This window comes from Bradyrhizobium sp. WBAH42 (genome assembly GCF_024585265.1).
GTDB lineage: Bacteria > Pseudomonadota > Alphaproteobacteria > Rhizobiales > Xanthobacteraceae > Bradyrhizobium.
The window spans coordinates 1,295,470-1,410,812 of record NZ_CP036533.1 but is presented as its reverse complement, the minus strand read 5'-3'; the positions used below and the strand labels follow the sequence as shown (position 1 = coordinate 1,410,812).

General features: G+C 64.7%; 93 protein-coding genes and 2 pseudogenes (1 of these 95 running past the window's edge). 43 read left to right on the top strand and 52 right to left on the bottom strand.

The window, feature by feature from the left end; all coding sequences use genetic code 11:
- Together DCG74_RS06560 and DCG74_RS06555 are read left to right on the top strand one after the other, a co-directional pair.
- Positions 1 to 1,301: the 3' portion of an ATP-binding protein gene (locus tag DCG74_RS06560; RefSeq protein ID WP_172786201.1), read on the top strand. It extends 103 nt beyond the left edge of the window; 1,301 of the gene's 1,404 nt are visible here — the last part of the coding sequence; its start codon lies beyond the left edge, outside the window; it ends in the stop codon at positions 1,299 to 1,301.
- Positions 1,291 to 1,824, top strand: a complete 534-nt coding sequence (locus DCG74_RS06555; RefSeq protein WP_025033366.1) for a response regulator transcription factor — start codon at positions 1,291 to 1,293, stop codon at positions 1,822 to 1,824. The genes DCG74_RS06560 and DCG74_RS06555 overlap by 11 nt, the downstream gene beginning before the upstream one ends.
- A gap of 181 nt (positions 1,825 to 2,005) precedes the next feature.
- Here DCG74_RS06555 and DCG74_RS06550 read toward each other — a convergent pair whose 3' ends face one another.
- Positions 2,006 to 2,710: a glutathione S-transferase family protein gene (locus DCG74_RS06550; protein WP_172786202.1), complete on the bottom strand. Its 705-nt coding sequence runs from the start codon at positions 2,708 to 2,710 to the stop codon at positions 2,006 to 2,008.
- A gap of 108 nt (positions 2,711 to 2,818) precedes the next feature.
- On the opposite strand from DCG74_RS06550, the gene DCG74_RS06545 reads away from it, so the two are divergent.
- The 3 genes from DCG74_RS06545 to DCG74_RS06535 are packed head-to-tail and all read left to right on the top strand — an operon-like array spanning position 2,819 to position 4,599.
- The gene (locus tag DCG74_RS06545; protein ID WP_172786203.1) at positions 2,819 to 3,190 is read left to right on the top strand and encodes a helix-turn-helix domain-containing protein; all 372 of its coding nucleotides are present in this window, start codon (positions 2,819 to 2,821) and stop codon (positions 3,188 to 3,190) included.
- A 24-nt stretch (positions 3,191 to 3,214) separates the two neighbouring features.
- Complete coding sequence (locus DCG74_RS06540; protein WP_257187552.1) at positions 3,215 to 3,529, top strand: hypothetical protein; 315 nt, start codon at positions 3,215 to 3,217, stop codon at positions 3,527 to 3,529.
- On the top strand, positions 3,517 to 4,599 hold the full coding sequence (locus tag DCG74_RS06535) for an adenylate/guanylate cyclase domain-containing protein (RefSeq protein WP_175422594.1): 1,083 nt from the start codon (positions 3,517 to 3,519) through the stop codon (positions 4,597 to 4,599). The genes DCG74_RS06540 and DCG74_RS06535 overlap by 13 nt, the downstream gene beginning before the upstream one ends.
- 86 nt (positions 4,600 to 4,685) lie before the next feature.
- Here the strand turns inward: DCG74_RS06535 and DCG74_RS06530 are convergent, their stop codons facing one another.
- The 5 genes from DCG74_RS06530 to DCG74_RS06510 form a co-directional block, all read right to left on the bottom strand.
- The gene (locus DCG74_RS06530; RefSeq protein ID WP_172786205.1) at positions 4,686 to 5,498 is read right to left on the bottom strand and encodes a CarD family transcriptional regulator; all 813 of its coding nucleotides are present in this window, start codon (positions 5,496 to 5,498) and stop codon (positions 4,686 to 4,688) included.
- Positions 5,499 to 5,842: 344 nt separating this feature from the next.
- On the bottom strand, positions 5,843 to 6,181 hold the full coding sequence (gene fdxA / locus DCG74_RS06525) for a ferredoxin FdxA (RefSeq protein ID WP_018643465.1): 339 nt from the start codon (positions 6,179 to 6,181) through the stop codon (positions 5,843 to 5,845).
- 132 nt (positions 6,182 to 6,313) lie between these two features.
- Entirely contained in the window at positions 6,314 to 6,565 is a 252-nt protein-coding gene (locus tag DCG74_RS06520) for an RNA-binding S4 domain-containing protein (RefSeq protein WP_172786236.1), read from the bottom strand.
- A gap of 22 nt (positions 6,566 to 6,587) precedes the next feature.
- Entirely contained in the window at positions 6,588 to 10,001 is a 3,414-nt protein-coding gene (locus tag DCG74_RS06515; RefSeq protein ID WP_172786206.1) for a helicase-related protein, read from the bottom strand.
- Positions 10,002 to 10,724: 723 nt separating this feature from the next.
- The gene (locus tag DCG74_RS06510) at positions 10,725 to 11,537 is read right to left on the bottom strand and encodes a DUF3108 domain-containing protein (RefSeq protein WP_172786237.1); all 813 of its coding nucleotides are present in this window, start codon (positions 11,535 to 11,537) and stop codon (positions 10,725 to 10,727) included.
- Positions 11,538 to 12,043: 506 nt separating this feature from the next.
- Here DCG74_RS06510 and rpmB point away from each other — a divergent pair.
- The gene (gene rpmB, locus DCG74_RS06505) at positions 12,044 to 12,352 is read left to right on the top strand and encodes a 50S ribosomal protein L28 (RefSeq protein WP_172786207.1); all 309 of its coding nucleotides are present in this window, start codon (positions 12,044 to 12,046) and stop codon (positions 12,350 to 12,352) included.
- A 360-nt stretch (positions 12,353 to 12,712) separates the two neighbouring features.
- Here the strand turns inward: rpmB and DCG74_RS38975 are convergent, their stop codons facing one another.
- The 4 genes from DCG74_RS38975 to DCG74_RS06490 all read right to left on the bottom strand — a co-directional run bounded on the left by DCG74_RS38975 (position 12,713) and on the right by DCG74_RS06490 (position 17,107).
- A complete protein-coding gene (locus DCG74_RS38975; protein WP_172786208.1) occupies positions 12,713 to 14,308 on the bottom strand; it encodes a DUF2235 domain-containing protein in 1,596 nt (531 codons plus the stop codon).
- 1,123 nt (positions 14,309 to 15,431) lie between these two features.
- Positions 15,432 to 15,689, bottom strand: a complete 258-nt coding sequence (locus tag DCG74_RS06500) for a hypothetical protein (protein WP_172786209.1) — start codon at positions 15,687 to 15,689, stop codon at positions 15,432 to 15,434.
- Between the two features lie 73 nt (positions 15,690 to 15,762).
- A complete protein-coding gene (locus DCG74_RS06495) occupies positions 15,763 to 16,314 on the bottom strand; it encodes a PIN domain-containing protein (RefSeq protein WP_172786210.1) in 552 nt (183 codons plus the stop codon).
- Entirely contained in the window at positions 16,301 to 17,107 is an 807-nt protein-coding gene (locus DCG74_RS06490; RefSeq protein WP_172786211.1) for a hypothetical protein, read from the bottom strand. The genes DCG74_RS06495 and DCG74_RS06490 overlap by 14 nt, the downstream gene beginning before the upstream one ends.
- A gap of 252 nt (positions 17,108 to 17,359) precedes the next feature.
- Between DCG74_RS06490 and DCG74_RS06485 the strand changes: the two genes are divergently transcribed.
- On the top strand, positions 17,360 to 17,872 hold the full coding sequence (locus DCG74_RS06485; RefSeq protein ID WP_172786212.1) for a hypothetical protein: 513 nt from the start codon (positions 17,360 to 17,362) through the stop codon (positions 17,870 to 17,872).
- 52 nt (positions 17,873 to 17,924) lie between these two features.
- Complete coding sequence (gene ftsZ / locus DCG74_RS06480; protein WP_172786213.1) at positions 17,925 to 19,181, top strand: cell division protein FtsZ; 1,257 nt, start codon at positions 17,925 to 17,927, stop codon at positions 19,179 to 19,181.
- 202 nt (positions 19,182 to 19,383) lie between these two features.
- On the opposite strand, the gene DCG74_RS06475 is transcribed toward ftsZ, so the two are convergent.
- Entirely contained in the window at positions 19,384 to 20,064 is a 681-nt protein-coding gene (locus DCG74_RS06475) for a hypothetical protein (RefSeq protein WP_172786214.1), read from the bottom strand.
- A 227-nt stretch (positions 20,065 to 20,291) separates the two neighbouring features.
- On the opposite strand from DCG74_RS06475, the gene DCG74_RS06470 reads away from it, so the two are divergent.
- From DCG74_RS06470 to DCG74_RS06425, 10 genes are all read left to right on the top strand, one after another.
- On the top strand, positions 20,292 to 21,695 hold the full coding sequence (locus DCG74_RS06470) for a DUF2235 domain-containing protein (protein ID WP_257187551.1): 1,404 nt from the start codon (positions 20,292 to 20,294) through the stop codon (positions 21,693 to 21,695).
- A gap of 237 nt (positions 21,696 to 21,932) precedes the next feature.
- Entirely contained in the window at positions 21,933 to 22,178 is a 246-nt protein-coding gene (locus tag DCG74_RS06465) for a PilZ domain-containing protein (RefSeq protein ID WP_172789685.1), read from the top strand.
- Positions 22,179 to 22,508: 330 nt separating this feature from the next.
- Positions 22,509 to 23,663: an iron-containing alcohol dehydrogenase gene (locus tag DCG74_RS06460; protein WP_172789684.1), complete on the top strand. Its 1,155-nt coding sequence runs from the start codon at positions 22,509 to 22,511 to the stop codon at positions 23,661 to 23,663.
- A gap of 18 nt (positions 23,664 to 23,681) precedes the next feature.
- A complete protein-coding gene (locus DCG74_RS06455) occupies positions 23,682 to 25,232 on the top strand; it encodes an AMP-binding protein (protein ID WP_172789683.1) in 1,551 nt (516 codons plus the stop codon).
- Between the two features lie 180 nt (positions 25,233 to 25,412).
- A complete protein-coding gene (locus tag DCG74_RS06450; RefSeq protein WP_172789682.1) occupies positions 25,413 to 27,011 on the top strand; it encodes an ABC transporter substrate-binding protein in 1,599 nt (532 codons plus the stop codon).
- A 33-nt stretch (positions 27,012 to 27,044) separates the two neighbouring features.
- Positions 27,045 to 27,992: an ABC transporter permease gene (locus DCG74_RS06445; protein ID WP_172789681.1), complete on the top strand. Its 948-nt coding sequence runs from the start codon at positions 27,045 to 27,047 to the stop codon at positions 27,990 to 27,992.
- A 191-nt stretch (positions 27,993 to 28,183) separates the two neighbouring features.
- Positions 28,184 to 29,077: an ABC transporter permease gene (locus DCG74_RS06440; protein WP_172789680.1), complete on the top strand. Its 894-nt coding sequence runs from the start codon at positions 28,184 to 28,186 to the stop codon at positions 29,075 to 29,077.
- A complete protein-coding gene (locus DCG74_RS06435) occupies positions 29,077 to 30,084 on the top strand; it encodes an ABC transporter ATP-binding protein (protein WP_172789679.1) in 1,008 nt (335 codons plus the stop codon). Before DCG74_RS06440 ends, DCG74_RS06435 begins: the two co-directional genes overlap by 1 nt.
- The gene (locus tag DCG74_RS06430) at positions 30,081 to 31,082 is read left to right on the top strand and encodes an ABC transporter ATP-binding protein (protein WP_172789678.1); all 1,002 of its coding nucleotides are present in this window, start codon (positions 30,081 to 30,083) and stop codon (positions 31,080 to 31,082) included. The genes DCG74_RS06435 and DCG74_RS06430 overlap by 4 nt, the downstream gene beginning before the upstream one ends.
- 186 nt (positions 31,083 to 31,268) lie before the next feature.
- The gene (locus DCG74_RS06425; RefSeq protein WP_172789677.1) at positions 31,269 to 32,246 is read left to right on the top strand and encodes an ABC transporter substrate-binding protein; all 978 of its coding nucleotides are present in this window, start codon (positions 31,269 to 31,271) and stop codon (positions 32,244 to 32,246) included.
- Positions 32,247 to 32,335: 89 nt separating this feature from the next.
- Here the strand turns inward: DCG74_RS06425 and DCG74_RS06420 are convergent, their stop codons facing one another.
- From DCG74_RS06420 to DCG74_RS06385, 8 genes are all read right to left on the bottom strand, one after another.
- Entirely contained in the window at positions 32,336 to 33,139 is an 804-nt protein-coding gene (locus DCG74_RS06420) for a hypothetical protein (RefSeq protein ID WP_172789676.1), read from the bottom strand.
- A 505-nt stretch (positions 33,140 to 33,644) separates the two neighbouring features.
- Positions 33,645 to 35,618: an acetyl-CoA carboxylase biotin carboxylase subunit gene (locus DCG74_RS06415; protein WP_172788856.1), complete on the bottom strand. Its 1,974-nt coding sequence runs from the start codon at positions 35,616 to 35,618 to the stop codon at positions 33,645 to 33,647.
- The gene (locus DCG74_RS06410; RefSeq protein WP_172788857.1) at positions 35,615 to 37,231 is read right to left on the bottom strand and encodes an acyl-CoA carboxylase subunit beta; all 1,617 of its coding nucleotides are present in this window, start codon (positions 37,229 to 37,231) and stop codon (positions 35,615 to 35,617) included. Before DCG74_RS06410 ends, DCG74_RS06415 begins: the two co-directional genes overlap by 4 nt.
- Before the next feature lie 113 nt (positions 37,232 to 37,344).
- Complete coding sequence (locus DCG74_RS06405) at positions 37,345 to 38,211, bottom strand: 3-keto-5-aminohexanoate cleavage protein (RefSeq protein WP_172788858.1); 867 nt, start codon at positions 38,209 to 38,211, stop codon at positions 37,345 to 37,347.
- Between the two features lie 189 nt (positions 38,212 to 38,400).
- Positions 38,401 to 39,201 (bottom strand): helix-turn-helix domain-containing protein, encoded by an 801-nt coding sequence (locus tag DCG74_RS06400; RefSeq protein WP_172788859.1) that lies wholly within the window; start codon positions 39,199 to 39,201, stop codon positions 38,401 to 38,403.
- Between the two features lie 199 nt (positions 39,202 to 39,400).
- The gene (locus tag DCG74_RS06395; RefSeq protein ID WP_172788860.1) at positions 39,401 to 40,057 is read right to left on the bottom strand and encodes a glutathione S-transferase family protein; all 657 of its coding nucleotides are present in this window, start codon (positions 40,055 to 40,057) and stop codon (positions 39,401 to 39,403) included.
- Complete coding sequence (locus DCG74_RS06390) at positions 40,057 to 41,220, bottom strand: acyl-CoA dehydrogenase family protein (protein WP_172788861.1); 1,164 nt, start codon at positions 41,218 to 41,220, stop codon at positions 40,057 to 40,059. The genes DCG74_RS06395 and DCG74_RS06390 overlap by 1 nt, the downstream gene beginning before the upstream one ends.
- A gap of 121 nt (positions 41,221 to 41,341) precedes the next feature.
- Positions 41,342 to 42,478: an acyl-CoA dehydrogenase family protein gene (locus tag DCG74_RS06385; protein ID WP_172788913.1), complete on the bottom strand. Its 1,137-nt coding sequence runs from the start codon at positions 42,476 to 42,478 to the stop codon at positions 41,342 to 41,344.
- Positions 42,479 to 42,744: 266 nt separating this feature from the next.
- Here DCG74_RS06385 and DCG74_RS06380 point away from each other — a divergent pair, with 266 nt between their 5' ends.
- Positions 42,745 to 44,295, top strand: a complete 1,551-nt coding sequence (locus DCG74_RS06380) for a long-chain fatty acid--CoA ligase (protein WP_172788862.1) — start codon at positions 42,745 to 42,747, stop codon at positions 44,293 to 44,295.
- A 120-nt stretch (positions 44,296 to 44,415) separates the two neighbouring features.
- Here the strand turns inward: DCG74_RS06380 and DCG74_RS06375 are convergent, their stop codons facing one another.
- The gene (locus DCG74_RS06375) at positions 44,416 to 45,186 is read right to left on the bottom strand and encodes a helix-turn-helix transcriptional regulator (protein WP_172788914.1); all 771 of its coding nucleotides are present in this window, start codon (positions 45,184 to 45,186) and stop codon (positions 44,416 to 44,418) included.
- A 184-nt stretch (positions 45,187 to 45,370) separates the two neighbouring features.
- Here DCG74_RS06375 and DCG74_RS06370 point away from each other — a divergent pair, with 184 nt between their 5' ends.
- From DCG74_RS06370 to DCG74_RS06355, 4 genes are all read left to right on the top strand, one after another.
- Positions 45,371 to 47,635, top strand: a complete 2,265-nt coding sequence (locus DCG74_RS06370) for a marine proteobacterial sortase target protein (protein ID WP_172788863.1) — start codon at positions 45,371 to 45,373, stop codon at positions 47,633 to 47,635.
- A 208-nt stretch (positions 47,636 to 47,843) separates the two neighbouring features.
- The gene (locus DCG74_RS06365; RefSeq protein ID WP_172788915.1) at positions 47,844 to 48,413 is read left to right on the top strand and encodes a class GN sortase; all 570 of its coding nucleotides are present in this window, start codon (positions 47,844 to 47,846) and stop codon (positions 48,411 to 48,413) included.
- 129 nt (positions 48,414 to 48,542) lie between these two features.
- The gene (locus tag DCG74_RS06360; protein ID WP_172788864.1) at positions 48,543 to 50,759 is read left to right on the top strand and encodes an acetate--CoA ligase family protein; all 2,217 of its coding nucleotides are present in this window, start codon (positions 48,543 to 48,545) and stop codon (positions 50,757 to 50,759) included.
- 146 nt (positions 50,760 to 50,905) lie between these two features.
- A complete protein-coding gene (locus DCG74_RS06355; protein WP_172788865.1) occupies positions 50,906 to 51,733 on the top strand; it encodes an MlaD family protein in 828 nt (275 codons plus the stop codon).
- Position 51,734: 1 nt separating this feature from the next.
- On the opposite strand, the gene DCG74_RS06350 is transcribed toward DCG74_RS06355, so the two are convergent.
- The 9 genes from DCG74_RS06350 to urtA all read right to left on the bottom strand — a co-directional run bounded on the left by DCG74_RS06350 (position 51,735) and on the right by urtA (position 63,017).
- On the bottom strand, positions 51,735 to 54,731 hold the full coding sequence (locus DCG74_RS06350; protein ID WP_257187550.1) for an autotransporter domain-containing protein: 2,997 nt from the start codon (positions 54,729 to 54,731) through the stop codon (positions 51,735 to 51,737).
- 320 nt (positions 54,732 to 55,051) lie between these two features.
- Positions 55,052 to 56,092 carry an aliphatic amidase gene (locus tag DCG74_RS06345; RefSeq protein WP_172788866.1) on the bottom strand — a complete coding sequence of 347 codons (1,041 nt, stop codon included), beginning with the start codon at positions 56,090 to 56,092 and terminating at the stop codon, positions 55,052 to 55,054.
- Positions 56,093 to 56,130: 38 nt separating this feature from the next.
- Entirely contained in the window at positions 56,131 to 56,508 is a 378-nt protein-coding gene (locus tag DCG74_RS06340; protein WP_172788867.1) for a zinc ribbon domain-containing protein, read from the bottom strand.
- Between the two features lie 110 nt (positions 56,509 to 56,618).
- Positions 56,619 to 57,848: a formamidase gene (fmdA, locus tag DCG74_RS06335; protein WP_172788868.1), complete on the bottom strand. Its 1,230-nt coding sequence runs from the start codon at positions 57,846 to 57,848 to the stop codon at positions 56,619 to 56,621.
- A gap of 27 nt (positions 57,849 to 57,875) precedes the next feature.
- Entirely contained in the window at positions 57,876 to 58,565 is a 690-nt protein-coding gene (gene urtE, locus DCG74_RS06330; RefSeq protein WP_172788869.1) for an urea ABC transporter ATP-binding subunit UrtE, read from the bottom strand.
- A 193-nt stretch (positions 58,566 to 58,758) separates the two neighbouring features.
- Entirely contained in the window at positions 58,759 to 59,514 is a 756-nt protein-coding gene (gene urtD, locus DCG74_RS06325) for an urea ABC transporter ATP-binding protein UrtD (protein ID WP_172788870.1), read from the bottom strand.
- An 11-nt stretch (positions 59,515 to 59,525) separates the two neighbouring features.
- The gene (gene urtC, locus DCG74_RS06320; protein WP_172788871.1) at positions 59,526 to 60,668 is read right to left on the bottom strand and encodes an urea ABC transporter permease subunit UrtC; all 1,143 of its coding nucleotides are present in this window, start codon (positions 60,666 to 60,668) and stop codon (positions 59,526 to 59,528) included.
- A 17-nt stretch (positions 60,669 to 60,685) separates the two neighbouring features.
- Positions 60,686 to 61,612: an urea ABC transporter permease subunit UrtB gene (gene urtB, locus DCG74_RS06315; protein WP_172788872.1), complete on the bottom strand. Its 927-nt coding sequence runs from the start codon at positions 61,610 to 61,612 to the stop codon at positions 60,686 to 60,688.
- 145 nt (positions 61,613 to 61,757) lie between these two features.
- Complete coding sequence (urtA, locus tag DCG74_RS06310; protein WP_172788873.1) at positions 61,758 to 63,017, bottom strand: urea ABC transporter substrate-binding protein; 1,260 nt, start codon at positions 63,015 to 63,017, stop codon at positions 61,758 to 61,760.
- A gap of 168 nt (positions 63,018 to 63,185) precedes the next feature.
- On the opposite strand from urtA, the gene DCG74_RS06305 reads away from it, so the two are divergent.
- On the top strand, positions 63,186 to 66,557 hold the full coding sequence (locus tag DCG74_RS06305; protein WP_172788874.1) for an ATP-binding protein: 3,372 nt from the start codon (positions 63,186 to 63,188) through the stop codon (positions 66,555 to 66,557).
- Positions 66,541 to 67,467, top strand: a complete 927-nt coding sequence (locus DCG74_RS06300; RefSeq protein WP_172788875.1) for a response regulator — start codon at positions 66,541 to 66,543, stop codon at positions 67,465 to 67,467. The genes DCG74_RS06305 and DCG74_RS06300 overlap by 17 nt, the downstream gene beginning before the upstream one ends.
- A gap of 240 nt (positions 67,468 to 67,707) precedes the next feature.
- On the opposite strand, the gene DCG74_RS06295 is transcribed toward DCG74_RS06300, so the two are convergent.
- Together DCG74_RS06295 and DCG74_RS06290 are read right to left on the bottom strand one after the other, a co-directional pair.
- Entirely contained in the window at positions 67,708 to 69,210 is a 1,503-nt protein-coding gene (locus tag DCG74_RS06295) for an NAD(P)/FAD-dependent oxidoreductase (RefSeq protein ID WP_172788876.1), read from the bottom strand.
- Between the two features lie 125 nt (positions 69,211 to 69,335).
- Positions 69,336 to 70,106 carry a trypsin-like serine protease gene (locus tag DCG74_RS06290; RefSeq protein WP_172788877.1) on the bottom strand — a complete coding sequence of 257 codons (771 nt, stop codon included), beginning with the start codon at positions 70,104 to 70,106 and terminating at the stop codon, positions 69,336 to 69,338.
- Between the two features lie 91 nt (positions 70,107 to 70,197).
- Here DCG74_RS06290 and DCG74_RS06285 point away from each other — a divergent pair, with 91 nt between their 5' ends.
- On the top strand, positions 70,198 to 70,833 hold the full coding sequence (locus tag DCG74_RS06285) for an HAD-IA family hydrolase (protein WP_172788878.1): 636 nt from the start codon (positions 70,198 to 70,200) through the stop codon (positions 70,831 to 70,833).
- A gap of 121 nt (positions 70,834 to 70,954) precedes the next feature.
- Here DCG74_RS06285 and mtnA read toward each other — a convergent pair whose 3' ends face one another.
- The 3 genes from mtnA to DCG74_RS06270 all read right to left on the bottom strand — a co-directional run bounded on the left by mtnA (position 70,955) and on the right by DCG74_RS06270 (position 73,432).
- Positions 70,955 to 72,061 carry an S-methyl-5-thioribose-1-phosphate isomerase gene (gene mtnA / locus DCG74_RS06280; RefSeq protein ID WP_172788879.1) on the bottom strand — a complete coding sequence of 369 codons (1,107 nt, stop codon included), beginning with the start codon at positions 72,059 to 72,061 and terminating at the stop codon, positions 70,955 to 70,957.
- Between the two features lie 30 nt (positions 72,062 to 72,091).
- Positions 72,092 to 72,967 carry an S-methyl-5'-thioadenosine phosphorylase gene (locus DCG74_RS06275; RefSeq protein ID WP_172788880.1) on the bottom strand — a complete coding sequence of 292 codons (876 nt, stop codon included), beginning with the start codon at positions 72,965 to 72,967 and terminating at the stop codon, positions 72,092 to 72,094.
- A 192-nt stretch (positions 72,968 to 73,159) separates the two neighbouring features.
- Positions 73,160 to 73,432, bottom strand: a complete 273-nt coding sequence (locus DCG74_RS06270) for a phosphopantetheine-binding protein (RefSeq protein ID WP_172788881.1) — start codon at positions 73,430 to 73,432, stop codon at positions 73,160 to 73,162.
- Positions 73,433 to 73,792: 360 nt separating this feature from the next.
- Between DCG74_RS06270 and DCG74_RS06265 the strand changes: the two genes are divergently transcribed.
- The 7 genes from DCG74_RS06265 to DCG74_RS06235 all read left to right on the top strand — a co-directional run bounded on the left by DCG74_RS06265 (position 73,793) and on the right by DCG74_RS06235 (position 83,388).
- Positions 73,793 to 75,004, top strand: a complete 1,212-nt coding sequence (locus DCG74_RS06265; RefSeq protein ID WP_172788882.1) for an acyl-CoA dehydrogenase family protein — start codon at positions 73,793 to 73,795, stop codon at positions 75,002 to 75,004.
- Positions 75,005 to 75,060: 56 nt separating this feature from the next.
- Complete coding sequence (locus tag DCG74_RS06260) at positions 75,061 to 76,041, top strand: amino acid--[acyl-carrier-protein] ligase (RefSeq protein WP_172788883.1); 981 nt, start codon at positions 75,061 to 75,063, stop codon at positions 76,039 to 76,041.
- A 41-nt stretch (positions 76,042 to 76,082) separates the two neighbouring features.
- Positions 76,083 to 76,958, top strand: coding sequence for an acyl-CoA acyltransferase (locus DCG74_RS06255; RefSeq protein ID WP_172788884.1), 876 nt, complete (start codon positions 76,083 to 76,085; stop codon positions 76,956 to 76,958).
- A 228-nt stretch (positions 76,959 to 77,186) separates the two neighbouring features.
- Complete coding sequence (locus DCG74_RS06250) at positions 77,187 to 80,054, top strand: PAS-domain containing protein (protein ID WP_172788885.1); 2,868 nt, start codon at positions 77,187 to 77,189, stop codon at positions 80,052 to 80,054.
- A 205-nt stretch (positions 80,055 to 80,259) separates the two neighbouring features.
- Entirely contained in the window at positions 80,260 to 81,237 is a 978-nt protein-coding gene (locus DCG74_RS06245) for a tripartite tricarboxylate transporter substrate binding protein (protein WP_172788886.1), read from the top strand.
- Between the two features lie 152 nt (positions 81,238 to 81,389).
- Positions 81,390 to 81,875: a tripartite tricarboxylate transporter TctB family protein gene (locus tag DCG74_RS06240; RefSeq protein WP_172788887.1), complete on the top strand. Its 486-nt coding sequence runs from the start codon at positions 81,390 to 81,392 to the stop codon at positions 81,873 to 81,875.
- A gap of 4 nt (positions 81,876 to 81,879) precedes the next feature.
- On the top strand, positions 81,880 to 83,388 hold the full coding sequence (locus DCG74_RS06235) for a tripartite tricarboxylate transporter permease (RefSeq protein WP_172788888.1): 1,509 nt from the start codon (positions 81,880 to 81,882) through the stop codon (positions 83,386 to 83,388).
- A 105-nt stretch (positions 83,389 to 83,493) separates the two neighbouring features.
- Here DCG74_RS06235 and DCG74_RS06230 read toward each other — a convergent pair whose 3' ends face one another.
- Entirely contained in the window at positions 83,494 to 85,188 is a 1,695-nt protein-coding gene (locus DCG74_RS06230) for a bifunctional diguanylate cyclase/phosphodiesterase (RefSeq protein ID WP_172788889.1), read from the bottom strand.
- A gap of 221 nt (positions 85,189 to 85,409) precedes the next feature.
- Between DCG74_RS06230 and DCG74_RS06225 the strand changes: the two genes are divergently transcribed.
- Positions 85,410 to 85,670: a hypothetical protein gene (locus DCG74_RS06225; RefSeq protein ID WP_172788890.1), complete on the top strand. Its 261-nt coding sequence runs from the start codon at positions 85,410 to 85,412 to the stop codon at positions 85,668 to 85,670.
- A gap of 6 nt (positions 85,671 to 85,676) precedes the next feature.
- Here the strand turns inward: DCG74_RS06225 and DCG74_RS06220 are convergent, their stop codons facing one another.
- From DCG74_RS06220 to mtgA, 3 genes are all read right to left on the bottom strand, one after another.
- Positions 85,677 to 86,327, bottom strand: coding sequence for a hypothetical protein (locus DCG74_RS06220; protein ID WP_172788891.1), 651 nt, complete (start codon positions 86,325 to 86,327; stop codon positions 85,677 to 85,679).
- Between the two features lie 140 nt (positions 86,328 to 86,467).
- Positions 86,468 to 86,650 carry a 50S ribosomal protein L32 gene (gene rpmF / locus DCG74_RS06215; protein WP_007598106.1) on the bottom strand — a complete coding sequence of 61 codons (183 nt, stop codon included), beginning with the start codon at positions 86,648 to 86,650 and terminating at the stop codon, positions 86,468 to 86,470.
- Between the two features lie 169 nt (positions 86,651 to 86,819).
- Positions 86,820 to 87,494: a monofunctional biosynthetic peptidoglycan transglycosylase gene (gene mtgA / locus DCG74_RS06210; protein WP_172788892.1), complete on the bottom strand. Its 675-nt coding sequence runs from the start codon at positions 87,492 to 87,494 to the stop codon at positions 86,820 to 86,822.
- Between the two features lie 161 nt (positions 87,495 to 87,655).
- Here mtgA and DCG74_RS06205 point away from each other — a divergent pair, with 161 nt between their 5' ends.
- Positions 87,656 to 88,579 carry a polyprenyl synthetase family protein gene (locus DCG74_RS06205; RefSeq protein ID WP_172788893.1) on the top strand — a complete coding sequence of 308 codons (924 nt, stop codon included), beginning with the start codon at positions 87,656 to 87,658 and terminating at the stop codon, positions 88,577 to 88,579.
- Between the two features lie 9 nt (positions 88,580 to 88,588).
- Complete coding sequence (locus DCG74_RS06200) at positions 88,589 to 89,281, top strand: DUF1345 domain-containing protein (RefSeq protein ID WP_172788894.1); 693 nt, start codon at positions 88,589 to 88,591, stop codon at positions 89,279 to 89,281.
- Between the two features lie 39 nt (positions 89,282 to 89,320).
- Here the strand turns inward: DCG74_RS06200 and DCG74_RS06195 are convergent, their stop codons facing one another.
- On the bottom strand, positions 89,321 to 91,114 hold the full coding sequence (locus DCG74_RS06195; RefSeq protein WP_172788895.1) for a caspase family protein: 1,794 nt from the start codon (positions 91,112 to 91,114) through the stop codon (positions 89,321 to 89,323).
- Between the two features lie 182 nt (positions 91,115 to 91,296).
- Positions 91,297 to 91,725, bottom strand: coding sequence for a GFA family protein (locus tag DCG74_RS06190; protein ID WP_172788917.1), 429 nt, complete (start codon positions 91,723 to 91,725; stop codon positions 91,297 to 91,299).
- A 94-nt stretch (positions 91,726 to 91,819) separates the two neighbouring features.
- Between DCG74_RS06190 and DCG74_RS06185 the strand changes: the two are divergent.
- The 3 genes and pseudogenes from DCG74_RS06185 to DCG74_RS06175 all read left to right on the top strand — a co-directional run bounded on the left by DCG74_RS06185 (position 91,820) and on the right by DCG74_RS06175 (position 94,890).
- Positions 91,820 to 92,192, top strand: a pseudogene (locus DCG74_RS06185) (nuclear transport factor 2 family protein).
- 185 nt (positions 92,193 to 92,377) lie between these two features.
- On the top strand, positions 92,378 to 93,235 hold the full coding sequence (bla, locus tag DCG74_RS06180) for a class A beta-lactamase (protein ID WP_172788896.1): 858 nt from the start codon (positions 92,378 to 92,380) through the stop codon (positions 93,233 to 93,235).
- A gap of 47 nt (positions 93,236 to 93,282) precedes the next feature.
- Positions 93,283 to 94,890, top strand: a complete 1,608-nt coding sequence (locus DCG74_RS06175; RefSeq protein ID WP_172788897.1) for a Na+/H+ antiporter — start codon at positions 93,283 to 93,285, stop codon at positions 94,888 to 94,890.
- Positions 94,891 to 94,999: 109 nt separating this feature from the next.
- On the opposite strand, the gene DCG74_RS06170 is transcribed toward DCG74_RS06175, so the two are convergent.
- From DCG74_RS06170 to DCG74_RS06150, 5 genes are all read right to left on the bottom strand, one after another.
- Positions 95,000 to 95,812 (bottom strand): N-acetylmuramoyl-L-alanine amidase, encoded by an 813-nt coding sequence (locus DCG74_RS06170; protein ID WP_172788898.1) that lies wholly within the window; start codon positions 95,810 to 95,812, stop codon positions 95,000 to 95,002.
- Between the two features lie 208 nt (positions 95,813 to 96,020).
- Entirely contained in the window at positions 96,021 to 96,917 is an 897-nt protein-coding gene (locus tag DCG74_RS06165; RefSeq protein ID WP_172788899.1) for a TauD/TfdA family dioxygenase, read from the bottom strand.
- Positions 96,918 to 97,177: 260 nt separating this feature from the next.
- Complete coding sequence (gene ispG, locus DCG74_RS06160; RefSeq protein WP_172788900.1) at positions 97,178 to 98,461, bottom strand: flavodoxin-dependent (E)-4-hydroxy-3-methylbut-2-enyl-diphosphate synthase; 1,284 nt, start codon at positions 98,459 to 98,461, stop codon at positions 97,178 to 97,180.
- Positions 98,462 to 98,474: 13 nt separating this feature from the next.
- Positions 98,475 to 99,428, bottom strand: a complete 954-nt coding sequence (locus DCG74_RS06155) for a DMT family transporter (RefSeq protein WP_172788901.1) — start codon at positions 99,426 to 99,428, stop codon at positions 98,475 to 98,477.
- 36 nt (positions 99,429 to 99,464) lie between these two features.
- Positions 99,465 to 99,959 carry a Fur family transcriptional regulator gene (locus tag DCG74_RS06150; RefSeq protein ID WP_172788902.1) on the bottom strand — a complete coding sequence of 165 codons (495 nt, stop codon included), beginning with the start codon at positions 99,957 to 99,959 and terminating at the stop codon, positions 99,465 to 99,467.
- Between the two features lie 155 nt (positions 99,960 to 100,114).
- Between DCG74_RS06150 and DCG74_RS06145 the strand changes: the two genes are divergently transcribed.
- The 3 genes from DCG74_RS06145 to DCG74_RS06135 are packed head-to-tail and all read left to right on the top strand — an operon-like array spanning position 100,115 to position 103,338.
- Positions 100,115 to 100,597: a MarR family winged helix-turn-helix transcriptional regulator gene (locus DCG74_RS06145; RefSeq protein ID WP_172788903.1), complete on the top strand. Its 483-nt coding sequence runs from the start codon at positions 100,115 to 100,117 to the stop codon at positions 100,595 to 100,597.
- Entirely contained in the window at positions 100,590 to 101,765 is a 1,176-nt protein-coding gene (locus DCG74_RS06140; protein WP_172788904.1) for an HlyD family secretion protein, read from the top strand. The genes DCG74_RS06145 and DCG74_RS06140 overlap by 8 nt, the downstream gene beginning before the upstream one ends.
- A 16-nt stretch (positions 101,766 to 101,781) precedes the next feature.
- Positions 101,782 to 103,338, top strand: a complete 1,557-nt coding sequence (locus DCG74_RS06135) for an MDR family MFS transporter (RefSeq protein WP_172788905.1) — start codon at positions 101,782 to 101,784, stop codon at positions 103,336 to 103,338.
- Positions 103,339 to 103,472: 134 nt separating this feature from the next.
- Here DCG74_RS06135 and DCG74_RS06130 read toward each other — a convergent pair whose 3' ends face one another.
- The 6 genes from DCG74_RS06130 to pcaF all read right to left on the bottom strand — a co-directional run bounded on the left by DCG74_RS06130 (position 103,473) and on the right by pcaF (position 110,271).
- On the bottom strand, positions 103,473 to 104,534 hold the full coding sequence (locus tag DCG74_RS06130) for a phosphotransferase (RefSeq protein ID WP_172788906.1): 1,062 nt from the start codon (positions 104,532 to 104,534) through the stop codon (positions 103,473 to 103,475).
- A 67-nt stretch (positions 104,535 to 104,601) separates the two neighbouring features.
- Positions 104,602 to 106,290, bottom strand: a complete 1,689-nt coding sequence (locus tag DCG74_RS06125; RefSeq protein WP_172788907.1) for a methyl-accepting chemotaxis protein — start codon at positions 106,288 to 106,290, stop codon at positions 104,602 to 104,604.
- A 241-nt stretch (positions 106,291 to 106,531) separates the two neighbouring features.
- Positions 106,532 to 107,134 carry a protocatechuate 3,4-dioxygenase subunit alpha gene (pcaG, locus tag DCG74_RS06120; protein WP_172788908.1) on the bottom strand — a complete coding sequence of 201 codons (603 nt, stop codon included), beginning with the start codon at positions 107,132 to 107,134 and terminating at the stop codon, positions 106,532 to 106,534.
- Between the two features lies 1 nt (position 107,135).
- Entirely contained in the window at positions 107,136 to 107,837 is a 702-nt protein-coding gene (gene pcaH, locus DCG74_RS06115; protein ID WP_172788909.1) for a protocatechuate 3,4-dioxygenase subunit beta, read from the bottom strand.
- A 123-nt stretch (positions 107,838 to 107,960) separates the two neighbouring features.
- Positions 107,961 to 108,854, bottom strand: a complete 894-nt coding sequence (locus tag DCG74_RS06110; RefSeq protein ID WP_172788910.1) for a dioxygenase — start codon at positions 108,852 to 108,854, stop codon at positions 107,961 to 107,963.
- Positions 108,855 to 109,062: 208 nt separating this feature from the next.
- A complete protein-coding gene (gene pcaF, locus DCG74_RS06105) occupies positions 109,063 to 110,271 on the bottom strand; it encodes a 3-oxoadipyl-CoA thiolase (protein WP_172788911.1) in 1,209 nt (402 codons plus the stop codon).
- 339 nt (positions 110,272 to 110,610) lie between these two features.
- Between pcaF and mutS the strand changes: the two are divergent.
- Positions 110,611 to 113,365, top strand: a pseudogene (gene mutS, locus DCG74_RS06100) (DNA mismatch repair protein MutS).
- Between the two features lie 103 nt (positions 113,366 to 113,468).
- Here mutS and DCG74_RS06095 read toward each other — a convergent pair.
- A complete protein-coding gene (locus tag DCG74_RS06095) occupies positions 113,469 to 115,145 on the bottom strand; it encodes a PAS domain-containing methyl-accepting chemotaxis protein (RefSeq protein ID WP_172787903.1) in 1,677 nt (558 codons plus the stop codon).
- Between the last annotated feature and the right edge of the window lie 198 nt (positions 115,146 to 115,343).

Below are 115,343 nucleotides of genomic sequence, written 5' to 3'. Positions count from 1 at the left end.
GCAGCGAACTGATCGGCACCACGCCGACCGACGACGAGACCAACCGCAAGAACATGGCGCTGCTGATCCAGCTGCGCTGGACCGCGGTGGTCGGCCAGATCGTGACCATCGGTGCCGTGCATTTCGGCTTGGGCATCCCCCTGCCGCTGGAGCGGATGGGCGCGGTGATCGGCGCGCTGGTGCTACTCAACGTCTCCAGCCTGGTCTGGGTGCGCCATCGCGCCGCGATCACCAACAACGAGCTGTTGGTCGCCCTGATGCTGGACGTCGCCGCGCTGACCGCGCAGCTTTATCTCTCCGGCGGCGCCACCAATCCCTTCACCTCGCTGTTCCTGCTCCAGGTGACACTCGGCGCGGTGCTGCTCGATGCCCGCTCGACCTGGTCGCTGGTGGCCCTGACCTGCGCGAGCTTCGTCTGGCTGACCCTGGCCTACCGGCCGCTCGATCTGCCACCCAATCCGTTGAGCGAGACTTATACGCTCACGGTGCTCGGCATGCTCCTGGGCTTCGTGCTCAACGCCGTCCTGCTCGTCGTGTTCGTCACCCGCATCAACCGAAATTTGCGCGAGCGCGACGCCCATCTGGCGGCGCTGCGCCAGCGTGCCGCCGAGCAGGACCATATCGTGCGCATGGGCCTGCTCGCCTCCGGCGCGGCCCATGAGCTCGGCACGCCGCTCGCCTCGCTCTCGGTGATCCTCAGCGATTGGCGCCGCATGCCGGATCTTGCCGCCGATCAGGAGCTTGCCGAGGACCTCGCCGAAATGGAGACGTCGCTGCAGCGCTGCAAGTCGATCGTGACGGGCATCCTGGTGTCGGCGGGTGAGGCGCGCGGTGAGGGCTCCTCGCCGACGACGGTGACGGCCTTCGTCACCGCGCTGGTCGACGAATGGCGCAATGCGCGCTCCGCCCGCACGCTCTACTTCGTCAACACCTTCGGCGAGGACGTCGCGATCGTCTCCGACGTCGCACTGAAGCAGGTGATCTTCAACGTGCTCGACAACGCCTATGAGGTCTCGCGCGAGTGGGTCGAGCTCGTCGCCGAGCGCGAGGGCGACAATCTCGTGCTGTCGATCTCCGACCGCGGCCCGGGCTTTGCGCCGGAGATGCTGGCGCAGCTGGGCAAGCCCTACCAGTCGAGCAAGGGCCGCGCCGGCGGCGGGCTCGGCCTGTTCCTGGTGGTGAACGTCGTGCGCAAATTGGGGGGCACCGTGACCGCCGAGAACCACAGGAAGCGCGGCGCCACCGTGCGCCTGACGCTGCCGCTTGCAACATTGGCGATCGGAGGGAATTTTGACGCCTGACCGTTCGCTCATCGTCGTCGAGGACGATGCGGGCTTTGCGCGCACGCTGAAGCGCTCGTTCGAGCGCCGCGGCTACGAGGTCGTGCTCGCCGCCTCGATCGAGGAGGTGCGCCAGGTGCTGGAGGAACGCTCCTTCGGTCATGCCGTCGTCGACCTCAAGCTCGGCGGCGCCTCGGGACTTGCCTGCGTTGAGCTGTTGCACACGCACGATCCCGACATGCTGATCGTGGTGCTGACCGGCTTTGCCAGCATCTCCACCGCCGTCGAGGCGATCAAGCTGGGGGCCTGCCACTATCTGGCAAAGCCGTCGAACACCGACGACATCGAGGCCGCCTTCCACAAGGCCGAAGGCAACGCCGAGGTCGCGCTCGATACGCGGCCGACCTCGATCAAGACGCTGGAATGGGAACGCATCCACCAGACCTTGATCGAGACCGAGTTCAACATCTCGGAGGCGGCCCGCCGGCTGGGCATGCACCGGCGGACGCTGGCGAGGAAGCTCGAGAAGCGGCCGGTGAAGTAGGCGGGCTATCGGATTTGAGAGCATTCCCTGCGGCCATCCTTCGAGACGCCCGCTTTAGGCGGCTCCTCAGGATGAGGACGGAGTGCGTGGCTGCAGTTTCAACGAGCACTGAAACTGATTAGCCCCATCCTGAGGCGGCGCGTCAGTGGCGTCACGAAGGACGAGGCGTGCGCTCCGGCCCTTATTTGCCGAACCGCGCGATCAATTCGTCAAGCGCGACGTGGCCTTTGCACGATCCCGTTCCCGGATCAGAGCCGCCGTCCTCCAGAGCGGTGGCGTAGAGGACCGCGGGATCGGCTTCGAGGCGAGCCCGCAGTGCCGCCAGCTTCGGCCAGCGGCTCCTCTCCGCAACCGCGTGGAAGTCGAGCCAGCGCGCGACGCCGACAAGCACGGCGTCGGCCAGCGTCGGCCGCTCCCCGATCAGAAATTGCCGCGATTCGATCATCGCTTCGAGTTTGTCATGGCGCTCGATGACCCTTGCTGTGCCAAAGGCGCGCAGGGCGGACTTCGTCGCGGGCTGCATGGCTTCGGCTTCCAATGCGGCCCACAGCGGCGCGAAGGCGGCGGTGAAACCGGTATTCACGAACGCCATGAGCTGATGCATGCGATCGGCTTGCCGCGACGAGGGATCGAAGCTGATGCGCCGTTCGACATCCCTGGCCTCTAACCAGGCCGCGATCGCCATCGTTTCCGTCAGCACCTCGCCCTGCTCGGTGACGAACACCGGCGTCTCATGTCGCGGATTGATGCGGGCGTATGACGGGCTTCGCATCTCGCCCATCATGTCGACCCGGCACATCCGATATGGCTTGCCCAGCCATTCGAGCGCCGCGACGAGCCCCATGGAGCTTCCCTTCGGGAAGCCGTAGAGTAGAATTGGGTCCATGATCCATTCTCCGTGATTTCTGATGATCACGCTGCGCAGCGGTGATGCGACCCTAGTCGCTCGCCGCGTCGAGTAAATTACGAACTTTTTTGTAACCTGGAGGCGCCGATGAAGGATCTCGTGTCGAGATGCCCCATCGAGGAAGTGATGCAGGTCCTGAGCGGTCGCTGGCCGACGCTGCTCATCTATTATTTGAAGCAGGGCACCAAGCGCTTCAGCGACTTGCGCCGCGACAATCCGACCATTTCACACCGAATGCTCGCACTCGAGCTCCGCAAGCTGGAGGACGCCGGCATCGTAAGCCGCACTGAATTCGGCGGATATCCGCTGCGCGTCGAGTACGATCTGACGTCCGCCGGTCATGCGCTCGTGCCATTGATCGATGCCTTGGGCAACTGGTGGACGTCGGTTGCGGCCGCGGCTGACGGAGAAGGCCGTCCCGGCGAGATCGGCGTCTCGGCAAGGACGCAGCGGACTTGAAAAGACCCAAGTGAGGAGACTGCCGTGACAATGCTCGTCGAGCGATTCAACCTGCCGGCTGCGCTTTCGTCGGCGCCGAGCAAGCGCGACGCCGAAACAGTTCAGTTCGCGCAGGCCGCGCTGACGTCCGCCAAGCGGGAAGGCCTGCAACTCGCGGTACGGGCGCGCTATGTCGCCCTCGTCGTCATTGCCTGCCTGCTGCTGATGATCAACCCGGCCTGGGAGCAGCTCTATTACGTGGCGCTGCTCGGCTTGTTCGCGCTGATCGGCTGGGCCCAGGTCAGGGTGGCGTGTCACGGCCGGAATTGGCACTCCTGTTTTGCGACTTGGCGCTGCTGACGTGCGTCATCGTGATTCCCAATCCGTTCGGAGCTCCGCATTGGCCGGTCGCGATGCAGTACCATTTCGGCAACTTCATCTATTTCTTCGTGCTGCTCGCAGGCGCCACGCTGGCCTATACCTGGCGGACCGTCATTGCGGTCGGCGGCTGGACGGCTACGCTCTGGATCATCGGCATGGCCTGGGTGTGGTGGCAACCCGATCGCGATCCTGCGCTGACGGCCCGCATCGCCGCCGCGGCAGGCAGCGATCAGCGCTTGTTGGCGATGATCTCGCCCAGCGAGATCGGATTCCACATTCGCATCCAGGAGATCGTCGTATTCATGATCGTGGCCATGACGTTGGCGCTCGCGGTCCGCCGCAGCAACGACCTCTTGATCCGCCATGCCGCGGTGGAGCGCGAGCGCGGCAACCTCGCACGCTACTTCTCGCCCAATGTCGTGGCGGAATTGTCGCAGCAGGACGAGCCGCTGAAGCAGGTGCGCACGCAACACGTCGCGGTGCTGTTCGTCGACATCGTCGGCTTCACCGCCTTTGCCGACGCGCGCTCGCCGCAGGAGGTGGTGCGAACGTTGCGCGAATTCCACGGATTGATGGAGCAGGAGGTTTTCCGCCACAGCGGCACGCTCGACAAATATCTCGGGGACGGATTGATGGCGACGTTCGGCACGCCCTTCGCGGGCGAGCGCGACGCCAGCAACGCGCTGCGATGTGCCCAGGCGATGATCGCCGCGGCGGACCGATGGAACGATCGGCGCGCAGCGTCAGGCGAGCCAAAGCTGCGCGTGAGCTTCGGCTTGCATTATGGGCCGGTGGTGCTCGGCGACCTCGGGCAGACCTGTCTGGAATTCGCCGTGATCGGCGCGACCGTCAACGTGGCCAGCCGTCTCGAAGCCCTGACCCGCACCCTCGATTGCGCGCTGGTGGCAAGCGACGATCTCGTCAGCCAGGCGAAGGCCGAGCTTGGCGGCGCGGCCGCAACGTTTCAGTCATTGGAGGCGCGAGAGCCGCAGGCGGTGCGCGGTATTCAGCAGCCGATCTCGATCTGGACCCAGCCGCGCGGCGCGTAGAGCGAACTCCCCGCTGCGGCAGGAAGCCAAACAAAAAGCCCGGCCATTCGGCCGGGCTTTTGATGGCTTGCGCAAAACGAAGCTGCTTACGCGGCCTCGTCGGCGACGGTGCTGTCGTCGCCATCGGTATCGTCGGTATCGCCCTCGGCATCCGTGTCGGCTTCGCCGTCGGCGGCTTCCGCCTTGGCGTTGGTGCGCCGCGGGCTCTTGGCGAGCTGGGCCTCGATCTCCTTGACCGCTTCGGTCTCGGTCGAGTGCTGCACCACCGCGATCTCGCGGGAGAGGCGGTCGAGCGCCGCTTCATAGAGCTGGCGTTCCGAGTAGGACTGCTCGGGCTGCGATTCCGAGCGATAGAGGTCGCGCACGACTTCCGCGATCGCGACGATGTCGCCCGAGTTGATCTTCGCTTCGTATTCCTGGGCGCGGCGCGACCACATGGTGCGCTTGACGCGGGCACGGCCCTTGAGCGTCTCCAGCGCCTTCTTGACCAGCGCCGGATCGGACAGCTTGCGCATGCCGACATTGGCGACCTTGGCGGTCGGCACGCGCAGCGTCATCTTGTCCTTGATGAAGTTGATGACGAACAGCTCGAGCTTCGCACCGGCGATCTCCTGCTCCTCGATGGCCAGGATCTGGCCGACGCCGTGAGCGGGATAGACCACGAATTCATTGGCCTTGAAGCCCTGACGCTGGGTCACGACCTTCTTTTCCTCGACCTTCGGCGCAGCCGCGGGCTTGGCGGCCGGCTTGGCGGCGACGGGAGCCTTGGCGGGCGCAGCAGCAACGGGAGCCTTCGGCGCGGCGGGCTTGGCAGCGGGGGCCTTGGCAGTCACAGGCTTGGCGGCAGCAGGCTTGGCAGCGGTCGCTTTCGCGGCCGGTTTGGCAGTCTTGTTAGGCATTGCGCTTCTTTTGTTCTTCGAGGACTTTGCAGCCGGCGCCTTCGTCGCGGTCCGACCCTTGGATGCGCTACGGCTGGCCGCGGCGACTTTTTTGGCCTCCTTATGGGAAGCCCTCGCTGAAGTACTCTTTTTACGCGTTTTCTGTGACACAGCCTGCGCGCGGAAACTGCCACGCCCCTGTTCGACATTTGGTTTCACGGGAACCCAGAGGGGCCAACGGGGCTGACGGGGTTCGGCTTAATGTGCCCAATATAGCACATTTCCCGCAAAAATCAATGATTTAGGGGTCTTGAGGGCTGGTTTTCGGCGGCAGCGCCGCTATTAGGGTTAAGTTTGGGCGCGAATTAGTCGCCGGAGCCCGGGTTCGGAGAAAAATATTTCTCGAACTTGCCCTCCATGCCGTCGAATTCCTTGGCGTCGGCGGGTGATTCTTTCTTCTGGGTGATGTTCGGCCAGCTCTTGGCGTAATCGGCGTTGACCTGGAGCCACTTTTCCAGCCCCGGTTCCGTGTCCGGCTTGATCGCGTCGGCGGGGCATTCCGGCTCGCACACGCCGCAATCGATGCACTCGTCGGGATGGATGACGAGCATGTTGTCGCCTTCGTAGAAGCAGTCGACCGGGCAGACCTCGACGCAGTCGGTGTACTTGCACTTGATGCAGTTTTCAGTGACGACGTAAGTCATCCAACGCTCCGAAAAGCTCTTTTAAAAGTCGCGGCTTGCCTAGCGCGGATGGCCCGGCGCCGCAAGGTCGGGAAGGCCCGATCATGACGGCTTTGTGTGTTTGACCGATCAAGAAATGAATACCAGGCGCAATTAATTGCGCGTCCCGAGCTCCTCGTAGAGCACGCGAGCCGAGGCGGCATCGCCACGGCGCTCGTTGAAGGCGGTGACCTTCAGCACGCGCACGCTGCGATCGAGCGCGATGGTGAGGACATCACCGGCCTTGATCGCGTGGCCCGGCGACGTCTCGCGCACGCCGTTGACGCGGACATGGCCGGTGACGACGAGCTCGGCCGCGGAGGTGCGCGCCTTCACCACCCGCGCGTGCCACAGCCATTTGTCGATGCGCTGCCGCTCTGTCGTGGGGTTACTCCTTGCGCCCCAGCTGCTCTTTCAGCGCGGCGAGCTTGGCGAAGGGCGAGTTCGGATCGATCGGACGATCGCGCTCGCGCGGGTTCGCGCTCGAGGCGTAGGGACGCAGCGACGGACCGGACTCGCGATCTCGGCGGTCACGGCCCTTGTCGCGGTCGCGGCCACGATTGTCGCGGCCCTTGTCCCGATCTCCGCCGAACTTCTTGTTGTCGCGGTTGCGATCGCGATCCTTGTCGCGGTCTCCCTTGCCCTGGAAGCTGCGATTGCGGTCGTCGCGGCGCTCACCGCCCTCGCCGCCTTCACGTGGCTTGCGGAAATCGCGGCGATGGCCGCCATGACGCTGGCGTTCGCCGCGCTTCTCGCCGTCGGCCGACTGCGCAGCCTCGCCTTCAGCAGGCGCACCGGCGGCCTCAGCGCCGGCCTGCGGACGCTGGTTGTGGTGGCGCTGGTGGCGATGGCGCTCGTGGCGCGGCTTGCGATCCTCGTGACGGCCGCCGGGACGCCAGACCTCGACGAGCTCGGGCTCGGCGGGTGTCGCCGCGGCTTCGACCGGCGCGGCAGCATCGGGCGAAGCGGCAGCTTCGGTGGCGGCGGTCTCGGCGGCAGCGGCTTCGAGCCCGGCAGCCTCGGTGGACGTCGCAGCCTCTTCTGCAGGCGGCGCGATGCCGGGAGCGTCTTCGGGCGTGACGGGCGCTTCTGAAGCTTCCAGCGCCGGCTCCTCTTGGGCCTCCTCAGGGGCGGGCTCGTCGTGCGGCTCCATGCCGGGCGCGTCTTCGACCGTGACGGCTTCGGCGGCGGCCTCAGCGGCCGGCGCTTCAATCGGCAGGCCGGCAACGGCTTCAGCCGCAGTCTCGGTCGAGGTCTCAGCACTGCCTTCAACGGGCGGCGTCTCGGCCGCGACGGTCTCGGTGACGACCTGCTCGGTCACGACAGGCTTCACCGGCAGCGGCGGGCGCTTCTCCATGCGATAGCCGAGCGCGCGCAGCACGGAGGCGAAATCCTCGCCGGCAGATCCCGTGAGCGAGGTCATCGCCTGCGTCACCACGAAGCTGCGGCCGTCGAACGCGCCGGCGGGCTTTTCGCCCGGCGAATTCTCGCGCCAGGCCAGCGCCGGGCGGATCAGGTCGGCGAGGCGCTCCAGGATGTCGACGCGCACGGCGCGCTCGCCGGCCTGCTTGTAGCCGAGCACGCGATAGGCATCGCGCGGCAGCGCCTTGTCGACCGGGAACGAGGTGCGCCCCGAGGAGGCCAGATGCTGCGCGCCCGAGAGCGCGGACAGATCGACATTGTCCTGCTTCAGCGCCCAGAGCAGCGCGGCGAGCGCACGCGCGGCGGGCTTGAGCAGGCCGGGGAAATAGAGGTGATAGGCGCCGAAGCGGACGCCGTATTTGCGCAAGGTCGCGCGCGAGGGCTGGTCGAGATCCTTCAGCTCGCTGGCAATCTTCGGCCGCTCGAGCACGCCGAGCGCCTCGACCAGCTGATAGGCGATGCCGCGGGCAATGCCGGTAACGTCCTCGGCCTTCGACAGCTCGAACATCGGCCCGAGCAGCTTTTCGATGTGGGTCTTGAGCCAGAGCTCGAGCCGCGCCTGCACCTTGTCGCGGGGGGCGCCGGTCAGGCGCTCGTCGGAGATGATGCGGATGCGCGGATGCAGCGCGTCGTCCGCGGCGGCGAGCCGCGCCACGGCATCGCCGGTCCAGCGGATGATGCCTTCGGACGTCAGCACGAACTGCTCGTCCGGCGCATTGCCCAGCTTTTCGGCGCGCGCGTTGATCTCGCCGGCGAGCACCGCTTGCGCTGCAGCCTGCAAGGCTTTCGCATCGGAGCCGGCTTCCGCCGCATCCGGTGCAAAGGTGAAGCCATCGAGACGGCCGATGACATGGCCTTCGACGATGACTTCGCCGGTCTTGCCGATTTCAGTATTCAAGCTCGTGTTCTCCCGCAGGCGGCGCATCAATACACTGGTCCGGCGATCAACGAAACGCTCAGTCAAGCGTTCATGGAGCGCATCCGATAATTTATTTTCGACCTCCCGCGTGATCCCCTGCCAGCGTTCGGGGTCTTTCAGCCAGTCCGGGCGGTTGGCGACGAAGGTCCAGGTGCGGATCTGGGCGATTCGGGCCGACAGCGTGTCGATATCGCCGTCGATGCGATCGGCCTGGGTGACCTGGGACTCGAACCAGGCATCGGGAATACAGCCCTTGCGCATCAGGAAGCCGTACAGCGTCGTCACCAGCTCGGCATGGGCGGCCGGCGACAGCTTTCTGTAGTCCGGGACCTGGCAGGCTTCCCAGAGACGCTCCACGGCGGCCTTGCCATGCGCGATATCGCGCACCTCGCCGTCGCGGGCGGCGTGATCGAGCACGCGCATGTCCTCGGCGATCGGCGCGCGCGTCAGCGTCTCGTGGCCGGGGGCGAGGTTCAGCGAGACCTGCAGTGCGCCGAGCGAGGAGAAATCCAGCTTCGAATTGCGCCATTGCAGCACCTTCACGGCATCGAAGGTGTGGTTCTGCAGCGCATTGACGAGCTCGGGCTCGAACGGCGCACAGCGGCCCGTGGTGCCGAAGGTGCCGTTGCGGGTGGCGCGGCCGGCGCGGCCCGCGATCTGCGCGAACTCGGACGGCGTCAGGCGGCGGAACTGGTAGCCGTCGAACTTGCGGTCGGAGGCAAAGGCGACGTGGTCGACGTCGAGATTGAGGCCCATGCCGACGGCGTCGGTGGCGACGAGATAATCGACGTCGCCGTTCTGGAACATCGCGACTTGCGCGTTTCGCGTGCGTGGCGACAGCGAGCCCAGCACCACCGCGGCGCCGCCGTGCTGGCGGCGGATCAGCTCGGCAATCGCATAGACTTCATCCGCCGAGAACGCGACGATGGCGGTGCGGCGCGGCTGGCGCGTGATCTTGCGGTCGCCGGCGAACTCGAGCTGCGACAATCTGGGCCGCGTAATCATGGAGACACCCGGCAACAGGCGCTCGATGATCGGGCGCATGGTGGCGGCGCCCAAGAGCAGCGTCTCGTCGCGGCCGCGGCGGTTGAGGATGCGATCGGTGAAGACGTGGCCGCGTTCGAGATCGGCGGCGATCTGGACCTCGTCGACGGCGAGGAAGGAGACGTCGAGATCCCGCGGCATCGCCTCCACGGTCGAGACCCAATAACGCGGGTTCTTCGGCTTGATCTTCTCCTCGCCGGTGACGAGCGCGACGCTGGCCTCGCCGGCGCGATCGGCGATCTTGTTGTAGACCTCGCGCGCGAGCAGGCGCAGCGGCAGGCCGATCAGCCCCGAGGGATGCGCCAGCATCCGCTCGATGGCGAGATGGGTCTTGCCGGTGTTGGTCGGCCCGAGCACCGCAGTGACGCCAGCACCGGGTGCGCGCTCGGAGGCGAAGGGGGAGGAGGAAAAAGCCATGTCTGGGGGATTAGGTAATGGCGATTTGGGCGAATGTCAGTGCGGTATGGGGCGGGGAGGGGGCTTGCTCTTCGTTCCTCATCCTGAGGAGCGCGTCAGCGCGTCTCGAAGGATGAAGGCCCGGCTGGTGCTGCTGGGCAAGCCAAGCCCCTCGCCCTTCGAGACGGCCGCTTGCGCGGCCTCCTCAGGGTGAGGGGCACACCGAGGGTGTGGGAGCGCCCTCCCCAAATCCCGTGCAACTGTTTCACTTTGCGACGCTTTTCCCGTTCGCTTTAAGCTTCGGAACGACTCTAGAACGAATCGCGGCCGAATCGCTGACTCCCTATTGAGTCCCGTTCCGTTCACGCAACATGTCGCGGGACTCGTCTTGGTTGCGCACTAGATGGAGTTTTGCGGAGGCGCACAAGCGAGCGGGGTGGTTAAAGCTGGGGATGAGGCTGAGTCGAATCAGAATCGGGGAGGAGTCAAATGGATTCCCCGATTAGGGCCATCAAAACACAAAGTGCGAAAACAACCCCATGCACAGTAGGTAAGTGATTGATATTGCTAGGGCACTCTTAACCCTCCCCTGGAGGGGGAGGGTCGGCTCACATGGAGCGCAGCGGAATGTGAGACGGGGTGGGGTGATCTCTCCACTCGGGCAGTCCCCGTGTTGAGAGATCACCCCACCCCGCTCGCGCTTACGCGCGATCGACCCTCCCCCTCCAGGGGAGGGTTAAGAGCCTACTGCGTCTTCGCCACCCTTGGCGGCTGCGGGGCGGTGATGAAGCTCGTTGCTTCCAGCATGGCCGGTCCCAGGGGCGTCGGCACTTTCAGCCAGAACGGGACCAGGATACGCGTGCCGGCGATCGGGGCGAACGCGATCTCCATGTTGCGCTGGGCGGCGAGGTATTTGATCACGGGGCGGTCGGGGATGTAGCCGGCGATGGGCACGAAATAGATCGCGCAGACCACGACCGGGCCACGATAGCCCTTCTCCGCCTTCACGGTCTCCATGCGCTTGAAATCGAGCTTGAGCTCGTAGCGCATGCGGCCGTCGAACACGGGCGCGGCGTTGTGGCAGGCCTCGGGCGCAACGGGATCGCCGGTGCCGGGCACGCGCAGCAGCGAAGCGGTCATCGGGTCCCACACGCCGCGGCGATGCGCCTCGGTGACGACGATACGATCAGGATCGACCGGCGGCTCCGGCAAAATGGCAAAATCCTTCACATTGCCCTTGTCGAGCGTGATGCGGATCTCTTCGGTCTTCTTCTGGGTGGTGGTGGAGGCCTGGTAGCCGGTCGCAACCAGCGCGCCACCCACGACGCGCCCCTGGCTGGCGCCGGTGCCGGACCCGCCCGTGAACGACTTCAAGAGCCCCGAGGTGCCGCCGGCGGCCGCCGCCGAAAACACGTCGTCCTGGATATCGATGTTCCAGGCGCCCTTGCCGACGGGAATGCCCGCCAGCGTCGCCTCATATTGCGCCTCGAGCTTGCCCTGCGCCGCCGCCGGCGCCGCGCCCGCCGCCACGACCAGCACCAGGCCGCAAAGCGCCATCAGCCGGCCGGCCAGACGCGATCGGGCTGAGCGCAGATTCTGCGCAAAATGAAGCGTTATCGGCACGAAACAATCCAATCGGGGCGCGATGCGCTGTTACTTAAGCCAAAAACGGCGGCAAACAATGTGTCGGGGCATGCAGCCCCGGGAACTCCACCGGACTCTTCGACGGCGAATACGCCCTTTATGTGATGGTAAGGCGCGACAATCATTGCCGTTTTGGTGATCGGGCGGTAACGGGGGCCGCTGTCATGCCCCGCGAAGGCGGGGCATCCAGTACGCCGCAGCGCCTCTGGTCAGCCGCGCCGCCGCGGGGTACTGGATCGCCCGGTCAAGCCGGGCGATGACACCTGTTGTGGGGCACGAGATCGCCACCCAAAACCTTGACGCAGGGCCCCTTCCCCCCTATACGTCCGCCCGCTCCCTGCAAGGACGAAAGAATTTGCCCCCGTGGCGCCTGAATGGCGGCCGCACTCGTTGGGGGTTCGAACTAAAGGATTTATGCCATGTCTCGCCGCTGCGAACTGACGGCCAAGGGCCCCCTCGTCGGCCACAAGGTCAGCCACTCCAACATCAAGACCAAGCGCCGCTTCCTGCCGAACCTCGTCAACGTGACGTTCATCTCGGAAGCCCTGGGCCGCAACGTGCGCCTGCGCGTCTCCACCAACGCGATCAAGAGCGTCGACCACAATGGCGGCCTCGATGCCTACCTGCTCAAGGCCAACGCCGATGCGCTCTCCCCGCGCGCCGTCGAGCTGAAGCGCGCCATCCAGAAGAAGGTCGGCGACGCAGCGCCGGCGAAGCAGGCGAGCTGAGAATTTTGGAATCGGGCGGGGGCTAGGTTGCGTCGTGTGGCGTACGCTTAGCCGAGTAAGAGTTCGAGTAGCGGCCGGATCGGAAAGATCCGGCCGTTTTTGTTTTTGGCGGCGCATGCGACCAGAGACGGATTTAGAGAATCTTGGCGCTCGTCCATGAAGAGTTATTTCAGAAGCGAAGCGCCTAAACGCAACTTGAAAACGAATTCTGCTGCGCAAGCTCCCGCCCAACGTAGGCATCGTTGGTGAGGTTTGCCCTGCGGCTTCGATGGCTCGGGCAAAAGTTGACAGATCATATATTCAAGCAGGATCGCCCAATATTACGATTCTGGTCGTTCTCTGCGGTGAATGTGCAAAGGTTCATTTTGAGCGCCGATACCTCAACGCGAGAAAGTTTCGGACGGACCGGGGCAGGTTTTTGATAGCTTTCATGAGCGGCGTTCGCGGCTCGATCCTTTGGCAGAGAACCGTGCTCAAGCACCTGCCCAAGAATGATTTGGGCGCCTTTTTTCCGGATGCTAACGTCAAGACTACGGCCGCAGGATTCCACTTTTCATTCTCAGAAAGAACGTCGTAACCTAATTCCTTCAAGCGGGAGATGGCATCTACGAGAGCCTTCTGCACCTGGTTTAGGGCCGCCGCATCCTTGCTATTCTCCTTGCCAATTCCAGGGAGGACCGGATGCCCGTCCCAGATCGTAATACTAACCGCATCCGAGTCCCAAGCGCGCCCAGGTGCAATACAATACCTCTGCCACAGATTAGGAAGATGTACGATCAAGTTTCTCGGAAGATACATTTTACTTTCGCAAGCGGGCCTTGTCGCGAGCCGCTCTAAAGCGGAAATGTGAATAGATTCGCCGACTACTGCTTCATCACGCTCGTAGCTGACGGGTCGCTCGCGAACAAGCAAGGGCGGCCGTCGATTCCCTATCGTACGGATAACTGGCGGGAAAACTCTGTAATGTCCCGTTCGCGAGTTATGCAGAATACTTGGCTCTACAGCCGCGCCCGGCAGTGGCACAAATCCGGGTTCGCGAATGGGGAAGTCCGGGTAGTGATAGAGAATGCGCTTCAGCATCCAATCCAGTGGCACATCATCTAAGCGTCGTGGCCCACTGTCACGTTCTTGATCGCTAAAATAACCGCCGCCAATATCAGAGTGCGTCCCCGGAAACCAAGTTTGCTCGGTTACTGAGTTGCTTACCCTAAACTTGCTCTGCCTCCAGACACTCGCTCGAAATTGGACACGGGTTTCATCAATCGCCAGTGCGTGCAAATTCAATTTCACAAGGGGGGACAGAAGAACGTCATGAAATTCATGTCGCTGTCGATTTAAACGCCAGAACGAATTTATCGGAACGCCTAAGGTGGCGACTGAATCAAAAACCCCTAGGCATGCGACACGCAGTGCTGGGTATACATACCTCCCTAACTCCGTCCTTATTCCTGGCATTCGATCATTTGGTGAAGTGCGGTAGTAGTCCCACGCCTGCTTCTCCAATTCGATAGTGCAGTTCTCCGCCCGCAGAAGCCCCGCGGAGCCTAGAAATCCAACGAGTGAGCGGGCAGCATGGGCCCCTCTCGAAAAGCCGAAAATAAAAATCTCGCTACCGGGGATGTAATGCCGACTGAGAAATCTGTAAGCTCGGCGTACGTTTCGTTCTACGCCCCATCCCAGAGCGCCGCCTGAAAGGCGGTCCAAGCCAGGGCCCGTGCCGACACCTCTTTCATAGAATGTAAAGTAAATGCACCCACGGTAAGGGCATGCGCCAAATTCGACGGCCTCCCTATCCCATTTGTCAAATTCGTCAATGGAACGCGGGACGCGGAAGCCAGACGTAACTCCGTTTGAGATTGTATCTCGCAATCTAACAACGTTCGTGTCCCGGTCGTGAGCGGCATCTTCATTCCAAGTGCCGTCTAAGAATAACAGAAGTCTTCGCCCGGCCGTCATTTGACAACCATCCGATGGTTGCCACGAGAATCCGAAAAAATGGTAATTCGAGTATTTGCGCATAGATCGCTGACGTCCAGAATCACCTCCTGACTCACACTGAGAACCGCACGGAATCGATATGGTCCCAGACCGGTCAGTGTAATCGCCCGCGGGGCACTGCTTGACACCGGTGGATGGCCCGCGAGAAGGTCGGCGCTGATCCATGAATCCCGGGAATAGTAAAATGACTGTATTGCGTCGCCGTTAGTTCGAAGGACATACGACTGGTCGCACGCCTTCGTCCTGCAGACTGTACCAACGAGAAGCACAGTCACGAGTGCCCCAATCCAGAGCGATTGCTCGGAAGTTCTTACTGTTTGCCGATGGAAGAGAGTGGCACTCACAATTCCCTCCATGAGAGAAAAAGTGCGAAGCTTCAGTCCAATCCGCCGCAACTAGGAGTGACTATTTTGCCTTGGGCTTCTTGGACGGTGGCTGCTCGTTTCTGGCCTGTGCTTCATCCTGACGTCCTCGACGATAGCCCCGCTTGAATGCCTCGCGCAGGTTGTCATCTAATATCTGGTCACGATCATGAGAGAACAGTCCACTTAGAGCTTGCTCAATCTGTTTTGAGTCAGGCTCGGCGCGAGCTAGCTGGAAGGGAAGTTGCGTTGCGAGTAGACTCACAAGAAATGGGAGTGCCGGCCCTCTCATTATCGCCCTCCATTTTTGATTTTCTGTCTGAAGAGGGTAGGCTCGACACTGAAATTAGTCGAGCACAACGTCACGTTGACGTCGTTGAATCGGGAAATGTATGGTCAAGTAGCCTGACCCGTTCTTCGTGGTCCGCACTGCCCTTGACGAGACACGGAATTCTGACGATAGCGGAAGTCGTCCGAGCGAGACTTTGCCTCACGAAACGTTCTCGCTCTTTCACTAGTGCTGCTCGACAATTCCGAAAAGCAACATCGCTGTGCGGCTAAAAGCACCTACCCTACTTGACTCTATGAACTTACGAAGCCCCCTATGGCTCGAGCTCAAGGGAAATCCCCAAGGCTTCTCTGTCGAACGTTACGGAATATCAATGGCGATGTTTCACTTGACGTGCCTAGCAGCGAATTCAACTACATGCCTCGCCAAGTTAAGGTTTCAGGCCACGGCTGATCCGTAATTCGCGTTCGCACTTTGCTACTGCAGCCTCGATGGCGTAGTCAGGCGCGTAGCCCGGCGTATAGCCTCGCAACTCCCGCCTATGGCACTCATCCCGGAAGGCTTTGACCTCCGGATTGCCGCCTGTAGCAAACCAATAAATCATATAGCCAACCGCGAAGACGCCCCACGCCATCATGAGCAGCCCGCAGCCGCCCTGTTTCTGGAGTTCTTCCTTCCAACCGCTCACTTGGGCTTACGTGGCTTAATGGCGCGCTCCACGCCCTTGGCACCCCCATCCGCCCCAGCCTCTTTGGCGGCCCCTAGGAACCGCTTGGATTGCTCTGGGTCGTCCTGTCGGGCTTCGGTTTTCGCAGGTCTAGCTGCGGGCTTCTTGCGTGTGGTTTGCATACTGTGAGCCTGTGGCCGCCAACATTGCCAGATAGCGGCAGCAACCCAAGCGATTTGCCCGTGCCACCGCCATCGAAAGTATGAAACTCAGTCACCCGGTTGAGTATCCCTGTGGCTAAGTGGATGGCATCAGGAACCCCAAGCGTCTTGCCTCCAGCCTCTGTCGAGCGTTGCATGTAGTAATCGCGCAGATCGTGCGCCATTTTCGCAATTTTAATGTCCATGCCAACACGAATAACACGCTTCATAAGTCCATCTATAAGGCTCTTCATGCCAGCCGGGAGCCGACTCTCAAGCACTTCGGTAGTCGTGAGAACCGACGTGATAATCTTTGCCTCGCGGCGTTTGACGCGTTCGATGACTTCGCGAACGCCGTCCATTTCGCCAATCGAACGCTCTTCGTCCTTTATCCAAGCCAGAAAAAGGCACGAATCCCAGTAGTAGACCGGCTCAGTACCAGCCATCGCGAAGCTCCCGAATGAAGGCTTCGCTGCTCAACTCACCGGTAGCATCTGGCGCCATACCGCGAACGTCATCCCAGTCAGGCAATTCGGAATCTGGCGGGAACGCCTCAATCTGCGTTACCTGCACCTGGTGCGGGAACGTCGCGCCACTCCGGTAGCGCAGCGTGCCATACACCTCAACCTTTCGCCCCACCGCAGAGACAGCGTCGTCGTACAGAGCGGGCGCGAAATGGCAGGTGACCTTGCGTGGTCCGATTTCAGGATAAACGTAGAAGACGTTCGCGCCATCGTGCAGATTTATCTGCTCCAACATCCCTTCGATCGTACCAATGCATTCCTCATCAACAGCCAGCGCGGTATCGACTTTGGAAGCAATCTTTGGCGTCAAATCAAATCGATGAGCGTTGAAAAGCAGCGTGACATTGGCCACCGTCTTTCCTACGGGTTTGGCAAGGCCGCGAATATCCTCAAGCAAATCCGCGTCCAGCCCAGAAAGATCATCACCAATTTCTAGCGCATGCGTCACGCGACCCAAGCTCTCAATGATAGCGTGACCAACATATGGTAGTTTAGGAAGCGCCTGAGGCTCCAGAACAACTCGCACAGGGCTTTGGTAGGAAAGCTCAGCGATCTTATAGACGGTAGCTTGCCTTCCTTCGTTGGCTTCACGATCCAGCTTCGTGATAGTGGCATTCAGCTTTTGAAGCTGATTCATGAACGCGCCAAGGCGAACCTGCCCGTTATCCTCGGGCAAGCCCTCGATGATTAAGGTGATCCGGTCGTCTTCAGCCATAAACCGCACCACAATGCGCAAGGGTTCTAGGGAGACTAACCGACGAATGAGTCCAGGTACATAAGCCTTTTGCCGGCCATGCCCCGGCGCTGCCCACAACAGCCGGACTGCAGCGGAAAAACGCGAATGAGCCAAAGCGTTAACACCGCACGCCCGTTAACCGTCCATTAACCAACGCATCCTAGCCTGCTGCAATCGTCCAGCCATCATTAGCCCGAAATGCCTTCCCGGTTCGCTCCAGGAGAAGCGCCGATGTGCGTTGAGTTGTTGACGTATGCCGATCTCGGTGCCCGCCTCAATGTCTCGCGCGAGGCCGCGCGGGCACTGGCGCGGCGTCGCCGGTTGCCGCGCTCGCGGTCGGACGACGGCAAGGCGGTGGTGAGCGTCGATCTCGCCGAGCTCCGCTACACGCCCCGCCCGCGACGCGCCCGACGGGCAGATCCCATCGGGGCCTCCCTGGCCAGGATCGAGGCGGTCAAGACCGAAGTCTTCAAGGCGGAGATCGCGCGGCTCGAATCGGTCGCAACCGCCTACAGGGCCGTGTTCGAGCGCGAGCGCGAGCGTGCCGATCGCCTCGCCGTCGAGCTGACGCAGGCGGCCGCCGAAACGACGGCCGCCAATGCATGGGCGGCACGACTGGAAGACGAAGTGGCGGCGCTGCGGAGCGATCGCCGCCCTGGCGGCTCGATCGCGGGACACGCGGCGCGTCGATTGGGACATCTGGCCGCCTTCATCGTGCAAGCAGACCGCGCGGCCCGCAGCTAGCACGCGAGACTTTCTTTAACCCCCGGCTTGCCGGAGCAATCGCGAGGGAAGAATGACTGGCAACACCGATATCCATGAAATGAAGGCCCGCATCGTCGTGTTCGGCGTCGGCGGCGCCGGCGGCAATGCCGTCAACAACATGATCACGGCCGGGCTGCAAGGCGTCGAGTTCGTGGTCGCCAACACCGACGCGCAGGCGCTGGCGATGTCAAAGGCGACGCGCCTCATCCAGCTCGGCACAAGGGTGACCGCAGGTCTCGGCGCCGGCTCGCAGCCGGAACTGGGACGCGCCGCAGCCGAAGAGGCGATCGACACGATCCGCGAGCAATTGACCGGCGCGCACATGGTGTTCGTTACGGCCGGCATGGGCGGCGGCACCGGCACCGGGGCTGCACCCGTCGTCGCCAGGATCGCGCGCGAGCTCGGCATTCTCACCATCGGCGTGGTCACGAAGCCGTTCTACTTCGAGGGCCAGCGCCGCATGCGCTTTGCCGAAGCCGGCATCGAGGAGCTGCTGAAGACGGTCGACACCCTCCTGATCATCCCGAACCAGAACCTGTTCCGGGTGGCCAGCGAGAAGACCACGTTCGCCGATGCCTTCGCGCTCGCCGACCAGGTGCTGTATTCGGGCGTGGCCTGCATCAGCGACCTCATCGTCAAGGAAGGCCTGATCAATCTCGATTTTGCCGACGTGCTCTCCGTCATGAAGGAGAAGGGCAAGGCCATGATGGGACGCGGCGAGGCCTCCGGCGAGAAGCGCGTGCTTGCCGCCGCCGTCGCCGCGATCTCCAATCCGCTGATCGAGAACCCCTCGATCAAGCGCGCCAGCGGCCTCATCATCTCCATCACCGGCGGCAAGGATCTGATGCTGTACGAGGTCGACGAAGCGGCGACCCGGATTCGCGACGAGGCCGACCCGGACGCCAACATCATCGTCGGTGCGTCCTTCGACGAGAGCTTAGAGGGCATCGTCCGCGTCTCGGTGGTGGCGACCGGTATAGATAATCTCGATCCCGCGCAGGCGCAGCCGGTGGAAACCGCCCTCACCCAACTCGCCGGCAGGCTGCGCAGCGACGGCCGCCGCATCGCCGATCGCATCGAGCGCAGCGCCCCCCTTCCGCAAGCGGGAAGCCCGCCACTGCGCCCGCAGCCACACCACCCGGTGGGACCGCCGGCACGGCCGGGTCTGGACCATGCGCCGCACGCGGCGCTTCAGCCGCTTGATCCTTACGGCCGCGCCCCTGCGCGCAATCTGCCCGACGAGGCCGCTCTCGATATTCCGGCTTTCCTGCGCCGCGCGGCGAACTGAGCGGGGGGGAGCCAGGCCGCGTGTCGGGCGACCAGCGAGCCAAATAACAGGTCGTCATCCCGGGGCTCGCGAAGCGAGAGCCCGGGATCCATTTAGCCGCGGTGACCGTTGAGCAATGGATTCCGGGTTCGCGCCAAGGGGCGCGCCCCGGAATGACGGAGCAAAACAACAACGCTCCAAAGGCGCACAGCGCGCCGAGGCTTCACGCTGCCGTGCTGTGCGGCTTCTCCGCTGTTTCCTTCTTGTCCGTTTCCTTGTCGCGAGACAGCCAGGCCGGAAAGCGAAGCAGGCGTTCGTTGGTGTCCTTCGGCAGTTCGACGGGCGGCGCTTCAACGGCCGAACTCGGCAAGTCCAGCGCTGCGTGGCCGGATCGCACCGCATCCGCGCGCTGATCCAGTTCACGCAACAGGGGATCGAGCACGCTGTCGATCTCGGTCGCCACCGACACCAGGAAACTATTGAGCTCGCGCGCCTCGGGCACAACTGCCGCAGCCTGCTCGACCGCCCTGGAGAGACCGTCGACGACAGGTGCAAACGCGCCGGCCGCTTGCTTGATTCGCGTCTTGATCAGTTCGATCTCGCTCAGGACGCGCTCACGCTCCCGCCTTTTCTTCTCCTCCGAAAGGCGGGTTTCGATTTCGGCGATCTGGGCCGTCAGGGCCGTGGCTTCGGATGCGAGCGCATCGCGTCTGCCGCGCGCGCGATCGAGATCGCGGCTGAGATTGTCCACTAAGTCGTCCCTTGCGAACATGGCTTTGCTCCATAGGACAGGCGTTCTGCCCTGTAGGACGGCCTTGGCGCGAACCGCCAGCCTCGCCGCCGACCGGATGGCCGGATCGGCCGAAACAGGCATCAATTTCCGTCGCGTCACATGGGCCGACATGGTGATCCCCCATCGTCAGCATTAGGCGACCGCATGGTTAACAACAGGTTAATGTCAACAGGCGATGCGGCCATGGGGCTGCATGCCGGCGGCGTCGCCCGGCGGTCGGCTGATCGATGCCAAAGCCTTGCTGTCCGCGACATATTTCCCGGACAGCCCTTCCTCTCCTCGCTGCCGCTCATTTTCCGCTATACTCGCCCCGGTAGCATTCCCCGGAGGCGCATCCCATGGAGACCGCAGCCATTTCCGACCACAAGCCCGCCGGCAAGAACCTCGTCATCTGCTGTGACGGCACCGGCAACGAGATCTCGGAGAACATCTCCAACGTCCTGAAGCTCTATCGCTGCCTGCGCAAGACGGACAAGACGTCGCCGCGGCAGATGGTGTTTTACGATCCCGGCGTCGGCACCATGACGGAGCCGTCGACCTGGGGGCGCTGGAAGGCCAACATCAAGCTGGTGCTGGGGCTCGCCACCGGCTACGGGCTCGATGACAACGTGCTGTCGTCCTATTGCTTCCTGATCCAGCATTACGCGCCCGGCGACAGGATCTACCTGTTCGGCTTCTCGCGCGGGGCCTACACGGTGCGCGTGCTGGCGGGGCTGATCCACAAGGTCGGGCTGATCTCGCCGGAGCAGGCGAACCTCGCCGGCTCGGGCCTCATCGCCTACAAGCAATATTCCGGGAGCGGGCGCGGCAACGACGTCGAGGACCTCAAGGGCATCGTGTTCGACGAGAGCGGGCCGCTGCCGAAGGACGAATTCGACCTCGCCGCGCAGTTCGCGCGCATCACCTCGACGCGCTGGCCGACCATCCATTTCGTCGGCGTCTGGGACACGGTGGCGAGCGTGATCGTCCCGCGCGCCGACCGCTTCTACCTGCCGAGCCTGGAGGAGCTCGCCTTCACGCTGCGCGATCCGAGCGTAAAAATCTTCCGGCAGGCGATCGCGATCGACGAGCGGCGGCGCATGTTCCGCCTGAAGCCGTACGCGGAGCCGCAGGAGTTCTGGAGCAACCGCTACGTGCCTGACGAGAAGAAGGTGCCGCAGGACATTCTGCAGGTGTGGTTCGCCGGCGTGCATTGCGACGTCGGCGGCGGCTATCCGGAAGCCGAGAGCGGCGAATCCAAATATCCGTTGCTCTGGATGATCGACGAGGCCGAGAAGGCCGGGCTGAAGTTCAACCCGCGCACGGTGAACCAGCTCGCCTGGGGCATCCAGCGCAAGAACTCGCCGTTCAAATACGTCGAGCCCGCCTATACCGGGACAACCGGCATGCTGCACGATTCCATGACGGCGGTCTGGCGCGTGCTGGAGTTCTTGCCGAAGAGCGCGAAGTATAGGGAATGGCCGGCGCGGAAAGTCTGGTTCGGCTTTTACATCCCCGATGGCGAGCCGCGCCTGATCCCCGAAGGCGCGCATGTGCATGAGAGCGTGCTCAAGCGCATGGCGGTGGAGCCGGACTACCGGCCGGTGAACTTGCCGAAGGACTACGTGACGGTGCCGATGCCGGTGCCGCCGGGGGTGGATCTGGCGGCGGGAGCGGAGGTGGAGGGGGCTCTTACCCTCCCCTGGAGGGGGAGGGTCGGCACGCGATCGAGCGAAGCGAGATTGCGTGACGGGGTGGGGTGACAGTCTCTCAGCGGATGCACTGCCCGTGTTGAGAGATCACCCCACCCCGCTCGCGCTGCGCGCGATCGACCCTCCCCCTCCAGGGGAGGGTGGCACCCCGCTACCGCTGCTTTTGCCATTCGCCGACACTTTTCGTTAAAATTCTCGGGCGCGGCTTAGGGGGATCGCATCATCTCTTTTCCATGATTGGGACAGATCACCCGCCGCGAGACCTGCGGAATTGGAGGAGACGTGCCAATGCATCCGCGCAAGTTTGTCCGTGTGAAGCCCGCAGGCCTGGTGTCGCGCCAGGCCAAGATCATCACCGACCCGCGCGCGCCGGTGATCCCGTGCACGCTGATCGACTATTCGCCCGGCGGGGCCTGCGTCGATCTCGGCGGCCAGGTGAAAATTCCCGATCGCTTCGAGCTGCTGCACGTCAACACCAGAAAGCGCTGCCGCATCGCCTGGAAGCGCGGCACGCGCGTGGGCGTGGTGTTTTGAGGGAATAGCGGCGGGCTGTCCCTGCCTTTGTGGCAGGAATCGCATTTGAGAGACTTTCTCTTGCGGCCATCCTTCGAGACGCCCGCTTTCGCGGGCTCCTCAGGATGAGGGCGGAGTGTGCGGCGGCCGTTTCGAAGGGCACCGGCGCTGATGAGCCTCATCCTGAGGAGGCGCGTAGCGCCGTCTCGAAGGACGAGGCGTGCGCGCCGGCCCCGCCACGGCCCTGCCCCCGCGCTGCAAACCGGCCAGCGTCTTCGCGCATGACTGACGTGGCGGGGTCCGCTAGATTGCCTCCCAACAACAAGAACGATTTGTCCGGGGAGGACAGGCGTGCACCAGGGACGTGTCGTTTTCGGCGCGATCGAGGAGGTCGTGTTCGGCCATCCTGCGGCTGAAGCCGTCGTCGCGCAGATGGACCGGCTGGGAACAAGCCGCGCCTTCCTGATGGTGTCGGGGACGCTGAACCGGCAGACCGACGAGATCGAGAAGATCAAGCACGCGCTTGGCCGGCGCTGCGCCGGCCTGTTCGACGCCATGCCGGCGCATACGCCGCGCGAGGCGGTGATTGCGGCTACTCAAGCGGCTCGCGAGGCGGAGGCCGATCTGATCGTCACCGTCGGCGGCGGTTCCATCACCGACGGGGCCAAGGCGGTGCAGCTTTGCCTTGCCAACGGCATCGACGATATCGGCGGCATCGACCGCATCCGCGTGCGCAAGGGCGTCGCGCCCGAGATGAAGGCGCCAATCGTGCGGCAGGTCAGCGTGCCGACCACGATCGCCGGCGGCGAGTTCTCATCGATCGCGGGTGTCACCGACCGCGCCGCGCAGGTGAAGCAGATGCTGCGGCATCCGCTCACGGTGCCGCGCGCGACCATCCTCGATCCTGCCATCACCGTGCACACGCCGGAATGGCTGTTCCTGTCGACCGGCATCCGCGCCGTCGACCATTGCGTCGAGGCGATCTGCTCGCGCGAGACGCATCCTTATGCCGATGCGCAAGCGGTGAAGGGCCTCGCCATGCTCGCCGACGCGCTGCCCCGGGTGAAGGCCGACCCATCCGATCTCGATGCGCGGATGGACGCGCAGATCGGCACCTGGCTGTCGATGGGCGCGCTCGCCGCCGGGGTGCCCATGGGCGCGAGCCACGGCATCGGCTACGTGCTGGGCGGGGCCTTCGACGTGCCGCACGGCTACACCTCCTGCGTCATGCTGCCGGCAGTGATGCGCTGGAATGCGCGCGACAATGCCGAGCGGCAGATGATCGTCGCGGCCGCCATGGGCTATCCCGGCCGTGACGCCGCCGACGTGCTCGATGCCTTCATCCGTTCGCTCGGCATGCCGCGCAGCCTCAGCGACGTACGCATCGCGCCGGAGCATTTCGATGCGATCGCAGAAGCTGCGATGCGGACGAACTGGATCCCGCGCAACCCGCGCAAAATTTCAGGTCCCGCCGATTTGCGCGAGATCCTGCTCCTTGCCGCCTGATCGAAAGCCGGAGGATCGATGTACACAGGTACACACGCCCGCCTGCGCCCGCTGCAGCCCGCCTTCATCATGGCGGCGACGGGCGAAGCCGTCACCTATCGCGAGCTGGAGGCGCGCAGCAATCGGCTGGCGCATCTGTTCCGCAAGCACGGCTTGAGGCGGCTCGACCATTGTTCGATCTTCATGGAGAACAACGCGCGCTATCTCGAAGCCTGCGGCGCGGGCGAGCGCGCCGGCCTCTACTACACCTGCATCAACTCCTTCCTGACGCCGGGCGAGCTCGCCTATCTGCTCGTCAACAGCCAGTCGAAGATCCTGATCACGTCGATGGCCAAGCTCGCCATCGTGCGCGAGGCGATCCAGGCCTGCCCTGACATCAAGCTCTGCATCGTCGCCGATGGCCCGGGCGAGAGCGAGCGCATCGTTGGCCTATCGGAGGTGACCGCCGGTCTGCCGGCAACGCCGATCGAAGACGAATGGCTCGGCACCGCCATGCTCTATTCCTCCGGCACGACGGGACGGCCGAAGGGCATTTTGCGCCCGCTGCCGGAGGAGCCGCCGAAGCACAATCTGCCGCTGTTCGAGTTCCTGTTGCGGCTCTGGCACTACCGCGAAGGCATGGTCTATTTGTCGCCGGCGCCGCTCTATCATTCCGCGCCGCAGGCTGCCGTGAACCTCACGATCCGCATGGGCGGCACCGTGATCATCATGGAGAGCTTTGATCCCGAGCGTTACCTGCAGCTGGTCGAGCAATGGGGCATCACCCACACGCAGCTGGTGCCGACGATGTTCTCGCGCATGTTGAAGTTGCCGGAGGAGGTGCGCAAGCGCTACGATTTGTCCTCGCTGGAGATCGCGATCCACGCCGCCGCGCCCTGCCCGCCGCAGGTCAAGGACGAGATGATCAGATGGTGGGGACCGATCATCCACGAATATTACGGCGCCACCGAAGGCCTCGGCTTCACCGCCTGCAACAGCGAGGAATGGCTGGCGCATCGCGGCACCGTCGGCAAGGTGCTGCTCGGGGATTTGCATATCCTCGACGAGAACATGCGGGAATGCCCGACCGGCACGCCCGGCCAGGTCTGGTTCAAGACGGCAACGCCGTTCGAATATTTCAACGACCCGGAGAAGACCAAGGAGGCGCGCTCTGCCGATGGCAGCATGAGCACGGTCGGTGACGTCGGCTATGTCGATGCCGACCGCTTCCTGTACCTGACCGACCGCGCCACCTTCATGATCATCTCCGGCGGGGTGAACATCTATCCGCAGGAATGCGAGAATCTCCTGATCACCCACCCCAAGGTCGCCGACGCCGCCGTGTTCGGCGTGCCCAATGCCGATCTCGGCGAAGAGGTGAAGGCGGTGGTGCAGCCGATGCCGGGCGTGGTGCCGGGGCCGGCGCTCGCCGAAGAGCTGATCGCGTTCTGCGCCAAATCGCTATCGCGGCAGAAGGTGCCGCGCTCGGTCGATTTCGAGAAGGAATTGCCGCGGCTGCCGACCGGCAAGCTGTACAAGCGGCTGCTGCGGGACCGGTACTGGGGGAACAAGGCCTCGCGGATCGTGTGACGGCGCTCGGCGCGCGCGCTCTTCGCAACCGCACTCTCATCGTGAGACGATGAACACCCTGCGGCCTTCCGTCATCCGAATTGTCGAGGCGGCATGTGGCCTTAGCGGTTGCCTCCGCCCGCTTGCGTGCTATCGTCCGGACAAACAGGCCGCAAAGGCCGAGGTCCAGGGAGGATGAGCATGCGGAGCGTGTGGGCGCTCGCCGCAATGGCGGCGCTATCTGTGCTGACGGCCTCGACCGTCACGCTCGCCGGCGAGCCCAAACAGGGCGGCATCTTGCGGATGTATCACCGCGACAGCCCGGCCAACGCCTCCATCCTCGAAGGCGCGACCTATTCGATCAACGTGCCGTTCATGGGGGTGTTCAACAATCTCCTCATCTACGATCAGCACATCGCGCAGAACAGCCCCGATACTTTGCGGCCGGAGCTGGCCGAAAGCTGGTCCTGGAGCAGCGACAACAAGAAGCTGACGTTCAAGCTGCGCCAGGGCGTGAAATGGCACGACGGCAAGCCGTTCACCTCGGCCGACGTCAAGTGCAGCTTCGATTTGCTGATGGGCAAGTCGCAGCAGAAGCTGCGGCAGAATCCGCGCAAGGCCTGGTACAGCGAGGTCAACGAGGTCACGACGAACGGCGAATTCGAGGTCACCTTCGACCTGAAGCGGCCGCAGCCTTCGCTGCTGGCGATGCTCGCCTCCGGCTACACGCCGGTCTATCCCTGTCACGTCTCGCCGGGGGACATGCGCACCCATCCGATCGGCACCGGGCCGTTCAAGTTCGTCGAGTTCAAGGCCAATGAATCGATCAAGCTGACGCGCAATCCGGACTATTGGAAGAAGGGCCTGCCCTATCTCGACGGCGTCGAGTACACCATCATCACCAACCGCTCGACCGCGATCCTGGCCTTCGTCGCCGGCAAGTTCGACATGACCTTTCCGACGCACATCACGATCCCGCTGCTGAAGGACATCAAGTCGCAGGCGCCGAACGCGACCTGCGTCGTCGAGCCGACCAACGTCTCGACCAACATCATCGTCAATTCGACCTCGGCACCGTTCGACAACATCGACATCCGCCGCGCGATGTCGCTCGCGCTCGACCGCAAGGCGTTCGTGGACATCCTGTTCGAAGGCCAGGGCGACATCGGCGGCACCATGCTGCCGCCGCCGCAGGGCATCTGGGGCATGCCGAAGGAGAAGCTGGAGACCATTCCGGGCTATGGCCGGGACATCAACGCCAACCGCGAGCAAGCCAGGAAGCTGATGCAGAAGGCGGGTTACGGTCCGGACAAGCACCTCAACGTGAAAGTCTCGACACGCAACATCGCGGAATATCGCGACCCCGCCGTGATCCTGATCGACCAGCTCAAGACCATCTATATCGACGGCGAGCTCGACGTCGTCGAAACCGCGAACTGGTTCCCGAAGGTCGCGCGCAAGGATTACATGCTCGGCCTCAACCTGACCGGCAATTCCGTCGACGATCCCGACCAGTCGTTCTACGAGAACTATTCCTGCGGCTCGGAACGGAATTACACCAATTATTGCAACAAGGAGATCGAGAAGCTGTTCGACGTGCAGTCGCAGGAGACCGACCTCGCCAAGCGCAGGCCGCTGGTGTGGGACATCGACAAGAAGCTGCAGGAGGACGTCGCCCGCCCGATCATCTTCCATGCCCGCGCCGGCACCTGCTGGCAGCCTTATGTCAAGGGCGTCACGATCATGTCGAACAGCTCCTACAACGGCTTCCGCTACGAGGATGTGTGGCTCGACAAGTAGCGCGAGCTTGACGAGTAGCGCGGAGGGCGATGCATGTTTGCCTATCTGGTGCGGCGCCTGTTCCTGATGCTCGTGACCCTGTTCGGGATCTCGATCGTCATCTTCTTCCTGCTGCGCATCGTGCCCGGCAACATCGTCGACATCCTGTTCGCCGCCGCCGGCTACGTCGATCCCGCCGACAAGGCGGAGCTGGAGAAGCAGCTCGGCATCGACCAGCCGCTGGTGACGCAATATCTGCACTGGATCGGCGGCTTCCTGCGCGGCGATTTCGGCTATTCCTATGTCTCGGAGAAGCCGGCGCTGCAGGAGATCCTGCCGCGGATTCCGATCACGGCGCGGCTTGCCGGCCTCGCGCTGTTGTTCTCGGCGTCCATCGGCATTCCCTTGGGCGTCATCAGCGCGGTGAAGCAGGGGACGAAGCTCGACTATGCGCTTCGCGTCGTCAGCCTCAGCGGCCTGTCGCTGCCCTCGTTCTGGCTCGGCCTTCTGATCCTCACCGCGTCGGTGGCGATGTTCGGCCAGATGCCGATCTTCAATCCGAATCCGAAGACCTGGCTCGAGGCGTTCGCGACCTACGCCGTGCCGGCCGCCGCCGTCGGCTTCCGCAGCGCGGCGCTGACCATGCGCATCACGCGCTCCTCGATGCTGGAGGTGCTGCGGCAGGATTACATCCGCACCGCCCGCGCGAAGGGCGCCTCCGATGCGGCCGTGAACTATCACCACGCGCTGAAGAACGCGATCCTGCCGGTGATCACCGTGATCGGCATCGAGGCGGCGTTCCTGATCGGCGGCCTGATCGTCACCGAGACCGTGTTCAACATCCCCGGCGTCGCGCGCTTCCTGGTGGAGGCGATCCGCTGGCGCGACTATCCGATCGTGCAGAACCTCGTGATGTTCATCGCGGTCGTGGTGGTGTTCGCCAATTTCACCGTCGACATGCTCTATGCGGTGTTCGATCCGCGGATCAGGTACACGGATTAAAAGCATGAGGTTGGAACAATCTGACGCGACGGCGGTGCTCTACCTCTCCTATAGGGAGAGGTCGGATTGCATCGGAAGATGCAATCCGGGTGAGGGGTTACACTCCGTCTTGAGACCTGAGCCCCCTCACCCGGCGCTACGCGCCGACCTCTCCCCGATGGGGAGAGGTGTTTCTCCCCGCGGAGAGGCATATGGCCGCCATTGATTTCGACGTTGAACTGAGGCGGGCCGGGGCGCATGCGACCGGGGGCTGGCGGCGCGTGCTGTTCATGGCGCAGCGGCACGTGCTGGGCGCGGCCGGGCTGGTCATCATGACGGCGTTCGTGCTGACGGCGATCTTCGCCGATGTCATCGCGCGCTACGATCCGCTGACGGTGGATTCCGCCCGCGCGCTGGCGCGCCCGAGCCTGGCGCACTGGATGGGCACCGATTCGTTCGGCCGCGACGTGTTCAGCCGCATCATCCACGGCGCGCGGATCTCGCTCGCAGTCGGCATCGGCTCGACCGTGCTCGGCGGCACCATCGGCGTGATCGTCGGCCTCACCTCCGGCTATCTCTCGGGCTGGGTCGATCTCGTGTTCCAGCGCGTCTCCGACGTGCTGCAGGCGCTGCCGCTGCTGGTGCTGGCGCTGGTGATGACGGCCGCGCTCGGGCCGTCGCTGCCGAACGTGATCATCGCCATCGCCATTCCGCTGATCCCGACGGTGGCGCGCGTCATCCGCGCCAACACGCTGGCGCTGCGCGAGCAGCCATTCGTCGAGGCCGCCAAGTCGATCGGCATGAGCGAGATGCGGATCGCGCTGCGCCACGTGCTGCCGAACACGCTGGCGCCGCTGATCGTGCTGGCGACGGCGCAGCTCGGCTCGACCATCCTGACCGAGGCGTCGCTGTCCTTCCTAGGCCTCGGCATTCCCGAGCCCTATCCGTCCTGGGGGCGTATGCTGTCCGAATCCGCCGCCGAGTATGTCCGCACCGCGCCGTGGCTGGTGATCTTCCCGGGCATCGCGATCAGCCTCGCTGTGTTCGGCGCCAATCTGTTCGGTGACGCCCTGCGCGACATCCTGGATCCGAGGCAGCGCGGCTGATGGCAGACAAGACCGATCTCGTGCTCGATGTGAAGAACCTGAAGACGGTGTTCTTCACCAATTCCGGCCTGTTCAAGGCGGTCGACGACCTCTCCTTCAGCGTCAAGCGCGGCGAGACGCTGGCGATCGTCGGCGAATCAGGCTGCGGCAAGAGCGTCACCGCGCTATCGCTGATGCGCCTCGTGCCCGATCCGCCCGGCCGCATCGTCGGCGGCTCGGTCTCGCTCGAAGGCACCGACCTGCTGGCGCTGGATGAATCAGAGATGCGCGCGGTCAGGGGCAACCGCATCTCCATGATCTTTCAGGAGCCGATGACCTCGCTCAATCCGGTGATGCGGATCGGCGACCAGATCGTCGAGGCGGTGCGGCTGCACCGGAATATATCGTCCAAAGAGGCGCAAGGCATCGCGGTCGAGATGCTGCGGCTGGTGCGCATTCCCGAACCGGCGCGTCGGGCGCGCGAATATCCGCATCAGCTCTCCGGCGGCATGCGCCAGCGCGCGATGATCGCGATGGCGCTCGCGTGCCGGCCGGCGCTCCTGATCGCGGACGAGCCGACCACCGCGCTCGACGTCACCATCCAGGCGCAGATCCTGGCGCTGATCCTCGACCTCCAGAAGGAGCTCGGCACCGGGCTCGTGCTGATCACGCACGATCTCGGCGTCGTCGCGCAGACCGCGCAACGCGTGATCGTGATGTATGCGGGGCGGAAGGTCGAGGAAGCCGGCGTCGAAGCGCTGTTCGCCGCGCCGAAGCATCCCTATACGCGGGGACTGATGGCCTCGATCCCGGCCGTGCCGGCCTCCGGTGTCGCCGCGCCGGCGCGGCTGAACGAAATCCCGGGAACGGTGCCGTCGCTGGTGCGCCTGCCGCAAGGCTGCGCCTTCGCGCCGCGCTGCAAGCTCGCCATCAAACGTTGCGAAGCCGAATATCCGCCGCTGGCGGACTGGGGCGGCGGCCATCTCGCCGCCTGCTGGCGCGCCGAAGAAGTCGCGGAGGTGGCATGACCGAGGCGCTGCTCGAAGTCACCGACCTCAAAAAGCACTACCCCGTGCGCGCCGGCGTGCTGCGAAGGCAGGTCGGCACCGTGCATGCGGTCGATGGCGTCTCGTTCGCGCTTGGCACCGGCGAGACGCTCGGCCTCGTCGGTGAATCCGGCTGCGGCAAGTCCACGGTGGCGCGCAGCGTGCTGCGGCTGGTCGAGCCGACCTCGGGTCAGATCCGTCTCGACGGTGAGGACATCACGCATCTTTCCAAGACGGCGCTGCGCCCGCACCGCCGCTCGATGCAGATCGTGTTCCAGGATCCTTTCGCTTCGCTCAATCCGCGCATGACCGCGGGCGACATCGTCGGCGAGCCGCTCGCCGTGCACGGGCTCGCCACCGGCAAGGAGTTGGAAGCGCGGGTCGCAACATTGTTCGAGCAGGTGGGGTTGCGGCCCGACCAGATGCGCAATTTTCCGCATCAATTCTCCGGCGGCCAGCGCCAGCGCATCTGCATCGCCCGCGCACTGGCGCTGGGGCCGCGCCTGATCGTCTGCGACGAGCCGGTCTCCGCGCTCGACGTCTCGATCCAGGCGCAGGTCATCAACCTTTTGATCGACCTGCAGCGGCAGCACGGCTTCTCCTATCTCTTCATCGCGCACGACCTCGCCGTGGTCGCCCATATCAGCCACCGCGTCGCCGTGATGTATCTCGGCCGCATCGTCGAGATCGCCGACAAGGACGAGCTGTTCCGCAATCCCAGGCATCCCTACACGCAGGCCCTGCTCGCCTCGGTGCCGATCGCCAATCCGCTGGCGAAGAAGCTCGCGCCGCTGGTCGACGGCGACGTGCCGAGCCCGGTCAACCCGCCCTCGGGCTGCGCATTTCACACCCGCTGCCGGTTTGCGATGGAGCGCTGCAAGACGGAGCGGCCGGCCCTGCTGGATGCCGGTGTTGGGCATCAGGTGGCGTGCCTGCTCAATGACGGGACGGGACGGAGCCAGCAGGGCGTGTCCTCATAAAAGCAAAGTCGGCTCCGAAGGGAAGAGTGGAAGTCTTCTGCTGGGCAGAGCGTTAGCGCTTTTGACCCGAAGCGGATATCACGGCTGACCTCCTCCTCGCTGCGACCTTGTTTCGCGGGTCACGGGCGGCGTAAGCGAGTATCCTGCCGTTGCAAAGGCGTAACGCACCTTCAGGGGGAGCGTCGCATGATCGATAGACGAGGCCTCGTTGCAAGCGGAATTATCTCGGTGCTTGCGCCGCGATCGGTTAGGGCGCAGAGATCAGGAAAGGGATGGCGAGTTGTTTTCTTTTCGGTTGCGGCTGGCCCGAACCCTCTTGCCGAGTCCCTCAGGCAAGGATTGAAGGAGTTAGGTTATAGTGAGGGGCGCAACATTTCTATCCAATACCGCTGGATGGCGGGGCATGAGAGCGAATATGACGACGTAGCGCGCGAGTTGGTCCAGAGTGAGCCCGACGTGATTGTCACGGCTGGCCATCCGCCAGCTGTTGCTATCAAGAAGGTTACGGCACAGATACCAATCGTCGCGCTTGCCGTCGTTAATCCCGTAGGAGGCGGACTTGCTGCCAGCATCTCTCATCCGGGTGGCAACTTGACTGGCTTTTCTTTGGAGGTCACGCCGGAAACAAACGCTAAAATGCTCGAGCTTCTGCACGAAGCAGCCCCTAAACTCACTCGAATTGCCGCGCTTTGGAATTCTGGCAACCCCGGCAGCCGTTTCTATCTTGATGCGGTAAAGCAGGCAGCACAACTGCAAAAGCTTACTCTCAGCGCTTACGATGTGCGCCGAGCGGAGGAGATCGACACTGTATTCCGTTCACTTCGCGGAAACGTTGAGGGACTCATTGTTTTTCCAGAAGGGCTACTTTGGACGTATCGGCGTAATATCGTTGATGCTGCGCGGGAGGCACAACTAGCGGCAATTTTTGGTTATCGCGATGCGGCCGAAATGGGAGCGCTGATGAGCTACGGCCCCGACCTCGTCGACCTGTTCAGGAGAGGCGCAGCATACGTCGATAAGATCATCAAAGGCGTCAAACCTGCCGAGCTTCCGATTCAACAGCCGGCAAAGTTCGAGTTGGTGGTCAATGTCAAGACCGCTACTGCCTTGAACATCGTGATTCCACCAACGTTGCTCGCCCGTGCGGATCAGGTGATTGAATAAACGTATTGTCGTGCCGTCGAACTAGTCCGCTTCTGGCCCCTCAGCGAGATTGCCGCTTCTCCGAAAGTATGGGGCCGGCGGCCAGCCGCTTAGTGCGTACACGGCCTAGGTCCCAGCGCCCGGATCACCGGCCAGGCCGCGAGCGCGGCAGCGAGATGCTTGAGCGTGTGGCCCGAGACCATGTGCCCGGTCGCTTCGAACACGGTCACATCACCCAGCTCGAGAAGCTTGGCGAGCACATAGAAGACGATCACGCCGCCGAGCGGCACGCCAAGCGCGCCGGGCCGGGGACGCGTCAACGCGAGCCCCACGGCGAGCGCCATGCCGCCGAACTGCACGATCACCCATGGCGTGAGATTCTCGCGTGCGACCCAGGCAGCTAACAGGCCGGCGATCATCGTCAGCACCAGCACCGCTTCGCCTGCGCGCGTACTGATCCGCTCGCTGGCAGCGATGCCGAGAAATCCTGCGAACGCGACCGCCATGCCCAGACGATCGGCGACGAGCCGTTGCGGCAGATCGGGATCGAGATGATAGAAGCCTGAGCCCAGGCACGTGAGGATCAGGCCCACCAAGAACCAGCTCGCACCGACTGGCGCATCATGGCGGGCCCGCAGCCGCTCCGAGCCCCAGACGCCCATCGCGAGGAAGGCGAGATTGCTCAGCACATCGCCGGCGTTGGGCACGCCGAGCCAGGTGCGGTCGTCGACGAAATGCGGGATGTGCCAGGCGGAGGCGGGCAATGCGGGCGCAAAGAGCGCAGCCAGGATCAGGATGATGAATGCGCCGATCAGGTATTTTTCGCGGGCTTGCAACGCGCCCAATACAAAACGGCGGGACACTGAAGGCAGCCTGGCAGTGGCCGCTTGGGCGGGGTCATCGGCGTGCAACATGCGAGGCTCCAAGCTGATTGAACAGCGTTCATTATTTGTAGCCGCGAAATGAACAATGTTCAATAGAAATTGTGCGCAAGCTCTTGTGATGCAATAACTCTGTTGAAATCATTTGTAATTTGGCTTTCGAGAGGTACCGTAGGACCTCCTACCCTTGGTCAAGGGGAACGTCCTTATAGGGCAATATGGTAGCGCCGTGCTCGATGCAGTCCAGGACGCTGCGCGCCGGCTTTGCCGGTGCCTTCGGCATCCTGGACAGCATCTTCCGCCGGGGCGCGGTTCCTACGTCGGTGCTCGAGGCACAGGTGGACAAGGCTGCTCCCGGCGGATCGGCCCGGACGGCCAGTCTACATCCGAAGGCCGCCACGAACCCCACAAGGGTACAGGGTGGGCAAAGCGAAGCGTGCCCACCACCTCTTTGCCGATCGAAACGAATGGTGGGCACGGCGCTTTGCGCCTTTGCCCACCCTACCGATTGCTACGATTGCGGAACTCGCGGCACCGACTAAACCCCGATCTCCGCGACGATCCGTCCCGTCGTCACCTGCTCGCCTTCGGCGACGTCGATCGCGCTGACCACGCCGTCGATGCCGGCCTTGTGGACGTGCTCCATCTTCATCGCTTCCAGCGTCAGCACCGGCTGGCCGGCGGTGACGCGGTCGCCGGGCTTGACCAGCACGGCGACCACGCGGCCGTTCATGGCGGCGCGGACCTTGCCGTCGCCGCCATTGCTTGCGGCCGCTTTTGGCGCGGCGAGGGTGAGATCGGTGACCGCGAGCGGGATGCCGCGGTGCTGGACGTACAGCAGATCGCCGTCGCGCAGGAATTTGGCGCTGTCCATCACACCAGCGTGGCGGAAGCGGATGACGTCGGGATCGAGTTGATCAATTTCGAACTTCTCCTGGCGGCCTTCGGCGGCGACGGTGTAGCTGCCGTCGCGCTCGCGCGTGATGTCGAGCTCGTGCGCGTGGCCGGCAATCTCGATTTTCGCCGGCAGCGGAAAAGTGGCGGCGAGGCTCCGCTCGTCCTGCCAGGACGGTGCACGCGGGTTGGTGATGTAGAGCAGCAGGCCCGCCAGCGCCGTCTCGAATGCCGCGTCCGCGCGCGGCGCCAGCAATTCATCGCGATGCGTGCCGATGAACGCCGTCGTCGCTTCGCCCTTGGCAAAGCCGGGATGACGCAGGCAGGACAACAGGAACGCCTGGTTCGTGGTTACGCCGAACGCGGTGAGCTGCTCGAGGCCGACGATCAGCCGCCCCCTCGCCTCCTCGCGCGTGGCGCCGTGGCTGATCACCTTGGCGATCATGGAATCGTAGAACGGCGGAATCTCCGAGCCCGATTGCAACGCGTGCTCGACGCGGATGCCCTCCGGCACGTGCCAGCGTGCCATGCGGCCGGATTGCGGCATGAAGTCGTGCCCGGCATCTTCCGAGCACAGCCGGACCTCGATGGTGTGGCCGGAGAACTTGATGTCCTGCTGCTTCACCGGCAGGGGTTCGCCGCGCGCCACGCGCAGCTGCAGCTCGACGAGATCGAGCCCGGTGATGGCCTCGGTCACGGGATGCTCGACCTGGAGGCGCGTGTTCATCTCCATGAAGTAGAACGCTCCGCCTTGATCGAGCAGGAATTCCAGCGTGCCGGCGCCCTCATAGCGCAACGCCCTAACCGCAGCGACCGCAACCTCGCCCATTTTCGCGCGCAGCTCCGGCGTGACCGCGGGCGATGGCGCCTCCTCGATCAGCTTCTGGTGCCGCCGCTGCACCGAGCAATCGCGCTCGCCGAGATGAATGGCATTGCCGTGGCCGTCGCCGAACACCTGGATCTCGATGTGGCGGGGATTCTGGATGGCGCGTTCGAGGATGAGTGTGGGATCGCCGAACGCGGCCTTCGCTTCCGACCGCGCGCTGCGTAGCGCATCGGGGAATGATGCCGCATCGGTGACGAGTCGCATGCCGCGCCCGCCACCGCCGGCGACCGCCTTGATCATCACGGGAAAGCCGATCGTTCTGGCTTCCGCGAGCATGACCTCGTCGCCCTGCTCAGCGCCCTGATAGCCGGGCACGATCGGCACGCCGGCTTTCTTCATGATCTCCTTGGCGCCGGCCTTGTTGCCCATCGCCTCGATCGCCTGCGGCGACGGGCCGATGAAGACGAGGCCGGCTTCCTTGCAGGCGCGCGCAAACGCCTCGTTCTCGGCGAGGAAGCCATAGCCGGGGTGAACGGCATCCGCACCGCTGGCCCTGGCCGCGGCAATGATCGCGGGAATGTTGAGATAGGATTGCGCCGGCAGGGCTTCGCCGATGCGCACGGCCTGATCGGCCTGCTTCACATGAAGCGCATCGCGATCGGCATCGGAATAGACCGCGACGACGCCAAGGCCGAGCTGCCGCGCACTGCGCATCACGCGCAGCGCGATCTCGCCGCGGTTGGCGACCAGGATCTTGAAGAACGGCCGCTGCTGCACTGATCCGTTCCTCATGGGCGCGCCACCGAGAATTGCATGCGCTGGGGCGTGCGCGCATCGCTCTCGCGGCAGATCGCGAGCACCTCCGACAGCACGGCGCGGGTGTCGCGCGGATCGATCACGCCGTCATCGAGCACGCGGGCGCTGGTGGAGAACACATCCATCTGCCCGTCGAACACGCCGATGATCTGCGCCTTCATCGCATCCAGTTTGTCTTTCTCGATCGGCTTGCCGCGGCGCGCCGCGGCGGCCTCGGTCACGATCGCCATGGTCTCGGCCGCCTGCTCGCCGCCCATCACCGCGGTCTTGGCGTTGGGCCAGGAGAAGCAGAAGCGCGGATGGAAGCCGCGGCCGCACATGCCGTAATTGCCGGCACCGAACGAGGCGCCGCAATAGATGGTGATCTGCGGCACCGTCGCCGACGTGACCGCCTGGATCATCTTGGAGCCGTGCTTGATCATGCCGGCCTCTTCATAGGCCTTGCCGACCATGTAGCCGGTGGTGTTGTTGAGATAGAGGATCGGCGTGCGGGTCTGGCAGCAGGCCTGGATGAAATGCGTCGCCTTGTTGGCGCCGGCGGGATCGAGCGGGCCGTTGTTGGTGATGATGCCGATCGCCTGGCCCTCGATGCGGGCATGGCCGCAGACGGTGGCCGGGCCGTAATTCGGCGCCATCTCGGTGAAATCGGAATCGTCGATGATGCGCGCGATCACCTGCTTCATGTCGACCGGACGCTTGTGGTCCATCGGCATGATGCCGAGCAGCTCGTCCTGATCGTAGCGCGGCGGCTTGAACTCTAGAGCCGCCCTGCCCGGCCGTTCCCATTCCATCGCCGCCATGATCTCGCGCGCGATGCGAAGCGCGTCGCGATCGTCCTCGGCGAGATAGTCGCCGAGGCCGGAGATTTGCGTATGCATCTCGGCGCCGCCGAGCTCCTCCTCGGTCGCGATCTCGCCGGTCGCGGCCTTCAGCAGCGGCGGCCCGGCGAGGAAGGCGCGGGTGCGGCCGCGGACCATCACGATGTAGTCGGAGAGGCCGGTCTGGTAGGCGCCGCCCGCGGTGGAGGAGCCGTGCGTCACGGTGACGACCGGCAGGCCGGCGGCCGAGAGCCGCGCCAGGTTGCGAAAGATGTTGCCGCCGCGAACGAAATCCTCGACGCGGTAGCGCAGCAGATTGGCGCCGGCGCTTTCGACCAGTTGCACATAAGGCAGCTTGTTCTCCAGCGCGAGCTCCTGCACCCGCAGCGTCTTGTCGAGGCCGTAAGGCTGCAGCGCGCCGGCATCGATGCCGGAATCGCTGGCGCTGACCATGCAGCGGATGCCCGAGACGAAGCCGATGCCGGCGATGACGCCGCCGCCCGGCACGCTCTTGGTCGCATCCGGCACGTCGAACATGTAGCCGGCGAGCGTCGACAGCTCGATGAAGGGCGCGCCGGGATCGAGCACCAGCGCGACGCGCTCGCGCGGCAGCAATTGGCCGCGCTTGTGGAAGCGGTCCTTCGCCGCGGCCGAGGCCGCGCGCGTGCGCTCTTCCAGCGCGCGCATGCGGTCGATCAGCCCGAGCATGCCGTCGCGATTGGCATGGTAGCTGGCGCTGCCCGGGGAAATGGTGTTTTCGAGAATGGACATGACTTGATCCTGCTCGTCATTGCGAGGAGCGAAGCGACGAAGCAATCCAGACTGCATCCGCGGAGAGATTCTGGATTGCTTCGCTTCGCTCGCAATGACGGGTGAGGCGATACCTACCTGTTCGTCCCAAAGATCTTCCGCGCCTCGGCCGGTGACGCGATCTCGCGGCCGGCGCGCCTTGCGCAGGCGGCGACGGCTTCGATGAGCTGACCGTTCGACGTCACCTTCTTGCCGTCGGCGAGGTAGAACGTGTCCTCAAGGCCGGTGCGCAAGTGACCGCCGAGCTCGGCGCAGCGCTGGTGCAGCGGCCAGATCTCCTCGCGGCCGATGGCGGTGACCTGCCAATGCGCCTCGGGACGCTTCAGCTTGATCAAGATCGGCAGCAATTCAGGGTCGGCCGGCATGCCGGAGGCGACGCCCATCACAAAGTTGTATTCAAGCGGGCCCTTGTACATGCCGACTTGGGTGTACATGCCGACGCAACGCACGATGCCGACGTCGAAGCATTCGAACTCGGGGATGGTGCCGACCGCGTTCATGACGTCGAGATAGTCCTTCACCTTCTCGACCGAATTGTCGAACATCATCGGCGGCCAGGCCCAGCTGTTGTCGGCCTTCACCTTCAAATAATTCAGCGAGCCGGCATTGCAGGCGGCGATCTCCGGCCTGGTCTCGCGAATGCAGTCGAGCGCGCCGGAGTAGTTCGGCCCCGACACGCCCGAGGTGTGGTTGATGATCACGCCCGGGCAGGCTTCGCGGATCGCCTGCTGGATCTCCTTGCTGACCGCGACCTCCCAGGACGGCAGATGTCCCTTGCCCGGCGCCTGCTGGCGCAGATGGATGTGCATGATGGACGCGCCGGCCTCGAACGCAGCCTTGGCCTCGCGCGCCATCTGCTCGGGCGTCACGGGCACGTTGTGCTGCTTGGGGTCGGTGAGCACGCCGTTCAGCGCGCAGGTGATGACGGCCTTGTCGCTCATGCGTTCAATGTCTCGCACGTTGAGAATTCAACGCTGGCGATCATGTGCCGCGCGACATGCGGCTTCTTGCGCGGAGAAGCTGGGAAAGGAGATCCGTAGGGTGGGTTAGCCGAAGGCGTAACCCACCTCTTTGATCTTCGCAGAGACAGAATTGGTGGGTTACGCCTTCGGCTAACCCACCCTACGAAGCTACGATGCCTCCGCCATCCGCACCGTCTCGGTGCTGCGATAGATCGCAAGATCCCGCGAGCCGACGAAGATCGCGCGCGGCTTGAGGCCGTAGAAGCGGCGGATCGAGTGGCTGAAATGCGTGGAATCGGGATAGCCGATGTCCTGCGCGAGATGGGCGAGGTTGAGATCCTGGTTGGCGAAGTGCAGCAGATGCCGCGCGCGCTTCCAGGCGCGGAAGGAGCGGAACGAGATGCCGGTCTCCTCCTTGAACAGATGCAGGAAGCGCGAGGCCGAGAGGCCAGCTTCCGCGGCGCAGGTGTCCGCCGTCACCGGCTCGCCGGAGAAGCGCTCGATGCGGGCCACGGCGCGCGAGATGCGCGGGTCGAGCACACGGCGCGGCAGCGCCTCGCCGAAGCACATCTCGTCGAACTCGGCGGTGGTGATGTCGCCATAACGGCGCTGGCGCAGCAGCGCATAGGCGGCGAGGATCTTGCGGGCATAGGCGGCCCTGTCAGGTCCGATCAAGCGCGCGGCCAAGGCCTCGATCACGCCATCCGGCATGCTCTCCGGCTCCAGCGTCACGCTGATCACGGTACGATAGTCGCTGGCGATGGAATGCCGCTGGTTCGGCAGGGTGACGAACAGCTCGCCGGTGGCGAGGACGTCGTCGATGGTGAGGTGCAGATTGCCCTTCACCGCGACATAGACGTGACAGCAACCGGGGGTCCGCTTGCGCGGACGGCCGAGCAGGCCCGCATAAAACACGCGCTCCGGCGTGATCAGCATCAGATGGTCGGATTCGCGACCGTTATATTCCATTGGGTTCCTCCTCGCGCGGCTCTCTGGCCGCTGCGGACGGAGGTCACCTTAGCGGAAATTTGGGCGCTGTCACGGTAGGATAGCGCTGTCATGAAAACATGCGCTGTCGTTCCGGGGCGCGCAAAGCGCGAACCCGGAACCTCGAGATTCCCAGGTGCGCAAAGGCGCACCGCACCGCCCGGAATGACGGCCCTGGAACCTACGCCCTCACTCTTGGCGCGATATTCTGCTCTTCCCCGGCCTTTTGCTCCGCAGCAACGGCGCGCTTGTAGCCGTCGCGCTGCTGCAGGCGGGCCCAATAGGCTGCGACGTTTGGCCCGAAATCCTTGGCAAGCCCGATATTGCTCGCGAGCCGAAGCGCGTAACCGATGACAATGTCCGCAGCGGTGAAGCGGCCCGCGCACAATGTTTCGGCATTCGCCGTCGCTGCCTCAACGGCGCGCAGTCTCCCCAAGAACCATTTCGCGTAATCGGTGGCGACCTGCGGGTTGCGGCGCTCCTCCGGCTCGAGCTGGGTGTATCGCAGCACCAGCGTCTGCGGGAAGGTTAACGTGGCGTCGCTGAAATACATCCAGTTCAGGAACGTGCCATAGGCGGGATCATCCAGGCCGACCATCAACGGCGTCGGGCCATATTTGGCGCCGAGGTAATGGCAGATGCCGGAGGATTCCGTCATCCTGGTCTCGCCGTCGATCATGAAGGGAATCGTGCCGAGCGGATTGATGCCGAGATAATCCTTGGCGAAGACGCGCGGCGGGAACGGCAGCATCTTCAATTCATACGGCAGCCCCATCTCCTCCAGCATCCAGAGCGGACGGAACGAGCGCGCGGCGTCGCAATGATACAGCGTGATCATCAGGAATTTCCTTTGCTGCCAGGCAGCGTACCCATCATCTTGCACAGGACCATCAGCATGACCTCGTCGGCGCCGCCGCCGATCGAGGTCAGGCGGCTGTCGCGATAGGCGCGGCTGACCGGCGTCTCGTTGGTAAAGCCCATTCCGCCCCAATATTGCAAGCAGGCGTCGGTGAGCTCGCGCCCTAGCCGGCCGGCCTTCAGCTTGGCCATGGTCGCGAGCCGCGTCACATCCTCGCCGGCGACCAGCTGCTCGGCAGCACGATAGATCAGCGCGCGCAAGAGCTCGACCTCGGTCTGCATCTCCGCGAGCTTGAAGTGCACCACCTGGTTGTCGAGGATCGACTTGCCGAACGCTTTCCGATTGCGCGTGTACGCGATGGTCTGGTCGATGATGTATTCGTGCGCCTTGAGGCATGCGGCCGCGCCCCAGAGCCGCTCCTCCTGGAACTGGATCATCTGGTAGGTGAAACCCTGGCCCTCCTCGCCGATCCGGTTGCGCTTGGGCACGCGGACATTGTCGAAGAAGATCTGCGCCGTATCGGAGGAGCGCATGCCCATCTTGTCGAGCTTGCGGGCGACGGTGACGCCCTTGCTCTTCATGGGCACGCAAATCAGCGACTTGTTGCGGTGAACGGGGCCGTCGCCGGTGTTGGCGAGCAGGCAGATCCAGTCGGCCTGGGTGCCGTTGGTGATCCACATCTTGCCGCCATTGATGACGTAATCGTCGCCGTCGGAGCGTGCCTGGGTCTTGATCGAGGCGACGTCCGAGCCTGCGCCCGGCTCCGAGACGCCGATGCAGGCGACGTAGTCACCGGAGATCGAGGGGCTGAGGAATTCGCGCCGCACCTCGTCGGAGCCGAAGCGCGCCAATGCCGGCGTTGCCATGTCGGTCTGCACCCCGATCGCCATCGGCACGCCGCCGCAGGTGATGGCGCCGAGCTCCTCCGCCATCATCAGCGCGTAGGAATAGTCGAGGCCCGAGCCGCCGAACTCGACCGGCTTGTTCAAGCCAAGGAAGCCGAGGCTGCCCATCTTCTTGAACAGCTCGTGCGCCGGGAAGATGTCCGCCTTTTCCCACTCATCGACGTGAGGATTGATCTCGTTGGCGATGAACTTTTGTAGGGAGCGGCGGATGTCGTCGTGGTCGGCGGTGAATAGCATTCTTTCCCCTTTGTCATTCCGGGGCATCGCGCAGCGATGAGCCCGGAATCCATTTCTCCACGGTGCATGCGGCCTGATGGATTCCGGGCTCGCGCTACGCGCGCCCCGGAATGACAGAAAGTCACAACCCCATCTGCCTGGACGCCAGATCCTTCATGATCTCCTCGGTGCCGCCGCCGATGGCGTTGACCTTGACCTCCCGGTAGATGCGTTCGGCCTTGATGCCGCGCATGAAGCCGGCGCCGCCGAAGATCTGCACGGCCTCGGAGGCGCAGAACGCCATGGTCTGCGTCGCCTGGTTCTTCATCATGCAGATTTCGGCGACCGGGCTCTCGCCCTGCTCGAGCCGCCAGGCCAGCATCTCCAGCATCGCTTGCGAGGCTGCCACCTTCTGCGCCATATCGACGATCTTGTGGCGGATGACCTGGTGCTGCGCGAGCGGCTTGCCGAAGGTTTTGCGTTCCTTGGCATAGGCGATCGCCTCGTCGAGGCAGACCCGCGCGAAGGCGGTGCAGCTCGCCGCCATGCCCATGCGCTCGCTGTTGAAGTTCTGCATGATGATCTTGAAGCCCTGGCCCTCCTCGCCGATCAGGTTCTCGGCGGGCACGCGGCATTCGTCGAAATGCAGCGTCGCGGTATCGGAAGCCCACCAGCCCATCTTCTTCAGCTTCGTCCTGGACAGGCCGGGCGTGTCGCCCTCGATCAGGAGCAGGCTGACGCCGCCGGCGCCCTCGCCGCCGGTGCGCACCGCAGCGGTCAGATGATCGGCACGCATGCCTGACGTGATGAAGGTCTTCTCACCGCTCACGACGTAGTGATCGCCGTCGCGCCGCGCGCGGGTGCGCAGGTTCGCGACGTCGGAGCCGCCGCCCGGCTCGGTGATCGCCAGTGCGGAGATCTTCTCGCCGGACAGCACCTGCGGCAGTACGCGCGCCTTTATCTCGGCCCGTGCGGCCCGCGCGATCGGCGGCGAGCCGATGGTGTGGCTCATCAGGCTCGCGCTGACACCGCCCGCGCCAGCGCGCGCAAGCTCCTGGCTCGCCACGATCTTCATGAACTGGTCGGCGGCGATGCCGCCATATTCTTCCGGGAATCCAAGTCCCAGCAGGCCGATTTCGGCCGCCTTGCGATAGAGCTCGCGCGGGAATTCGCCGGCTTCGTCCCACTCATGGGCGAAGGGCGCGATCTCCTTCTCGACGAAGCGCCGCATCACGTCGCGGAACGCGTCGTGCTCGGCGGTATAGAACGGGCTCTTCATCGCGGGACTTGCCTCGAACGGATTCGTCCCGGCCACCATGGCTGGAACCTTGGCCGCTCACTTGCGCGGAGTGGCTGATTGGCGCGGATGCTTCAAGCAAGGCAGCAAGCCAGCAACTCAACGCAAGACGATTTTCACCGCTTGCAGGCCAACTCTGGCGCAAAAAAACGTTGCTGCACAGACTCCGGCTGGCCCCAGGGCCAGGCCGGGCATGGTGCGCAAGCAGCAAGAAAGCGGGCGGCACGAGGCCGTCGAGGGAGACATCTTTGGCCGTTCGCTATTACGACTGGATCGCCCATCATGCCCGCCGCGCGCCTGACAAGGCCGCGGTCGTCGACCTCGCGAGCGAGCGCCGCTTCACCTATTCGCAACTCGACGCCCGCGTCTCACGCCTCGCCTCGTTGCTGCGCCACACGCTCAACGTCTCGCGCGGCGACCGCGTCGCGGTACTGGCGCTGAACACGACCGATACGCTGGAGGTGCAGTTCGCCTGCGGGCGGCTGGGGGCGACCTTCGTGCCGCTCAACACCCGCCTCACGGTACCCGAGCTTCAGTTCATCACCGCCGACTGCGCGCCGAAGGTGATGATCCACGATACTGATCTGGCCGAGACGGCGATCAGCGTGGCGAAGCTCTGCAACGTTGCGACCAGCCTGCTGCTTGGTCCGGGCGGCAGCTATGAAGCCGGCATCGCCGCCGCAAAGCCGCTGGCGCGCGCCGAGGACGTGACGCTCGATGATGTCTCGACCATCATGTACACGTCAGGCACGACGGGCCATCCCAAGGGCGCGACCATCACCCATGGCATGACCTTCTGGAATTGCGTCAATCTCGGCGGCCCGGCCTGCATCGGGCCGACCTCGGTGCTGCTCACCGTGCTGCCGCTGTTTCACACCGGCGGACTCAACTGCTACACCAATCCCGTGCTGCATGCCGGCGGCACCGTGATGATCATGCGCGCCTTCGATCCCGGCACGGCGCTCGGCCTGATCAACGATCCCGCGCAGGGCATCAACGTGTTCTTCGGCGTGCCTGCGATCTATCAGTTCATGGCGCAGCACCCCGCCTTCGCGACCACCGATCTCAGCCGGCTGGTCGTCGGCGGTGTCGGCGGCGCGCCGATGCCGGTGCCGCTGTTGAAAGTGTGGGAGGCGCGCGGCGTCGCGCTGCAGCAAGGCTACGGCATGACCGAGACTTCGCCGGCTGTGCTGGTGCTCGACCGCGAGGATGCAGCGCGCAAGGCCGGCTCCGCCGGCAAGCCGGTGCTGCACACCGAGGTGCGTATCGTGCGCCCCGACGGCAGCGATGCCGATGTCGGCGAACTCGGCGAACTCTGGGTCAAGGGCCCCAACATCACGCCGGGCTACTGGAACAGGCCGGAGGCGAACAAGACCTCCTTCACCGACGGCTGGCTGCACACGGGCGACGCCACCCGCGTCGACGAGGAAGGCTTCTACTACATCGTCGATCGCTGGAAGGACATGTACATCTCGGGCGGCGAGAACGTCTATCCGGCCGAGGTCGAGAACGTGCTGCACCAGCTCAACGCCATCGCGGAAGCTGCCGTGATCGGCATTCCTGATGCGCAATGGGGCGAGGTTGGCCTTGCCATCGTCGCGATCAAGCCGGGACACGAGCTGACGGAAACCGAGCTGTTCGCCCATTGCGCGGCCAATCTGGCGCGCTTCAAATGCCCGCGCCAGATCCGCTTCGTCGATGCGTTGCCGCGCAACGCCACCGGCAAGATCCACAAGCCGACCCTGCGCAAGGCGTTCTCGGCGGCGTCCGAAATCGACAAGAAGGTCGCCAACGCCTGATCGAAGCGCCCCTTGCGGGCGGTTTCTTGAACGCATGTGGTGATCGACGTCGCGAGCGACGCTCGGCGATGCCCGCAAGCCTCAACGCGTCGGAAGGCGTGCTGAACGAGATCGAAGCGGCTATGCCGGCAGGAAGAGCGCGAAGGGCTCTTCCACCGTGCGACGCAGGTGCTTTCGGTACAGCTCATAGTTGGCATCGCCGGACGCGACCCGGCCCAGAGACGGCTTCGCAACGTTCCTGAGCGGCACATAGGCGATCGGCGCCGCGATCGGCGTGAGCTGCGACCCGGGCCCGGCGCGCAGCGTCGAGATGATGCCGTACATCTCGCCCGACACCGTCGGCCGCGACACCGTGATCACGCGGTGCTGGCCATGCTTGATGATGACGAGGTAGATGAAGCCGGACTGATGCGGGACGGCGACCTCGCCGGTATGTTCGTAGGCGGCATCGGTCCGATCGCCCTCGCGAAAGACCAGCGACGAGACCTTCGGCTCCCACGCGATCTCGGTGCGATAGGCGAAAATCGCATCCTTGTCGCCGAACGACGGCCGCAAGGTGATGTAGACGTCCTCGAGCCAGGTCACCGCGCGATGGGCATAGGAGCCGAGGCTGTCGGGCGCGACATCGCTTGCGGCCGCGGGCGTCGCCACGACAACACTTTTGCGCAAGGAGACGCCGAGCGCCTGCTCCAGCCGGACGGTCGTCGCCAGCGTGAACGGACGCCGGCCGCCGAGCACCTTCTCCAGCGTCGACAGGCTGAGCTTGGCCTGCTCGGCCAGCGCCTGCCGCGAGATCCGGCGCCGGGCAAGCTCCTCGCGAATGGTCTCGGCGATCTCGCGGCTCTGCTCGTCCGAAAGCTGCTTGTCGGTGAGTTTGTCCTGCGTCTGCATCATCAGCCCCGCTCCAGTCTGGTCACTCTAGCAGGGCGCACAAACCAGCACAAAACCGCACATGGCCGCCCGCCCGGAACGAGCCCGGGACGGCCGCGGCGGAACATTGCCGATCATTCTGCTCGCGGAATGGCGTCCCGCCGACGGATGCTGGGACCGGCAAACATGCTTCGGGAGCAAGCCAATGGACGCCTACGATACGGCCGAGGGCGACGAACACCCCCTGTTGAGCCGCCTCATCAAGGTCGGACTGTTCCTTCTCGCACAGGGCATCGCGGTGATGCTGGTCGCCTTCCTGGCCCTGCTGGTGAGTTTTGGCGCGAGTTGGTCGGCAACGACCGAGCAGGCCAGCCTGCTCCAGCCCGGCGACGCACGGTCGGGCAGCCTGCTGCTGAAGCAGGACGGCGCCACCCTAGAGGCGATCCGCCTCGGCACCGATGTCGACATCACGGTGTCGGGCCCGACCTTGCGCGCCCGCGTCACGCAAGCATTCCGCAACCCGAGCAAGGATTGGGTCGAGGCCACCTATGTCTATCCGCTTGCGGCCGGCGGCGCCGTCGACACGCTGAAGATGGTGGTCGGCGACCGCGTCATCGTCGGCGACATCAAGGAACGGCAGCAGGCGCGCGTGATCTACGAGGAGGCGCGCCGCGCCGGGCAGAAGGCCGCGCTCACCGAGCAGGAGCGGCCGAACATCTTCACCAACTCGGTCGCCAATATCGGTCCCGGCGAAACCGTGCTGGTGCAGATCGAATACCAGGAGCCGGTGCATCAAGTCGGCAATGAATATTCGTTGCGCCTGCCGCTGGTGGTCGCCCCGCGCTACAATCCCGCGCCGATCATCCAGAGTGTCGACTTCCGCAAGGATGGCTCGGGCTGGGGCGCGGCGACGTCGGACCCGGTGCCGGATCGCGACCGCATCTCGCCGCCCGTGCTGGATCCCGGCAAAAATGCGCCGGTCAATCCGACCAGCATCACGGTCCGCCTGCAGGCCGGCTTCGCGCTCGGCGAGGTCAAGAGCCATCATCACAACGTCAAGACGGAAAGTCCGGACAACATGACGCGCGTGGTCACGCTCGTCGACGGCACTGTGCCCGCCGACCGCGACTTCGAGCTGACCTGGAAGCCGGCTGCGGAGAAAGCGCCGTCGGTCGGCCTGTTTCGCGAGCATGTCGGCGATGCCGATTATTTGCTCGCCTTCATCACCCCGCCGAGCGCCGAGCAGGCGACGCAGAAGCCGCTGCCGCGCGAGGTCGTGTTCGTGATCGACAATTCCGGCTCGATGGGCGGCACCTCCATCGTGCAGGCCAAGGCAAGCCTGCTCTACGCCCTCGGCCGCCTGCAGCCGAATGACCGCTTCAACGTGATCCGCTTCGACGACACCATGGACGTGCTGTTTCCGGCCTCCGTCCCGGCCGATGCCGCGCATGTCGGCGAGGCGACCTCCTTCGTCGGCGCCTTGCAGGCGCGCGGCGGCACCGAGATGGTGCCGGCGATGCGCGCGGCACTGATCGACAAGCTCGGCGACACCGGCATGGTCCGCCAGATCGTGTTCCTGACCGACGGCGCGATCGGCAACGAGCAGCAATTGTTCGATGCGATCACGACGATGCGCGGCCGCTCGCGTGTCTTCATGGTCGGCATCGGATCTGCGCCCAACACCTATCTGATGACCCGCGCCGCCGAGCTCGGCCGCGGCGCCTTCACCCATATCGGGTCCGTCGAGCAGGTCGAGGAGCGCATGCGCGGCCTGTTCGCCAAGCTGGAGAATCCGGCCGTGACCGGCCTCACCGCAAAGTTTTCCGAGGCGAAGTCCGACGTCACCCCGGCGATCATTCCGGACGTCTATCGCGACGAGCCTCTGGTGCTCGCGGTCAGGCTCGACAAGGTCGCAGGTGCGCTCGAGATCAAGGGCCGCGTCGGCGACCGTCCGTGGTCGGTGACGCTGCCGCTGCAAAACGCCGCCGAAGGCAAGGGTCTGTCGAAACTCTGGGCCAGGCGCAAGATCGCCGATGCGGAGGTGGCACGCACCCTGCGCGAGATGACACCCGAAGACTCCGACAAGGCGATCCTGGCGCTGGCGCTCGACCATCAGATCGTCACGCGGCTGACCAGCCTCGTCGCAGTCGACAAGACGCCAAGCCGTCCCGAAGGCGCGCCGCTGAAGCTCAGCGAGCTGCCGATCAACCTGCCCGCGGGTTGGGAGTTCGAGAAAGTGTTCGGCGAGCGGCCGCATCTGACGCCGACACAGCTGCGCGAACGTCACGCCGATGCGCGCAATCAGCCGGCGACGCGGCGGTCGACGCCTGCCGCGCCCGACGCGATCCGTCTGCCCAAGACCGCAACCTCGGCCGAGCTGAAGATGATCGCGGGCTTCATCCTGATCGTGCTCGCCCTGGTCCTGTTCGTGTTCAACCGGCGTCAGCCCTTGCTCACTGACACCGTTTGAGAGAGGAGCCCCCCGAACTCCTCTGTTAGCGCGCGCGGCTGCCCGTCCCCTCCAAACGGCCGCGCGCGCCTTTTTCTTACGGTCATTGCGATCGCAGCGAAGCAATCCAGGCTGCCGCCGCGGAGAGACTCTGGATTGCTTCGCGGAGCCTGTCATCGGGTCGCGCTTCGCGCGGACCCGGTGGCTCGCAATGACGATCGTGGATAAAATTCCCCGCCTCATCTCCCCGCTGATCCTGGCGTTGATCGGCCTCATCCTGTTCGGCGACGGCGCCTACATCCATGCCAAGGCCTGGCTGGCGCAGGTGCTGCTGGAGCGGGCATTCGACCGAAGCGTTGCGACAAGGCAGGCGGTGAAGCCCTGGTCATGGGCCGACACCTGGCCGGTCGCGCGGATCGAAGTCAAGCGGATCGGTGCCAGCGCGATCGTGCTGGAAGGCACGAGCGGCCAGGCGCTTGCTTTCGGGCCGGGCCATGTCCAGCACACGGCTGAAGCGGGCGAGCGCGGGATTGCCGTCTATGCCGCCCATCGCGACACTCATTTTCGCTTCCTGAAGGATGTTGCCATGGGTGACGTCATCGATGTCACACGCAGCGACGGTCGACATTTTCGCTATCGCGCAGACTCCTCGGCCGTGGTTCGCTTCGATGCGTCGGGCATCGATCCCATGGCACAGGGTTTCGAGCTTGTTCTCGCGACTTGCTGGCCCTTCGATGCCGTCACATCCGGCCCCGAGCGCTACACCCTGCATGCAACATTGATTAGCGCCGACGGATAGATCGGACTGACACGCACCGATGCGCACTTCATTCCACCACACGGCATACCAGCCACACAGTTGCCAAAGGACTCGCCATAGAACAGAGTGACGCGACACACCAATAAGAACAACAGGTGAGGTCACGCCATGGAAGCCCATGTGTCTGCTGCATCCGCGTCCCGTCCATGGTCTCCGCCGCCCGATGCCAGCGACATCATCAAGGGTATCCATGCCATGCTGCACCCGCACAACATCGTGCTGGTGGGCGCGACCGACAAGCCCGGCAATTATGCCGAGCGCATCTGGAACAATCTGATCAAGTACGGCTACGAGGGCGGCCTCTATCCGGTCAATGCCAAGCGCGACGCCATCTGGGGCGTTCCCTGCTACAAGGACTTTGCGAGTCTTCCGGAGAAGCCCGATCATGTCCTGGTGCTGGTGCCTGCGCGCTTTGCCGTGCAGGTGATCCGCGACGCCGCCGCGGCCGGCGCGCGTTCGGCCACCATCGTCACCTCGGGCTTCAGCGAGCTGCAGGATGACGAAAGCCAGAAGCTCGCTGCCGAATTGCAGGCGGCCGTGCGCGAGACGGGGCTCGCCGTGACCGGCCCGAACTGCCTCGGCAATTTGAGCGCCGGCGAAAAGCTCTTCACCAATATCGACGATCGCATCGTCACCATGGAGCAAGGCGCAGTCGCGATCGCCGGCCAATCCGGCGCCATCGTCATGGCGATCCGCCAGGCGCTGGAAGACCGCGGCGTCGGCGTCGGCTACATGGTGACCACAGGCAACGAGGCCGGACTCGAGACGCCGGATCTGATGCGCTATTTCGCCGAGGATCCGAGCATCAAGGTGATCGTCGTCTACCTCGAAGGCGTGCGCAACACCAAGGCCTTCCGCGACGCCTGCAAGGCAGCACGCGCGGCGAGCAAGCCCGTGATCGCGCTCAAGCTCGGCGCCTCCGAAGGCGGCCGCGCCGCGGCGATGGCGCATACCGGCGCGCTCGCCGGCTCGATCGAGACGTTCGACGCGATCGCGACGCGCGAAGGAGTGATCCGGGTCGGCGGCCTCGACGAGCTGATCGAGACCACCGAGTGCTTCGTCCACGCTGGCTTGCCCAAAGGCGACCGGCTTGCCGCCGTGACGCTGTCCGGCGGCAAGCGCGGCATGCTGATCGACGCCTTCTACGCCGCAGGCCTGAACTTCGCGCCGCTGAGCCCGCATGTCAGTGCGGAGCTCGCGAAGATGCTCGGCCCCGGCTCGATCGTCGGCAATCCGCTCGACGCCGGCTTCGCCGCGGTGGTCGATCCCTCCGTCTACATGAAGTCGATCAAGTTGATGATCGACGACCCCGATATCGACATCGTCATCGTCGATGCCGAGCTGCCGAAGGCGCCGCACGAGCTGCGCGAGCGCAACCTGCGCATCGTCAACGAGATGGCGAGCAAGGCAGGCAAGCCGGTGATCTATACCAGCGCGATGTCGATCGGCTTCACCGAGCACACCAAGGACTTGCGGAAGTCGCTGCCACATCTCGCGGTCATGCAGGGCATGGACCGCGCGGTGACCGCGATCAAGTCGCTGCTCGCTTACGCCAAGCTGCGCAAGGAGGTGCCCGACATCGTCTCGAGCTCGAAGCCCGCCGCGCGCGCCGTGCTGGAGAAGACGTTGGCATCGGCGACCGGCGCCGCGCTCGACGAGGTCGCCTCGAAGAAGCTGCTCAAGGCCTACGGCATCCCGATCTCGCAGGAGGCGATCGCACAGACCGCGGCGGACGCGGTGAAGATTGCCAAGCAGATCGGCTTTCCGGTCGTGGCCAAGGTCGTCAGCGCCGAGATCCTGCACAAGTCGGACATCGGCGGCGTGGTGCTGAACCTCAATAGCGCGGCCGAGGTGAAGAAGGCGTTCGCCGACATCACAGCGCGGGTCGCGAAACTCAAGGGCAAGCCGAAGCTCGACGGCATCCTGATCGCACAGCAGGTCAAGGCCGAGCTCGAGCTGGTGGTCGGCGCCTCGCTCGATGCCGAGATGGGCCCGGTCGTGCTGTTCGGCACCGGCGGCATCGACATCGAGCTGATGAAGGACGTCGCGCTCGCCGGCGCGCCGCTGGACGCAAGCGAAGCACGGCTCCTGATCGGCCGCACCAAGGCCGGCATCAAGATGCGCGGCTATCGCGGCAGGCCGGTCTTGCACGAGGCCTCGGCGGTGAAGGCGCTGGTCGGGCTGTCCAATTTGATTGCGGATGCGGGCGATCGCATCGCCTCGATCGACATCAACCCGTTCCTGATCAATGCCAGGACGGGCGTCGCCGTCGACGCGCTGATCGTGCTGAACAACGCCGCGGCGAGGCGGGCGGCGGGACACTGAGGTGCGTAGGGCGGATTAGCGCCAGCGTAATCCGCCAATCTACACGACTGCTGAGGCGAAAGCGGCGGGTTACGCTTCGCTAACCCGCCCTACGTACCATCGCGGCCTTCTTCCAACCATCCCGCTTTGGCCCTAAACTCAGCCTCATGGCACGCGCGAGCAATCTTGTGATCGGAACGGCGACGCTGGCGGCGATCGCCGTGGCGTTCGGCGGCCTGCTCGGCGTGCAGAAATGGCGCACCATCCAGAGCCGCAGCCAGTTGCGCGTGGTGTTCGAGGGCGGCTCCGCCAGCGGCCTGCGCCGCGGTGGGCCGGTCAATTTCGACGGCGTGCCCGCCGGCCAGATCCTGTCGATCAAGCTGGAGAGTCCCCGCAGGATCGTGGCGCTCGTCATGCTCGACAATGCCGCGCCGATCCGCAAGGACACCGTGGCAGGCATCGAGTTCCAGGGTCTCACCGGCGTTGCCGCGATCTCATTGATCGGCGGCGTCCCCTCTGCACCGCCGGTGCCGCTGGACGCGGACGGCATCCCGGTGCTGACGGCCGATCTCAGCGACGCCGAAACCATCGTCGAAACCCTGCACAGCGTCGACCGCACCATCGTGAACAACGCCCCCGCGATCAAGGAGGGCCTGCACACGTTCGAGGCCACCACCGCCGACCTCAGGAGCAAGGGCGGCGAGATCGACTCCGTCATGGCCAAGGTGGACAGCGCCTTTGCGGGCTTCGACAAGGCGGTCGGGAAGATCGAAGGCGCGGTGCCGGGCTTCGTCGACGGCAAGGCGGACGAGCTGTTCGAGAAGATCCAGGGGCTGCACGAGCTTGCCGGCACCATGAAGAAAAAGTCGGCAGCCTATCTCGACGACATTCGCCGCTCGCTGCTCGACGTCAGCGAGGCCGCCAACAAGATGAGCGGCGCGCCGGCGCCTGCATCCCCGCGCCCACCGCGCAAGCCCGAGCAGAAGAAGCAGTAGCTTACCACGCGTAGCGCACGAGACCCTTGCCGGCGTAGGACCGCGTGAGGTTCGAGAACTCGCCCTCGAATGTCGCCGACGCGGACCAGCCGTTCATCCAGTTCATCTGCACCGATGCCGTGGTCAGCGCGGAGTCGCGCGCCTGCGCGGCGCCGTTCACGACGAAGGCCGATCCTGGCAGCGTCTGGAACACCGCACCGACCGTGCGGTCCGGATTGTAATCGTGCGCCCAGGCGAGGCGGCCGCGCAGGGTCATCAGGCCGCCGGCCGCGGCAAAGGACCGGTCGGCGCGCAGGCCGAGCTCGGAGCGGGTGCTGGTCACGTCCTTGGCGGCATAGTTGAGCGCGAAGACGTTGCTGCCCACCACCGCCGACTCGGCATAGGCGGGAAGGCTGAACAAGGTGGCCTGGAGCGCGGCGTAGGGCGTGACGCCGGCCCATTGCATGGCGTAGCGATAGCCGCCCTCGATGCGGCCCGAGACGGCGTTGGCGTTGAACTGCGCCCGCAACTGGTCATAGCCGGCGGCCGTCACGACGCGGTTGGTCGTAACGTCCTGCCAGCCATAGGCGAGCGCCGCCGTGACGTAGGCCGGTCCGGCCGTATGACGCAGGAAGGCGCCGGCCTGGAACAGATCGGAGCGCCCCCAACCGAGCCCGCTGACGTTGAATCCAGTCCCGCCGCCTGCGAGGGCGAAGCCCGCAATCGTCGACGGCGAGAAGCGGTAGTCGAGGCCCACGGCGGTGCCATAGACGCTGCTGGTGGTGTTGTTCGAGCCGAGGCCGGCGTTGCCGTCGGTGGTCTGCGAGCCGCCATAGCCGGCCGCCCACACGTCCCAGCGCTGCTCGAACGTCGCAGCCGGCGCCTTGCGGTCGATCGCGGCGAAGGCGTCGCGCGTCTTCTTGCCGCGCGCTTGAGCATCGGGGGCAAAGGGCGTTGCGCCAGGCGTGCCGCTGCGTCCTGAGCTGAAGACGTCGGTCAACAGGCCGAGGAACAGGTTCATCGCGTTGAAGGTCGTCTGCTGCGCCCCCGTCGCCGGCTCGCCGGAGGCCTGCGTCAGGCCGTTGGGCCCGAGGCCTGCGAATTCGGCTTGCAGGAAGCCGTTGCTGTTGAAGAAATTCTGAAGCGTCGTCGCGACGTTCTTCTGGTTGACGTTGAGAGCGTATTTCGCGCCATAGTCGAGCGCAAAATCGAGAAAGACCTCGTTCGATCCGACAGTTGTCGTGCCGATGAGGCCGCCCGGCGCGGCAACGCCGGAAAAATTGTCGCTGGAGCTGCCGAAGAACTGCATGATGGAGTAGTGCTTCATCACCGCAGCGCCCGGATACAGCGCGACACCGACCGTGCCGTTCAGCACGACATTGCCGCTGACGCGTGCGTGGCTCGTGCTGGATCCGCTACCGACCTGCACGACGTAGACCGAGCCGGACTGGAAGGCGAGATGGCCCTGGACCTGCATGCTCGAGCCCGGCCCCCCGTCACCCGGCGCATAGATGCCGCCGCTGGCGATGACGGTATTGCCGACCCTTCCGGCGCCGAACAGCGCGCCGCCCGAATTGACGGTCGTCAGGCTCGACGGGGAGATGTCGCCGTCAACCCGCAGGATGCCACCATTCACATTGGTGCTGCCGGTATAGGTGTTGGCGCCCGAGAGGATCAGCGTGCCGCTGCCGACCTTCTCCAGCGAGCCCGGCCCGATCGGGCCGCAACCGCAGGGATCGTAATCGCCGATGACGCCACTGACTTCGGTCGAACGGTTGTTGCTCCCGACGGCGAGCGTATTGCCGCCGCCGATATAATAGAAGCCGCTGCCTTCGATCGAACCCGCGGTGATGCGGCCGTCGCCGTTCGGGCCAATGCTGACCCCGAAATCGACGATGCCTGTTCCGGTGGTGATGAAGCGGGCGTTGCCGCCGGTGGCATTGTCGAAGAACTCGGTCTTGCCGCCGTCCTTGGTGATGATCGTGGCATTGCCGGCCGTCGTGAACGCGCCGAAATTGGTGAGACCATCAGCTTCATTGATGATGGTTGCATTGCCGGCGCTCGCCGTATCGGAGCCGGCCAGCGAGCCGAATATGGTCCCGCTGAAATCCTTGTTCACGATCGTTGCCGAGCCCGCCGAGGCCTGTTCAAGAAAAGCGATGCCGCCGCCGTTCTGGTTGGTGATGTTGGCCGTGCCGGCATTGGTCCGCCCGAAGAAGCCGACCAAGCCGCCGTCATTGACGATGGTGGCACGACCGGCCGTCGCGGTGTCGGAGCCGCCCCCGTTCGGATCGCCGAAATACAGCTGGCCGCTGTTGGTGATCGCGATCGAGCTGGCGGAGCTGGCGTTGAGAAACAGCGTCGTGCCGGAGAAGGCATTTTGGATCGACGTGATCCCCGACGTGTCGGCATTGACGACGCTGAAGAGGCCCTCATTGGTGACGGCGCCGACAATGCTCGCGGTATGGGTCGCGTCGCCGAGTTGCAGGGATCCGCAATTGCAGATGAAGGTGCCACCGGCATAGGTGTTGGCGCCGAGCAGTGCCAGGGTCCCCGAGCCCTGGACGTTGATCCCGCCGCTGCCGACGATGCGCGAAACGATGATGGCCGACGGGTCGCTGGTGCCGGTCACGTCATTGGTGACGAATGTGGTGCCGCCCGAGGCCAGCCTGAGATCGCCGCCCTGGATGGTGTAGACCGAACCATCGGCGGTGAGGTCGAAACCCACGAGACCGGTGAGCTGAACACCTCCCGGTGTGACCGTCACCGTGCCGCCGGTGGCCGGAATCGAAGGACCGCTGCTGCCGAATAGCGTGCCGACCGACGCGGGATCATAGGTGGTGCTGACCGAGCCGACGGCGTCCGTCCAATTGGTCGTGGTGTTGTCCCAAACGCCGCCGCCGCCGTTGACGGCGCCGTTCGGCGTGGTCTGTGATCCGTTGAAGACCTGCTGTGCCTGGACCGGACTGACGAGGGCGATCGCACCCAAGACGAGGCCCGCACCGGATGCCGCGCGCACGGCCGCGGCTCTCCGAAGCGGGCGACCCCGCCCGCTCGATCGCAACCAGCCCCCCAACGCTCGTCCTCCAACCTGCGGCGCTCCCCACTGGCGCTGCGGGAACTTAGGCGATGAGGAGGGGCAGTAGAACTACGGGGGCCCGAGAATCCGCCGATGCGAGCGCGACTCGGGCAGATTCAACCGCCCATGTTGCAGCCGCGCCACGGTTTTGCCGGGCGCCATTCCCATTCCGCGCATCAGCGGATGCGTCAGAACGACCGTCGTTATGGATCGCCATTCATATCCCTGGCTGGTCGGCCAACTCGTAGGCCCTCAAGGGCTCAATAGTTGCTGGCCGCCGAACCGTTCGGAATGCCCTCGATCGGACACTCATCGGTGCCCGGCGTCGCGCGGGTCATCGCCTCGACCATGTCGCGGGTGCCTTCGGGGTCTTTGATCCAGTTCTTGTAGAAATCATACGGGCACGCCGCGACGCCGCGCGGGCTGTCGCCGGAATTGATCATGCCGGTGTAGCCGCGATGGACCAGCTTGTAGAGATGGTTCTGCGACTGGCCGTTGCGGCGCGCATCGCGGATCAGATGCTTCGAGAGCTGGGCGTACTGGATGCCGTAATCCTCCTCGCCGCATTCGCCGAGGGTGCGGCCGTCGAAGCCGATGATCGCGGAATGGCCGAAGTAAGAATAGACGCCATCGAAGCCGGCGGCATTGGCGACCGCGACATAGACGTTGTTGGCCCAGGCCATGGCCTTGGAGATCATGACCTGCTGCTCCTTGGCCGGATACATGTAGCCCTGGCAGCGCACGATCAGCTCTGCGCCCTTCATGGCGCAGTCGCGCCAGATCTCCGGATAATTGCCGTCATCGCAGATGATCAGGCTGACCTTCAGCCCCTTCGGACCCTCGGAGACATAGGTGCAGTTGCCGGGGTACCAACCTTCGATCGGCACCCACGGCATGATCTTGCGGTACTTCTGCACGATCTCGCCCTTGTCGTTCATCAGGATCAGGGTGTTGTAGGGCGCCTTGTGCGGATGCTCCTCGTGGCGTTCGCCGGTGAGCGAGAACACGCCCCACACTTTTGCCTTGCGGCAGGCTTCCGCAAAGATCGCGGTCTCCTCGCCCGGCACCATCGAAGCCGTCTCGTACATCTCCTTGGAATCGTACATGATGCCTTGCGTGGAATATTCCGGGAAGATCACGAGATCCATGCCGGGCAGGCCGAGCTTCATGCCGACGATCATGTCGGCGATCTTGCGGGCATTGTCGAGCACCTCGGCCTTGGTGTGCAGGCGGGGCATCTTGTAATTGACTACCGCGACGCCGACCGTGTCGTTGCTGCTGGAGATATCACCGTGAAGCATGTTGAGCGCTCCTGTCTTCTATTCGTGGGAGGCGTGAATTAGTGGCTGATCATCCAGGGGCGTGCGGTCGGAAAGCCCTTGGTACCGCTCCTGGTCTTGGTCATCAGCCGCGCCGGCTTTTTCCTGTCGGTCGGGCTCTTGTCCTTCACGGTCCTGCCCGACGAGCAGCAGCCGCAGCCCGGGCCGTGCGAGGCCTTGTATTGCGCCAGCGTCTGCGGCGCGTGGGTGCTGCGCTCGTTGACGGCGTGCGCCTTGCGCTTCTCCGCCGGCATGCAGAAGAAGTTCGGCGCGGTCAGGATGACGCGCGGCGCCATGGTCTCGCAATGGGGACAGCTTTGCGGATCGTCGCATTCCGCCATCGGGCGCAGGTCCTTGAAGGGACCGCAATCGTCACAGAGATATTCGTAGACCGGCATCGCATCACCTACGCTCTTGCCTGTTCACACAACTCGCTGCCACCGTGCGCGTGGCGACAGCCCCTCACCCCGACCCTCTCCCCGTAAGAACGGGGAGAGGGGGCGCGGCGTCATTTGTCCGGCGAGATCGGCATCTGGATATCGCCGGTGATGTGCTTGATGGGTCCGGCCGCCGACGGCATCACGTCGAAGTCGAAGATCTCGGTCGGCAGCCACAGCGTGGCGCAGGCGTTGGGCACGTCGACCACGCCGGAGATGTGGCCCTGGCACGGCGCGGTGCCGAGGATCGAATAGGCCTGGGCGCCGGAATAGCCGAACTTCTTGAGATACTCGATGGCGTTGAGGCAGGCCTGACGATAGGCGATATGAACGTCGAGATAATGCTGCTTGCCGGCCTCGTCGACCGAGATACCTTCGAAGATCAGATAGTCCTTGTAGTTCGGCGTGATCGGCGACGGCTTGAAGATCGGGTTCTTGATGCCGTATTTCGACATGCCGTCCTTGATCACCTCGACCTTGAGGTGCAGCCAGCCGGCCATTTCGATGGCGCCGCAGAAGGTGATCTCGCCGTCGCCCTGGCTGAAGTGCAGGTCGCCCATCGAGAGACCGGCGCCGGGGACATAGACCGGGAAGTAGATCTTCGAGCCGCGCGAGAGATCCTTGATGTCGCAATTGCCGCCATGCTCGCGCGGCGGCACGGTGCGCGCACCCTCTGCACCGATCTTGGCTTTCACATCGCCCTTGGCGCGGCCGCCATGGGCGGTCGGCGCGAACGGCGGATTGGCAAGGCCGGGCACGCGGGTCGGGTTGGTCGAGATCAGCTCGGCCTCGCGCTTGTTCCAGGTCTCCAGCATCTTGGGATCGGGCAGGCACCCGATCAGGCCGGGATGGATCAGGCCGGCAAAGTTGACGCCGGGCACGTGACGCGACGAGGTGTAGAGACCCTTGATGTCCCAGATCGACTTCTGCGCCAGCGGGAAGTGGTCGGTGAGGAAGCCGCCGCCATTCTGCCTGGAGAAGAAGCCGTTGAAGCCCCACAGGCTCTCCTTGAGCGGACCGACGTCGAGCAGGTCGACGACGAGGAGGTCGCCGGGCTCTGCGCCCTTGACGCCGATCGGGCCGGACAGGAAGTGCACGATCGACAGGTCGATGTCGCGCACGTCGTCGGCGGAATCGTTGTTCTTGATGAAGCCGCCGGTCCAATCGTAGGTCTCGATGATGAAATCGTCGCCGGGATTGACCCAGGCCACGATCGGGATGTCGGGGTGCCAGCGGTTATGCACCATGTCGTTTTCATAGGCCGATTTGGTGAGATCGACCTTGATCAGTGTCTCTGGCATCGAGATGCTCCCCTTTTACACGGTTGGTTAGACGGACAGATATTTCGAGACCTGCGCGGCATCGACGGCATCGCGCGGATCGTCGCGCACGATCTCGCCGTTCTCGATCACCAGCACGCGGTCGGCGATGTCGAGCGCGAAGCTCAGGACCTGCTCGGAGACGACGATCGAGAGCCCCTTCTCGTCGCGGATGCGCTTCAAGGTGCGCGCCATCTCCTTGATGATGGAGGGCTGAATGCCTTCGGTCGGCTCGTCCAGCAGCAGCACCTTCGGCTTGGTGGCGAGCGCGCGCGCGATCGCCAATTGTTGCTGTTGCCCGCCGGAGAGATTGCCGCCGCGGCGGCCCTTCATCTCCAGCAGCACCGGGAACAATTCGTAGATGTCGTCAGGCACCTCCGAGCCGCCGGACACGACCAGCCCGGTCTCGATGTTCTCCTTCACCGTCATGGTGGAGAAGATCATGCGGCCCTGCGGCACGTAGGCGAGGCCCTTGGCGACGCGTTCATAGCTCTTGAGGTTGCCGAGCTCGGCGCCGTCCATGCTCACCGAGCCGCTTCGCGCCGGCAGGATGCCCATCAGCGACTTCATCAGCGTGGTCTTGCCCATGCCGTTGCGGCCCATGATCGCGACGATCTCGTTCGCCGCGACCTTGACGTTGAGCCCGTGCAGCACCTCGCTCTGGCCGTAGGCGACGTGGAGATCGGAAATAGCCAGCATGATGCGCTCCTAGGCTCGCTGTTGCTTCACCTCTCCCCACCGGGGAGAGGTCGGCGCGTAGCGCCGGGTGAGGGGGCGCAAGAAGCCTATCGAGGGACCGGAACCCCTCACCCGAATGGCTGCGCCATTCGACCTCTCCCTACAGGAGAGGTGAACGGAGTGCGCAGCGCTCGTCCGCCCCGTACGCACCATCTCAGTGCCCCAGGTACACTTCAATGACCTTGGGATCGTTCTTGACCTTCTCCATCGTCCCTTCCGAGAGGATCTGGCCCTGGTGCAGCACGGTGACCTTGTGCGCGATGTCCTCGACGAACTTCATGTCGTGCTCGATCACCAGCACCGAACGGTTCTTGATGATGCGGTTGAGCAGCTCGGCGGTCTTGACGCGCTCCGAGACGCTCATGCCGGCGACGGGCTCGTCGAGCATCAACAGGTCGGGATCCTGGATCAGCAGCATGCCGATCTCGAGCCACTGCTTCTGGCCATGGCTGAGCTCGTCGGCATAGGTGTTGAGCTTGTCCTTGAGGAAGATCATCTCGGCGACCTCCTCGACCCGGTCTTTGACCAGCTGGTCGCGCTGAAAGGTCAGAGAGCCGAACACGGTGCGGCCGCGCGGGAACGAGATCTCGAGATTCTCGAACACGGTGAGATCCTCGAACACCGACGGCGTCTGAAACTTGCGCCCGACGCCGGTCTGCACGATCTCGTTCTCCTTCATCTTCGTGAGCTCCTTGCCGCGAAACTGGATCGAGCCCGAGGTCGCCTTGGTCTTGCCGCAGATCAGGTCGAGCACCGTGGTCTTGCCGGCACCGTTGGGACCGATGATGACGCGGATCTCGTTCTCCTCGACATAGAAGGAGAGGTCGTTGACCGCCTTGAACCCGTCGAACGAGACGGTGAGGCCGGAGACCGCGAGCAGGAAGTCCTTGGGCTGGTGTCCAATGAGCATGATCTACCCCCTCACTCTGCCGGCGCGCCGTCGGCGACCGAATTGTCGTTCCAGCCCGCCTTTGCCTTGCGCGAGGCGAACAGCCGGTCGATGCGCGGCTGCACGTAGTCGGCCCAGAGCCCGGACAGGCCGTTCGGGAAAGCGAGCACGACCGCGATGAACAGCGCGCCAAGGCCGAACAGCCAGAGTTGCGGGAAGGATTCCGACAGGCTGGTCTTGGCGAAATTCACCAGGATGGCGCCCCAGATTGCGCCGAAGATCGACATCCGTCCGCCGACCGCGGTGTAGATCACCATTTCGATCGACGGCACGATGCCGACGAAGGACGGCGACATGAAACCGACATTGAGCGCGAACATGGCGCCGCCGATCGCGGCGAAGATCGCGGCCATGCAGAAGGCGAAGATCTTGAAGTTGGCGACGCTGTAGCCGGAGAAGCGGACACGGTCCTCCTGCTCGCGCATTGCCACCAGGATGCGGCCGAGCTTGGTCAGACGGATGAACTGCGCGATGCCGATGCAGGCGAACAGCAGCACCACCTCGACGAAGTACAGGATGATCTTGGCGTGGTCGGGCCGGATGTCCCAACCCTTGAGCGTGCGCAGATCGGTCATGCCGTTGATGCCGCCGGTATAGCCCTGCTGTCCCACGATCAGGATGGTGAGGATGGCGGCGACGGCCTGGGTGATGATCGCGAAGTAGGTGCCGCCGACGCGGCGCTTGAACATCGCGGTGCCGATGATCAGGGCGAACAGGCCGGGGACCAGGATGATGGCGAGGATGGTGAAGGTGAGGCTGTGAAACGGCTGCCAGAACAACGGCAGCGCCGTGATCTGATTCCAGTCCATGAAATCGGGAATGCCGGGCGTCGACTGGATCTTGGTGTTCTCGACGCTGGAGGCCTCGAGCTTGAGAAACATCGCCATGCAATAGCCGCCGAGGCCGAAGAACACGCCCTGCCCCAGGCTCAGGATGCCGCCATAGCCCCAGCACAGCACGAGGCCGAGCGCGACAAAGGCGTAGGTCAGATATTTCGCGACCAGGTTGAGGCGGAATACATCCAGCGTCAGCGGCAGGATCACGAACAGCACGGCGGCGAGCGCAATGAAGCCCATCAGTTCGGATCGGTTGAAGAAGCGTGAGTTGATGATCATGACTTGCCTGCTTCTCGTTATTTGCGGACCTTGAGGGCGAACAGACCCTGCGGCCGCAGCATCAGGATGCCGACGACGGCGAGCAGCGTGAGCACCTTGGCCATCGAGCCCGACATGAAGAATTCGAGCGTCGATTGCGTCTGCGAGATCGAGAACGCGGAGGCGATGGTGCCGAGCAGGCTGGCGGCGCCGCCGAACACGACGACGAGGAACGTATCCACGATGTAGAGCTGGCCCGAGGTCGGCCCGGTCGAGCCGATCATGGTGAAGGCGCTGCCGGCGACACCGGCGATGCCGCAGCCGAGGCCGAAGGTGTAGCGATCGACCTTCTCGGTGTTGATGCCGACCGCGCCGGCCATGATGCGGTTTTGCACGACCGCGCGCACCTGGCGGCCCCAGCGCGACATGTAGAGAACGTAGGCGACGCAGATGGTGATCAGCACGGTGAGGCACATCACGAAGACGCCGTTGATCGGCACCTCGATGCTATCGGTGACGCGCAGCGAGCCCAGCATCCATTGCGGCAGCTCGACGCCGACCTCGCGCGCGCCGAACACCGAGCGATAGGCCTGCTGCAGCATCAGGCTGAGGCCCCAGGTCGCGAGCAGCGTATCGAGCGGGCGCTTATAGAGGTGCCGGATCAGCACCCATTCCACCAGCATGCCCAGCGCGCCGGATGCGAGGAAGGCCAATATCATGGCAAGGAAGAAGTAGCCGCTGAACAGGCTCGGCAAATAGGCCTGAAAGAGATTGGAGGTCATCCAGGTGACGTAGGCCCCGAGGATCATGAACTCGCCATGGGCCATGTTGATGACGCCCATCTGGCCGAAGATGATCGCAAGGCCGAGCGCCATCAGGACATAGACGGAGAACAGGATCAGTCCGGCAAACCCCTGCATGACGAAGATCGAGCCGAGGTCGCCAATCGAATAGTCGCCGAACATCCATGTCCTCCGTCGGGAAAGGGTCCCGCGTCGCGAGCAGGTTCGCGACGCGGGGGCTTGAGGCATGGACTTGCGGTCCACGCCAGGGAGCGGTTTTGCCTTGAGGGAAAGTGCGACGGGCGCCGCGACTTACCGGTAAGGCTCCTTACTGGTAGCCTTTGGGGAACGGATCCGGCTCGACGAGGTCGGCGGTCTCGAAGATCAGCTCGAACTGGCCATCGAGCTTGGCGCGCCCCACCCGGGTCTTCGACCAGAGGTGATGGTTCTCGTGGATGCGCACATAGCCTTCCGGCGCACCCTTGAACTCGACGCCCGGCGAAGCCGCCGCGATCTTGTCGACGTCGAAGGAGCCGGCCTTCTCGACCGTCAGCTTCCACAGCCAGGGGCCGAGATAGGCAGCCTGGGTGACGTCTCCGATCACGGTCTTCTCGCCCCACATCTTCTTGAACGCGGAGACGAATGCCTTGTTGTTCGCATTGTCGAGCGACTGGAAGTACTTCATGCAGGCATACGCGCCCGCGATGTTCTCGCCGCCGATACCGTCGATCTCGTCCTCCGTCACCGAGATCGTGAGCAGCGGCTGCTTGGCGAGATCGACGCCGGCCGCCTTGAGCTGCTTGTAGAAAGCGACGTTGGAACCGCCGACGACGTCGGTGAAGATGACGTCCGGCTTGGTCAGCTTGATCTTGTTGATGACCGAGTTGAACTGCGTCGAGCCGAGCGCGTAGTACTCCTCGCCGACGACCTTGCCCTTGAGCACGTTTTCGACGTGCTTGCGGGCGATCTTGTTGGAGGTGCGCGGCCAGATGTAGTCCGAGCCGATGAAGAAGAACGACTTGGCGCCCTTCTCCTTGGCGATCCAGTTCAGGCCGGCGAGGATCTGCTGGGTCGCTTCCTGGCCGGTGTAGATCACGTTCTTGGACTGCTCGAGGCCTTCGTAGAAGGTCGGGTAGTACAGCATGCCGTTATACTGCTCGACGACCGGAAGCACCGCCTTGCGCGAGGCCGAGGTCCAGCAGCCCATGATCGCCGCGACCTTGTCGTTGACGAGGAGCTTCTTCGCCTTCTCGGCGAAGGTCGGCCAGTCCGATGCGCCGTCCTCCTGGATGAACTTGATCTTGCGGCCGAGCACGCCGCCGGCCGCGTTGATCTGCTCGATCGCGAGCTTTTCGGCCTGGATCGAGCCGGTTTCGGAGATCGCCATGGTGCCGGTCGCCGAATGCAGGATGCCGACCGTGACCTCGGTGTCGGTGACGGCCAGGCCCGTGGTATTGACCGCCGAGGTCGCCGGCGCCTGCGCAAAGGACGCCCGCGGCAGCATCGTGATGGCCGGGACGGCCGCCATCCCCATCAACAATTTGCGCCGCAGCGGCGACAACAGGCCCTTGTTTGCTTCGTCTGACATGAGCACCCCACTTTTGTTCGAGAACAGGCGATTGGTGCCGTGAGGATGGCTCGAATTTATGCAGCGCACGCATACGCAAGATCGCGTATACTGCACCGCAAAATGCCGACGTAGGCTTCTGGTACGGAATTTGCGAGGGGTCCGGGTCCGTATCGGGAGTGGGGTTAAGTGGCAGGGCGGCAGCGAATAGACCGCGTCAGGCGCCAGTACAATCAATGGGTCGCCAACCAGACGCTGGAAGATTACGCCCTGCGCTTCACCGCCAAGAGCGCGCGGCGCTGGTCCGCCGCCCGCGTCGCCAACACGGCACTGGGCGCGATCTCGTTCCTGGCGATGGAGGCGATCGGCGGGACCATCACGCTGAACTATGGCGTCACCAACGCGACCGCGGCCATCGTCGTGGTCTCCATCATCATCTTCGGCTGCGGGGTGCCGATTGCATACTATGCCGCCAAATGCGGCATCGACATCGACCTGCTGACGCGGGGTGCCGGCTTCGGTTACATCGGCTCGACCGTCACCTCGCTGATCTACGCGTCCTTCACTTTCATCTTTTTCGCGATCGAGGCCGTGATCCTCGCCTCCGCGCTCGAAATGTGCTTCGGGATTCCGCGGCCGGTCGGCTATCTCATCAGCGCCGTCGTCATCATCCCGCTGGTGGCCTATGGCATCACGCTGATCAGCCGCTTCCAATTGTGGACGCAGCCCCTGTGGGTGATCCTTCACATCATCCCGTTCGCCGCGATCGCCTGGCATAACCCGCACTCTTTCGCGGAGTGGCACAAATTCTCCGGCGAGCACGGCGACCTCAACGGACATTTCGATCTCTTGCTGTTTGGCGTTGCGGCCTCCGTCGTGTTCTCGCTGGTGGCGCAGATCGGCGAGCAGGTCGACTTCCTGCGATTCCTGCCGCGCGACCGCCGCGCCTCCAGGGCCTCCTGGTGGATGGCGCTGATGAGCGCCGGGCCGGGCTGGATCGTGCTGGGCGCGCTGAAGCTGCTGGCGGGCTCGTTCCTCGCCTTCTTCGCGCTCAGCCATGGCGTGCCGCCCGAGGAGGCCGCCGAGCCGGCGCACATGTATCTCGAAGCGTTCCGCTATGTGCTGTCGCAGCCTGACCTCGCTTTGGCCTTGACCGGCACCTTCGTGATCCTGTCACAGGTCAAGATCAACGTCACCAACGCCTATGCCGGCTCGATCGCCTGGTCGAACTTCTTCTCGCGTTTGACCCACAGCCATCCCGGGCGCGTGGTCTGGCTGGTCTTCAACGTCATCGTGGCCCTGCTGCTGATGGAGATCGGCGTCTACAAGGCGCTGGAGCAGACGCTGGCGCTCTATTCCAACGTCGCGATCGCCTGGGTTGGCGCGCTGGTTGCCGACCTCGTCATCAACAAGCCGCTCGGATTGCGGCCGCAGCAGATCGAGTTCAAGCGCGCGCATCTCTACGACGTCAATCCGGTCGGCGTGGGAGCGATGACGATCGCGACCATCGTCTCCATCAGCGCCTTCTACGGCCTGTTCGGGCCGACCGCGAAGGCGCTGTCGGCCTTCATCGCGCTCGCGGCGGCCTTCCTCACGGCGCCGTTGATCGCCTGGGCCACGGACGGCAAGTACTACATCGCGCGCAAGCCGAAGCGGAGCTGGCAGAACATCGAGGCGATCCAGTGCTGCATCTGCGAGCACTCGTTCGAGCCGGAGGACATGGCCTCCTGCCCCGCTTATGCGGGCCCGATCTGCTCGCTGTGCTGTTCGCTGGACGCGCGCTGCCACGATCTCTGCAAGCCGCACGCAAGATTCCAGGCGCAGGTGTCGGAGACGCTGGGCAGGCTGATGCCGCAACCGATCTATGCCCGGATCAACTCGCAAGTCGGCCACTATATCGGCGTGTTCGTGATCTCCGCCGGCCTGATCGCCCTGGTGCTGGGACTGATCTATCTGCAGACGTCGGCGAGCGTGCACGGCGATAACGAGCTCGTGTCCGACGTGCTGTGGAAGGTGTTCTTCTCGCTCAGCATCATCATCGGCGTGGTGGCGTGGCTGTTCGTGCTGGCGCAGCAGAGCCGTCGCGCCGCCGAGGCCGAGACGCGGCGTCAGACCACGCTGCTGATCCAGGAGATCGATGCGCACAAGCGCACCGACGCCGAGCTCCAGCGTGCCAAGGAAGTTGCCGAATCCGCCAACCTCGCCAAGAGCCGCTATGTGGTCGGGTTGAGCCACGAGCTGCGCTCGCCGCTCAATGCGATCAGCGGCTACGCGCAGCTGCTCGAGCAGGATACGAGCCTTGGCGCCAAGCCGCGCGACCAGGTCCGCGTCGTCCGCCGCAGCGCCGACCATCTCTCCGGCCTGATCGACGGCATCCTGGACATCTCCAAGATCGAGGCGGGGCGGCTGTATCTGTCGCGCGACGAGGTGCGCCTGAGCGAATTCCTCGACCAGCTCGTCGGCATGTTCCGCCTCCAGGCCGCGGCCAAGGGCATCGACTTCGTGTTCAGGCGGCCGGCAACGCTGCCGCGCGTCGTCTATGCCGACGAGAAGCGGTTGCGCCAGGTGCTGATCAACCTGCTCTCGAACGCCATCAAGTTCACCCAGTCCGGCAGCGTGCAGTTCGTGGTGCACTATCGCAGCCCCGTCGCCGAGTTCGAGGTGATCGACACCGGCCCGGGCATCCAGGGCGGCGATCTCGAACGCATCTTCGCGCCCTTCGAGCGGGGCGCGCTCGGCGCCTCGCAGCCGCAGACCGGCACCGGCCTCGGGCTCACCATCAGCCGCCTGCTCGCCGGCGTGATGGGCGGGGACATCAAGGTCACGAGCACGGTCGGCACCGGGTCGACGTTCAAGGTCAAGATCCTGCTCTCGGAGGTCACCAATCCCCAGCGCATCGCGCCGGTGGAGGCGCCGGTCTCCGGCTATCACGGTGCGCGCAAAACCATCCTCGTCACCGACGACGATCCCGTGCATCGCGACCTCCTGCGCGAGGTGCTGACGCCGCTCGGCTTCATCCTGCTGAGCGCGCCCGACGGCGCCGGCTGCCTTGCGCTGGCGCAGCATTGCCGGCCCGATCTGTTCCTGCTCGACATCTCGATGCCCGCCATGGACGGCTGGGCGGTCGCCGAGGCCTTGCGCGCCAGCGGCCATCACCAGGCGCGCATCCTGATGGTGTCGGCAAGCGCGCTCGAGGCCCATGGCGCGCCATTGGCGCAGCCCTTCCACGACGGCTACCTGATGAAGCCGATCGACATCCCGCGGCTGCTGGCGACGATTCGCCAGCTCCTCAAGATCGAATGGCAATACGGCTCGGACGAGGTCGCGGTGCCGTTATGGCATCCAGAGACCGGATCGAAGCCGCCGCTGCGGCATATCGAGGCGCTGATCGGGCTCGGCCAGATCGGCTACGTCAACGGCATCCAGCTGAAGCTGGACGAGATCGGCAGCGAGCACCCCGAGCATGCCGACTTCGTCGCGCAGATGCGGTTGCTGGTCGACCGCTTCGATCTCGACCAGTACATGGCCACATTGAAGACGTTGCATGCTTATGAGCATTGAACCGAAGAAGCGCGACGTCGCGCTGGTTGTCGACGATTCTCCGGAGACGCTGCGGCTGCTCACCGACGCGCTCGACGGCGCCGGCATGACGGTGATGGTGGCGCTCGACGGCGCCGCGGCAATGCGCATCATCGACCAGATCACGCCCGACATCATTCTGCTCGATGCCGTGATGCCAGGGATCGACGGGTTCGAGACCTGTCGCCGGCTCAAGCGCGATGCGGGCCTCGCCAATGTCCCGGTGATCTTCATGACGGGCCTCGCCGAGACCGAGCACATCGTGCGTGGACTGGAAGCCGGCGGCGTCGATTACGTGACCAAGCCGATCGTAATCGAGGAGATGCTGGCGCGGATCCGCGTCCATCTCGGCAATGCCCGGTTGACCCAGAGCGCGCGCGCCGCGCTCGACGTCTCCGGCCGTTTCCTGTTCGCGGTCGATCGCCAGGGCAATTTGCTGTGGGCGACGCCGCAGGCGCAGAAGCTGCTGTCCGACCATCACGGCGCACAGGCCGACGACTTCGTGCTGCCGCCGGCGCTGCTGCAATGGCTCGAGCAGGCGAAGATCAAGAGCGGCTCGAAATCCCAGGCAGCGTCGCTGCCCGACAATCCGCAGCTCCGCTTCTACTATATGGGCGAGACCGCGCCGAACGAGTTCCTGCTGCGGCTGTCCAAGGAAGCGGGCACCGCGCTGCCGCCCGAATTCACCAGCGAGCTCGGCCTTACCACGCGCGAAGGCGAGGTGCTGGCCTGGCTCAGCAAGGGCAAGACCAACCGCGACATCGCGCAAATTCTGGGCCTCAGCCCGCGCACCGTCGACAAGCACCTGGAGCAGATCTACGCCAAGCTCGGCGTCGAGAACCGGACCGCTGCAGCGGCGATCGCGGCGAATGCGACGAGACGGAATTCGTGAGCGGCGGTGTAGATGAGTTGAGGCGATGCCAACCGAGCAAACGGTGTCGTCCCGGACAAGCGCAGCGAAGCGGAGCGCCGATCCGGGACCCATAGCCACAGGGAGTAGTTTGGCGAAGACTCGGAGTAGCCAGCTCGCTTCATAACCACTCCCTGTGGTTATGGGTCCCGGGCTCGCTTCGCGCCCCGGGACGACGGTGGAGTGTGTGGCGATCGCTAACCGCCCCTTACATCGGAATCTTCAACTGTAGACAAACGCCTTGTCGTCCAGGTCCGTCTTCGGGATCTCGTCCTTCTCGGTCCAGTAATCCTGGCTGTGCTGCCATTCCGGCTTGTCGCCGCGCTTGGGCAACAGGTTCATGTTGCGCATCATGTAGCCGGGGTTGAAGTTTTCCGGGTCGATCCAGGGGAGGATCGGCATGTTGTGGTCCTCGGGGCGCAAGCTCACCTCGACCTTCCTGGCACCCTTCGCCTTCATGTGGCCGAGCAGCCGGCAGACGAAATCGGCGACGAGATCGACGCGCAGCGTCCAGCTGGCGCGGAAATAGCCGAACACCCAGACCATGTTCGGCACGCCCGTGAACATCATGCCGCGATAGGTGACGGTGTCGCCGAAGGCGAGCGGCTTGCCGTCGATCTCGAAGGCGATGTCGCCGAGCGCGGCGAGATTGAAGCCGGTCGCGGTGACGATGACATCGGCCTCGAGCAGCTTGCCCGACTTGAGCTGGATGCCGTTCTCGACGAAGCATTCGATCTCGTCGGTGACGACGGAGGCCTTGCCGCTGGCGATGCCCTTGAACAAATCGGCATCCGGCACGAAGGCGATGCGCTGCCGCCACGGCCGGTATTTTGGCGTGAAGTGGGTCTCGACGTCGTAGTCGGGACCGAGCACGGCGCTGATCTGGCCGATCAGCTCCTTCTTCACCTGCTCCGGCTTGGACACGCAGAGCTTGGTGAAGGCGTCCTGCTCGAACAGGATCTTGCGTCGCACGATCTCGTGGATCCAGGCTTCGTCGACCTGCAGCCGTCGCAGCTCCTCCGCGATCTCGATGGCGTTGCGGCCGAGGCGGAAATAGGTCGGCGAGCGCTGCAGCATGGTGACATGGGCGCATGTATCGGTGATGTTCGGCACCAGCGTTGCCGCGGTGGCGCCCGAGCCGATCACCACCACCTTCTTGTTCGCGAGATCGATATCGTCGGGCCATGTCTGCGGATGGACGATGCGGCCCTTGAAGCGATCCATGCCCTTCCATTCCGGCGTGTAGCCTTCGGAATGGCGATAATAGCCCTGGCACATCCAGAGGAAGTTGGCCGTGAACGTCCTGGGTTCGCCGGTGTCGGTCGTCACCGCCTCGATGGTCCAGAGATTCTGCTCGCTCGACCAGCTCGCGGAATTGATCTTGTGCTGGTAGCGGATGTGCCGCGCAATATCGTTGTCGTCGATCACCTCCTTCATATAGGTGAGGATCTCCTCGGCGGTCGCAATCGGCGGGCCGACCCAAGGCTTGAAGCTGTAGCCGAAGGTGTGAAGATCACTGTCGGAGCGAATGCCGGGATAGCGATGTGTGCTCCAGGTGCCGCCGAATGTTTCCTGCGTCTCCAGGATGACGTAGCTCGTGCCCGGAAGCTGCTTCTGGATGTGATAGGCGCTACCGATGCCGGAGATGCCGGCACCGACGATCAGCACGTCGAAATGTTCAGAAGCCTGTTTGGCCGTGGCGTGACTGCGAACAGCGACATTCATTGTTGCTTCTATGCCTTGCTTGTCTTTGTGGCCGTCCTTGACCAGACGGCGCGTTTCCTCCGCGACGGGCATGATCACCCGCCGCGCCTCCGCTTCAAAATGACATAGATCAAGTCGCGGTCAAATCACAGTGCCGCACCCCAGCTCCGCGCGGTCTGCAAGATCCAGTCGCGATAGAGCGTCAGCGGCGTCACGCCGGTCAAGCCGCCGCAACCGTCGGCGCCGTTCGGTCCTGTCGACCAGCTGACGAGACCGACGAGCACGGGACCGTTCGGCCTGTCCTCGAACACGGGGCCGCCTGAATCTCCGGTGCAGGCGCCAATTCCGTCGCGAACACCGTTGGTTACGGGATCGACCAGGCGAATCTGGAGCGTGCCGGGCTGTCCGGTTGCAACGAGGCCGGCAACACGCGTGGTACCGCCACTCTTGCCTTCACCGCGAACCGTGACGCCGATGCCGGCGATGACGAAGCGGCTGCCGACCTGAATTGGAATCGTGGGCATGCCGACCGTCACCGTGGATTTTCCCTTCAATGGAATTTCCAATTGCAGCAGCGCCACGTCGGCGGTGGCGCGATGCGCCTGCATCGCCTGCATGTTGAAGTTCGGATGGATCGCGACGGTGCGCACGTTCAGCAATTGCGGCTGGCCGTCGCCGCCGCGATCGACGACCTTGTAATCCGCGCCGGGCTGCACGCAATGGGCGACCGTCAACACCAGCCGCGGGGCGATCAGGCTGCCCGTGCAGAAATTGCCGCGCGAGCCGACGATGGTGACGACGGCGCGGGCGACGCCATCGGCCTGCGGCGTGCCGCCGCCGACGATGGCGTAAGCGGGCGTCGCGAGCAGCAGCGCAGCTGCGATGAAGGCGGCAGGCTTCTTTATGGGAACACGCATCGGCATCGGTGAGGGCTGCGATTGCTTCAGGCTGGCCCTTGCCGATAGCGCATGCTAGCCCTCTTGGAAAGGAATTGACGAGGGCAGGGTAGTGGCGATCGAGGCGGTGATCTTTGATTTTGGCGGCGTGCTGACGAGTTCGCCCTTCGAGGCGTTCACGCGGTTCGAGACCGAGCGCGGCCTGCCCGCCGATATCATCCGGCGCACCAACGCCGCCAATCATCTGGAAAACGCCTGGGCCAGGTTCGAGCGCGCCGAAGTGGACATTGAGACGTTCGACCAATTGTTCGCCGCCGAATCGCTCGCGCTCGGCGCGGAGGTGCGCGGCCGCGACGTGCTGCCGCTGCTGCAGGGCGATCTGCGCCCGGAGATGGTCGAGGCCCTGAAGCGCATCAAGGCGCAGTTCAAGACCGGTTGCATCACCAACAATCTGCCGGCCAACGCGATCGGCAGCATGACTGGGCGCTCGCTTTACATTGCCGAAGTCATGGTGCTGTTCGACCATGTCATCGAGTCCGCCAAGATCGGCCTGCGCAAGCCGGATCCGCGCATCTACCAGATGATGGTCGAGACGCTGAAGGTCGATCCGAACAATTGCGTCTATCTCGACGATCTCGGCGTCAATCTGAAGCCGGCGCGCGAGATGGGCATGACCACGATCAAGGTGACGAGCGGCGCGCAGGCGATTGCGGAGCTGGAGAAGGCGACGGGGCTGAAGTTGGGGTAGCGCATCATACTCCGTCATTGCGAGCGCAGCGAAGCAATCCAGACAGCCTCCGCGAAAAGACTCTGGATTGCTTCGCTACGCTCGCAATGACGGCGTGGAGCCATCTCGCCTGGTGAACCGACTACTTCGCCGCGGTGGCGATGCGCTCCGGGAACGCAGTTGCCAGCGCGGCACGATCCGGCTTGAGCACACCGCGCTCCGTGATGAGACCGGTGACAAGCCGCGCCGGGGTCACGTCGAAGGCGTAATTCGCGACCGGCGATCCCTCCGGCACGATCCGCACCGTCTCAAGCCGGCCGTCGGCGGTACGTCCAGTCATGTCGGTGACCTCCACGCCGCTGCGCTGCTCGATCGGGATGTCGCGGATGCCGTCATGGACGGCGAAATCGATCGTGGGAGACGGCAGCGCGACGTAGAACGGCACGCCATTGTCATGCGCGGCGAGCGCCTTCAGGTAGGTGCCGATCTTGTTGCATACGTCGCCATTGGCGGCGACGCGGTCGGTGCCGACGATGGCGAGATCGACCATGCCGTGCTGCATCAGGTGCCCGCCGGTATTGTCCGGGATTACCGTATGCGGCACGCCGTGATGGCTGAGCTCCCAGGCGGTGAGCGAAGCGCCCTGATTCCGTGGCCGGGTCTCGTCGACCCAGACATGGACCTTGATGCCGCGCTCATGCGCGAGATAGATCGGCGCCGTCGCCGTGCCCCAGTCGACGGTGGCAAGCCAGCCGGCGTTGCAATGGGTCAGCACGTTGACGACTTCGCCCGGCTTCCTCGCCGCGATCGCCTCGATCAGCTCAAGGCCGTTGCCGGCGATGCCGCGATTGATCTCGACGTCCTGCTCGACGATCTCGTCGGCGCGCGCATAGGCCGCTTCCGCCCGTTCCACCGGGTCGATCGGCGCGAGCGCCGCGCGCATCTCGTCCAGCGCCCATTTCAGGTTGATCGCGGTCGGGCGCGCCACGACCAGCGTGTCATAGGCGCGTTTCAGCCCGGCGTCGGAGGCGTCCTCGCGCATCGCGAGCGCCATGCCGTAGGCAGCTGTCGCACCGATCAGCGGCGCGCCGCGCACCAGCATGTCGCTGATGGCAACGGCCGCATCTTCACACGAGGTTAGCTGCGCAATGACGAATTCATGCGGCAGCCGGCGCTGATCGATCGCACCGACCGACCAGCCGTCACGCTCGCGCCAGATGCTGCGGAAATGCTTGCCGTCGACCTTCATGGCATTCTGCCTTTTCGTTCTTCTTGCGTCTCACGGGCGCAGGATGCGCCCGGCCACCGCATCGAGCTTCTTCAGGAGCTCGGGATCTCGCGCCTCCGGCGCCGTGATCAGCGCGGTGTCGAGCGCACGGTCCGAACCGATCGGGCACGGCTCGTGCTCGCGCGGAAAATCCTTGGCCAGCCGCGCTACCAGCGCCTTCGCCTTGTCGGCGTTCGAGTTCAGCACGCGGACGATGTCCTGCACGGTGACCGCATCGTGGTCGGGATGCCAGCAGTCGAAATCCGTCACCATTGCGACGGTGGCGTAGCAGAGCTCCGCCTCACGCGCGAGCTTGGCCTCGGGCATGTTGGTCATGCCGATCACGGAATAGCCCAGCGTCTTGTAGGTCATGCTTTCCGCATAGGTGGAGAATTGCGGTCCTTCCATGCAGACATAGGTGCCGCCGCGCGCGATTGCGATGCCCTCCGCTTCGGCGGCTGCCGCCAGATGGATGCGCAGCCGCGGCGAAACCGGGTGCGCCATCGATACATGCGCGACACAGCCGCGGCCGAAGAACGAGCTCTCGCGCTTGTGGGTGCGGTCGACGAACTGGTCGACGAGGACAAAGGTGCCGGGCGGCAGCTCCTCCCTAAAGGAGCCGCAGGCCGAGAGCGAGATCAGGTCGGTGACGCCGGCGCGCTTCAGCACGTCGACGTTGGCGCGATAGTTGATGTCGGACGGGGAAAGCCGGTGCCCCTTGTCATGCCGCGGCAGGAACACGATCGGCAGGCCGGCGATGGAGCCGCGCCGCAAGGGTGCCGACGGCTCGCCCCAAGGGCTCTTGATCACCTCTTCGCGCGCACCCTCGAGGCCGGGCAGGTCATAGATGCCCGAGCCGCCGATGATGCCCAATACCGCCTGCGTCATGCCTGCTCCACCGTGTCCGTCAAATGTGACATGGCTAAGCTATGCCAGTTTTGAGGCAATTTTGGAACGGGAGATGGTCTCGATTTGCGTCATGTCGAGCTCGCGCTGAAGCGACGAAGCAATCCAGACCGCCACCTCAGAGGCAGTCTGGATTGCTTCGCTTCGCTCGCAATGACGGAGGATAGATCCGGGTTAAGCCGCGGCCGCCAGTTGAAGCTGGGTCGCCACCATCTGCTCCAGCGTCTCGACGGACTGGAAATTCTCCGGCGTGATCTCGGACTGCGGGATGGTGAAGTCGAATTCGGCCTCGACCCCGAGCATGAGATTGACCATGTCCATCGAGGTCAGGCCGATATCGACGAGCTTGGCCGAAGGCGCAACGTCTGCGGCGAGCGAATTCTGTTCGAGGATGCCCTTCACCAGCTTGATGATGCGATTGCGCAAATCGGTATCGAAGGCCTGCATCTGCAAAATTCCCATCTGTTGATCGGGGTCGGACCGGACTACCGGCTACGATGGGCGCGGCCTGCCGGTCCTGCAATGGGCGGCACCAATACTTCGCGTTTCTTAGTAAACGATGACTCAGATTGTCCGAAATCCAGGCTTCTTCCAGAGTCCTAACGTGATGCCGGAAAATCCGGTGATGCGAACAACCGGACCTTAACTGTTCGTTCGGAATTGGGTTTTGTTTACCCTCTATTTCATCGACGAATTTGAATTAAATCCGTAGCCTCGTCTCACAAGCAAAGATGGCTGGAGGATCGCTTCAAGCGGCATCGTGAATGGTGCCGGCGATCTCGAACGGCAAACCGGAGGCGGACGAGCATGAACGTGCGTGAAGCAGTCCTCACTGTCGACGAAACGAGCTATCTCGAGCAGGGTCCCTCCCTGATCGAGCGCGCCGTCCGGACCGCCGCCGCGGCCGCGGCCGACGCAGACGGGGTCGATCGCGACGCCCGCTTCCCGCACAAGGCCTTCGACGTCGCGCGTGAGCAGAAGCTGCTCGGCGTGATGATTCCGGTCGAGTTCGGCGGCCTCAGTGCCTCGATCCACGACGTCACCGACATCTGCTACACGCTCGGACGCGCCTGCGCGTCCACGGCGATGATCTACGCGATGCACCAGACCAAGGTCGCCTGCGTCATCAGGCATGGCCATGGCATTCCCTGGATGGAGACCATGATGCGCCGGGTCGCCCGCGACCAGTGGCTGCTCGCCTCCTCCACCACCGAAGGCCAGAACGGGGGCAACATCCGCGCCAGCGCCGCCGCGGTCGACCATGCCGGCGACACCGTCTCGCTGATGCGCGACGCCACCGTGATCTCCTACGGCGCCGAAGCCGATGGCCTCGTCACCATCGCCCGCCGGGCCACCGACGCCGCCGCCTCCGACCAGGTGCTGCTGGCGCTCGCCAAGGACGATTATTCGCTGAAGCGGACGCTGGGTTGGGAAACGCTCGGCATGCGCGGCACCTGCTCGACCGGGTTCGAGCTGAAGGTCGACTGCCCCGCCGACCGCGTCTTCCCGGAATCCTATGACAAGATCCACGCCCAGACCATGACGCCGTTCGCGCATCTGTGCTGGTCGTCGGCCTGGGCCGGCATCGCCGCTGCGGCGGTAACGCGCGCGCAGGCCTTCATCCGCAAGGCGGCGCGCTCGTCCGGCGGACAGATGCCGCCGGCCGCGGCGCACTTCACCGCCGCCAAGATGTCGCTGGCCAAGCTGCGCGCGCTGATCGCCGCCAATATCGACGCTTTCGCCCGCGTCGAGCATGACGAGCGTGCGCTGGCCTCGCTCGACTTCCAGTCCTCGATCACGCTTCTGAAGGTGCAGGCCTCCGAGCTCGCGGTCGAGACCGTGATGCATGCGATGCGTACCGCCGGTCTTGCCGGCTACCGCAACGACGGCGAATTCACCATGGGCCGCCACCTCCGCGACGTGCTGTCATCGCCGATCATGATCAACAACGACCGGATCCTGGCCAACGCCGCGACGTCGACATTGATGAGCGGGGTGCCGACGAGCCTTCGCGACTGACGTGCCTCCGCAATCGCTTCAACAAGAACAATTTTGAGATAGCAGGACATCGAACCATGAATATTGCCGTCCTCCCCAACTCGCCCGCCACCGCGCCGCAGATGACCGATCCGCTCGATCATCTCGCCGACAAGCTGTTCCACCGCATGGGCGCCGATGGCGTCTATGCCCGCACCGCACTCTATGAGGGCATCGTCGAGAAGCTCGCCGCGCTGATCACGGGCCATCGCGAGGCCGGCACCGAGGTGATGCGCTTCCCGCCGGTGATGAGCCGGGCGCAGCTGGAGAAGTCCGGCTATCTCAAGAGCTTTCCGAACCTGCTCGGCTGCGTCTGCGGCCTGCACGGCACCGAACGCGAGATCAACGCCGCGGTGAGCCGCTTCGATGCCGGCGGCGACTGGACGTCTTCTCTGTCGCCGGCCGATCTCGTGCTGTCTCCGGCCGCCTGCTATCCGGTCTACCCGATCGCGGCGAGCCGTGGCCAATTGCCGAAGGGCGGCCTGCGCTTCGATGTTGCCGCGGATTGCTTCCGCCGCGAACCGTCGAAGCATCTCGACCGGCTGCAATCGTTCCGCATGCGCGAATATGTTTGCATCGGCAGCCCCGATGACGTCGCCGATTTCCGCGAGCGCTGGATGGTGCGCGCGCAGAAGATCGCGACCGATCTCGGCCTCACCTTCCGCGTCGACTATGCCAGCGATCCGTTCTTCGGCCGGGTCGGCCAGATGAAGGCGGTGAGCCAGAAGCAGCAGCAGCTCAAGTTCGAGCTGCTCATCCCGCTGCGCTCGGAAGAGCAGCCGACGGCGTGCATGAGCTTCAACTATCACCGCGAGCATTTCGGCACGACCTGGGCAATCCAGGACGCCGACGGCGAGCCGGCCCATACCGGCTGCGTTGCCTTCGGCATGGACCGTCTGGCCGTCGCCATGTTCCACACCCACGGCACCGATCTTTCCGCCTGGCCCGCCAAGGTGCGGGACGTCCTGGGCCTGCAGCCGCCTGTCGCGGCCGAGGCCCATGGCGAAGGCTGGCGCTGACCCAACTCACGAGGCCGGCCATTTCCACGGGCAAGACGAGCGTGATCCATACCAAGGTCCGATGCCGCGAGATCACCGAGTCCGACGTCGATAAGATCGCGGACTTGCTGACGCGCGGCTTCGTCGGCCGTTCACGCGACTACTGGATTCAGGGCCTGCGCCGGCAGGCCTTCCGGACCGTACCGGAGGGCTATCCGCGCTTCGGCTACATGCTCGACGACGACGGCACGCCGGTCGGTGTGCTGCTCTTGATCTACAGCGCACGCAAGGAGGGCGAAGAGACCGCCATCCGGTGCAATTTGTCGAGCTGGTATGTCGATCCGGCCTACCGCAACTACGCTCCGCTGCTGACCAAGATCGCCCAGCGGCACAAGCACGTCACTTATTTCAACATCAGTCCGGCGCCGTGGACCTGGCCGATCATCGAGACGCAGGGCTTTCGCGCCTATTGCCGCGGCATATTCTTCTCCGTCCCTGCGCTGGCGCGCGTCCCGCGCTGGAACAAGATCGAGGTCATTCCGCAGCACGCCAAGGAGATCAAGGGGCTCTCCGAGGCGGAGACCGAGCTTCTGACGCGACATGCGCGCTACAATTGCCTCAGCCTGGTGTGCCGCACGCCGAAGGGAACGTTCCCCTTCGTCCTGCAACCGGTGCGCATCCGCCGCGGTTTCATCGCACCTCCCGCCATGAAGCTGATCTATTGCCGGAGCGCCGCGGAATATGCCGAATGCGCCGGCCGCATCGGACGGCTGCTGCTGCGGCTCGGCAAGATCGCGGTGGCGATCGACGCCAATGGGCCGGTACCCGGCCTCGTCGGCCTCTACACCGAGCGGCGCGGCCGGAAATACTTCAGGGGCCCGCATCAGCCACAGCTCGGCGACCTCACCGATACGGAGCTCGTGCTATACGGGCCGTAGAGCAACGCCCGGCTCTATCGTCTGCACGAGCGGAGCGGGAGCATCGCCGCGCTCATCCGGAGCTAGGGCCTATCGCCTTGGCGGCGGGCCGTTTACGCGTGCGCTCACCATCGCAGGTCACCCTCCGTAAACTACGGCGCTTAAGGGAATTTTCCGGCCTCTCCGTTACCCTCGGCGGCTGAATTAGGTTGCATTAAGTCTATTGCTGGCCGAGGCCCCGCCGACCCCATGATGTCGACCCGCGACACCGAGCTTGGTACAGGCCGTGAGCAGGGCCCGGGCGCCCTGGTCGCGCTGAGCCAGCTTGCGCTCGACCACATGGAGCAAGGCGTCTGCGTCTACGACGCCGACAACCGGATCGTGCTGGCGAACCAGCGCTACCTCACGCTGTTCGACATGTCGGCCGAGATCGTGCGGGTCGGCACCAGCTACCGGGAGGTGCTCGCGCACAGCGCAAGCCGCGGCAACTTTCCGCAGGACCAGCTCGACGCGTTGTATTCGACGCGAATGGCGCAGATCGCCGCGGGCAAGCCGTTCCGCACCGAGCAATTGCTGGCGAGCGGCCTCGTGATGTCGCTCCAGCTGAAGCCTCTCCCCGGCGGCGGCTGGATGACGATCTGCGATGACGTCACCCGCCTCGCCCGACTCGAAGCGGAACTGCGCGTGCAGACCGAGCGCAGCCAGCACGCGCTCGCCAACATGTCGCACGGACTGATCATGTACGACGTCGACAGCCGCGTCGTCGTCTGCAACGAACGGTTCCTGAAGCTCTACAACCTCGATCCCGAGATCGTGCAGCCGGGCATCGCGCATTCCACCGTGATCGAGCACTGGATGTCGCGCGGCAATCTGCCGGGCATGTCCGGCGACGAATTCTACCAGAGCCGGCTGGACGATGTGCGCAGCAGAAAGCCGAAGACGCTGCTGGTGATGCGCTACGACGGACGGATGGTGCAGGCAGTCTCCCGCTTCCTGCCTGACGGCGGCTGGGTGACGGTGCACGAGGACGTCACGGAGCGGCTGCAATACGAGGAAACGCTGCGGCAGCAGAATTTCATTCTCGATGCGGCGCTGGAGAACATGGCGCACGGGCTCGCCTTCTACGACAGCGAGATGCGGCTTCGGGTCTGTAACACCACGTACCGCAAGATCTACCTGTTGTCACCGGAGGAGACCCGGCCCGGCACCCATCTGGCCGAGCTGATCGAGCGATCGATGGCGAACGGCGCGTTCACCTCGGAATACAGCCCGCAGCAGATCCTCGAAGCCGCCAGCGCCCGGATCGCGAATCGCGATTCCTCGCCGATGCGCCGGCGCATGTCGAACGACACCGTGATCTCGGTGCGCTATTGCGCGCTGGCCGAAGGCGGCTTCGTCGCCACCTATGAGGACATTACCGAGCGCGAGCGCGCGGTCGAGGAGCTGAGCGAGCAGTACCGCCGGTTCGACGCCGCCCTGAACAACATGAGCCAGGGCCTGTGCATGCTCGACGCCAGCCTGCGCGTCATCGTTTGCAACCGCCGCTATATCGAGATGTACGGATTGTCGCCGGAGATCGTGAAGCCAGGCGTCTCGATGCGGGACATCATGGAGCACAGCTGCGAGCTCGGCATCCACCCGAACATGACCGGCGCCAAGCTCTATGCCGACTACATCGAGAGGCTGCGCGAAGGCGAGCACACGCTGCACCGCCATTTGAGCGACGGCCGCATCATCAAGCTCAATCACAAGCGGATGGAGCACGGCGGCTGGGTCGTGACCTATGAGGACGTCACCGAGCGCCACAAGGCCCAGGCCCGGGTGGCGCACATGGCGCGGCACGATTCGCTCACCGACCTGCCCAACCGCACGCTGTTCCGCGAGAAGATGGGCGAGGGACTGAACCAGGTCGCAATCGCCGGCGGCGCCATGGCGGTGCTGTGCTTCGACCTCGACAATTTCAAGACCGTCAACGACCGCCTCGGCCACGCCGCCGGCGACCGCCTGCTGCGCTGGGTCGCGGCGCGTCTGAAGGAGAATGTCGGCGAGCACGACACCGTCGCGCGGCTTGGCGGCGACGAGTTCGCCGTGCTCCAGCGCGGGCCGCAGCCGCAATCGGCGGAGGCGCTCGCCCGCCGCCTCGTCGAGATCATCGGTCATCCGCCGCCGCTGGAAAGCCAGTCGATCCATGTCGGGGTCTCCGTCGGCATCGCGATCGCACCCGACCACGGGCTCGATGCCGATGAGCTGATGAAATGCGCCGACCTCGCGCTGTACCAGGCCAAGGCCAAGGGGCGCGGCGCCTATCAGCTGTTCGAGCCCGAGATGGAGGAACAGGCGCGCAGCCGGCACGCGCTGGAGCAGGACCTGGTCGGCGCGCTGGAAGGGCGTGAATTCCACCTGGTGTTCCAACCGCAAATGCGGCTCGATTCCTCCGAGCTCACCGGCTTCGAGGCATTGCTGCGCTGGAAGCATCCCTCGCGCGGCTTCGTCTCTCCGGCCGAATTCATTCCGATTGCGGAAGAGAACGGACTGATCGTTCCGATCGGCGAATGGGTGCTGCGCACGGCCTGCGTGACGGCTGCGTCCTGGCCCGGCGTTACCGTCGCGGTGAACCTGTCTCCGGTGCAGTTCCATTCCCGCGGGCTGGTGGCGATGGTCACGAGCGCGCTTGCGGAAGCCGGCCTGCCGCCGCAACGGCTCGAGCTCGAGGTCACCGAGACGGCGCTGCTCGACGACAGCAAGGCGACCATCGACATCCTGCACCAGCTCCGCGCGCTCGGGGTGCGCGTCAGCCTCGACGATTTCGGCGTCGGCTATTCCTCGCTGAGTTACTTGCGCAAGTTTCCGTTCGACCGCATCAAGATCGACCGCTCTTTCGTCGGCACGCTCGGCGAAAGCCCGGAGAGCGTTGCCATCGTCAGAACGATCGCGAGCCTCGGCTCCGTGCTCGGCGTCGAGACCACGGCGGAGGGCGTGGAAACCGAGGAACAGCTCGACTTCGTGCGCGAATGCGGCTGCACCGCGGTCCAGGGCTATTATTTCGGCAAGCCGTGTCTCGCCTCGGAGGTCAGCCGCACCATCGAGACGCTGAACATGGTCCGGCGCGTGGCCTGACCGCTTCGCCGCTCAAATTCCGTCGCTCGGCACGCGGCCAAACGACCAATTGTCGCATCTGTCGGCTCTGTCGGCGCTAGCTGACCGACGGCCGCGCAGCGATGCGCGCAATGCGCTTTTCTTCTCCGTCAAATTCAGGAACAATCGCCCTCACAAGAACGAGAGACGGCGGTCCCAGAGAGGCCGCCGCGAGGGAGGCGTTTCGATGTCGGGTTACGGGCTGAAGACGATTGCATTTGCCGCGGCGCACGCCGTCATGGGCGCGTTGCTCTCCACTGCGGTCAATGCGCAGGACTATCCGACGAAGCCGATCACGTTGATCGTGCCATGGCCGGCCGGCGGATCGACCGATATCTCGATGCGCGCGATTGCCGACAGCGCCTCTAAGGTGCTGGGGCAGCCGATCGTGATCGACAACAAGGCGGGCGGCGGCGGGACGGTCGGACCGGCGACGATGGCGGCCGCGGCGAAGCCGGACGGCTATACCATCTCGCAGATCCCGATCACCGTGTTCCGCCTGCCCTTGATGCAGGAGGTGTCGTGGGATCCGGCAAAGGATTTCACCTATATCGTCCATCTCACCGGCTACACTTTCGGCGTGACCACCAGCGCGGAGTCGCAGTTCAAGAGCTGGAAGGACGTGGTGGAGTTCGCAAAGGCCAATCCAGGCAAGGTGACCTATGCCACGCCCGGCGCCGGCACCTCGCTGCATATCGGCATGGAGCAGATCGCCGGAATGTCCGGCATCAAGCTGACGCAGGTCCCCTTCAAGGGCGGCGCGGAGACCAACGCCGCCGTGCTGGGGCAGCACACCATGCTGCAAGCGGACTCCACGGGATGGCGGCCGCTGGTCGACGCCGGCAAGCTGCGGCTCTTGATGGTGTGGACCGGCGCACGCTCGCCGAACTATCCCGACGTGCCGACGCTGAAGGAGCTCGGCTATCCCATGGTCTATGATTCCCCGTTCGGCATTGCGGGGCCGAAAGGGATGGATCCCAAGATCGTCGCCAAGCTGCACGATGCCTTCAAGAAGGCGGTCGAGGATCCCGCGGTGATCGCCACGCTCGCCAAATACGACATGGTGCCGAACTACAAGAACACCGAGGACTACAAGAAATTCGTCGTCGAGGTCACGGAGTCCGAACGCAAGGTAATCGAGACGCTCGGGCTCGCGAAGAAGTAGGACTGAGGAGCTCTCGTGTCCCGGACGCAGTGCAGCGCTTCTTCAGCGATGCACTGCAGAGCCGGGACCCATCTTTTCGTTCACACTCGTGGGCCCCGGCTCTGCAGCGCACCACTTCGTGTTGCGCTGCGTTCGGGGCACGAGAGGAAGCAATGACCAACCCAACCAACGTCAAGCTCCGCCTCAGCAACTCCGAACTCTGGGGCGGGCTGATCGGGCTCGCGCTCGGCGGCTTCGTGATCTGGTCGGGCTTGAAGCTCAAGCTCGGCACCATCAACGATCCCGGCTCCGGCTATGTGCTGTTCTACACGGGCATCCTGATGTGCGTGTTCGCAGGCGCCATCATCGTCTCGGCGATCACCGAGGGCGGGCCGACGCTGGCCTCGCGCTGGGAGAACGCGCGCTGGAGCAAGCCGCTTGTCCTCATCGCCTGCCTCACCGCATTCGCCTTCGCGCTGGAGCCGCTCGGATTCCTGCTGTCGTCGATCCCGCTGATGCTGCTGCTGTTGCGGCTGATCGATCCGGTGCGCTGGACGCTGGCGATCCCGATCGCCGTGCTGGTGCCATCAGGCATGTGGTGGGTGCTCAAGCGGCTGCTGTTGATCCAGTTGCCGTCCGGCCTGTTCGGGATCGGTTGACCCGATGGATACGCTTCTCAACGTGGCACATGGGTTCGGCGTCGCGCTGCTGCCGATCAACCTGCTCTACTGCTTCATCGGCGTCTTCATCGGCACGCTGGTCGGCGTGCTGCCCGGCATCGGCCCGATCTCGGCGATGTCGCTGCTGTTGCCGGTGACGCTGTCGGGCACGCCGGAATCCGGCATCATCATGATGGCCGGCATCTATTACGGCTCGATGTATGGCGGCTCGACCACCTCGATCCTGGTCAACATCCCCGGCGAGGCCGCTTCCGTCGTCACCTGCATCGACGGCCACCAGATGGCGAAGCAGGGCCGCGCCGGCCCCGCGCTCGGCATCGCCGCGTTCGGCTCCTTCGTCGCCGGCACGTTTGCGCTGATTGCCTTGATGCTGGTGGCGCCGAAGCTTGCCAGCCTCGCCATTGCCTTCGGCCCGGCCGAGTATTTCAGCCTGATGGTGCTCGGCCTCGTCGTGCTCACCTTCCTCACCCAGGGATCGATGCCGAAGGCGCTGCTGATGGCGTGCATCGGCGTCGTGCTCGGGCTGATCGGGCTCGACAGCATCACCGCGCAGCCGCGGCTGACCTTCGGCCGCATGGAGCTGATCGACGGCATCGGCCTCGTGCCCGTGGTGATGGGCCTGTTCGGCGTCGCCGAGGTGCTGCTCAACACCGAGCACGCGATCAAGCGCGACGTCATCAACACCAGGATCACCCATCTCCTGCCCAGCAAAGAGGACTGGAAGGTGAGCGCAGGTCCGGTCGGCCGCGGCACCATCCTCGGCTTTTTCCTCGGTATCCTGCCGGGCGGCGGCGCGGTGGTGGCGTCATTCGCGTCCTACGCGCTGGAGAAGCGGCTGTCGAAGAGGCCCGAGCGGTTCGGCCACGGCGCGATCGAGGGCGTCGCAGGGCCGGAATCGGCGAACAACGCCGCGGCGGGCGGCGCCTTCATTCCGCTGATGACGCTCGGCATTCCGCCGAACGTGGTGATGGCGCTGCTGCTCGGGGCCTTCGTCATTCACGGCCTGCAGCCGGGGCCGCTGCTGATCACGCAAAACCCGGGCTTGTTCTGGGGCATCGTCGCCAGCATGTATATCGGCAACGTCATGCTGCTGATCCTGAACCTGCCGATGATCGGCATGTGGGTGCAGCTGCTCAAGCTGCCCTACAACATCCTGTTCCCCCTGATCATCCTGTTCACGATCCTCGGCGTCTATTGCTCCAGCAACAACGTCTTCGACGTCTATGTGATGATCGCGTTCGGGATCATCGGCTACTTCATGCGCAAGCTCGGCTACGAGCCGGCGCCGCTGGTTCTGGCCTTCGTGCTGGGGCCGATGATGGAGAACAATCTGCGCAAGTCGCTGATCCTGTCGCAGGGCGATCTCTGGACCTTCGTGCAGCGGCCGATCTCGGGCGCGTGTCTCGCGCTTGCCCTGGTGCTGCTGATCGCGCCGCTGCTGCCGTCGCTGCGCAAGAAGCGCGAGCTGGTGGCGCTGGACGAGGGGGCGTGAAGAGATCTCGTAGGGTGGGCAAAGGCGCGCTTGCGCCGTGCCCACCATCTTCCAACGATTCAGCAGGATGGTGGGCACGCTTCGCTTTGCCCACCCTACAGCATCTCAGCTCGCCGCAGGCAGCGCGCTGTCCGACGGCAGGCCCCACGGGCGCTCCACTGCCGCCAGCCCGATCAGGCGGCCCTGGATGTAGTCGCAGCCCCAGTCGCGCAGCATGTTTGCGGCCTCTTCATCCTGCACCCATTCGGCGACGGTCTTGATGTCGAGACGGCGGGCGAGGTCGATCAGGGTCTGCACGAAGGCGCGGTCGTCGGCGGAACGGGTGATGTTCTGCACGAAGGCGCCGTCGATCTTGACGATATCCACGCCGAGCTTGCGCAGATTGCGGAACGAAGTGTATCCGGCGCCGAAATCGTCGATGGCGATGCGGCTGCCGAAATGCTTCAGGCGGCTGACGAAGGCGCGAACCTCGTCGATGTCCTGGATCGCGACCGTCTCGGTGATCTCGATGATCAGCCGCTCGGCGACACCGGGATGAGCCAGCATCAGCGATTCGATTCCCGCCCACCAATCCGGATCCATCGTCGTATCCGGCGAGATGTTGAGGCTGAGACAGATGTCGGGCGCCGCCGCGAGCTCGGCGACGACGAGCTCGAGCACCCGGTGATCGACCAGGCGGATCAGGCCGAGCCGTTCGGCGACCGGCACGATGTCGGGCGCGAGCAGCACCTGGCCGTCGCCCTGGTCCATCCGCACCAGGCATTCATGGAATGCGCGCTCGCGCGAGACGGCCGAGACGACGGGCTCATAGGCGAGCCTGATGCGGCGCTCGTTGAGCGCGGTGACGATCTCGTCGGTGACGCGAATGTTGACGCGGCGCTGCGCGTCGCGCGCGGCATCCGGACGCCAGGCTGCGAAGGAGCCGACGCGGCGGCGCTTGGCGGCATCCAGCGTCTCATGGGCGCGGTTGACGGCCTCGTCGGTGTTGCGCGCATAGCGCGGCAGGCTGACGGCGCCGATCGAGGCGGTGACCGAGACCGGACCGGACCTGGTCGGCACCACCTCGTCGCGGATACCGGCGAGGAAGCGCTCGGCAGCCACGTTCATGTCGTCGACGGTGCAGTTCTTCAGGATCAGGCCGAACTTGTTGCCGGAGAAGCGCCCGAGCACGTCGCCGCCGCGCAGGCGCGCGCGAATGCGCTTGGCGATGTCGAGGATCACGGCATCGGCAACGTCGAAGCCGAAGGCATCGTTGACGCGGGCGAGATGATCGATGCCGACCAGCATGAAGGCGGCGGTCGAGCGAAAGCGGGCCGTCTCCTCGATCGCCTCGGCCAGCGCCGCGATCAGATGCGAGCGGTTGAGCTCGCCGGTCAGCGGATCGAGCCGGGCCAGCCTGCTCAGTTCCTCGTCGCGGGCGTGGCGCTCATTGTTGATGCGGACGGAGCCGATCGCACGCGTGGGACGGCCGTCGGGGCCCGCGAACCAGCGGCCGGTCTCCTCGATCCAGATCACGGGATCGGAGGCGCTCATGCGCACGCCGTACTCGACCCGATAGGGCGTGCCGTCGGCGCCGTGCACCGGGGACGTCAGCGCCAGCGCGGCCGTGCGCAGCGTTTGCGCGGGCTCGATCAGCTTGGCGAACTCGGCGCCGGTCGCGAGCCGCTCGGCGGGAATGCCGGGGAAGACGGTGCTGACCTGCTCACCCCAGACGATGGCATCGCTGGCGATGTCCCAGGCGAACACGGCCTGGCCGAGCGCGGCGAGGATGTCGGAGGCTTGCGGCAATGCAGGGGTCAAAGTCGCCTCGATTCGGGACAGTGGAGAAGTCCTCTGTCGGCACAGAATAGAGCCAGATTCGCCCCCGACCCTAGGCAAAGTTGATAAACAATTTGGAAACCACGTTTCCGAAGGCGTGGGAACCAAACCGGTGCGGGCGGCATAGGCCTTGCGAGTACATGACTCGCACCGGCGCCAGCGTCCCGAAACGCGACAATTTCGCCGGATCAACGGTGATTGCGATGTTGAGTACTGATCGATTGGACGCGGCGGACAACGGCACAGGCACGGCCCTGGTGCCGCTGATGCCGACGTTGCGGTGGGTCCGCAAGGCGTCGCTGCCGCGCCCCGATCCCAGCTTCATCACACAATTGATCGCAAATGCCGAGCAGCTGCCGCAAACGAGCCGGCTCCGCCGCGCCTCCTCCGAGGATGCGCTGATGGCCTATGGCAGCAAGCAACCGCTGCAAAGCGTCAGTGCGCGCACACGGCAGGTGGCTTGAGACCGATCAGCGCGGCGGCGTGTCGGGCGAGCTCGGCGTGCCGTTACCCGGCTGAAGATGCGGCGAGGGAATCTCCGGCGAAGGCGGGCTCTGCGCCGGCTTTGGCGCCGGGTGATCCATCAGCACGGATTCAGCGACGGATTGCGCCGACGGGGCGGGCGGCGCCGCCGGTGCCGGCTGCGGCGCGATCACCGGCTCGAACGTGCGCTCGGACTCCACATCTTCCGCCGCTTCGGCCCTGCGCTTGGCCTTGCGCGGCGCCGGCACCGTGGTCTCGGCGACATAGGTGACGCGGCGGCGCGTGCGCTGGGCAATGCCGCCGAGGAAATCGGCCATCGCCAGCAGCACCAGGAGGAAATAGGTGGAGTTGCCGAATTTGGGCCACATCACGAATTCGGCGGCGGCCGCGCCGAAGATGAGCAGCGACAGCAAATGGTCCATCAGGAATTTCGAGCCCGGCCGCGCGCCCTTGACCACCTCGAGCAGCAGCAGCACGACACCGAGCGCGAGCAGGAGATCGGCGAGCGTGACCGGCCAGGCCTCGCCCGTGATCATCGGCACCTTGAACAGCACGTCCGAGAAGGACACGCTGGGCATCAGGAAGGCGATGATGTTGTAGACCGCGAGCGGAATCAGGAGCAGCGGGAAACCGACCATCGGCGAGATGCCTTCTCGATCAAGATATCCGGACAGAACAATGCAGCGGCGAAGCATTCGCTCCGCCGCCGTCACCGTCTATCTCATGGGTTGGCCGAAATCGGGCGGGTCCGATCTCCCGCCCGAGAAAGATCCTGGCTTCAGGACTCTTTCTTCTTCAGGACCTGGCGGCCCTTGTACATGCCGGTCTTGAGGTCGAGATGGTGCGGACGACGGAGCTCGCCGGAGTCCTTGTCTTCCACATAGGTCGGCTTCTTGATGGCGTCCGCCGAGCGGCGCATGCCACGGCGCGACGGCGAGGTTTTTCTTCTCGGAACGGCCATTTCATTATCCTCTAGGGATTGGTGTCATCAGGGCATCGTCCGCGAAGGGACGGCTCAGCACCCGCAATACGAGGCGAGCTGAATGCCGATCAAGGCCGCGCTTATAGAGGAAGGCTGGCCGTAAAGCTAGGCTCTTGGGCCGGAAAATGCGCCCGGAACGGGCCAAAAATCAGCGATTTTCGCGCCAGCAGGTCGCAAGCGAGCTCGCCTGCCCCCGCGCCATATAGGTGGCTGCCAGCCGCCGGACGCCCGGGCCTGGGGTCCGGGCGCTGCGTTTGACTGGATTCGGCAGGATCGAGGCCAGAAGTGCCGCCTCGCGGGGCGAGAGGCTTTCGGCCGACTTGCCGAAGGCATAGGCGCTGGCCGCCTCGACCCCGAACTGCCCCTGCGGGCCGAGCTCGGCGATGTTGAGGTAGATTTCGAGAATCCGCTGCTTGGGCAGGACGAGGTCAATCCAAAGCGCCAGCGGGAATTCGAGCGCCTTGCGGACGAAATCGCGCCCCTGCCACAGGAACAGGTTCTTCGCGACCTGCTGGGTGATGGTGGAGGCGCCCCGGAAGGCGGTGCCGTCCTCCCTCGCATCGTCGATCGCCTCGCGCAGCGCGCCCCAATCGATGCCGTGATGCTTGCAGAAATGGGCATCCTCGGCCGCCACCACCGCGCGCGGCAGAGAGGGCGACATATCGGCGAGATCGATCCACTCCCGCTGCATCGGCGCGCCCCGCAAGCTGCGCCAGGCCATCAGCGTCGAAACAGGGTGGCCGGTGCGGTAGAACGGCGCGATCGCATAAGGCGCGAGGACCACGACCGCGAGCACCACCAGCAGGATTTTGACGATGCGCAAATCGACCTTTCCGGTGCAAACTGAAGAGCGGCCACGGGCTGGAGCATTAAGTCTGTGATAATTCGGGCCTTTTCCAGCACTTTTTAGGCCTTCCAAACGATTGACTGGGGCGGGCGCATAAAGGATTGTCCCGCCGAATTTTAGTTCTGGAGCCCCTCTTGATGACCGGCACGTCCCCGTCCGATTTCGCCAAACGTCTGGACAAGACCGCTGATGACACCGAAGCCCTGCTCGGGCGCCTGCTGTCGGATGACATCCTGCACGACGAAATCGCCCGGCCCAAGCGACTGATGGACGCAATGCGCTATTCGAGCCTGAACGGCGGCAAGCGCCTGCGGCCGTTCCTGGTGGTGGAGAGCGCCGCCGTATTCGGCGTGCCGCGCGAGGCGGCCCTGCTCGTGGGCGCCGCGCTGGAATGCATCCACTGCTATTCGCTGATCCATGACGACCTGCCGGCGATGGACAATTCGGACCTGCGCCGCGGCCGCCCCACCCTGCACAAGCAGACCGACGACGCTACTGCGATCCTCGCCGGCGACGGCCTTCTGACCCTCGCGTTCGACATCATTACACGCGACGAGGTCCATGGCGACGCCAATGTGAGGCTGCTCTTGACGCGTGCGCTGGCGCGCTGCGCCGGCATCGGCGGCATGGTCGGCGGCCAGATCCTCGATCTCGCCGGCGAAGGCCGGTTTGGCGGCAACGAGCCGATCGACGTCGCCCGTATCCAGCAGATGAAGACCGGCGCACTGCTGCGCTACGGCTGCATCGCCGGCGCAATTCTCGGCCAGGCCTCGAAGGCGGAATATCAGGCGCTCGACGATTACGGGCGCGCACTCGGCGAAGCCTTCCAGATCGCCGACGATCTGCTCGACGTCGAGGGCGATGCGGCCGCGCTCGGCAAGCCGGCCGGCGCCGATGCCGCGCTCGGCAAGACCACCTTCGTGACCCAGCTCGGGATCGAAGGCGCCAAGCAGCGCGTGCGTGACCTGCTCGCGCGCGCCGATAGCGCCGTCTCGATCTTCGGCGACCGCGCCGCCGTGCTGCAGGCCGCCGCGCGCTTCGTGGCCGAGCGGAAGAACTGACGCATACCGATGGCGGTCGAGGGCAAAGAAGATCCCGTCCTCGTCCGCTTCCGCCAGATGTCGCGGCCGATGCGGCTGATCTATGCGCGGCCACGGACCTTCATTGCGCTCGCGATCGGCATCCTGGTCTGCCTGCTGCTGCCGGGGACCTATCGGCTGGTGACGCGGCTCGTGCTCGGCTGGGACGCGCTGATCGCCGTCTATCTCGTGCTGGTCTACACGATGATGCTATGCAACGACCATCAGCACATTCGCCGCGCCGCCGCGATGCAGGACGACGGCCGCTTCGTGATCCTGCTGGTGACGGCGACCGGCGCGTTCGCCAGCATCGCGGCGATCGTAGCCGAACTCGGCACGCCGCATCGCGGCGCGCTGGAGCTGAGCATCGCAGTCACCACGATCACGCTGTCATGGGCTGCCGTGCACACGACCTTCGCGCTGCATTACGCGCATGACTATTATCGACACGGGACCGCAGGCGGCCTGCAATTCCCGAGCGGCGAGAAGGAAGACCACGCCGATTATTGGGATTTCGTCTACTTCTCGTTCGTGATCGGCATGACCGCGCAGGTCTCCGACGTCGGCATCACCGACAAGACCATCCGCCGCACGGCCACCGCACACGGCATCGTCTCGTTCATCTACAACACGGCGTTGCTTGCACTGACGGTCAACATCGCAGCGAGCGCGATCGCGACATGATCCCGGCTTCGCCGGGACGATGTCGCGGAAACAACGCCTTCAGTTGCAGACCTCGTAATTCGCATCATTGTGAGGGCCGCCGCCGCCACGAAAGGCGAGGTGGCAGCCGGGCCTGACCGGCCGGCAGAGCAGATCGTTGCAAAAAATCTGACCGCTGCCGCCCGAGCCACGACCCGTGCGAGCCGCCGCAGCAGCGCCGTAGCCGCCCGCTGCAGCACCGGCCTGCGGCCGCTGCCGTGCAGGACGGTCCTCGCCTTCGTCGCGCCGCGAGGTCGCGGGCTTTGACGCGGGCTTGGCGGCGCGCTTCTTCTCGCATTCATTGTCGTCATTCAGCACATAGCCGTCGCCGCAAACGATCCTGGTGCACTTGTCGCCTTCGGCCTTGAAACCGTGCTCGCAGACCAGCGGGCAGACCCGCGACGGCTTGGCCTTGACCGCATCGAGCGCGTCGGTGCTCGCCACCTTCACGTCGAGCTTGGTGCCGGCATAGCGGTTGAACTGCGACAGCGAGCGCTGCGAGGACGTATTCCAATTGCCGTCGGCCTGCCCGGAGAAGCAGCCGACGCGGCCGAGCTCGGTCTGCACCGAGCGGTTGAGGTCGGCCGGCGCGATCGCCGGGGTCAGCGCGGCAACGTTGGTGCCGGCGGCGCTCGCGGCCGGCGCAGCGCTCGGCGCCGTCGCTGCGAGATTGACGCGCTGCTGCTCGGCGGCGGCCGCCTGCTGCTGCGCCTGCTCCTTGGCCTTCTGCGCGGCAAGCTGTGCCTGCTCGGCGGCTTTGGCATCGGCCGCGGCCTTGGCTTGCGCATCCTTCTGCGCGCCGAGCGCAGCAAGCCGGTCGCGCTCGGCCTCGGCCTGCTTCGCCTTCTCGATCGCCGCCGCATGCGCCCGCTCGGCGCCGATCTTCTCGAGCTGGAGCTTGGCGAGGCTCGCATAGAAGCCGTCGGGATGCTGGGCGAGGAAGGCTTCCCACGCCGGCCGGTTGCCGACCTGGAGCGCAAGCTCGTAATCTCGGCGGATGTCGGCCTGGGGATTGACCACGGGCGCCGCCGGCGCCAGCTTGACCGGCACCAGCGGCACATCCTCGCCGCCGAGCGAGCCGTAGACGAACGGCTCCTGCTTGTTGCCGGTCGACTTCAGCACGTCGTCGCGCACGAAGCCGAAGGCGCGGCGGACGTCGAGGCCCGGCGTCGTCAGATGCTTCGACAGCGCGATGGTGAACGGGCTGTTCGCACCGTCGCCGTCCTGCGCGGTGAAGCCGGCCTTGGCCGAATAGGCGATCAGCGTGTTGGGGCTGGTCGGCTCGACCTGCGCGAGGCCGCGGCCGATGCCGCGCGAGGCAACCGTGCGCTTCATCCTCTTGCTGAACGGATTGTCGCGGCAGGCATCGAGGATCACCAGACGCAACTGCTTGGCAGGCTCGACCGCAACCAGGACACGGTCGAGCGAGAGCGCCTCGTCATAGACGTCGGTGTCGCGCTCGAGCTTGGCATCCACCGGGATCAGATAGTTCGAGCCGTCGACCTCGATGCCGTGGCCGGCGTAGTAGACCACGGCGATATCGGCATCGCGGGTCGCGTCGGCGAAGTCGCGCAGCACGCGCCGCGTGTCCAGCGCCGACAGATCGTGCCGGGAGTCGACGACGTCGAAGCCGGCCTCCTTCAGCGTCTTGGCCATCACCGACCCGTCATTGACGGGATTGGAGAGCGAGGCCGCGTGTTGATAGGCCGAATTGGCGAGCACCAGCGCCACGCGCTTTCCGGCAAAAGCAGGCCCGGCGCCGAACATCAGGCCGAGGGCGACGAGAAGCGGACAAAGTCTGAGCAAGCTGCGCATGACACGACTTCCGATAGTTCCGGGCCATCAGGCCCTTTGGGACCGCTTTAGCAACATCCAGCGCCGGCGCTTGTGATGGAGGTCACGAACGGGACCCCGACGACAGGCCGGACGCCCTCTTTTGTTTGTCGCGCCAGCGCTGTCGCGGTTCGCCGACGAACGGCGGTGCGGGCCGGGTTTCGTCAGACAACCCCGATGTGTTCCCGATATTGCGGCAGATCGTCCGTAATTTCATGCCAGGGCGCCTTCGAGCCGACGAAAATATGGGCGCTCGGCCGGATCGAGGGGGCATCGACCAGGGTTCCCATGGCGACATGGACCCACTGTCCCTCTCGGACCCGGGAATAGAGCAGCGAGCCGCAGCGGCCACAATGCGCGTCGTGGGTGGTGTCGTCGCCGACAATCAGCCGCAGGTCGCCACCCCTGACAATGCGAAGCCTGTCCTGCCGGATGCCGGCGAACGGCTTGAAGGCGGCACCCGTGGTGCGTCGGCAGTTCGAGCAGTGGCAGTTCATCGCATAGGAAAATGCATCGGCCACCTCGAAGCGCACGGCGCGGCAATAGCATTCGCCGACAAGGATGCGAGCGTTCGAATTTTCTGATTCTGTCATCGTGACGCCTTCGCGCAAATCGCTGACACACCCATAGCGCATTTTGACATGTATGACTAAGTTGGCCCGAAGCCATCATGCAAAGGAACGATCCATGAGCCAGGACCGGTCGAGCGTCGAAGCCGTCGTGCAATCCTATTTTGACGGACTTTACGAGGGCAACGCCGACAAGCTCGGCGCCATCTTCCATCTCTCCGCCGATCTGCGCTGGGTGGAGAAAGGCGAGCTCCAGGTTCTGACCGTGCCGGACTGGCTCGACCGCGTGCGCAAGCGCGCCTCGGCGAAGGCCGAAGGCAAGCCGCGCGAGGACTTCATCGTCACCATCGACCGTTCGGACGACAAGACCGCCTTCATCAAGGTGCGCTGCCAGCTGCCGCCGCGCTACTTCACCGATTATCTGGTGGCGATGAAGCTCGCCGACGGCTGGCAGATCGTGTCGAAGTCGTAGGTATGACCTGCGGGAGTGATGGGCAAAACCTTCCGCTGCCCGAAATCGGACGCACTCGCTATCCAATTCTCCGTCATTGCGAGCGCAGCGAAGCAATCCAGAATCCTTCCGCGGAGACAGTCTGGATTGCTTCGCTGCGCTCGCAATGATGACGGGATGCAGCGCCCGCTACATCTCCCATCCCCACTCGCCTGGAATATCCTCATGCTGCTCGATCGCCGTTCCCTGCTCGCCTCGCTCTGCTGGATGGCCGCCTCTCCCGTGCTGGCCGCGGAGGCAGTGCCGGAATTCGAAGCCTATGAACGCGAGAGCGGCGGGCGGATCGGCGTCTATGCCGAAAATCTCGCGACCGGCGCAAAGCTCGCCTGGCGCGCCGACGAACGGTTCGTAATGTGCTCGACGTTCAAGGCGTCGCTCGCAGCTAACGTTCTGGCGCGGGTCGATCGCGGCGAGGAGCAGCTCGCAGCCATGATCCCTTATGGCCAGGCGGATCTGCTGGAATACGCACCGGTGGCGCGGGAAAATCTCGCGGCCGGCAAGATGTCGGTCGGTGAGATGTGCAAGGCCATCGTCGAGCTCAGCGACAACACCTGCGCCAATCTGCTGCTGGCGCGGATCGGCGGCCCCGCCGCGCTGACCGCATTCTGGCGGTCGCTCGGCGATGCCACCTCGCGGCTCGACCACAACGAGCCCGAGCTCAACCGCTCGCAGCCCGGCGATCCCCGGGACACCACGACGCCGGCGGCGATGGCGGGAAATTTGCGGCGGCTGGTCACGGGCGAGGCACTGTCGCCGGCCTCGCGTGCCCTGCTCACCGAATGGATGGTGAACTGCAAGACCGGTGCAAACCGGCTGCGTGGCGGACTCCCCGCAGCCTGGAAGATCGGCGATAAGACCGGCAACAACGGCAAGGACGCCTCGGGCGATATCGCTGTCGCCTGGCCGAAGCCGGACACGCCGATCCTGATCGCGGCCTATACTCAGGGCGGTGCGCCGAGCGCGGCGCAGATCGCCGCAGTGTTCGCGCAGATTGGACGGATGGTGGCCGAGCGGCTGGCGTGAGCCGCGCATTGACGTAGCCGTCGCTTCCGGGTCAAGACAGGCCCATCATGGAAGCGAAGTTTCAAATCTTTCTCATCCTGCTGGCCGTGCTGGCAGGCGTGGCACTGGCCGCACGACGCTTCAACGTCGCCCCTGCCATCCTCCTGATGCTGGCAGGCGTGGGTCTCGCTTTCGTGCCGGGCATGCCGTCGGTGGAGCTGCCGCCGGAGCTGGTGCTGCTGGTGGTGCTGCCACCACTGATCTACTCGGCCAGCGTCGCGATGAGCTGGCGCGAATTCAAGAAGAACCTGCGTCCGATCGTGCTGCTCGCGGTCGGCGCGGTGATCTTCACCACGGCGATGGTGGCGGCCGCCACGCACTACATGATCGGTCTGCCCTGGACCGTCGGCTTCCTGCTCGGGGCCATCGTCGCGCCGCCCGACGTGGTGGCGCCGCTCGCGATCGCGCGCCGGCTGAACATGCCGCGCCGTATCCTGGTCGTGCTCGAAGGCGAAGGTCTCGCCAACGACGCCACCGCGCTGATCCTCTACCGCTTCGCGCTTGCGGCCATCATGGTCGGACATTTCTCGCTGCCGCTCGCGGCCGGCGAGTTCCTCCTCATCGTCGCCGGCGAGATCGCCTTCGGCATCGGCGTCGGCTGGCTGTCCCTTCGCTTCCGCAAATGGTCCGGGGATCCGCAGGTCGAGCTGACGCTGTCGCTGATTACGCCCTATGTCTCGTACTGGCTGCCCGAGCACGTCGGCGGCTCCGGCGTGATCGCAACCGTCGCCTGCGGGCTCTATGTCAGCTGGAACGGCCCGTTGCTGATCTCCTCGGCGACGCGCCTGCAAGGCATCTTCTTCTGGGATCTCGTGATCTACCTGATCGAGGGCATGCTGTTCCTGCTCACCGGCTTCCAGATGCGCGCCCTCTACGAGAAATCGAAGACTTTTCCGCTCGACGACATTCTCATCGCAACCGCCGTGGTCCTTGTGATCGTCGTGATCGCGCGTTTTGCCTGGCTCTATCCCGCGACCTATCTGCCGCGGATGCTGTCCAGGTCGCTCCGCGAGCGCGATCCGTCGCCGCCATGGCAATGGCCGTTCGTGCTCGCTTTCACCGGCGTACGCGGCGCAGTGTCGCTGGCCGCCGCGCTGGCGCTGCCGTTCGCGCTGCCGGATGGCGAGGCGTTTCCGTATCGCGACCTGATCCTGTTCGTCGCCTTCGGTGTCATCTTCGTGACGCTGATCGGCGTCGGCCTGACGCTGCCGCCGATCGTGCGTTGGCTCGGCGTCGCCGAGGCCGGTCGTCACGAGCATGCCGCCGAGCACGAAGCCGAGATCGCCGCGCGCCGTCAGGCGCTGGAGTCCGCGCTGAAATCACTCGACGCGCTCACCGCGGAAAAGGACATTTCCGACGAGGTGATGCGGCTGCTGCGCGCCCGTCACGACATCCGCGTCAACCAGCTCCCGGATTCGCTCGATCCCAACCACCACGACATCTCCGCCGCCGGCACCGCTCTGACCCGCGACCTGATCGCCGCCGAGCGCAAATTCATCCACAACCTGCTGCGCGACGGCCAGATCACCGACGAGACGCGGCGGCGGATCGAGCGCGATCTGGACCTGGAGGAGGCGAGCCTGGCGAACAGGGAATATCGGGGCGGGCCGCTGTAGCCTTTGTCATTGCGAGCGCGGCGAAGCAATCCAGACTGCCTCTGCGGAAAAAGAGTCTGTATTGCTTCGTTGCGCTCGCAATGACGGGGCGTTGAAGCACCTGAGCTGACTACCGTCTCCCGCAAAACTCCCTCATCGCAGCCGCAACGGCGCCCGCGACGGCCTCCTGCCGCTCCGGCGAGTTCATCTCCATTTCCTCGTCGCGATTGATGATCGAGCCGGCCTCGAGCAGCACGGCGGCGCTGTGCGTGCGCGACAGCACGACGAGCCCGTCATAGCGGTAGACGCCGACATCCTTGTCGAGCAGCTGGCGCCGGTACCGGCCCATCACCGGCAGGGTGTACTGGCTGGCATAGTGCAGGCCCTGCTCCTTCAATTGCCGGCCGATCATCCGGGCCAGCATCAGGCTGGTGGCAAAGTGCGGATTCTGCTGCGACACGAACAGCGAGTGGCCGGAAAACCGATCGCTGAAATAGCTCCTTGCGCCGTCGAATTCCCAGGTCTCGAGCAGCTTGTCCGGCACCGAATCATGATGGACCGACAGGAACAGATCGGCGCGGCCTTCGTTCGCGGCACCGACGCGCTTGAACAGGCTCGGCCGTGCCTTGCCATCCGTGACGAGCAGGCGGGTTGCGGCAAAGCCCTCGGATTTGAGCTTGGCCGCGATGAGCCGTGCGAGGCGGAAGTTGAAGCCGAACTCTGGATCATTGCGCGCGCTCAACGCACCGTAGGAGTCCGGCGTGTGGCCGACGTCCACGACGATCCGGAATTTGGGCGTCTCACATCTGGCCGGCGGCGACGGCCTCGGCCTGGGTCTTGCAATCTTTCGCGCGGCCGCGGCGTCGCCGGCATCGACAAGGGCGAGCGACGACAGCAGGATCGACGCGACCAGCCCGGCGATGATGCTCCGCAATTGCCCCAAGCGCTGCTCCGCTGCCGTGATCCGCGGGCGATCAACGAGCCCACAATTTGTTTTCGGGAAGATTGGCGCGGGAGTGGAAAGACGTCAACGCAAGAACGGCTTCGTAGGGTGGGCAAAGGAGCGCTCTTCGCGCGCCGTGCCCACCATCGTGTTGCGTGCGGCCGAGATGGTGGGCACGCTTCGCTTTGTCCACCCTACGGCACCGTTCCTACACCGGCCGCTCCCCCTTCACCGTCACACGCGTGCCGGAGCGTGTGTGCGGCCAGTAGTCCCACATCGCGCGGTGCTGGGTGCAGCGGTTGTCCCAGAAGGCGATGGCGTTCTCGGTCCAGCGGAAGCGGCACTGGAACAGCGGGTTTTCGGCGTGCTGGTAGAGATAGGCCAGCATCGCATCGCTCTCGTCGCGCGGGATGCCGCTGATGTGGCGGGTGAAGCCGCGGTTGACGTAAAGCGCTTTCCTGCCGGTGACCGGATGGGTGCGCACGACGGGATGCTCGGCATGGGGATAAGAGGGGCGATCGGCGACGCCATAATTGGCGTAGAGCCCGCGATAGATCGGCTCGCCATCGTGCAGCGCCGTCAAGCCGTCGAGATAGGTCTTCATGCGCTCCGACAGCGCCTCATAGGCCGCGTACATGTTGGCGAACAGCGTGTCGCCGCCGCGCGGCGGGCATTGCTTGATGTAGAGGATCGAGCCCATCGGCGGCTCGAGATCGCAGGAGACGTCGGAGTGCCAGCCCTCGCCGTTCGCCCGCGGCGAGTTCTTGTCCGCATAGATCTTCATCAAGGCGGGGTCTTCGTCCTCGTGCGGAGCTGCGGGATGAAAATGCAGCTCGCCGAACTTGCGGCCGAACGCGAGATGCTGCTGCGGCGTGATGTGCTGGTCGCGGAAGAAGATGACGAGGTTTTCGGCGAGCGCGCGGTGGATCTCGTCCATCTGTTGATTGGAACGGGCATCGTCCGAGACGAGCTTGCCGATATCGACGCCCGAGATTTCCGCGCCGATGATGGGTGTGAGCTTTTCGACGGCGATGGTCTCGTAGGGCGCGCCGTCTTCGGCCATGTGGCGATAGCGCGGGCCCTGCTTGCCGGCGAGTGAGCTCATGGCGTGTCTCCCGATCATTGTTGATTGAAGACATCGTAACGCGCGGTGACAGATACGCAATCTGCACCGCAAATGCAGCCGTCGTCCCGGGGCGCGCGGAGCGCGAGCCCGGAACCCATAACCACAGGATTTGGTTTGGCGAAAATTCGTACCAACTAGCCCGCGCCATAACCACTCCCTGTGGTTATGGGTCCCCGCCTAGTGCGCAATTGCGCACTAGGCGGGGACGACAGCGAGTATGCGGCGCGAGCGGAGTAAAACTACTCCGCCGCTGATACCGGCACCTTGGCGCCCTGGCCGTAGCGCTGGTCGATGTAGTCGATCACCAGCGCCTTGAAGTCGGCGGAGATGGTCGGGCCGCGCAGCGTGCGGAACTTCTTGCCGTCGACGAAGACGGGCGCGGCCGGCGCTTCGCCGGTGCCCGGCAGCGAGATGCCGATATTGGCGTGCTTGGATTCGCCGGGGCCGTTGACGATGCAGCCCATCACCGCGACGTTGAGCTCCTCGACACCAGGGTATTTCGTCTTCCAGGTCGGCATCTCGTCGCGGATGAAATCCTGGATCGAACGGGCCAGCTCCTGGAACGTGGTCGAGGTGGTGCGGCCGCAGCCGGGGCAGGCTGCAACCAGCGGCACGAAGGTGCGGAAGCCCATGGTCTGCAAGAGCTCCTGGCCAACCTGCACCTCGCGGGTACGGTCGCCGCCGGGCTCGGGCGTCAGCGAGATGCGGATGGTGTCGCCGATGCCCTGCTGCAACAGGATGCCGAGCGCGGCCGAGGAGGCGACGATGCCCTTCGAGCCCATGCCGGCTTCGGTGAGACCGAGATGGATGGCGTAGTCCGAACGCGCCGCAAGATCCTGGTAGACCGCGATCAGATCCTGCACCGCCGAGACCTTCGCCGAGAGGATGATGCGGTCCTTGGGCATGCCGAGCTCTTCGGCGCGCGCGGCCGAGAGCAGCGCCGACTGCACCATGGCCTCGCGCGTCACCGCGCGCACGTCGCGCGGGTTGGGCGAGGCCGCATTCTCGTCCATCAGCTTGGTCAAAAGCTCCTGGTCGAGCGAGCCCCAATTGGCGCCGATGCGCACCGGCTTGTTGTTCTTGTTCGCGATCTCGATGATGTCGGCGAACTGGGTGTCGCGCTTGTCCTTGAAGCCGACATTGCCGGGATTGATGCGGTATTTGGCCAGCGCCTCGGCACAGGCCGGATAGGCCGCGAGCAGCTTGTGGCCGATATAATGGAAGTCACCGATCAGGGGCGTCGTGATGCCGCGCTTGGCGAGGCCGTCGCGGATGTGCGGAACGGCGGCCGCGGCCTCCTCGCGGTCCACGGTGATGCGGACCATTTCGGAGCCGGCGCGCGCCAGCGCGGCGACCTGGGCGATGGTGCCGTCGATATCGGCGGTGTCGGTGTTGGTCATCGACTGCACGACGATCGGTGCACCGCCGCCGACGGCGACGTTGCCGACCTTGACCTGGGTGGTCCGATGCCGGGGCGCCGGGCCCGCAATGTCTGAATCGAGAGGGTTTTCGAGCTTGTTCATGGCGGTCCAAATATCAGGTTTTGGTGACGTTCAGCAATGCATCGCGCGGCGCCGCAGCTGATGAGCTGGGACGGTTAACCAGAAAAAGCCCAGCAATTACAAGGACCGCTGCGGCCCCGAATGTCAGGCTGAGGGTGTCGTGCATGATGAAATAGCTACCCACCACGCCAAACAAAGGGGTGATGAAGGTAAAAGCGGACAATTTGCTGGCCGAATAGGCCTTCACCAGCGCGAACCAAAGCGTGAACGTGGTTCCCACCACCCAGATCGCCTGGAACGCCATCAGGCCGAGCGAGAGCGGCGACGGAGTGTGCGTGATGGATTCGCCGAACAGCCAGGCCGCCAGCCCCAGGATCGGGATCGAGGTCGCGACCTGATAGCCCAGCGCCTTCTCGGGCGCGGCGAAGCGCAGCCGCGTGCCCTTGGCAACCAGCGTCGTCGCGGCCCACAGCGCGGCGCCCCCGACGATCATGAGGTCGCCGAGCAGAACATGCGAATCGACATTGGGCTGGGGCACGCCGATGGCAAACGCCACGCCGGCAAAGCTGATGGCAAGGCCCAGCCATTGCGAGCCGCCGAGACGCTCGCCGAGCACCTGGTAGGAGCCGAGCGCAACGAAGAACGGCGCCGTGTAGAGGAACACCACCGCGCGCGAGGCGGAGGTGAGACGCAGCCCCTGGAAGATCAGCACGAATTCGATACCGAACATCAACCCGGCGATCAGACCCGGCTTCCAGGTGCCGTCACGTTCGAAGAAATTGACGCCACGAAAGGTGCCGATCAGGAACAGCACCGGCAGCGCGCCCATCGAGCGGATGGTGGCCTGGAGCATGGGCGGAATGTCCGGCAGCACCAGCTTCACCGCGATCTGGTTGAATCCCCAGGTCAGGCACAGCATGAGCATCAGGGCGATGGCGCCGGCACTGAGGGGACGGCCGGCGGACGGTATGGCTTGAGGTGCGGACATTTCTTCCCAAAAATCCGGCTTTGCGCCGTTGTTGCTTCAAGACATTTTCTGACAATGCGTGCAGACGCCCGTGATCTCCACCACAGACAGCTTTGGTGCGAAGCCTGAGCTGCGCGCGGCGGCGTTGAGGTCCTTGGCGAAGGACGCCGAGGAGATCTCACCGACCAGGCCGCAGCGCTCGCAGATCAGGAACGCCACCGCCGAGGTCGAATCGTGGTCGTGGGCGGCGCAGGCAAGATAGGCGTTGCGGCTCTCGATGCGGTGCACGAGGCCGTTGGCCATCAGGAAATCGAGCGCGCGATAGACCGTGATCGGCGCCGGCCGCGCCATGGACTTGGCGAGCTCGTCGATGATCTCGTAGGCCCCGAGCGGGCGGTGACTGGCGAGCAAAGCACCCAGTACCTGACGGCGGATCGGCGTGAATTTCTGCGCGCGCTGCTCGCAGACCACCTCGGCATGCGCGAGCGCGTCCGCAGTGCAGCGGCCGTGATCATGGTCGGGCGCGGGGAATGCCGGCTTTGCGAGGCTCATGTACCCGTCTTCTAGCATTTTGACGGGGGAACCCAAAGCACGACGAGCCGCCCGGCTGTCAGCCATGCTTCTCCCGCGGGACAGCATCGCGCCACCCTGCCCTGAAATAATCATAAGCTTGCTTATTATATTCAAGCTTATTGGAGACGAAGCTCATGTCCCGCGGGTCGGTCGACCAGAATTTCCTGTTCACGCTCGGTGAGCTCTACCGCCTCTTGCGCGTATATGCCGACAAGGAGGCCTCGCGCTTCGGCATCACCCGGGCGCAATGGGCGGTGCTGGCCAAGGTGGAGCGCAGCGAGGGCATGAAGCAGTCGGAGCTCGCCGAGCTCATGGAGATGCAGCCGATCACGCTGACGCGGCTGATCGACAAGCTCTGCGACAACGACTGGATCGAGCGCCGCAGCGACGCTTCGGACCGCCGGGTCAAGCGCCTGTACCTCAAGAAGGCCGGGCGGCAGTTGCTCGGCCGCATGAGCGGCCTGAAGTCGGAGCTGACGGCAAACGCGCTCGACGGCATCAATCCGGCGGATGCCCACCGCCTCCTCACCCAGCTCGAAACCATCAAGGAAAACGTGCGAACCGCGATCCAGACATCCGGCGCGGAGCAAGCACGCAAGGAGCAGCGCTATGGCTGATCAGGTCATCAAGTTCCAGCCCGAGCAGAAGAGCGACAGCGGCAAGCCGACCAAGAAGGCCGGCACCGATCCGCGCCGCCGCGTGCTGGCGGGCCTGCGCCGCCATCGCCGTTTCCTGCTCCTGGTCGTGCTGCCGGTCATCGTCGCCATCGGCGGCGTTACCTTCTATCTGCACGGGGGCCGCTATGTCGGCACCGACGATGCCTATGTCGGCGCGCAGAAGGTGCTGGTGACGCCCGACATCTCCGGCAAGATCCTGAAGGTCGTCGTGAGAGAAGGTCAGGTCGTCAAGCAGGGCGACGAGCTGTTCGAGATCGACCCGGTTCCGTTCCGCCTCGCGGTGGATGAAGCCAAGGCACAACTCGCCCAGGCACGCACGACGTACGACAACCTCGCTGCCAACATCAAGATCTACGGCGATATGCTCAACCTCGCCCAGCAGGGCGTCGAGCTGAAGCAGCGCGACGTCGAGCGCAAGCAGGCGCTGGTGAAGAACAATTTCGGCTCGCAGCTCGATCTCGACAACGCCGCCAACGCGCTGGTGACGGCCGGCGCACAGACGCAGTTCGTCAAGCAGCAGCTGTCCAACGCCAAGACGCAATTGCTCGGCAACCCCGATCTGCCGCTCGAGCAGTTTCCTCCCTATGTGCAGGCCAAGGCCAAGCTCGACGACGCTCAGCGCAATCTCGACCATACCGTGCTGCGCGCGCCGATGGGCGGCGTGGCGACGCAGGTCGAGCAGATTCAGCTCGGCCGTTACGTCGCCGCGGGCACGCCGGTGTTTTCCATCATCGACGTCGCCCATCCCTGGGTCGACGCCAATCCGAAGGAGAGCGACCTCACCTATGTCACCGAAGGCCAGGCGGTCACGCTCGAGGTCGACGCGTTCCCGAACCATGTCTTCAAGGGCAAGATCGGCTCGCTCTCGCCCGGCACCGGCGCGCAATTCGCAATTCTGCCGCCGCAAAATGCCACCGGCAATTTCGTCAAGGTGGTGCAGCGCGTGCCGATTCGCATCTATTTCGACGAGACCGACAAATACGTGCGGAAGCTGAAAGCCGGCATGAGCGTCTACGCCACCATCGACACCGGCCATCAGCGCTCGCTCGCCGGCCTGCTCGGGCTGTCGGCGACAGCGGGCCAAGACAAAGAACAAGACAAAGAATAAGACAAGGACTGGCGCGATGTCCGGCCCCAATGCCAGCCTGATGGTCCCCGGCCTGCGCCGGAACATGGTGACGATCTGCGCCATGACCGCGACCATCATGCAGGCGCTGGACACCACCATCGCCAACGTCGCTTTGCCCTACATGCAGGGCACGCTGTCGGCCTCGCAGGATCAGATCAACTGGGTGCTGACCTCCTACATCGTCGCCGCCGCGATCATGACGGCGCCGGTGGGGTGGATCGCCAACCGCTTCGGCCGCAAGCGCATCTTCATCATCTGCTCGGCCGGGTTCACGATGGCATCGGTGCTGTGCGGCCTCGCGCAGGACATCAACCAGATGGTGCTGTTCCGCCTGCTGCAAGGCGTGTTCGGCGCCGCGCTGGTGCCGCTGTCGCAATCGGTCATGCTCGACTATTACACGCTCCAGGAGCGCGCCAAGGCGATGTCGATCTGGGGCATGGGCGTGATGATGGGCCCGATCATGGGACCCTCGCTCGGGGCTTGGCTGACCGAGACCTATTCCTGGCACTGGGTCTTCTTCGTCAATCTGCCGTTCGGCGCCATCACCGTGCTCGGGCTGATCGTCTTCATGGACGAGACCGAGAAGAATCTCAGCCTCAAATTCGACTGGTTCGGTTTCGCCGCGCTGGCGGTAGCGATCGGCGCGCTGCAGCTCGCACTCGACCGCGGCGAGCAATTGGGCTGGCTGGAATCGAATGAGATCGTCGCGGAGTTCATCGTGGCGGCCGTCGCGTTCTACTTCTTCCTCGCGCATTCCTTCACGACCTCGACCCCGTTCATCCGCTTCGCCCTGTTCCGGGACCGCAACTTCGTCACCGGCTGCCTGTTCATGATCGTGATGGGACTCGTGCTGTTCTCGACCATGGCGCTGGCCTCGCCCTACATGCAGAACGTGATCGGCTATCCCATCATCACCGCCGGCCTCTTGCTGGCGAGCCGCGGCATCGGCACCTTCTTCGCCATGATGCTGGTCGGCCGCATGATGCGCTACTTCGAGGCGCGCACGCTGATCATCTCCGGCCTGACGCTGACGGCGGGCTCGCTGTTCCAGATGACAGGCTGGACCGATCTGACCCAGGTGCCGGAGATCGTCACCGTCAGCGTGATCCAGGGTTTTGGCTTCGGTCTCGTCTTCGTGCCGCTCTCGACCGTGGCGTTCCTGACGTTGTCGAACGAGCTGCGCACCGACGGCACCGCGATGTTGACCCTGATGCGCAACGTCGCGAGCTCGGTCGGCATTTCCGTCGTCATTGCCGAGCTGACGCAGGGCACGCGGCGGACCTATGCGATCCTCTCCGAGCACGTCAACCCGTTCAACCACGCACTGCAGATGCCCAGCGTCAGCGGCCTGATCAATCTCTCCACCGACGCCGGCCGCGCCATGGCCGACCGGATGGTCAGCGTGCAGGCGCAGATCATCGCCTTCGCACACGACTACCAGCTGGTGATGCTCTTCGTCCTCTGCACCATCCCGCTCGCTCTGCTGATCGGCTCGACCAAGGCCACGCTGCGCAAGCAGGCGGCGGGGCCGGAACATGCGGTGATGGAGTAGCGGGAGATCTCATGCCCCGGACGCAGCGCAGCACGCAGTGATGCGCTGCTGAGCCGGGGCCCAGCTTGCGGCACGCTGGTCCCGGTTCTGCGTCGCAGCGTTACACGCTGCACCGCGCCCGGGACACAACAGCGCTACAACAGCTCCTCGCAGCCCAGATCATCCACGGCCGCAAACACCCGCTCCAGATTGTTCCACCAGATCAGCGGCGGGATGTTGATGCTCCACTGCCAGATCGGCTTGGTGATGTGCCAGAGCACCGACCGTCGATAATCCTGGTCGAGCGCGCCGCGCGTATAGCCGGCGACGCCGCGCGCGATCAGGGTTTCGTGGTATTGGTTGAGGAGTGAACGTTCGAGAGCCTGGCGACGCTCGGGATACCATTGCGTCGCCATCATGTAAGCGAGGTCGCCAGTCGGCACATTGATGCGCCACTGATCGAAGTCGAAAATGCGCACGCTGTCGTTCACACCGGTGCGTGGCAGCAAGAAATTCCAGATATGGGCATCGCCGTGAGCAATGGTGACGTGGCGGCGAGAATGATAGCGCTCGAACAGGCGATCTGACTGCTCGATAAGCCGGCGATAGAGAATGCGCCGCTCTTCGCTCAGACGATCGCCAAGGAGATCGGCGAAACGATCATAATGACCGGCGAACGTCTCCATCAGCTTTGCGGAGTCCTCGGCACTCATCCAGTCACCGACGGTCTCACCGAGATCGGGATGATCCCACCAGGCCGCGTGCCACCCCGCGAGTGTCGTGACGATCGCCATTGCTTGAGGTCGCGCCGGCGGCAGCGGCCACTGGGTCGCGACTTCGTGACTATCCGTCAGATCCTCGAGCAGGAGATGCCAGCTTTGGCCCTCCTCGTCGAAACGCCCGTCGAAGCAACGCGGCACCAGCCCCGACGGCATGTTCGGTGCGAGCTTCGAGTAGAAGGCCACCTCGTGCCGACCGCCATGCGCGAGCGTCTTGGCAAAATTGGCATGAGGCGTTTTGAGAATCAGGCTCTGCGGCGAACCGGCGGACTCCCCGACGTAGCGCAGGCCAAGCCGGGTGATATGCGACACCAGGGTGACGCGTTCATCCAGCACCTTGACCTCGCGCACGGCGCCGGCGTCCAGCGCACCCGCCTTGCGCAGCGCAGCCGTCAGGTAGCTGGGCTCAGTAACCGCAGCCAGTTGTGGAGATGTCATGCAGCGCCCCCCGGTGCCGCGCCATACTGCACGATCACCCGCCCGGGCACCAGCGGCTCGCGCCGACTCAGGCTGCCGCGGTCGAGTCGCGCACGGTCCGCACGACGACCGAGCGCAGCTGCTCGAGATTGGCCGCCATCCCGGCGATCGCCTGCCTCACATCCGCGGCGCGCGCGTTGACGGAGGCGGCATCGCGGCTGACGTCGCCGATCTTGGCCGAGACCTCCTTCGCCGCGGAGGCCGATTCGGAAATCGACCGCGTGATCTCCCGGGTCGCGGCATCCTGCTCTTCCATCGCGGCGGCGACCGAGGTCGCCACGCCGTCGATCTCGATGATGTGGCCTCCCATGGCCTCGACGGCGTCGACCGCGGCCTGGGTCGAGGCCTGGATCTCGGCAATCAGCCGCCCGATCTCCTCGGTCGACTTGGCGGTCTGGTCGGACAGGGACTTCACCTCGGCCGCAACCACTGCGAAGCCGCGGCCGGCCTCGCCGGCGCGCGCCGCCTCGATCGTCGCGTTGAGCGCGAGCAGGTTGGTCTGGCCCGCAATGCCGCCGATGAGATCGGAGACCTCGGCGATCTTCTTCACCGATCCGGCCAGCGCCTGAATGGTCGAACGCGCCTGCTCGCGGCCGGCGACCGCCGATTTGGTGACGCTGCTGGTCCGCGCCACCTGGCCCGCGATCTCGCGGATCGAGGCGCTCAATTCTTCGGCCGCAGCCGAGACGGCTTGCGAGCTGCCGAGCGCCTGCGTCGAGGCCGCCGCGACCGCCTGCGACTGCGCCGAGAGCGACTTTGCGATCTCCGACAGGCCGGAGGCGGCCTGCTCCACGCCCTGCGTCGCCGCAGTCGCGGTATCGACCGAGCGGCCGGTCTCGCGCTCGACCGTCTCCGCCATCTGGTGCAGGGCGGAGCGCTTGGCGAGCGCCGCCGCCTGCTCCTGCCGCAATTGCTCCTCGCGCAGACGGGAATTCTCGACCGCCGCCTGCTTGAACACCACAAGTGCGCCCGCCATCGAGCCGACCTCGTCCTGGCGCTGCGCGAACGGAATGTCGGCGTCGAGATCGCCGGTCGCGAGCTTCTGCATCGTGTCCGTCATGCGCACGATCGGGCGCACCACGCCGAGGGCAACACCCAGCAGGCCGGCGGTAACGAAGGCGAGGACGGCAACGGAGACGCCGAGTAGGATATAGAGCATCGCGCTGTCGCGGTCCGCGGCCAGCTTCTCCATGGCTGCATTCTGCTTGTTCGCACTATCGACAATGCTGTCGATGACCGCGCGGTGCGCGGTATAGGCGTCCTTGAGCTGCGCATAGGCGCGCTCGGAGGCCGCAATGTCCTTGGCCTTGAGCGCCGGCAGGAGTTGATCCGACGCCTTCCAGAATTTCTGCACCTCCGCATCGGATTTCGACACCAGCGCGGTCTTGAGGTCGGCCGAGAGGCTGGAGGAGACCCAGAACGCCTTGCGCTCGTCGTATTCCTTGCGGAGCTGGACCAGGCGCTCGCCATGGGCGGCCAGCTGGTCCGGCTCGCGCATGGCCAGCGTCGCCTCGAGATAGGCTTCGATGACATATTCGGGCGGCGGCAGGATGTCGGCGATGAGGTCGTTGCCGAGCTTGATGTCGGAATAGAGCGGACCGCCGACCTTGAGCTCTTTCAGGGCGTACAGGCTGGTCGAAACAATGGCGGCAAAACCAACGGCGAGAACGACGCCAAACGCGACGATCGCAGAGGACAAGGACAGACGAAATTTCATGAAACAATCCAGGTCAGCGTCGAAACTGCCGCCACCCTAGACGACTACGGTAAATACGGGATTGATTCGCGCGGGAATTGTATTTCGCGAGCCCCGCATAAATACGGGAATTGACGTCAACTCATCGGTATTGAGTCAGCGAGGCTGACGCACAAACGCGCAAAACAACGTTTGAGTTTGATCGATGCGCTGAATGAGATGTGCGTGCCGGGAGAGCAATCTTCCCCGACACGCCTTGCCCTCACACGTCGAAGAACACCGTCTCGTTGTCGCCCTGCAGGTGCAGGTCGAGCCGGTAGACCGGCTTGCCGGCCTCGCGGATCGCAGTGAGCGTGGCCCGGCGGTCCGCCGGCACCAGCGCCAGCACGGGATCGGCGGCGTTGCCGGCCTCGTCGCTGAAATAGATGCGGGTATAGAGATGCCTGAGCATGCCGCGGCCAAACACCGCAAGCAGGATGTGCGGCGCCTGCGGCTTGCCAGCGGGATCGGGCACGACACCCGGCTTGATGGTCTCGAAGGAATAGTTGCCGTCCTTGTCGGTGCCGCAGCGGGCAAAGCCGCGGAAACTCGCATTCGGCAGCGCGCGCTTGTCCTGGGGATCGGCGAAGCGGCCCTGCGCATCCGCCTGCCAGATCTCCAGCATGCAATCCGGCACGGCAACGCCATCACCGTCGAAGACACGGCCCTCGATACGAACGCGATCGCCGGTGACATCGGGTGTCAGCGTCGAGTTGGTGAATGCGTCGTTCCACGCGTACTCGCCGGTCGGTGTCAGTCCGTATTTGAAGAACGGACCGACGGTCTGGGATGGGGTGATCCCGTCGGGCTTCACAGAATCCTGCACGTTAGTGGTTCTCCATGGGCGTGGCGTTCTTGCCGCGCAGCACGATGTCAAAGCGGTAGCACAGCGCCCATTCGGGCTGGGTGTTCTCGAGGTCGAAAGAGGAAACCATCCGCGCCCGCGCCTTCTCGTCCGGCACCGAGTTGAAGATCGGATCGAACGGAAACAGCGGATCGGCCGGGAAGTACATCTGCGTCACCAGCCGCGTGACGAAGGAATGGCCGAACACCGAGAGATGGATATGCGCGGGACGCCAGGCATTGTGGTGATTGCCCCAGGGATAGGCGCCGGGCTTGATGGTGACGAAGCGATAATAGCCGGACGCATCGCTCACGGTGCGACCCGCGCCGGTGAAATTCGGATCCAGCGGCGCCGGATGCTGATCGCGGACATGGACATAGCGGCCGCAGGAATTGGCCTGCCAGATCTCGACGAGCGAGTTCGGCACGCCGCGGCCGTCCTCGTCGCGCACATGGCCGTGCACGATGATGCGCTCGCCGAGCGGCTCGCCCGCGTGCTGACGGGTGAGATCGTTGTCGCCCTCGCGCACGGTCTCGTGGCCGTAGACCGGTCCGGTCAGCTCCGACAGCGTATGGGGCATCGGGATCAAGGGCTTGTTCGGCGCACGCTTGATCGAGCTCTTGTAGTCGGGCGACAGCGGCAGCGGATGCGCCGCGTTGCTGCCGGTGGGATAGATGAATGTCATTGGCGAACTCCTCCCCGGCATTTTAGGTCCGGCCGGTCAACGCTTCTGCCAATCATTATAGGATATAACTAATTTGGGAAAGCCGGTTTAGCGGCGTTCCCGCGCATGGCAGCCGGCCGCTCCCTACCTGATAGGCGCACGCGGAAGCACGGCCTCTCCGGCCTCGAGCCGGTAGGTATGGTCGAGCGAATACCAGGGCACCGAGGCGTCCTTCGCGGTCGGATGCGGCGTATCGTGGCGCACGAACTTGCCGATCAGAGCCTGTGTCACACCGAACTGCACGTCGCTGTCGATATGAGGGTCGCTCGGATCATACACCTGCGAGATCAGCACCTTGAATCCTGGCTTGAAGATCAGGGCGTGCAGATGTGCGGGACGATAGGGGTGGCGGTCCTGCGCCTTGAGCAGGCGGCCCACGACACCATCGGTCGGAATGGGATAGCCGACCATCATCACCGAGCGGAAGGAAAAGCGCCCGTCGGAATCGGACATGAACTTGCCGCGCAGGTTCATGTCGGCCTGCTCGGGGTCCTGGTTCTCGTAGAGGCCGACCGGCGAGGCGTGCCAGACATCGATCTCGGCACCCGCGACGGGCCGGCCGTCCCTGTCGACGACGCGGCCGCTGACGAACAGCGTGGCCCCCGGCGTTTCCGAGCGCACGATCGATCCGCCATTCTCGACCCGGGGCGAATTCAACCGCCAGAACGGCCCGAGCAATGATTGATCGGTCTCCGTATTGCCCTGATCGCCGTTGTTGAGCAGGCACACCAGCGACGAGACGCCGAGCGACCCCGCCATCAGCACGACTTCGTTGTGCGTGTCGGTGGTCAGCTTGCCGAGCTCGGCCACGATCGCCGTGGCATCGCGGAACTCCTTCTCGGTCAGGCGAACGTCGCGCACGAAGGCGTGCAAATGCTTGACCAGGGAGACCATGATCTCGCGCAGCCGCGGATCGGATGTCCGCTCCATCACCGCCAGTGCCGCGGCCGTGACGTCCTTCTCGCGCTCGATGATCATAGCCACCTCCCAACCATCCGGTCGTTCCGGGCGCGAGTGAAAGGAGCGGCCCCGGAATCTTCACCTCTCCCCGCCTGCGGGGAGAGGTCGGATCGCCCTTGCGATCCGGGTGAGGGGGTACAGGTCCCACGGTCATCTCATTTGCGGAGAGAGGCCCCTCACCCCAACCCTCTCCCCGTAAGAACGGGGAGAGGGGGAGGATGGAGTCTTAATTCAGCTTTTCGATCGCCACCGCGACACCCTGGCCGACGCCGACGCACATGGTGGCGAGCGCCAGCTTGTCGCCGCGCTTCTCCATGCCGTGCACGGCGGTGAGTGCGAGACGGGCACCGCTCATGCCGAGCGGATGGCCGAGCGCGATGGCGCCGCCATGCGGATTGACGAAATCGGCGTCATCGGCGACGCCGAGCTGGCGCATGCAGGCGATGCCCTGCGAGGCGAAAGCTTCGTTCAGCTCGATCAGGTCGAAATCGCTGATCTTCTTGCCGAGGCGTTCCATCAGCTTGCGGGTCGCCGGCACCGGGCCGATGCCCATGATCCGCGGCGGCACGCCGGCCGAGGCGAGCCCGAGGATGCGCGCTCGCGGCGTCAGGCCGTGCTTCTTCACCGCGGCTTCCGAGGCCAGGATCATGGCGGCGGCGCCGTCATTGACGCCGGAGGCATTGCCGGCCGTGACGGTGCCCGGATTGCGCACGATCGGCTTCAGCTTGGCCAGACCTTCCAGCGTGGTCTCGGGGCGCGGATGCTCGTCCTTGTCGACCGTAACAGGACCGGCCTTGCCGCCAGGAATCGTGATGGGCGTGATTTCTTCCGCGAAATAACCCGCCGCGATCGCTGCGCCCGCACGCTGCTGCGAGCGAATGGCGAAGGCGTCCTGGTCGGCGCGCGAGACCTGGAACTCCTCGGCGACGTTCTCGCCGGTCTCGGGCATCGCATCGACGCCGTACTGTGCCTTCAGCAGTGGATTGATGAAGCGCCAGCCGATGGTGGTGTCGAAGATCTCGGCCGAGCGCGAGAAGGCCTCCTGCGCCTTGCCCATTACGAAGGGCGCGCGGGTCATCGACTCGACGCCGCCGGCAATCGCAAGCTCGATCTCGCCGGAACGGATGGCGCGGCCCGCGGCACCGACCGCATCGAGGCCCGAGGCGCAAAGCCGGTTCAAGGTCTGGCCGGGAACCGAATCCGGTAGGCCTGCGAGCAACAGCGCCATGCGCGCGACGTTGCGATTGTCCTCGCCGGCCTGGTTGGCGCAACCGAAGAAGACCTCGTCCACCTGTGCCCAGTCGAGCTTGGGGTGTTTTGCCATCAGCGCCTTGATCGGGGCGGCGGCGAGATCGTCGGCGCGCACCTGGGCGAGCGAGCCGCCGAAACGGCCGATCGGGGTCCGCACGGCATCACAGATAAAGACGTCACGCATCGTTGTTCTCCCTGAATGCCGCGATCCGGCCAAATTCTTCAATGTCGGCGGAGTTTTAGGAGCGCGCCTGCGGCAGGTCAATTGACGGTTTCGCGGGTGGCATATTCGAGCGATGTCATGAAACTCAGCCGTCATTCCGGGGCGCGCCGAAGTCGCGAGCCCGGAATCCATAACCACGAGCCGGGGTTATGGATTCCGGGCCTGCGCCTATCGGCGCATCCCGGAATGACGACCGAGAGTGTGGCGCATACATCCCGCCATGCGGACAGCGTGGAAAACCCGCCCTCCCCAGCCAAACCGATAGGACGCTCAGGCGAAATTTTGTAGGTTGCGCCGCCCATGACCATGCAACAACCGATACCCGTTCCGCCGCCCGACGACACGCCCACGCCGCAGGCCGAGGCTGCCGCGCGCGTCACGCCGATGATGGAGCAGTATCTGGAGATCAAAGCAGCGCATCAGGGCTTGCTGCTGTTCTACCGGATGGGCGACTTCTACGAATTGTTCTTCGAGGACGCCGAGATCGCTTCAAAGACGCTCGGCATCGTCTTGACCAAGCGCGGCAAGCACCAGGGCGCGGATATCCCGATGTGCGGCGTGCCGGTCGAGCGCGCCGAGGATTACCTGCATCGTCTCATCAGCGCCGGGCATCGGGTTGCGGTGTGCGAGCAGACCGAGGATCCCGCGGCGGCGAAAGCGCGCGGCAACAAGAGCGTGGTGCGCCGCGGCGTGGTGCGGCTGGTGACGCCGGGCACGCTGACCGAGGACACGCTGCTCGATGCGCGTGCCAACAATTACCTGTTGGCGATCGCGCGGGCACGCTCGTCCGCCGGCGGCGACCGCTTCGGCCTCGCCTGGATCGACATCTCGACGGCCGAATTCACGGTCACCGAGGTCTCGGGCGGCGAGCTCGCCGCGACGCTGGCGCGCATCAACCCGAACGAGGCGATCGTCACCGACGCGCTCTATAGCGACAACGAGCTCGGCCAGACCTTGCGCGAGCTGCCGGCGGTGACGCCGCTGACCCGCGACGTGTTCGACGGCGCCACCGCCGAGAAGCGGCTGTGCGACTACTTTGCCGTCTCGACCATGGACGGGCTCGCGCAGCTGACGCGCCTGGAGGCCACCGCTGCGGCCGCTGCCGTTACCTATGTCGACCGCACCCAGGTCGGCAAGCATCCGCCGCTGTCGCCGCCGGCGCGCGAGGCTTCGGGCGCGACCATGGCGATCGACCCGGCCACGCGCGCCAATCTCGAGCTGACGCGGACGCTCGCCGGCGAACGCCGCGGCTCGCTGCTCGACGCGATCGACTGCACCGTGACCTCGGCGGGCTCCCGCCTGCTGGCGCAGCGCCTGGCCGCGCCGCTGACCGATGCGCCGGCGATCGCGCGGCGGCTAGATGGGGTCAGCGCCTTCGTGGCCGATTCCGCCGCGCGCGAGGACATCCGCAGCATTTTGCGCGGCGCGCCCGATATGTCGCGCGCTCTGGCTCGGCTCTCGGTCGGCCGCGGCGGGCCGCGCGACCTCGCCGGCATCCGCGACGGCATCATCGCCGCCGACCAGGTGTTGACGCGGCTCTCCGAGCTGGATCAACCGCCGCAGGAAATCGCGGCAGTGATGGCGGCGCTGCAGCGGCCGTCGCGCGAGCTTGCTGCCGAGTTCGCCAGCGCGCTCGACGAGCAGCTGCCGCTGATCAAGCGCGACGGCGGCTTCGTGCGCCAGGGCTACGAGCCCGCGCTGGACGAAGCGCGAAACCTGCGCGACGCCTCGCGCCTCGTGGTCGCCTCGATGCAGGCGCGCTACGCCGACGTGACCTCCGTGAAGGGCCTCAAGATCCGGCACAACAACGTGCTCGGCTATTTCGTCGAGGTCACCGCCCAGCACGGCGACAAGCTGATGTCGCCCCCGCTGAACGCGACCTTCATCCATCGCCAGACGCTGGCGGGACAGGTGCGCTTCACCACCGCCGAGCTCGGCGAGATCGAGGCCAAGATCGCCAATGCCGGCGACCGTGCGCTCGGCCTCGAGCTCGAGATCTTCGAGCGGCTCTGTGGCAAGGCGCTCGCGATCAGCGACGATCTGCGCGCCGCGGCGCAAGGCTTCGCGCTGCTCGACGTCGCGACGTCGCTGGCCAAGCTCGCAGTCGACGAGAACTATGTGCGGCCCGAGGTCGACGGCTCGCTCAGCTTTGCGATCGAGGCCGGCCGCCATCCCGTGGTCGAGCAGGCGCTCAAGCGCAACGGCGAGCCGTTCATCGCCAATGCCTGCGACCTGTCGCCTGTACCCCCACCCTACCCTGGGTAGGGTGGGGGCAGGCCAGCTCTGGCTGCTCACCGGTCCCAACATGGCGGGTAAATCGACCTTCTTGCGCCAGAACGCGCTGATTGCCTTGATGGCGCAGATCGGCAGCTTCGTGCCGGCCACGCGTGCGCGGATCGGCATCGTCGACCGCCTGTTCTCGCGCGTCGGCGCCGCCGACGATCTCGCCCGCGGCCGCTCCACCTTCATGGTGGAGATGGTCGAGACCGCGGCGATCCTGAACCAGGCCGGCGAGCGCTCGCTCGTCATCCTCGACGAGATCGGCCGCGGCACCGCGACCTTCGACGGCCTCTCCATCGCCTGGGCCGCGATCGAGCATCTGCACGAGAACAACCGCTGCCGCACATTGTTCGCGACGCACTATCACGAGCTGACTGCGCTCGCGGCCAAGCTGCCGCGCATGTTCAACGCCACGGTGCGGGTGAAGGAATGGCAGGGCAACGTCGTGTTCCTGCACGAGGTGCTGCCGGGCTCGGCCGACCGCTCCTACGGCATCCAGGTGGCGAAGCTCGCCGGCCTGCCGCCGGCGGTGATCACGCGCGCCAAATCGGTGCTGTCCAAGCTGGAGGCGCAGGACCGCGGCCAGACCGCGCGAGCCTTGGTGGACGATCTGCCGCTGTTCGCGGTGCCCTCACGCGCCGCCACTGAAGCCGCGCCGCCGAGCGACGCGGAGCTGCTGATGGAGGCGGTGAAGGCGCTGCACCCGGACGAGATGTCGCCGCGCGAGGCGCTGGATGCGCTGTATGCGTTGAAGGCCAAGCTGCCGAAGCCGTGATGGCCTGTAGGGTGGGTTAGCGAAGCGTAACCCACCATCTTCATTTCCGAGGAGATAGAAGAGGTGGGTTACGCCTTCGGCTAACCCACCCTACGACGCCCGCCTACCCCCGCGCCGCGATCGCCGCGGCTTCCGCGGCCGCGCGCTGCATGCTGGTCGACATCTCGTTGGTCACCGTGCTCTGCTCCTCGACGGCCGCGGCGGTCGAGGTGACGTATTCGCTGACGTTGTTGATCGCCTGCTTGATCGAGCCGAGTGCGCTAACGACGTCACCCGAGATGCCGTTGAGGCTGCCGATTTCCTGGCCGATCTTGTCAGTGGCCTGCTTGGCCTGGTTGGCAAGGCTCTTCACTTCGGACGCCACCACGGCAAAGCCGCGGCCGGCTTCACCGGCGCGGGCGGATTCGATCGTGGCATTCAGCGCGAGCAGATTGATCTGGCCGGTGATGCTGTTGATCATCTCGACGATGCCGCTCATCGCTTGCGCGGCTTCGGTGAGGCGCTGGGCCTGGGCATCGGCCGCGGCGACCTGGTCGACGGCGCTCATCGCGGTCTCGCGCGACTTGGTCATGGCCTCGGAGATCTCCCGCACCGAAGCGTTGAGCTCCTCCGAGCCGGCGGCGACCGATTCCATCATGCCGCGAACGCGCTCGTTGCCCATGCGGACCAGCACCTGCTTGGTGGTGTCGGTGGCATATTTCACGACCTTGACCGGCTTGCCGTTGAGATCGAAGATCGGGTTGTAGGAGGCTTGGATGTAGACTTCCTTGCCGCCCTTGCCGATGCGCTTGTATTCCCCGGCTTGGTATTGACCGCGACCAAGCGCAGCCCAGAATTCCCGATAGGCGGCGCCGTCGCGCTCACTGGGCTCGACGAACATGCTGTGATGCTTGCCCTTGATCTCGGCCAGCGAATAGCCGAGTGCGCCCAGGAAGTTGGCATTGGCCGTGATGACCGTGCCGTCCATGTTGAACTCGATCACGGCCTGCGCCTTGTCAATCGCCGCGATCTGACCTGCGATATCGGCGGTCTTCAGCTTCTCGGCAGTGACGTCAGTTGCGAACTTGACGACTCCATACGGCTTGCCGCTCTCGTCGAGCAGCGGATTGTAGGAAGCGAGGATCCAGACCTCGCGGCCGCCCTTGCCGATACGCTTGAACTCGCCGGCCTGGTATTCGCCGCGGTTGAGCTTGGCCCAGAATTCGCGATAGGCAGCGCCGTTGCGGTCAGCCTCGGCCACGAACAAGCTGTGATGCTTGCCCTGGATCTCGGCGAGCGAATAGCCGAGTGCCTTGCAGAAATTCTCGTTGGCGGTGACGATGGTACCGTCGAGCTTGAACTCGATGACGGCCTGGGCGCGGCTGCTGGCGGCGATCTTCGATGCGTCCGTCATGCTCCGGATCTTCTTCTCGGTGATGTCGGTCGCGATCTTGGCGACCATCACCGCCTTGCCGTCGCCGTCGAGCACCGGATTGTAGGATGCTTCGATCCAGACCTCGTGGCCGTCCTTCGCGATTCGCTTGAACTCGCGCGCCTGATACTCGCCGCGGTTCAGTGCGGCCCAGAACGCCTTGTACTCGGCGCTGTCGCGCTGGTCTGCCGGCACGAACATCGAGTGATGCTTGCCCTGGATCTCCTCGAGCCGGTAGCCGAGGGCGTCGAGAAAATTCTTGTTGGCCGTGACGATCGTGCCATCAAGTTTGAATTCGATCATCGCCTGCGAGCGACCAATGGCATCGAGCCGCGCCTGTGCGTCACTGTGGGACTTACGGCCGAACATTCAAGTATCTCCTCGATGAGAAATCATTAGGCATGGCGCGCACAGCGCCGCGCTTGCGCTCGAAGTTTTCGGCTCGTGGTTTGCGACTTTCGTACTGATGGAACTCTAGCCCGTTATCCAACGAGGTCGTCTCGACAGCTGACGAGCGAGCGTAGGGTCAAGACACAAAGATTAAATTAACGACGTTATCGGAAACGC

Bases quoted from the DNA above. Each gene is read 5' to 3' on its own strand.
- DCG74_RS06400 (WP_172788859.1), bottom strand. From the start codon at position 39,201: ATGGAATATAACGGTCGCGAATCCGACCATCTGATGCTGATCACGCCG.
- DCG74_RS06300 (WP_172788875.1), top strand. From the start codon at position 66,541: ATGCTTATGAGCATTGAACCGAAGAAGCGCGACGTCGCGCTGGTTGTC.
- urtA (WP_172788873.1), bottom strand. From the start codon at position 63,017: ATGTCAGACGAAGCAAACAAGGGCCTGTTGTCGCCGCTGCGGCGCAAA.
- DCG74_RS06410 (WP_172788857.1), bottom strand. From the start codon at position 37,231: ATGTCCATTCTCGAAAACACCATTTCCCCGGGCAGCGCCAGCTACCAT.
- DCG74_RS06265 (WP_172788882.1), top strand. From the start codon at position 73,793: ATGAACGTGCGTGAAGCAGTCCTCACTGTCGACGAAACGAGCTATCTC.
- DCG74_RS06345 (WP_172788866.1), bottom strand. From the start codon at position 56,092: ATGCTTCACGGTGATATCTCCAGCAGCAACGACACGGTCGGCGTCGCG.
- DCG74_RS06465 (WP_172789685.1), top strand. From the start codon at position 21,933: ATGCATCCGCGCAAGTTTGTCCGTGTGAAGCCCGCAGGCCTGGTGTCG.
- DCG74_RS06485 (WP_172786212.1), top strand. From the start codon at position 17,360: ATGTGCGTTGAGTTGTTGACGTATGCCGATCTCGGTGCCCGCCTCAAT.
- rpmF (WP_007598106.1), bottom strand. From the start codon at position 86,650: ATGGCCGTTCCGAGAAGAAAAACCTCGCCGTCGCGCCGTGGCATGCGC.
- DCG74_RS06455 (WP_172789683.1), top strand. From the start codon at position 23,682: ATGTACACAGGTACACACGCCCGCCTGCGCCCGCTGCAGCCCGCCTTC.
- DCG74_RS06510 (WP_172786237.1), bottom strand. From the start codon at position 11,537: ATGGCGCTTTGCGGCCTGGTGCTGGTCGTGGCGGCGGGCGCGGCGCCG.
- DCG74_RS06420 (WP_172789676.1), bottom strand. From the start codon at position 33,139: ATGTTGCACGCCGATGACCCCGCCCAAGCGGCCACTGCCAGGCTGCCT.
- ftsZ (WP_172786213.1), top strand. From the start codon at position 17,925: ATGACTGGCAACACCGATATCCATGAAATGAAGGCCCGCATCGTCGTG.
- DCG74_RS06545 (WP_172786203.1), top strand. From the start codon at position 2,819: ATGAAGGATCTCGTGTCGAGATGCCCCATCGAGGAAGTGATGCAGGTC.
- DCG74_RS06225 (WP_172788890.1), top strand. From the start codon at position 85,410: ATGTTGAGTACTGATCGATTGGACGCGGCGGACAACGGCACAGGCACG.
- pcaF (WP_172788911.1), bottom strand. From the start codon at position 110,271: ATGCGTGACGTCTTTATCTGTGATGCCGTGCGGACCCCGATCGGCCGT.
- urtE (WP_172788869.1), bottom strand. From the start codon at position 58,565: ATGCTGGCTATTTCCGATCTCCACGTCGCCTACGGCCAGAGCGAGGTG.
- DCG74_RS06125 (WP_172788907.1), bottom strand. From the start codon at position 106,290: ATGAAATTTCGTCTGTCCTTGTCCTCTGCGATCGTCGCGTTTGGCGTC.
- DCG74_RS06355 (WP_172788865.1), top strand. From the start codon at position 50,906: ATGGCACGCGCGAGCAATCTTGTGATCGGAACGGCGACGCTGGCGGCG.
- ispG (WP_172788900.1), bottom strand. From the start codon at position 98,461: ATGAACAAGCTCGAAAACCCTCTCGATTCAGACATTGCGGGCCCGGCG.
- DCG74_RS06195 (WP_172788895.1), bottom strand. From the start codon at position 91,114: ATGCGCAGCTTGCTCAGACTTTGTCCGCTTCTCGTCGCCCTCGGCCTG.
- DCG74_RS06495 (WP_172786210.1), bottom strand. From the start codon at position 16,314: ATGGCTGGTACTGAGCCGGTCTACTACTGGGATTCGTGCCTTTTTCTG.
- DCG74_RS06415 (WP_172788856.1), bottom strand. From the start codon at position 35,618: ATGAGGAACGGATCAGTGCAGCAGCGGCCGTTCTTCAAGATCCTGGTC.
- DCG74_RS06260 (WP_172788883.1), top strand. From the start codon at position 75,061: ATGAATATTGCCGTCCTCCCCAACTCGCCCGCCACCGCGCCGCAGATG.
- DCG74_RS06395 (WP_172788860.1), bottom strand. From the start codon at position 40,057: ATGATCACGCTGTATCATTGCGACGCCGCGCGCTCGTTCCGTCCGCTC.
- DCG74_RS06095 (WP_172787903.1), bottom strand. From the start codon at position 115,145: ATGTTCGGCCGTAAGTCCCACAGTGACGCACAGGCGCGGCTCGATGCC.
- DCG74_RS06470 (WP_257187551.1), top strand. From the start codon at position 20,292: ATGGAGACCGCAGCCATTTCCGACCACAAGCCCGCCGGCAAGAACCTC.
- DCG74_RS06175 (WP_172788897.1), top strand. From the start codon at position 93,283: ATGGAAGCGAAGTTTCAAATCTTTCTCATCCTGCTGGCCGTGCTGGCA.
- DCG74_RS38975 (WP_172786208.1), bottom strand. From the start codon at position 14,308: ATGACGGCCGGGCGAAGACTTCTGTTATTCTTAGACGGCACTTGGAAT.
- DCG74_RS06405 (WP_172788858.1), bottom strand. From the start codon at position 38,211: ATGAGCGACAAGGCCGTCATCACCTGCGCGCTGAACGGCGTGCTCACC.
- pcaH (WP_172788909.1), bottom strand. From the start codon at position 107,837: ATGACATTCATCTATCCCACCGGCAGCAACGCGGCGCATCCGCTGCCG.
- DCG74_RS06490 (WP_172786211.1), bottom strand. From the start codon at position 17,107: ATGGCTGAAGACGACCGGATCACCTTAATCATCGAGGGCTTGCCCGAG.
- DCG74_RS06235 (WP_172788888.1), top strand. From the start codon at position 81,880: ATGGATACGCTTCTCAACGTGGCACATGGGTTCGGCGTCGCGCTGCTG.
- DCG74_RS06250 (WP_172788885.1), top strand. From the start codon at position 77,187: ATGATGTCGACCCGCGACACCGAGCTTGGTACAGGCCGTGAGCAGGGC.
- DCG74_RS06270 (WP_172788881.1), bottom strand. From the start codon at position 73,432: ATGCAGGCCTTCGATACCGATTTGCGCAATCGCATCATCAAGCTGGTG.
- DCG74_RS06295 (WP_172788876.1), bottom strand. From the start codon at position 69,210: ATGAATGTCGCTGTTCGCAGTCACGCCACGGCCAAACAGGCTTCTGAA.
- DCG74_RS06150 (WP_172788902.1), bottom strand. From the start codon at position 99,959: ATGAGCCTCGCAAAGCCGGCATTCCCCGCGCCCGACCATGATCACGGC.
- rpmB (WP_172786207.1), top strand. From the start codon at position 12,044: ATGTCTCGCCGCTGCGAACTGACGGCCAAGGGCCCCCTCGTCGGCCAC.
- DCG74_RS06245 (WP_172788886.1), top strand. From the start codon at position 80,260: ATGTCGGGTTACGGGCTGAAGACGATTGCATTTGCCGCGGCGCACGCC.
- DCG74_RS06340 (WP_172788867.1), bottom strand. From the start codon at position 56,508: ATGCCGGTCTACGAATATCTCTGTGACGATTGCGGTCCCTTCAAGGAC.
- fdxA (WP_018643465.1), bottom strand. From the start codon at position 6,181: ATGACTTACGTCGTCACTGAAAACTGCATCAAGTGCAAGTACACCGAC.
- DCG74_RS06155 (WP_172788901.1), bottom strand. From the start codon at position 99,428: ATGTCCGCACCTCAAGCCATACCGTCCGCCGGCCGTCCCCTCAGTGCC.
- mtnA (WP_172788879.1), bottom strand. From the start codon at position 72,061: ATGAAGGTCGACGGCAAGCATTTCCGCAGCATCTGGCGCGAGCGTGAC.
- DCG74_RS06165 (WP_172788899.1), bottom strand. From the start codon at position 96,917: ATGAGCTCACTCGCCGGCAAGCAGGGCCCGCGCTATCGCCACATGGCC.
- DCG74_RS06450 (WP_172789682.1), top strand. From the start codon at position 25,413: ATGCGGAGCGTGTGGGCGCTCGCCGCAATGGCGGCGCTATCTGTGCTG.
- DCG74_RS06130 (WP_172788906.1), bottom strand. From the start codon at position 104,534: ATGACATCTCCACAACTGGCTGCGGTTACTGAGCCCAGCTACCTGACG.
- DCG74_RS06220 (WP_172788891.1), bottom strand. From the start codon at position 86,327: ATGGTCGGTTTCCCGCTGCTCCTGATTCCGCTCGCGGTCTACAACATC.
- DCG74_RS06530 (WP_172786205.1), bottom strand. From the start codon at position 5,498: ATGCCTAACAAGACTGCCAAACCGGCCGCGAAAGCGACCGCTGCCAAG.
- DCG74_RS06375 (WP_172788914.1), bottom strand. From the start codon at position 45,186: ATGCAGACGCAGGACAAACTCACCGACAAGCAGCTTTCGGACGAGCAG.
- DCG74_RS06430 (WP_172789678.1), top strand. From the start codon at position 30,081: ATGACCGAGGCGCTGCTCGAAGTCACCGACCTCAAAAAGCACTACCCC.
- DCG74_RS06200 (WP_172788894.1), top strand. From the start codon at position 88,589: ATGGCGGTCGAGGGCAAAGAAGATCCCGTCCTCGTCCGCTTCCGCCAG.
- DCG74_RS06385 (WP_172788913.1), bottom strand. From the start codon at position 42,478: ATGAAGAGCCCGTTCTATACCGCCGAGCACGACGCGTTCCGCGACGTG.
- DCG74_RS06190 (WP_172788917.1), bottom strand. From the start codon at position 91,725: ATGACAGAATCAGAAAATTCGAACGCTCGCATCCTTGTCGGCGAATGC.
- DCG74_RS06360 (WP_172788864.1), top strand. From the start codon at position 48,543: ATGGAAGCCCATGTGTCTGCTGCATCCGCGTCCCGTCCATGGTCTCCG.
- DCG74_RS06240 (WP_172788887.1), top strand. From the start codon at position 81,390: ATGACCAACCCAACCAACGTCAAGCTCCGCCTCAGCAACTCCGAACTC.
- DCG74_RS06475 (WP_172786214.1), bottom strand. From the start codon at position 20,064: ATGTCGGCCCATGTGACGCGACGGAAATTGATGCCTGTTTCGGCCGAT.
- DCG74_RS06135 (WP_172788905.1), top strand. From the start codon at position 101,782: ATGTCCGGCCCCAATGCCAGCCTGATGGTCCCCGGCCTGCGCCGGAAC.
- fmdA (WP_172788868.1), bottom strand. From the start codon at position 57,848: ATGCCAGAGACACTGATCAAGGTCGATCTCACCAAATCGGCCTATGAA.
- DCG74_RS06440 (WP_172789680.1), top strand. From the start codon at position 28,184: ATGGCCGCCATTGATTTCGACGTTGAACTGAGGCGGGCCGGGGCGCAT.
- DCG74_RS06390 (WP_172788861.1), bottom strand. From the start codon at position 41,220: ATGCTATTCACCGCCGACCACGACGACATCCGCCGCTCCCTACAAAAG.
- DCG74_RS06550 (WP_172786202.1), bottom strand. From the start codon at position 2,710: ATGGACCCAATTCTACTCTACGGCTTCCCGAAGGGAAGCTCCATGGGG.
- DCG74_RS06290 (WP_172788877.1), bottom strand. From the start codon at position 70,106: ATGCGTGTTCCCATAAAGAAGCCTGCCGCCTTCATCGCAGCTGCGCTG.
- DCG74_RS06515 (WP_172786206.1), bottom strand. From the start codon at position 10,001: ATGGCTTTTTCCTCCTCCCCCTTCGCCTCCGAGCGCGCACCCGGTGCT.
- urtD (WP_172788870.1), bottom strand. From the start codon at position 59,514: ATGCTCATTGGACACCAGCCCAAGGACTTCCTGCTCGCGGTCTCCGGC.
- DCG74_RS06145 (WP_172788903.1), top strand. From the start codon at position 100,115: ATGTCCCGCGGGTCGGTCGACCAGAATTTCCTGTTCACGCTCGGTGAG.
- DCG74_RS06435 (WP_172789679.1), top strand. From the start codon at position 29,077: ATGGCAGACAAGACCGATCTCGTGCTCGATGTGAAGAACCTGAAGACG.
- DCG74_RS06205 (WP_172788893.1), top strand. From the start codon at position 87,656: ATGACCGGCACGTCCCCGTCCGATTTCGCCAAACGTCTGGACAAGACC.
- bla (WP_172788896.1), top strand. From the start codon at position 92,378: ATGCTGCTCGATCGCCGTTCCCTGCTCGCCTCGCTCTGCTGGATGGCC.
- DCG74_RS06140 (WP_172788904.1), top strand. From the start codon at position 100,590: ATGGCTGATCAGGTCATCAAGTTCCAGCCCGAGCAGAAGAGCGACAGC.
- DCG74_RS06275 (WP_172788880.1), bottom strand. From the start codon at position 72,967: ATGACGCAGGCGGTATTGGGCATCATCGGCGGCTCGGGCATCTATGAC.
- urtB (WP_172788872.1), bottom strand. From the start codon at position 61,612: ATGTTCGGCGACTATTCGATTGGCGACCTCGGCTCGATCTTCGTCATG.
- DCG74_RS06370 (WP_172788863.1), top strand. From the start codon at position 45,371: ATGGACGCCTACGATACGGCCGAGGGCGACGAACACCCCCTGTTGAGC.
- DCG74_RS06445 (WP_172789681.1), top strand. From the start codon at position 27,045: ATGTTTGCCTATCTGGTGCGGCGCCTGTTCCTGATGCTCGTGACCCTG.
- urtC (WP_172788871.1), bottom strand. From the start codon at position 60,668: ATGATCATCAACTCACGCTTCTTCAACCGATCCGAACTGATGGGCTTC.
- DCG74_RS06110 (WP_172788910.1), bottom strand. From the start codon at position 108,854: ATGATCATCGAGCGCGAGAAGGACGTCACGGCCGCGGCACTGGCGGTG.
- DCG74_RS06425 (WP_172789677.1), top strand. From the start codon at position 31,269: ATGATCGATAGACGAGGCCTCGTTGCAAGCGGAATTATCTCGGTGCTT.